The organism is Paenibacillus cucumis (ex Kampfer et al. 2016) (assembly GCF_019748695.1).
GTDB lineage: Bacteria > Bacillota > Bacilli > Paenibacillales > Paenibacillaceae > Paenibacillus > Paenibacillus polysaccharolyticus.
The window spans coordinates 115,344-230,686 of sequence record NZ_JACLIC010000025.1; the positions used below are offsets into that span (position 1 = coordinate 115,344).

The 115,343-nt window shown below is 45.2% G+C and carries 105 protein-coding genes, 1 pseudogene and 2 riboswitches (1 of these 108 only partly in view); of the genes and pseudogenes, 84 read left to right on the forward strand and 22 right to left on the reverse strand.

All coding sequences use genetic code 11. From position 1 onward, the window contains the following. On the reverse strand, window positions 1-489 hold the 5' portion of the coding sequence (locus H7T88_RS16785) for a glucose-1-phosphate adenylyltransferase (protein ID WP_090916666.1). 738 nt of this gene lie to the left of the window's left edge; only the first 489 of its 1,227 coding nucleotides appear in the window; the start codon lies at window positions 487-489; the stop codon falls past the left edge of the window. A 196-nt stretch (window positions 490-685) separates the two neighbouring features. Here H7T88_RS16785 and glgB point away from each other — a divergent pair, with 196 nt between their 5' ends. Beyond that, entirely contained in the window at window positions 686-2,707 is a 2,022-nt protein-coding gene (gene glgB, locus H7T88_RS16790) for a 1,4-alpha-glucan branching protein GlgB (protein ID WP_221789413.1), read from the forward strand. Next, window positions 2,704-4,134 carry a glycogen synthase GlgA gene (gene glgA, locus H7T88_RS16795; RefSeq protein ID WP_221789414.1) on the forward strand — a complete coding sequence of 477 codons (1,431 nt, stop codon included), beginning with the start codon at window positions 2,704-2,706 and terminating at the stop codon, window positions 4,132-4,134. The genes glgB and glgA overlap by 4 nt, the downstream gene beginning before the upstream one ends. A gap of 83 nt (window positions 4,135-4,217) precedes the next feature. Here the strand turns inward: glgA and H7T88_RS16800 are convergent, their stop codons facing one another. Continuing rightward, complete coding sequence (locus H7T88_RS16800; protein WP_221789415.1) at window positions 4,218-5,393, reverse strand: M20 family metallopeptidase; 1,176 nt, start codon at window positions 5,391-5,393, stop codon at window positions 4,218-4,220. Window positions 5,394-5,591: 198 nt separating this feature from the next. Here H7T88_RS16800 and H7T88_RS16805 point away from each other — a divergent pair, with 198 nt between their 5' ends. The 3 genes from H7T88_RS16805 to H7T88_RS16815 all read left to right on the forward strand — a co-directional run bounded on the left by H7T88_RS16805 (window position 5,592) and on the right by H7T88_RS16815 (window position 8,823). Continuing rightward, a complete protein-coding gene (locus H7T88_RS16805; protein WP_154890429.1) occupies window positions 5,592-7,058 on the forward strand; it encodes an ABC transporter substrate-binding protein/permease in 1,467 nt (488 codons plus the stop codon). Continuing rightward, window positions 7,045-7,767 (forward strand): amino acid ABC transporter ATP-binding protein, encoded by a 723-nt coding sequence (locus H7T88_RS16810; protein ID WP_123065699.1) that lies wholly within the window; start codon window positions 7,045-7,047, stop codon window positions 7,765-7,767. Before H7T88_RS16805 ends, H7T88_RS16810 begins: the two co-directional genes overlap by 14 nt. A 185-nt stretch (window positions 7,768-7,952) precedes the next feature. Beyond that, window positions 7,953-8,149: riboswitch (cyclic di-AMP (ydaO/yuaA leader) on the forward strand. 2 nt (window positions 8,150-8,151) lie between these two features. Then, window positions 8,152-8,823, forward strand: coding sequence for a 3D domain-containing protein (locus H7T88_RS16815; RefSeq protein WP_221789416.1), 672 nt, complete (start codon window positions 8,152-8,154; stop codon window positions 8,821-8,823). A 131-nt stretch (window positions 8,824-8,954) separates the two neighbouring features. Here the strand turns inward: H7T88_RS16815 and H7T88_RS16820 are convergent, their stop codons facing one another. After that, window positions 8,955-9,773 (reverse strand): polysaccharide deacetylase family protein, encoded by an 819-nt coding sequence (locus H7T88_RS16820; RefSeq protein WP_090916651.1) that lies wholly within the window; start codon window positions 9,771-9,773, stop codon window positions 8,955-8,957. Between the two features lie 154 nt (window positions 9,774-9,927). On the opposite strand from H7T88_RS16820, the gene lpdD reads away from it, so the two are divergent. The 5 genes from lpdD (at window position 9,928) to H7T88_RS16845 (ending at window position 12,922) form a co-directional block, all read left to right on the forward strand. Continuing rightward, window positions 9,928-10,263 carry a prenylated flavin chaperone LpdD gene (gene lpdD, locus H7T88_RS16825; RefSeq protein WP_090916649.1) on the forward strand — a complete coding sequence of 112 codons (336 nt, stop codon included), beginning with the start codon at window positions 9,928-9,930 and terminating at the stop codon, window positions 10,261-10,263. Between the two features lie 191 nt (window positions 10,264-10,454). Next, window positions 10,455-11,126: a PspA/IM30 family protein gene (locus tag H7T88_RS16830; protein WP_221789417.1), complete on the forward strand. Its 672-nt coding sequence runs from the start codon at window positions 10,455-10,457 to the stop codon at window positions 11,124-11,126. A gap of 95 nt (window positions 11,127-11,221) precedes the next feature. Next, entirely contained in the window at window positions 11,222-11,623 is a 402-nt protein-coding gene (locus tag H7T88_RS16835; protein WP_090916645.1) for a DUF350 domain-containing protein, read from the forward strand. 31 nt (window positions 11,624-11,654) lie between these two features. Beyond that, window positions 11,655-12,161, forward strand: coding sequence for a DUF4178 domain-containing protein (locus H7T88_RS16840; RefSeq protein ID WP_154890427.1), 507 nt, complete (start codon window positions 11,655-11,657; stop codon window positions 12,159-12,161). Window positions 12,162-12,172: 11 nt separating this feature from the next. Continuing rightward, window positions 12,173-12,922, forward strand: a complete 750-nt coding sequence (locus H7T88_RS16845) for a DUF4247 domain-containing protein (RefSeq protein WP_090916641.1) — start codon at window positions 12,173-12,175, stop codon at window positions 12,920-12,922. A gap of 133 nt (window positions 12,923-13,055) precedes the next feature. On the opposite strand, the gene hlpB is transcribed toward H7T88_RS16845, so the two are convergent. Beyond that, window positions 13,056-13,400 (reverse strand): HNH nuclease-like protein HlpB, encoded by a 345-nt coding sequence (gene hlpB / locus H7T88_RS16850; protein ID WP_260510964.1) that lies wholly within the window; start codon window positions 13,398-13,400, stop codon window positions 13,056-13,058. Between the two features lie 238 nt (window positions 13,401-13,638). Here hlpB and H7T88_RS16855 point away from each other — a divergent pair, with 238 nt between their 5' ends. Continuing rightward, window positions 13,639-14,907, forward strand: a complete 1,269-nt coding sequence (locus tag H7T88_RS16855) for a molybdopterin molybdotransferase MoeA (protein WP_221789602.1) — start codon at window positions 13,639-13,641, stop codon at window positions 14,905-14,907. Between the two features lie 38 nt (window positions 14,908-14,945). After that, complete coding sequence (gene mobB, locus H7T88_RS16860) at window positions 14,946-15,485, forward strand: molybdopterin-guanine dinucleotide biosynthesis protein B (RefSeq protein WP_221789418.1); 540 nt, start codon at window positions 14,946-14,948, stop codon at window positions 15,483-15,485. Window positions 15,486-15,723: 238 nt separating this feature from the next. On the opposite strand, the gene xerS is transcribed toward mobB, so the two are convergent. After that, window positions 15,724-16,815 carry a tyrosine recombinase XerS gene (gene xerS / locus H7T88_RS16865; RefSeq protein ID WP_260510965.1) on the reverse strand — a complete coding sequence of 364 codons (1,092 nt, stop codon included), beginning with the start codon at window positions 16,813-16,815 and terminating at the stop codon, window positions 15,724-15,726. A 200-nt stretch (window positions 16,816-17,015) separates the two neighbouring features. Here xerS and H7T88_RS16870 point away from each other — a divergent pair, with 200 nt between their 5' ends. The 3 genes from H7T88_RS16870 to H7T88_RS16880 all read left to right on the forward strand — a co-directional run bounded on the left by H7T88_RS16870 (window position 17,016) and on the right by H7T88_RS16880 (window position 19,327). Then, on the forward strand, window positions 17,016-17,504 hold the full coding sequence (locus tag H7T88_RS16870) for a GNAT family N-acetyltransferase (RefSeq protein WP_090916635.1): 489 nt from the start codon (window positions 17,016-17,018) through the stop codon (window positions 17,502-17,504). Between the two features lie 57 nt (window positions 17,505-17,561). Next, window positions 17,562-18,335, forward strand: coding sequence for an SDR family NAD(P)-dependent oxidoreductase (locus H7T88_RS16875; protein ID WP_154890423.1), 774 nt, complete (start codon window positions 17,562-17,564; stop codon window positions 18,333-18,335). A 101-nt stretch (window positions 18,336-18,436) separates the two neighbouring features. Beyond that, on the forward strand, window positions 18,437-19,327 hold the full coding sequence (locus H7T88_RS16880; protein WP_090916631.1) for an aldo/keto reductase: 891 nt from the start codon (window positions 18,437-18,439) through the stop codon (window positions 19,325-19,327). 285 nt (window positions 19,328-19,612) lie between these two features. On the opposite strand, the gene H7T88_RS16885 is transcribed toward H7T88_RS16880, so the two are convergent. Further along, a complete protein-coding gene (locus H7T88_RS16885; RefSeq protein ID WP_221789419.1) occupies window positions 19,613-20,842 on the reverse strand; it encodes a DUF418 domain-containing protein in 1,230 nt (409 codons plus the stop codon). A gap of 273 nt (window positions 20,843-21,115) precedes the next feature. On the opposite strand from H7T88_RS16885, the gene yrkP reads away from it, so the two are divergent. From yrkP to H7T88_RS16910, 5 genes are all read left to right on the forward strand, one after another. Continuing rightward, complete coding sequence (gene yrkP, locus H7T88_RS16890; RefSeq protein ID WP_090916627.1) at window positions 21,116-21,811, forward strand: two-component response regulator YrkP; 696 nt, start codon at window positions 21,116-21,118, stop codon at window positions 21,809-21,811. Further along, on the forward strand, window positions 21,798-23,105 hold the full coding sequence (locus H7T88_RS16895) for a two-component system sensor histidine kinase YrkQ (protein ID WP_221789420.1): 1,308 nt from the start codon (window positions 21,798-21,800) through the stop codon (window positions 23,103-23,105). Before yrkP ends, H7T88_RS16895 begins: the two co-directional genes overlap by 14 nt. A 76-nt stretch (window positions 23,106-23,181) precedes the next feature. Then, window positions 23,182-23,769, forward strand: coding sequence for an RNA polymerase sigma factor (locus tag H7T88_RS16900; RefSeq protein ID WP_221789421.1), 588 nt, complete (start codon window positions 23,182-23,184; stop codon window positions 23,767-23,769). A 29-nt stretch (window positions 23,770-23,798) separates the two neighbouring features. Next, window positions 23,799-24,230 (forward strand): phosphate-starvation-inducible protein PsiE, encoded by a 432-nt coding sequence (psiE, locus tag H7T88_RS16905; protein ID WP_260510966.1) that lies wholly within the window; start codon window positions 23,799-23,801, stop codon window positions 24,228-24,230. Continuing rightward, window positions 24,205-24,489 (forward strand): barstar family protein, encoded by a 285-nt coding sequence (locus H7T88_RS16910; RefSeq protein ID WP_221789423.1) that lies wholly within the window; start codon window positions 24,205-24,207, stop codon window positions 24,487-24,489. The genes psiE and H7T88_RS16910 overlap by 26 nt, the downstream gene beginning before the upstream one ends. 246 nt (window positions 24,490-24,735) lie before the next feature. Here the strand turns inward: H7T88_RS16910 and H7T88_RS16915 are convergent, their stop codons facing one another. The 3 genes from H7T88_RS16915 to H7T88_RS16925 all read right to left on the reverse strand — a co-directional run bounded on the left by H7T88_RS16915 (window position 24,736) and on the right by H7T88_RS16925 (window position 26,892). Beyond that, window positions 24,736-25,380 carry a LysE family translocator gene (locus H7T88_RS16915; RefSeq protein ID WP_154983513.1) on the reverse strand — a complete coding sequence of 215 codons (645 nt, stop codon included), beginning with the start codon at window positions 25,378-25,380 and terminating at the stop codon, window positions 24,736-24,738. A 186-nt stretch (window positions 25,381-25,566) separates the two neighbouring features. After that, window positions 25,567-26,319, reverse strand: a complete 753-nt coding sequence (locus H7T88_RS16920) for a YqcI/YcgG family protein (RefSeq protein WP_154890417.1) — start codon at window positions 26,317-26,319, stop codon at window positions 25,567-25,569. Between the two features lie 216 nt (window positions 26,320-26,535). Continuing rightward, window positions 26,536-26,892, reverse strand: a complete 357-nt coding sequence (locus H7T88_RS16925) for an AMP-dependent synthetase and ligase (protein WP_154890415.1) — start codon at window positions 26,890-26,892, stop codon at window positions 26,536-26,538. Window positions 26,893-27,028: 136 nt separating this feature from the next. Here H7T88_RS16925 and H7T88_RS16930 point away from each other — a divergent pair, with 136 nt between their 5' ends. Together H7T88_RS16930 and H7T88_RS16935 are read left to right on the forward strand one after the other, a co-directional pair. Continuing rightward, window positions 27,029-28,471 (forward strand): amino acid permease, encoded by a 1,443-nt coding sequence (locus tag H7T88_RS16930; protein ID WP_221789424.1) that lies wholly within the window; start codon window positions 27,029-27,031, stop codon window positions 28,469-28,471. 213 nt (window positions 28,472-28,684) lie between these two features. Further along, window positions 28,685-30,250: a glycoside hydrolase family 43 protein gene (locus H7T88_RS16935; RefSeq protein WP_221789426.1), complete on the forward strand. Its 1,566-nt coding sequence runs from the start codon at window positions 28,685-28,687 to the stop codon at window positions 30,248-30,250. Window positions 30,251-30,374: 124 nt separating this feature from the next. Here the strand turns inward: H7T88_RS16935 and H7T88_RS16940 are convergent, their stop codons facing one another. From H7T88_RS16940 to H7T88_RS16955, 4 genes and pseudogenes are all read right to left on the reverse strand, one after another. Continuing rightward, window positions 30,375-30,887 carry a DUF3231 family protein gene (locus H7T88_RS16940; protein ID WP_154983504.1) on the reverse strand — a complete coding sequence of 171 codons (513 nt, stop codon included), beginning with the start codon at window positions 30,885-30,887 and terminating at the stop codon, window positions 30,375-30,377. A gap of 226 nt (window positions 30,888-31,113) precedes the next feature. Beyond that, window positions 31,114-32,623, reverse strand: a pseudogene (locus tag H7T88_RS16945) (amidase). Between the two features lie 194 nt (window positions 32,624-32,817). After that, window positions 32,818-33,798, reverse strand: coding sequence for a DMT family transporter (locus tag H7T88_RS16950; RefSeq protein ID WP_090916606.1), 981 nt, complete (start codon window positions 33,796-33,798; stop codon window positions 32,818-32,820). A gap of 146 nt (window positions 33,799-33,944) precedes the next feature. Further along, window positions 33,945-34,095: riboswitch (FMN riboswitch) on the reverse strand. A gap of 83 nt (window positions 34,096-34,178) precedes the next feature. After that, the gene (locus H7T88_RS16955; protein WP_154983503.1) at window positions 34,179-34,682 is read right to left on the reverse strand and encodes a DinB family protein; all 504 of its coding nucleotides are present in this window, start codon (window positions 34,680-34,682) and stop codon (window positions 34,179-34,181) included. A 162-nt stretch (window positions 34,683-34,844) separates the two neighbouring features. Here H7T88_RS16955 and H7T88_RS16960 point away from each other — a divergent pair, with 162 nt between their 5' ends. From H7T88_RS16960 to H7T88_RS17000, 9 genes are all read left to right on the forward strand, one after another. Continuing rightward, on the forward strand, window positions 34,845-35,417 hold the full coding sequence (locus H7T88_RS16960) for a CGNR zinc finger domain-containing protein (protein ID WP_221789428.1): 573 nt from the start codon (window positions 34,845-34,847) through the stop codon (window positions 35,415-35,417). Between the two features lie 205 nt (window positions 35,418-35,622). Then, window positions 35,623-36,996, forward strand: a complete 1,374-nt coding sequence (locus tag H7T88_RS16965; protein WP_221789430.1) for an amidohydrolase family protein — start codon at window positions 35,623-35,625, stop codon at window positions 36,994-36,996. A gap of 324 nt (window positions 36,997-37,320) precedes the next feature. After that, window positions 37,321-38,160, forward strand: coding sequence for a BglG family transcription antiterminator LicT (gene licT / locus H7T88_RS16970; RefSeq protein WP_090916598.1), 840 nt, complete (start codon window positions 37,321-37,323; stop codon window positions 38,158-38,160). 146 nt (window positions 38,161-38,306) lie between these two features. Next, entirely contained in the window at window positions 38,307-40,172 is a 1,866-nt protein-coding gene (locus H7T88_RS16975; protein WP_221789432.1) for a beta-glucoside-specific PTS transporter subunit IIABC, read from the forward strand. Between the two features lie 24 nt (window positions 40,173-40,196). Beyond that, window positions 40,197-41,651, forward strand: coding sequence for a glycoside hydrolase family 1 protein (locus H7T88_RS16980; protein ID WP_154983495.1), 1,455 nt, complete (start codon window positions 40,197-40,199; stop codon window positions 41,649-41,651). Window positions 41,652-42,179: 528 nt separating this feature from the next. Then, window positions 42,180-43,589, forward strand: coding sequence for a branched-chain amino acid transporter BcaP (bcaP, locus tag H7T88_RS16985; RefSeq protein WP_221789435.1), 1,410 nt, complete (start codon window positions 42,180-42,182; stop codon window positions 43,587-43,589). Window positions 43,590-43,864: 275 nt separating this feature from the next. Continuing rightward, entirely contained in the window at window positions 43,865-44,953 is a 1,089-nt protein-coding gene (locus H7T88_RS16990; RefSeq protein ID WP_221789437.1) for a hypothetical protein, read from the forward strand. Window positions 44,954-45,069: 116 nt separating this feature from the next. After that, window positions 45,070-46,005 (forward strand): tyrosine-type recombinase/integrase, encoded by a 936-nt coding sequence (locus H7T88_RS16995; RefSeq protein WP_090916588.1) that lies wholly within the window; start codon window positions 45,070-45,072, stop codon window positions 46,003-46,005. Between the two features lie 82 nt (window positions 46,006-46,087). After that, window positions 46,088-47,311 (forward strand): chromate transporter, encoded by a 1,224-nt coding sequence (locus tag H7T88_RS17000; protein WP_154983489.1) that lies wholly within the window; start codon window positions 46,088-46,090, stop codon window positions 47,309-47,311. A gap of 205 nt (window positions 47,312-47,516) precedes the next feature. On the opposite strand, the gene H7T88_RS17005 is transcribed toward H7T88_RS17000, so the two are convergent. After that, a complete protein-coding gene (locus H7T88_RS17005; protein ID WP_154983488.1) occupies window positions 47,517-48,446 on the reverse strand; it encodes an L-lactate dehydrogenase in 930 nt (309 codons plus the stop codon). 347 nt (window positions 48,447-48,793) lie between these two features. Between H7T88_RS17005 and H7T88_RS17010 the strand changes: the two genes are divergently transcribed. The 23 genes from H7T88_RS17010 to H7T88_RS17115 all read left to right on the forward strand — a co-directional run bounded on the left by H7T88_RS17010 (window position 48,794) and on the right by H7T88_RS17115 (window position 69,692). After that, window positions 48,794-50,071, forward strand: coding sequence for a WD40/YVTN/BNR-like repeat-containing protein (locus H7T88_RS17010; protein WP_221789439.1), 1,278 nt, complete (start codon window positions 48,794-48,796; stop codon window positions 50,069-50,071). A 150-nt stretch (window positions 50,072-50,221) separates the two neighbouring features. Further along, on the forward strand, window positions 50,222-50,431 hold the full coding sequence (locus H7T88_RS17015) for a hypothetical protein (protein WP_145331436.1): 210 nt from the start codon (window positions 50,222-50,224) through the stop codon (window positions 50,429-50,431). 270 nt (window positions 50,432-50,701) lie between these two features. Then, window positions 50,702-51,466: a hypothetical protein gene (locus H7T88_RS28770; protein ID WP_312027629.1), complete on the forward strand. Its 765-nt coding sequence runs from the start codon at window positions 50,702-50,704 to the stop codon at window positions 51,464-51,466. A gap of 259 nt (window positions 51,467-51,725) precedes the next feature. After that, a complete protein-coding gene (locus tag H7T88_RS17025; RefSeq protein ID WP_221789441.1) occupies window positions 51,726-52,298 on the forward strand; it encodes a histidine phosphatase family protein in 573 nt (190 codons plus the stop codon). A 17-nt stretch (window positions 52,299-52,315) separates the two neighbouring features. Further along, a complete protein-coding gene (locus H7T88_RS17030) occupies window positions 52,316-53,095 on the forward strand; it encodes a phosphotransferase family protein (protein ID WP_221789442.1) in 780 nt (259 codons plus the stop codon). Window positions 53,096-53,127: 32 nt separating this feature from the next. After that, window positions 53,128-53,907: an HAD family hydrolase gene (locus tag H7T88_RS17035; RefSeq protein WP_221789443.1), complete on the forward strand. Its 780-nt coding sequence runs from the start codon at window positions 53,128-53,130 to the stop codon at window positions 53,905-53,907. Window positions 53,908-53,938: 31 nt separating this feature from the next. Further along, window positions 53,939-54,415, forward strand: a complete 477-nt coding sequence (locus H7T88_RS17040; protein ID WP_221789444.1) for a GNAT family N-acetyltransferase — start codon at window positions 53,939-53,941, stop codon at window positions 54,413-54,415. 136 nt (window positions 54,416-54,551) lie between these two features. Next, complete coding sequence (locus H7T88_RS17045; RefSeq protein WP_312027630.1) at window positions 54,552-55,592, forward strand: CHAP domain-containing protein; 1,041 nt, start codon at window positions 54,552-54,554, stop codon at window positions 55,590-55,592. 63 nt (window positions 55,593-55,655) lie between these two features. Then, window positions 55,656-56,222, forward strand: coding sequence for a GNAT family N-acetyltransferase (locus tag H7T88_RS17050; RefSeq protein ID WP_221789445.1), 567 nt, complete (start codon window positions 55,656-55,658; stop codon window positions 56,220-56,222). Window positions 56,223-56,255: 33 nt separating this feature from the next. Then, the gene (locus H7T88_RS17055) at window positions 56,256-56,741 is read left to right on the forward strand and encodes an ATP-binding protein (RefSeq protein WP_221789446.1); all 486 of its coding nucleotides are present in this window, start codon (window positions 56,256-56,258) and stop codon (window positions 56,739-56,741) included. 67 nt (window positions 56,742-56,808) lie between these two features. Continuing rightward, on the forward strand, window positions 56,809-56,934 hold the full coding sequence (locus H7T88_RS28775) for a hypothetical protein (protein WP_260510967.1): 126 nt from the start codon (window positions 56,809-56,811) through the stop codon (window positions 56,932-56,934). After that, a complete protein-coding gene (locus H7T88_RS17060; RefSeq protein WP_221789447.1) occupies window positions 56,931-57,542 on the forward strand; it encodes a C39 family peptidase in 612 nt (203 codons plus the stop codon). Before H7T88_RS28775 ends, H7T88_RS17060 begins: the two co-directional genes overlap by 4 nt. A gap of 186 nt (window positions 57,543-57,728) precedes the next feature. Next, a complete protein-coding gene (locus H7T88_RS17065; protein ID WP_090916558.1) occupies window positions 57,729-58,127 on the forward strand; it encodes a DUF2500 domain-containing protein in 399 nt (132 codons plus the stop codon). A 192-nt stretch (window positions 58,128-58,319) separates the two neighbouring features. After that, window positions 58,320-59,069, forward strand: coding sequence for an SDR family NAD(P)-dependent oxidoreductase (locus tag H7T88_RS17070; protein WP_221789448.1), 750 nt, complete (start codon window positions 58,320-58,322; stop codon window positions 59,067-59,069). 146 nt (window positions 59,070-59,215) lie between these two features. Continuing rightward, window positions 59,216-60,976 carry a hypothetical protein gene (locus H7T88_RS17075; protein WP_221789449.1) on the forward strand — a complete coding sequence of 587 codons (1,761 nt, stop codon included), beginning with the start codon at window positions 59,216-59,218 and terminating at the stop codon, window positions 60,974-60,976. Window positions 60,977-61,154: 178 nt separating this feature from the next. Next, window positions 61,155-61,577, forward strand: a complete 423-nt coding sequence (locus H7T88_RS17080) for a cell wall hydrolase (protein ID WP_154890391.1) — start codon at window positions 61,155-61,157, stop codon at window positions 61,575-61,577. Between the two features lie 174 nt (window positions 61,578-61,751). Beyond that, window positions 61,752-62,153 carry a spore coat protein GerQ gene (gene gerQ / locus H7T88_RS17085; RefSeq protein WP_240037154.1) on the forward strand — a complete coding sequence of 134 codons (402 nt, stop codon included), beginning with the start codon at window positions 61,752-61,754 and terminating at the stop codon, window positions 62,151-62,153. 206 nt (window positions 62,154-62,359) lie between these two features. Beyond that, the gene (locus H7T88_RS17090; RefSeq protein WP_221789450.1) at window positions 62,360-63,931 is read left to right on the forward strand and encodes a sigma-70 family RNA polymerase sigma factor; all 1,572 of its coding nucleotides are present in this window, start codon (window positions 62,360-62,362) and stop codon (window positions 63,929-63,931) included. A 307-nt stretch (window positions 63,932-64,238) separates the two neighbouring features. Next, window positions 64,239-65,531 carry a hemolysin family protein gene (locus H7T88_RS17095; RefSeq protein ID WP_221789452.1) on the forward strand — a complete coding sequence of 431 codons (1,293 nt, stop codon included), beginning with the start codon at window positions 64,239-64,241 and terminating at the stop codon, window positions 65,529-65,531. Between the two features lie 456 nt (window positions 65,532-65,987). Then, window positions 65,988-66,677 carry a CPBP family intramembrane glutamic endopeptidase gene (locus tag H7T88_RS29045; protein ID WP_221789454.1) on the forward strand — a complete coding sequence of 230 codons (690 nt, stop codon included), beginning with the start codon at window positions 65,988-65,990 and terminating at the stop codon, window positions 66,675-66,677. A gap of 81 nt (window positions 66,678-66,758) precedes the next feature. Then, window positions 66,759-66,965: a hypothetical protein gene (locus H7T88_RS17105; RefSeq protein WP_154957315.1), complete on the forward strand. Its 207-nt coding sequence runs from the start codon at window positions 66,759-66,761 to the stop codon at window positions 66,963-66,965. 497 nt (window positions 66,966-67,462) lie between these two features. After that, a complete protein-coding gene (locus tag H7T88_RS17110; protein ID WP_221789605.1) occupies window positions 67,463-68,926 on the forward strand; it encodes an Msr family ABC-F type ribosomal protection protein in 1,464 nt (487 codons plus the stop codon). Window positions 68,927-69,164: 238 nt separating this feature from the next. After that, complete coding sequence (locus H7T88_RS17115) at window positions 69,165-69,692, forward strand: hypothetical protein (RefSeq protein ID WP_221789456.1); 528 nt, start codon at window positions 69,165-69,167, stop codon at window positions 69,690-69,692. 1 nt (window position 69,693) lies between these two features. Here H7T88_RS17115 and H7T88_RS17120 read toward each other — a convergent pair whose 3' ends face one another. From H7T88_RS17120 to H7T88_RS17135, 4 genes are all read right to left on the reverse strand, one after another. Continuing rightward, a complete protein-coding gene (locus tag H7T88_RS17120) occupies window positions 69,694-70,635 on the reverse strand; it encodes a hypothetical protein (protein ID WP_221789457.1) in 942 nt (313 codons plus the stop codon). Beyond that, the gene (locus H7T88_RS17125; RefSeq protein WP_221789459.1) at window positions 70,613-71,203 is read right to left on the reverse strand and encodes an RNA polymerase sigma factor; all 591 of its coding nucleotides are present in this window, start codon (window positions 71,201-71,203) and stop codon (window positions 70,613-70,615) included. The genes H7T88_RS17120 and H7T88_RS17125 overlap by 23 nt, the downstream gene beginning before the upstream one ends. A gap of 216 nt (window positions 71,204-71,419) precedes the next feature. Then, entirely contained in the window at window positions 71,420-72,652 is a 1,233-nt protein-coding gene (locus H7T88_RS17130; RefSeq protein ID WP_221789462.1) for an aminopeptidase, read from the reverse strand. Between the two features lie 87 nt (window positions 72,653-72,739). After that, window positions 72,740-73,972 carry an aminopeptidase gene (locus tag H7T88_RS17135; protein WP_221789463.1) on the reverse strand — a complete coding sequence of 411 codons (1,233 nt, stop codon included), beginning with the start codon at window positions 73,970-73,972 and terminating at the stop codon, window positions 72,740-72,742. A 265-nt stretch (window positions 73,973-74,237) separates the two neighbouring features. Here H7T88_RS17135 and H7T88_RS17140 point away from each other — a divergent pair, with 265 nt between their 5' ends. From H7T88_RS17140 to H7T88_RS17240, 21 genes are all read left to right on the forward strand, one after another. Continuing rightward, window positions 74,238-74,504, forward strand: a complete 267-nt coding sequence (locus H7T88_RS17140; protein ID WP_253494269.1) for a hypothetical protein — start codon at window positions 74,238-74,240, stop codon at window positions 74,502-74,504. Between the two features lie 184 nt (window positions 74,505-74,688). Continuing rightward, entirely contained in the window at window positions 74,689-75,498 is an 810-nt protein-coding gene (locus tag H7T88_RS17145) for an MBL fold metallo-hydrolase (RefSeq protein ID WP_154983466.1), read from the forward strand. Between the two features lie 205 nt (window positions 75,499-75,703). Further along, entirely contained in the window at window positions 75,704-76,726 is a 1,023-nt protein-coding gene (locus H7T88_RS17150; protein ID WP_221789464.1) for an aldose 1-epimerase, read from the forward strand. Window positions 76,727-76,883: 157 nt separating this feature from the next. Then, window positions 76,884-78,272, forward strand: coding sequence for a class II fumarate hydratase (fumC, locus tag H7T88_RS17155; RefSeq protein WP_090924818.1), 1,389 nt, complete (start codon window positions 76,884-76,886; stop codon window positions 78,270-78,272). 197 nt (window positions 78,273-78,469) lie between these two features. Next, on the forward strand, window positions 78,470-81,238 hold the full coding sequence (locus H7T88_RS17160; protein ID WP_260510969.1) for a CHASE3 domain-containing protein: 2,769 nt from the start codon (window positions 78,470-78,472) through the stop codon (window positions 81,236-81,238). Between the two features lie 274 nt (window positions 81,239-81,512). Then, a complete protein-coding gene (locus H7T88_RS17165) occupies window positions 81,513-83,129 on the forward strand; it encodes a PucR family transcriptional regulator (RefSeq protein WP_221789466.1) in 1,617 nt (538 codons plus the stop codon). Between the two features lie 311 nt (window positions 83,130-83,440). Further along, a complete protein-coding gene (gene uraD / locus H7T88_RS17170) occupies window positions 83,441-83,950 on the forward strand; it encodes a 2-oxo-4-hydroxy-4-carboxy-5-ureidoimidazoline decarboxylase (RefSeq protein WP_221789467.1) in 510 nt (169 codons plus the stop codon). 42 nt (window positions 83,951-83,992) lie between these two features. Then, on the forward strand, window positions 83,993-84,370 hold the full coding sequence (uraH, locus tag H7T88_RS17175) for a hydroxyisourate hydrolase (RefSeq protein WP_221789468.1): 378 nt from the start codon (window positions 83,993-83,995) through the stop codon (window positions 84,368-84,370). Between the two features lie 32 nt (window positions 84,371-84,402). Then, window positions 84,403-85,728 (forward strand): 5'-deoxyadenosine deaminase, encoded by a 1,326-nt coding sequence (locus H7T88_RS17180; protein ID WP_221789469.1) that lies wholly within the window; start codon window positions 84,403-84,405, stop codon window positions 85,726-85,728. 41 nt (window positions 85,729-85,769) lie between these two features. Next, a complete protein-coding gene (locus tag H7T88_RS17185; protein ID WP_221789470.1) occupies window positions 85,770-86,900 on the forward strand; it encodes an XdhC family protein in 1,131 nt (376 codons plus the stop codon). Then, on the forward strand, window positions 86,842-87,492 hold the full coding sequence (locus tag H7T88_RS17190) for a nucleotidyltransferase family protein (RefSeq protein WP_221789471.1): 651 nt from the start codon (window positions 86,842-86,844) through the stop codon (window positions 87,490-87,492). Before H7T88_RS17185 ends, H7T88_RS17190 begins: the two co-directional genes overlap by 59 nt. Before the next feature lie 77 nt (window positions 87,493-87,569). Beyond that, a complete protein-coding gene (locus H7T88_RS17195) occupies window positions 87,570-88,520 on the forward strand; it encodes an FAD binding domain-containing protein (protein WP_221789473.1) in 951 nt (316 codons plus the stop codon). A gap of 65 nt (window positions 88,521-88,585) precedes the next feature. Next, window positions 88,586-90,901 carry a xanthine dehydrogenase subunit D gene (pucD, locus tag H7T88_RS17200; protein WP_221789475.1) on the forward strand — a complete coding sequence of 772 codons (2,316 nt, stop codon included), beginning with the start codon at window positions 88,586-88,588 and terminating at the stop codon, window positions 90,899-90,901. After that, window positions 90,898-91,470: a (2Fe-2S)-binding protein gene (locus tag H7T88_RS17205; RefSeq protein ID WP_221789477.1), complete on the forward strand. Its 573-nt coding sequence runs from the start codon at window positions 90,898-90,900 to the stop codon at window positions 91,468-91,470. The genes pucD and H7T88_RS17205 overlap by 4 nt, the downstream gene beginning before the upstream one ends. A 131-nt stretch (window positions 91,471-91,601) precedes the next feature. Next, window positions 91,602-91,997 (forward strand): hypothetical protein, encoded by a 396-nt coding sequence (locus H7T88_RS17210; protein WP_221789479.1) that lies wholly within the window; start codon window positions 91,602-91,604, stop codon window positions 91,995-91,997. A 285-nt stretch (window positions 91,998-92,282) separates the two neighbouring features. Then, the gene (locus H7T88_RS17215; RefSeq protein ID WP_221789481.1) at window positions 92,283-94,607 is read left to right on the forward strand and encodes a glycosyl hydrolase; all 2,325 of its coding nucleotides are present in this window, start codon (window positions 92,283-92,285) and stop codon (window positions 94,605-94,607) included. A 756-nt stretch (window positions 94,608-95,363) separates the two neighbouring features. Beyond that, window positions 95,364-96,449 (forward strand): class II fructose-bisphosphatase, encoded by a 1,086-nt coding sequence (glpX, locus tag H7T88_RS17220; RefSeq protein ID WP_221789607.1) that lies wholly within the window; start codon window positions 95,364-95,366, stop codon window positions 96,447-96,449. A gap of 250 nt (window positions 96,450-96,699) precedes the next feature. Next, window positions 96,700-97,767, forward strand: a complete 1,068-nt coding sequence (locus H7T88_RS17225) for a LacI family DNA-binding transcriptional regulator (RefSeq protein ID WP_221789483.1) — start codon at window positions 96,700-96,702, stop codon at window positions 97,765-97,767. Between the two features lie 89 nt (window positions 97,768-97,856). Continuing rightward, entirely contained in the window at window positions 97,857-99,029 is a 1,173-nt protein-coding gene (locus tag H7T88_RS17230; RefSeq protein ID WP_221789486.1) for a Gfo/Idh/MocA family protein, read from the forward strand. An 84-nt stretch (window positions 99,030-99,113) separates the two neighbouring features. Continuing rightward, window positions 99,114-99,842 (forward strand): ThuA domain-containing protein, encoded by a 729-nt coding sequence (locus H7T88_RS17235; RefSeq protein ID WP_221789488.1) that lies wholly within the window; start codon window positions 99,114-99,116, stop codon window positions 99,840-99,842. Window positions 99,843-99,956: 114 nt separating this feature from the next. Then, window positions 99,957-101,063 (forward strand): Gfo/Idh/MocA family protein, encoded by a 1,107-nt coding sequence (locus tag H7T88_RS17240; protein ID WP_221789490.1) that lies wholly within the window; start codon window positions 99,957-99,959, stop codon window positions 101,061-101,063. A gap of 158 nt (window positions 101,064-101,221) precedes the next feature. On the opposite strand, the gene H7T88_RS17245 is transcribed toward H7T88_RS17240, so the two are convergent. Together H7T88_RS17245 and H7T88_RS17250 are read right to left on the reverse strand one after the other, a co-directional pair. Then, window positions 101,222-102,040, reverse strand: a complete 819-nt coding sequence (locus H7T88_RS17245; protein ID WP_221789491.1) for an SPL family radical SAM protein — start codon at window positions 102,038-102,040, stop codon at window positions 101,222-101,224. Beyond that, window positions 102,037-102,621, reverse strand: a complete 585-nt coding sequence (locus tag H7T88_RS17250; RefSeq protein WP_221789610.1) for a bifunctional transcriptional activator/DNA repair enzyme AdaA — start codon at window positions 102,619-102,621, stop codon at window positions 102,037-102,039. The genes H7T88_RS17245 and H7T88_RS17250 overlap by 4 nt, the downstream gene beginning before the upstream one ends. A gap of 510 nt (window positions 102,622-103,131) precedes the next feature. Between H7T88_RS17250 and H7T88_RS17255 the strand changes: the two genes are divergently transcribed. Genes H7T88_RS17255 through H7T88_RS17265 form a run of 3 tightly spaced genes read left to right on the forward strand, consistent with a single transcriptional unit; the run spans window position 103,132 to window position 105,872 of the window. After that, window positions 103,132-104,112 (forward strand): Gfo/Idh/MocA family protein, encoded by a 981-nt coding sequence (locus H7T88_RS17255; protein ID WP_221789493.1) that lies wholly within the window; start codon window positions 103,132-103,134, stop codon window positions 104,110-104,112. A 33-nt stretch (window positions 104,113-104,145) separates the two neighbouring features. Next, complete coding sequence (locus H7T88_RS17260; protein WP_312027631.1) at window positions 104,146-104,952, forward strand: SAM-dependent methyltransferase; 807 nt, start codon at window positions 104,146-104,148, stop codon at window positions 104,950-104,952. 26 nt (window positions 104,953-104,978) lie between these two features. Further along, a complete protein-coding gene (locus tag H7T88_RS17265) occupies window positions 104,979-105,872 on the forward strand; it encodes an NAD-dependent epimerase/dehydratase family protein (RefSeq protein WP_221789496.1) in 894 nt (297 codons plus the stop codon). Window positions 105,873-106,270: 398 nt separating this feature from the next. Here the strand turns inward: H7T88_RS17265 and H7T88_RS17270 are convergent, their stop codons facing one another. Next, complete coding sequence (locus tag H7T88_RS17270) at window positions 106,271-107,284, reverse strand: LacI family DNA-binding transcriptional regulator (protein ID WP_221789498.1); 1,014 nt, start codon at window positions 107,282-107,284, stop codon at window positions 106,271-106,273. Window positions 107,285-107,751: 467 nt separating this feature from the next. Between H7T88_RS17270 and H7T88_RS17275 the strand changes: the two genes are divergently transcribed. The 4 genes from H7T88_RS17275 to H7T88_RS17290 all read left to right on the forward strand — a co-directional run bounded on the left by H7T88_RS17275 (window position 107,752) and on the right by H7T88_RS17290 (window position 112,308). Continuing rightward, window positions 107,752-109,542: an L-fucose isomerase gene (locus tag H7T88_RS17275; protein WP_221789500.1), complete on the forward strand. Its 1,791-nt coding sequence runs from the start codon at window positions 107,752-107,754 to the stop codon at window positions 109,540-109,542. 25 nt (window positions 109,543-109,567) lie between these two features. Next, window positions 109,568-111,088 (forward strand): rhamnulokinase, encoded by a 1,521-nt coding sequence (locus H7T88_RS17280; protein ID WP_221789502.1) that lies wholly within the window; start codon window positions 109,568-109,570, stop codon window positions 111,086-111,088. A gap of 15 nt (window positions 111,089-111,103) precedes the next feature. Next, window positions 111,104-111,766 (forward strand): class II aldolase/adducin family protein, encoded by a 663-nt coding sequence (locus H7T88_RS17285; RefSeq protein WP_090924843.1) that lies wholly within the window; start codon window positions 111,104-111,106, stop codon window positions 111,764-111,766. Window positions 111,767-111,951: 185 nt separating this feature from the next. After that, on the forward strand, window positions 111,952-112,308 hold the full coding sequence (locus tag H7T88_RS17290; protein WP_221789504.1) for a hypothetical protein: 357 nt from the start codon (window positions 111,952-111,954) through the stop codon (window positions 112,306-112,308). A 160-nt stretch (window positions 112,309-112,468) separates the two neighbouring features. Here the strand turns inward: H7T88_RS17290 and H7T88_RS17295 are convergent, their stop codons facing one another. Continuing rightward, window positions 112,469-113,095, reverse strand: coding sequence for an FMN-dependent NADH-azoreductase (locus H7T88_RS17295; protein WP_154890361.1), 627 nt, complete (start codon window positions 113,093-113,095; stop codon window positions 112,469-112,471). Window positions 113,096-113,443: 348 nt separating this feature from the next. Here H7T88_RS17295 and deoR point away from each other — a divergent pair, with 348 nt between their 5' ends. Together deoR and deoC are read left to right on the forward strand one after the other, a co-directional pair. Beyond that, window positions 113,444-114,382 carry a DNA-binding transcriptional repressor DeoR gene (gene deoR, locus H7T88_RS17300; RefSeq protein WP_090924853.1) on the forward strand — a complete coding sequence of 313 codons (939 nt, stop codon included), beginning with the start codon at window positions 113,444-113,446 and terminating at the stop codon, window positions 114,380-114,382. Window positions 114,383-114,695: 313 nt separating this feature from the next. Further along, the gene (gene deoC, locus H7T88_RS17305; protein WP_154958012.1) at window positions 114,696-115,343 is read left to right on the forward strand and encodes a deoxyribose-phosphate aldolase; all 648 of its coding nucleotides are present in this window, start codon (window positions 114,696-114,698) and stop codon (window positions 115,341-115,343) included.

A 115,343-nucleotide genomic window follows, 5' to 3' on the forward strand; every position in this document is an offset into this window, starting at 1 on the left:
GAAGCGATGAGCTTCGTCCCAAGGCACTTCCATGACAGAAATCGTAGCGAGGGCATTGTTAGCCTTGTGTTCCTCGAGCATCTCGCGATAATTCATATGATAAATATGGTCACCCGACAAAATTAGAACATTTTCGGGGTTTTGCTGGTCAATATAGTCCATATTTTTATATATGGCATCCGCAGTTCCCAAGTATTCGTCATTTCCTGTATGATAAGATGGAAGCAAGGAGATTCCGGTCTCATTCGAATTGCCAGGTGTCCATGGCTCTCCTTGACCAATATGTTCGTGCAATGATTCCGCCTGGTACTGCGTCAGAACACCTACAGTGTCGATCCCTGAGTTGACGCAGTTACTGAGAGGAAAATCGATAATCCGGTAATGCCCGCCAAACGGTACAGCGGGTTTTGCAATCCTCGAGGTTAAAGGAGCTAATCGCTTTCCTTCTCCTCCCGCCAACAGCATAGCGATGCAATCTTTATTAAACATGATCGTTTCCCTCCCAAAATATTTGTGCAGTGTAGTACATTAGTAAACGAAAGCGAAGCCTCTGAAACGATAGCTATTGTAAAAATTCTGAAAAAATACATCATTTTTTAAAACAACGCATTTTTCTTTTCAACTTGGCTAGAATGGGGTAATGGTTAACGTTATATCTATTTTCTGGAGAAAAGAAGGTGATCCCTTGGCTATTGAACCGTTGACACAACCGGATAAGTTATCTGATCTTATTTATTTATTTCATGAAGGTAATCTTCATCACAGTTATCGAATGTTGGGCGCGCATCCTGAGACTCGCGATCACCGTCAAGGATTCCGTTTTACCGTATGGGCACCCAATGCCGTAGAGGTGGGACTGGCTCTGGACCGTAATGGATGGCAAGGGGAAAAGGAACCTTTATATAAGATACCCGAATCTGGATTTTGGAGTCGTTTTATTCCGGGAATTGAAGAAGGTACTTTATACAAATTTCGCATTTTAACGGAAGATGGGACTGAAATTCTCAAAGCGGATCCGTATGCATTTGAGGCAGAAGTTCGTCCTCGAACGGCGTCAATCACAAGTTCCATTGAAGGTTACAAATGGAATGACGGTGCATGGAGGCGTAAACAACGCTCAATGTACAACAAACCTTTACATATTTATGAAATGCATCTGGGTACCTGGAAGCGCAAGGGCGATGGGAGCCTGTATAGTTATCGTGAGATGGCGGATTTGCTCGTTCCTTATTTGCTTGAGATGAATTATACCCACGTTGAAATGATGCCCCTTAGTGAGCATCCATATGACCTGTCATGGGGATACCAAAATACGGGTTTTTACGCACCTACAAGCCGCTACGGGCAACCCAAAGATCTGATGTATCTGGTGGATACACTACATCAGGCGGGTATTGGTGTATTACTGGATTGGGTGCCAGCTCATTTTGCCAAAGATGCGCATGGGCTACGTTTGTTTGATGGTACACCTTTGTTCGAGTACGCAGATCCAATGTTAGCCGAGAAGCCGGGCTGGGGAACGCTTAGTTTTGATTATTCCAAACCTGAGGTTCGCTCATTCCTTATTTCGAACGCACTGTACTGGATGGAAATGTATCATTTTGATGGACTTCGTGTTGATGCGGTGACGAGTATGCTTCGTCTTGATTTCGAAAAGCAGCCAGGTCAATATCGTACGAACGATGAAGGTGGCCTGGAGAATAAAGAAGCTGTCGCTTTTTTACAACAGTTGAACACAACTGTTTTCGAATATTATCCTTATGCTTTAATGATGGCTGAAGAATCCAGTGCATGGCCAATGGTTACCATGCCAGTGGACAAAGGTGGTCTGGGTTTTAACTATAAGTGGAACATGGGCTGGATGAATGATACGTTAGATTACATGGAATCTGATTTTCATGAACGTGCTTCCAAACATCATTTGCTGACATTTCCGGTGGTATACTCCTTTTCTGAAAATTATGTGCTTCCTCTGTCTCATGACGAGGTAGTGCATGGTAAAAAGTCCCTTTTGAACAAAATGCCAGGAAGTTATGAGCAAAAATTTGCGGGTATGCGCGCGTTTCTCGGTTATTTCATGACATTTCCAGGCAAAAAGCTGTTGTTCATGGGTGGAGAGTTTGGACAGTTCATCGAATGGAAAGATGAAGATCAGTTGGACTGGTTTTTGCTGGACTATGATAGTCACCGCAACCTTCACAAGTTCGAGCGCGAGCTATCTGAGCTGTACGTCCGTGAAAAAGCTTTGTGGGAGCTTGATCATTCCTTTGACGGTTATGAGTGGATCACTCCGGATGACCAGGGCCAAAGTGTCATTTCATATGTACGCAAAGGAAAAAAACCTGCGGATACACTCCTTGTGCTCATTAACTTTCAGCCTGTCAAAAGGGAGCGTTACCGGATTGGCGTCATGCGTCCCGGTATGTATACCGAAATATTAAATAGTGATCATTCGGATTACGGTGGTTCAGGGATAATTAATGATATGCTGATCCCTACGGAAAAGATTCCATTTCACGGGCATGCAAACAGCCTGGAACTGGACTTACCACCGCTAAGTATCGTTATTTTAAAAAAGAATACACGCCGGAAAACGGAGCCCATCGCTGAAGGTAGCGCTTCCGTGAAATCAAGAAAAAAGACTGAAAAAAATACAGAAAAAAAAGGGAACAGCACGACTAAACCGAATAGGGGGACAAAAGCATGAATATTTTATTTGCAGCAGCAGAGGCCCATCCGTTTATCAAAACGGGAGGTCTGGCTGACGTTATCGGTGCTCTGCCGCAAGCGTTGAAAAATAACGGAGCAGATGTACGCGTGATTTTGCCGAAATATAAAGGGATACCTGAAGAATACAAAGAAGCTATGAAACCCGTGCTCGTGACGGATGTTCCGCTTGGTTGGCGTAGAGCCTATTGTGGCATTGAGATGCTGGAGTATGAAGGAATTCCAGTTTATTTTATTGACAATGAGTATTATTTTGCACGGGATGGCGTTTATGGGTACATGGATGATGGCGAGCGATTTGCATTTTTCAACCGCGCTGTACTCGAGGTGCTTCCACAGCTGGATTTTAAACCAGACGTTCTACACACACATGACTGGCATGCAGGTATGATTCCGTTGTTGCTCAAGGCTCACTATGCCCATGATGCGTTCTATTGTGAAATCCGAACGGTATTCACCATACATAATTTGTTGTATCAAGGTGTATTTCCACACCAGTTGTTCAGCGAAATTTTGGAGCTTGATGATCGGTATTTTACGATGGAAGGCGCCGAATACTATGGGAATGTCAATTTCTTAAAATCAGGTATTGTGTATTCTGATCATGTGACAACGGTGAGCCCAACCTATGCTAGAGAAGTGCAGACATCTTATTATGGGTATGGACTGGACGGATTACTAAGTTCGCTTGGTGATCGCTTCAGCGGTATTGTGAACGGCATTGATACCAAAAGTTATAACCCGGCAACGGACAATAAAATTGCAGTCAAATACAGATCAAGCTTGTCCAAAAAAATCGAAAATAAAATCGAATTGCAAAAAGAACTGGGACTTCCGGTGCGTCCAGATGCACCCCTGATGGTCATGGTGACCAGGCTCGTTGATTCCAAAGGACTTGATCTGGTATGTCGGGTTCTGGATGAACTGCTCTACTACGATGACATTCAATTCGCCGTGCTGGGGACTGGAGATTCAGCTTATGAACATTGGTTCAGAGAGGCGGCTAACCGGTATCCACTAAAAATGTCAGCACAGATTACATTCAATGACGGATTATCTCGTCGTTTCTATGCGGGCAGTGACATCTTCCTGATGCCATCCAAATTTGAGCCGTGCGGAATTAGCCAGTTGCTGGCATTGCGTTATGGCAGTGTACCACTGGTAAGGGAAACAGGGGGATTAAACGATACGGTTCAAGCTTACAATGAGTTCACAGGAGAAGGTAACGGCTTTTCATTTACAAGTTTTAATGCACATGACATGATGAATACCATTCGCCGTGCAGAAGAGTTCTATCGTAAATCGGCTGAGTGGAAAAAAATTGTGAAAAATGCAATGAGCGGGGAATACAGCTGGGATGTATCGGCTGAAGAATATATGGATATTTATCGTCGAATTCAGGTGTGATCTAAGAGTAAGGTTTTATTTCGATTTTCGTATGGAGTGCCGCAGTTTAATAACTGCGGCTTTTGTTGTTATTCCGGAATCACTTAGCGAGTAATTTGGTCAAATTCCTTACGGATGGCTTGCAACAGTTCAGGCTTGCTTAGAACATCATAAGCTGTAGCAGCGAGCGCTTTGGCTCCTAAAATCATGCCATCCAGAGCGCGTTCCTGCAACGCCAAATCACGGAATTCAATAGAATGCAGGGTATGAACTTCATCAACGACACGGATATAAGGGTGAATCGCTGGGCATCTCAAGGAAACATTACCGATATCCATCGAACCATGGTCGTCTCCACTGACGATTTCTTCCTGCGGAATGCCAAGTTCCATTAAATTCTGACTGAACGCGTCAGAGAAGGTCTCATTCGTGACCATCTCATCATAGGATGTTTCGTAGTTGGATGTCACGAGTTTACATCCGGTCTGAAGTGCAGCGCCTTGTGCAATCTGAACGACACGTTCGGTTAGAACGTTCAGTTCTTTGCGTGTGGCGGCACGCACGTAAAACTGAGCAGATGCATAGTCCGGGATAATGTTAGCTGCTTGTCCGCCGCTATTTATGATGCCGTGAATACGGACGGTGCTTTTCACCTGCTGTCTAAACGCATTAATTCCGGTGAATGTTTGGATAACCGCATCGAGGGCATTAATACCTTCATGTGGGCTGGCTGCCGCATGTGAGGATTTACCATGGAACTCGAACTGTACGGCATCGATTGCAAGGGAGCTGCCTGATTTTTCATAAGCATAGAATGGATGGGCCATCAGTGCGACATCACAGTCGTCGAATAACCCCGCTTCCGCCATCGGAACTTTAGCCCCGCGTGTCTCCTCTGCAGGTGTACCAAACACCTTGATCGTTCCGCCGACTTCGTCCACAATGGCTTTCAGGCCAACGGCTGCGCCAAGACTCATCATGCAGATCAGGTGATGTCCGCAAGCATGACCAATTTCGGGCAAAGCATCATATTCACATAGTAGGGCAATGGTCGGGCCTGGCTTGCTCGAAGCATAAGTACCGATGAAAGCTGTTTCCAGTCCGAGAATCGGAGCTTGTACTTCGAACCCATGATAAGACAATTCTTCCTTCAAACGGGCAGAAGCAAGATATTCCTCATTTCCAAGTTCAGGATGAGCTCCGATATATGATGAAATGTCTTTGAAACGGGAAGCATATTGATCAATAACGTTAAAAATTTGGGTTTTATTTGTTGTCATGGCTAAACTCCTTAGGCAAAAATGAAAATAACTCCATGAGTATAACATGTTTGCAGTATTATTTCAGAAACAAGTCAAGATTTGATCTTGAAAATGCATTGCATAATCATGCATTGTACTTTATAATGACTCAGTCATCAACATGACTGACGAATCAGTATGTAATCGTAATTATAGCATTGTAAGGGGAGAACAAGGTTGAAATTAATAAGTCGTTATACCGTAATGTTGTTAACGTTCCTTCTTTTTCTGACGGCGGCTGCACCTGCGGCGCTGGCGAGTGGAACGACAGACAACAGCTCAGGCGGTAAAAAACTGGTGCTCGGTACAAGTGCCGATTTTGCACCGTATGAGTTCCACAAAGTCATCAATGGTAAAGACGAAATCGTCGGATTTGATATTGCGATTGCCAAAGAAATTGCGGCGGATCTTGGAGCTGAACTCGTTATCGAGGATATGGGCTTCGACGGACTTTTGCCCGCACTTCAGAGTGGTCGTGTAGACTTGGTCGTCTCCGGCATGACGCCGACAGATGAGCGTAAGAAAAGCATTGATTTTTCAGATACGTATTACAAATCCAAACAAGTGATTATGGTTCGTAATGTCGACAAAGACAAATATCCGGACATGAAATCACTGGAAAATGTCAAGATTGGCGTGCAAAAAGGATCCATTCAAGAAACCATCGGACAGAAGATTCCTGGTGCAAAGCTGACTTCACTGGATAAAATCTCCGACATCGTGCTACAACTGCAAACGAAACGCGTTGACGCAGCTATTGTAGAAGATACCGTAGCCGCTGGTTACCTGGATGACATTATCGGTCTTGCGGCAGCAGTTCCTGACGAAGAACAGGCTGAAGCCGCTGTCGGGATTCGTAAGGGCAATACGGAGTTATTAGCCTCTGTAAACAAAACCTTGGACCGCTTGAAAAGCGAAGATAAGATCAACCAGATGGTTACAGAAGCAAGTCTCCTGATGGCTGACAAAGTCAATAAATCTCAAAACATTTTTCAATTGTTCTGGGAATACAAAGGCTTATATGCAACAGGTATCGGTTACACGCTCCTGTTGTCGGCGCTAGGCGTAATATTCGGGGTCATCATCGGTCTGATTATTTGCCTGTTCCGTCTTCATAATATGGCGATTCTTCGCTGGATTGGTACAACTTATGTAGAGGTGATCCGCGGGACGCCAATGCTGGTACAACTTATGATTATCTATTACGGGGTGTCGCTAACTTTTGGCATTAACTTCTCAGCACTTCAAGCAGGGATTATGACGCTTTCCATTAACAGCGGTGCGTATCTCGCCGAGATTTTCCGTGCCGGTATTCAAGGCGTTGATCGTGGTCAACTGGAAGCAGCCCGTTCATTAGGTATGGGCAGAGGCGCAGCGATGCGTTACATTATTCTGCCACAGGCCTTCAAGGCCGTTTTGCCAGCCATCGGTAACGAGTTCGTAACGATCATTAAAGAATCATCCATTATTTCGGTCATCGGTATGGTGGATATTATGTATCAAGCAAGTGTAGTCAAAAATCTCACATTCCAGGGTCTGAACCCGTTCATTATTGCGGCAGCCATTTACTTTGTGATGACATTTATTCTGTCCAAGCTGCTCGGACGATTGGAAAGGAAGTTGGGTGCAAGTGATAGACGTTAGGCAATTACACAAATCATATGGTAAAAATGATGTCCTGAAAGGCATCGACGTAACGATCGGCAAAGGTGAGGTTGTTGTAGTTATTGGTCCTTCCGGTTCGGGTAAAAGTACATTTCTGCGTTGTCTGAACCTGTTGGAACAGCCATCATCGGGACAGATCGATTTCGAAGGTGTTTCGATAACCGATCCGAAGCATAACATTAATGCTACACGTGAGAAGATGGGCATGGTGTTCCAGCATTTTAATCTGTTCCCTCATAAAACGGTTCAGCAAAATATTACGATTGCTCCAATCAAGGTGAAGAAACAATCCACGGATGAGGCTAACAAAATTGCCGAGGATCTCCTGAAGACAGTCGGTTTGGCGGACAAAAAAGATGTATATCCTAACCAGCTGTCCGGTGGTCAAAAGCAACGGATTGCCATTGCAAGAGCACTCGCGATGCAGCCGCATGTGATGCTGTTTGACGAGCCAACATCGGCCCTTGATCCGGAGATGGTCGGAGAGGTATTGGAAGTCATGAAACGGCTTGCTGAAGGCGGAATGACGATGGTCATTGTAACGCATGAGATGGGTTTTGCGCGTGAGGTGGGAGACCGCATTCTGTTCATGGACGGCGGCGTCATCGTTGAGGAAGGTACCCCGGATGAAGTGTTTGGTGCGCCAAAACATCCGCGTACGCGAGACTTTCTTGCAAAAGTACTTTAATTCATGCCATTCCGTATATAGAATCAAATGAATAACGGCGTTATCGGATCGAAAGATCCGGTGACGCTTTTTTGTTGTTTGCAGAAAAGGTAGAGCTGAAAAAGTAACTTTTCTGTTACCTGTAAAATGAATTAAAACGCCAAATGGAAACATTTACTACAGCTTAAGGTTACAAATTTGTGATATATTCAAGACTGCCGAAACTTCCGAAGCGGAAGTGCGGGGGACGTAACAATGCAGACATAGTTAATGATTTGAGAAATATGCTGCTTGGGGTGAATTAGGAATACATAATGCTTCAGCATGTCACGTACAGCCTATAGGGTGGGTTCCTCCATCCGAATCCGACAACTAACTTCGCAGGCATCATGAGGGAGGAAGACCATGCATAACAAGAAACGTTTAGCCAAAACAGCCATCGCACTACTGACATCCATTCTATTCATTCAAGCCGTTCCGGCTCACGCGGATTCCGTTCATGTGGCCAAAGAAGGGGATACCTTCTTCACCTTATCCAAGCAATACGGCGTTGATATGAACACATTAATTAAAACGAATAAAGACATCTCACCTTATAACATCTATGGTGGTTTGAAAATTACAATCCCAGGTAACGAAAACAAAGTAGAAGCGGCACCAGTTCAAGCGAAGTCGCAGGAAAAAACGGTGACTGCTGCAAGCCTGGACGTGAATACAGATAATAAAGTGGTACAGGCTTGGGGGAAAACATTCGACTATAGCAAAACGCTTAGTGTTAAAGCAACAGCGTATTCCGCAGATGCTTCCGAGAATGGTGGATGGGGCCCCGTTGATTATTTTGGCAACCCGCTCGAACTCGGCACAATCGCAGTGGATCCCAAGGTTATCCCTTTTGGAACCAAGGTATTAGTGACAGGGCATACACACCCTGGATTGCCGAAACAGGCTTTCGTAGCAACGGCTTTGGATGCAGGTAGCGCGATCAAGGGAAATCGTATTGACATCTTTATCCCTGGAAGCAAACAGTTCGTTAGTTCGTTTGGTTTTCAGGATATTGAGTTGTACATTTTAAAATAAGGCTTAAACCCTCTCATTTATGGATGTGAGGTCATAAGTTGAATTGAGCATTAATAAACAGGGTGTTCTTTCTTGCGTAATCATGATAGGCATAATTCATGACGACGTAGAGGGACACCCTGTTCTTTCAATTATTGTTTCTCTTTTGGCAGTTTAAGCATCTCGTCCAATGTAACTAATTCATATCCTCGGTTTCGCAATTCCTCAATAACCTCAGGCAAAGCCTCTACTGTACCTTTCAGGTTCGAACCTGTACCGCCGCCAGCATGTTGTAATACGATGGAACCAGGTTTCACCGCGGTGAGAATATTATGTTTTACCTTTTCCTTGTCTAGTCCCTTCCAATCGAGAGAATCCACATTCCAATTCACGATGCTGTAATGCTGTTTTGCAGCCCATCTCAACTGTTCTTCGTTAATGTCCCCATACGGAGGACGAATCATTTTGGGCGTATACCCCGTCAGGCGGTGAATGATATCGCCGGTATGTAGTATTTGTTTGCGAAAGGCAGTCATTGATAATTTGCTGAATTCAGGATGATTGTAGCTGTGATTGCCAACGATATGTCCTTCTTTCACCATCCGTTTCACCAAGTCCGGGTGTTTCTCCGCACGGCTGCCAACAACAAAAAAAGTAGCACGAACCTTATATTTTTTTAATACATCAAGTACCTGCGGTGTAAATCTTGGATCAGGTACATCATCAAAAGTCAGCGCAACTTGTTTGGTGGAAGGGCCATTGGTTTTGAACGTATCCGCGTATTTTTGACGAAGTTGACCTAGAGTCAACTGTTCTTCTTTAACATCTGACCCAGACGCCGGTGTATCACTGAGGGTTGAAGAAGGTTCCTCAGATGAAGCAGCAGACACAGGCGCAGGGGCTAAAGGAGCTGTATAAACCCCAGAGCATATAATAGTAACGAGTGCGAGCATGACGAGGCGTATTCGCATGTTAACGGCCTCCTTTTTCCAAAATTGCGTTCTCTATGGTATGCCCGTTGCCTGTTTCTTTTATGCGTGTGTGAGAAGTTTCATTGCATCATCAGGTCATGAAAGCCATAATTCCACCATATATAACATATAGAGAAGGATAGGTGGAGAGACGATGAGTACATATGATTTGAAATCCATTCGTTTAGAGGTTTTTGAGGCAGGACAGGACAAGGTATTTCTGGTTACGGGTGGTAAAGCTCATATCGGGGCTGTAGCTACATTCTATGTTGACCATGATCGGGTTAGTGGAACAACGGTACATATCCCGGGACACAAGGAACAAGAGTTATGTGAGCGGCTAGCCCGCAAGGCGGCCCTGCAACTGAAAGTTACGGTAACCGTTATTATGGGCATACATTTTGACAGCATTACACGAGTGCAGATCGACGAGATCGTAATGACTGCAGAGAGACTTGTGGATGAACATTTGAATAAGAAGTCAGAGTAATGTTTTGGTAATCGGTCACCTTATAGGATAAACGACACGTGCCTGGATAAGCATAACCTTCAGAGGTAATCCTCCTTATATTAGAGGTTGTCATCAAGTTTTAATTTTTTTTTGTAAAATTGAAACGAGTTGCAGATTGTAACGTATGTATCTTTATATACAATGCACAATCCACTGGGAGGAATAACCTAATGTCTATTTTTAAAAGATTACGTGACCTGACAATGTCTAACATCAATGCAATTATCGACAAAGCTGAAGATCCAATCAAGATGACGGATCAATATATCCGTGACATGCAAGAGGATCTGGAAGATGCTGAGAAAGCAGTAGCCGCACAAATCGCAATCGAGAAGAAGTTCAAGCAATTGTTCGAGGAACAGGAAGCACTTGTGAAGAAACGTGAAGAGCAGGCTCACACGGCAGCTCGTGCACAGAACATGGACCTTGCTCGTCGCGCTTTGGAAGAGAAGAAAGCAGCGGAAGAGAAAATGGTGGAATACAAAGCCAGCTACGATCAAAACAAAGCGTCCGCAGACAATCTTCGTGGCAAACTCGATGAGATGCGCAAACAATTGACACAGATGAAAAACAAGCGCGAAACGCTGGTTGCTCGTTATAACGCAGCCAAAGCACAAACCGAAATCAACAAAGCGCTGAACGGATTTAGCTCAGATACGGCGAGTGCGGGCTTGAAACGTATGGAAGAGAAAATGATGCAGATGGAAGCTCAGGCTGAAGCAAGCAACGAAATGTCTTCCAAAGGCAAATCACTTGACGAGGAATTTGAGAAACTTGGTAAGGATACGGCTGTTGAGGACGAACTTGCTGCACTTATGAAACAGTACGAAAATAAAAACTAACACCTTGGCGTTCAGCAGGGTTAACCAGCGGAGGGGAACAGCGTTTCTCCTTCGCTTTTAAATGCGGATCATGTTGATAAGTGGAGGCTGTGTAAATGGATTTGAACATTTTGGCGATGCTGGTCTGGACGGTTTCAGGTTCGGTTTTGCTGTTTGTACTGATGTATGTAGATTCACTTTTTACGAAATACAAGGATTTTGCTGAAGTCAAGGCTGGCAATATGGCGGTCACTACCCGGATGGTAATGAAGTTATTTGCGCAAGGTTACGTGCTTGCAACATCCATCTCGACAGCAGGACATCTTGGAGAAGCTTTGCTCGTTTCTGTTGTATCATTTGTAATTTTATTAATTCTGGAAAGTGTTGTTCACTTTATGATTCGCAAATGGGCCACATTGGATCTGGATACGGGAATACAGCAAGGTAAGACAGGGTATGGCTTGTTCTCAGGCGCTTTGCATATTGTAGGCGCATTGATTATTGCAGCGTGCTTGTAAGCCGATAAGATAAGGAACAGGAGTAATTGGCATGAGTGTATGGAAACGTATTAAAGGAATACTAACAAAGCCCGAGCCACCTAAAGTGGAAAAAACGATGCTTCAGCTTGCTCCTGGGGATATCTGTGAAGTGTCTCTGGTCACTTATGAAGTCGTTGGCAGGGTGCAGAATCGGGCTCGTAACGCAGTTGTATTAACGCTCCAGGATGGTAGTTCATTCCGATATTTACATGTGGAGGAGCGTGAGATCACGCGTTACGCCCTGTATACACCTATTGATGGGAGACTTGATGCCCCTGACGAGGTGCCGACCATTCTTGAACTGGATGATCACGTGTATCATTTGGAGGAAGAATATGGAGGTATGGTTCAGACTGTGGGTAGAACGCCTTATGGTCAGGCTGGTGAGCAGCTTGTGTGGCAGTATCAATCGGATGATAACAAACTTCTTCGTGTGGAATGGCAAGATAGAAGGTTTAACCTCTACGAGGGTGAGTCCATTCTTCCTGCGGATATCAAAGTGATTCGTTCGAACTAGGAGAGGTTCCAATGAAAAAACGCTTGGCACATGGATTAAAATTAATGCTGGTCCTCAGCCTTGTGATGTCTCTGCTGTCTGCGTGTGGTGCAGCTCCTTCCGTACAGGATACATATCCTCTTGAATCGGTAAGTGGCAGCGGTCAATCCACGTCTTATGTGTATCGGGCTGCAGATCGCACAGTTCCTGAAGTAGCAAAAGAGCTGTCCGATCAACGAACACCCGACCAGATCTCGGCAGAAAATACAGAGCGGATGTTCCTGGTGTATCAAGACCAGTATTATCATCTGCAACAAGATCCCAAGAAACCAGAGGATACGCTCGTCGAAGTCGATTCCAAGGAATATGTTCGTCAGAACTATAGCTCTTCCTTTTTACAAGGGTATCTAACGGCAACGTTAATCGGGAATTTGTTTGATACTTTTGGTGGACGCGGTTCAGGCAACTATCGGGGATACACGGAACGGGATACGTACAAACCGAGTGCGGGATCGTATCGGGCTCCAACGAGCAATGATAAAAAGCTGGCTCCGCCTATTACCGTTGAGCGAAAAGGCTCCATTACGCGGCGTGGCAGTGATAAGGACACAAGTGTTGGTTCTGGCGGCGGTTTATTCGACCGCAAAAAGGATCAAAGCCGAGGAAGTATCGATCGCAACAAGAGCAGTGGTGGCTTGGGTGGTTTGTTTGATTCACCAAAAAAATCCTACAAAAAGCCAAAGACTCGAATCGGTGGTGGCAGGATTATGAGGCGAAGATAACACCTCGCAAGCCTGAAATATATGATTCTTGGAATGATTATGATTTACAGGATGATGATTATATACAGGACAATAACAGTAGCATGGTGAGACACTGGCGAATGACAGTGAGCACCTTGTTACTGTTATTTTTTTATGATTTGCGGACATGATGGGACTTGCGAACACGAGGAATCGAAGAAGCTGGCTGTTTACGTATCCAGCGCAGGTAAGGAATGATCCGTTCATCTGCACGCAGCGATTGTAGATCGGTCAATCCCAGCGTAACCAGATCCCGATTCGTATATAACGAGTGGATTTGTTTATGACAGGGAATGCACAGGTTAGCGGTGGGCATGAAGCTACCGCCCATCTCCTTTGGTGTTAAATGATGAACTGTTGTCTCGACGGGTTCTCTCCCGCATAACTCACAATGATGATTCGTGGTGATCACCTCCCGATTTCGAATGCTATTATGTGCAAAGAAAGAGTATTTCATGTTACCTGTTAGGCCCCTGTTCATATTAGCGGGGATTCATAGCAATGATGTTCTTCCTGTTAAATCTCAAGAGTGAACACATTTAGAATGTGTCTGTTTAGGTACCTATGCAGTTTTCCTGTTCGGATTCAGTGAGTAATCGACTTGTCATCGGCGTATATTCGGGCTACACTTTCTTAAATGAGAAAAAGACCTCAGGAGGTAAGTTACTGTGAAACATAATTCCCATTCATATGATATGACCACCGCTAAATTTCATCGTACGGCTGTACAAGTATCGGAAGCACAGAGCAGAATTGCTGCTCAGGTATCGGCAGGCCGGATGGAACATGTTCCTCTTGCCGACTCACACGGCCGCACACTTGCAACGTCGATTGAAGCGCCGCATGCGTATCCTTTTTTCCGCAGATCAGGTATGGATGGTTTTGCGATTCAAAGTGCAGATACGGCTGAGGCCACAAGTGATCATCAAGTGTGGTTTCGCGTTATTGATGAAATCCCGTGCGGATATACACCAGAACATCCTATTACACCTGGAACGGCTGCAAGAATCATGACGGGTGCTCAAGTTCCGGATGGTGCAGATGCTGTCGTCATGATGGAGATGACGGAAAGCAAGCAAGAAGAAGGGCAGCACTGGATTGCACTGAAACGTCACATTCAGGCTGGAGCTAATATTACGCCAATTGGGCTTGAAGTGCAGGAGGGCCAGCAATTGATCGAAGCCGGTACCGTAATCGGGGCGGGTGAACAATCTGTGCTGGCGACGTTTGGCGTGGCAGAAGTGCCGGTCTTTGAACGGCCGAGGGTGGCTATTTTTGCTACAGGAACGGAGTTACTTGAGGTTCATGAGCCGTTGCAACCTGGTCGGATTCGCAACAGCAACAGCTATATGTTACGTTCTCTGGTTGTGGAAGCTGGAGGAGAGCCGGTCATGTACGGAGCCATCGCAGACGATGTGAATACCGCAAGGGCAAAACTGGAGGAAGCGATTCGGGACAATGATATCGTTGTGACGACAGGTGGCGTTTCTGTTGGGGACTACGATATCATGGGCGAACTTGTGCTCGAAGAACAGATGCAACTTCTCTTTAACAAAGTCACGATGCGCCCAGGCAGTGTAACTACGGCTGCTGTATATAAGGACAAGCTGTTATTTGCTTTATCAGGTAATCCAGGCGCTTGTTTTGTTGGATTTAATCTGTTTGTTCGTCCCACACTTCGTGCGATGCAAGCAGATGTCCATCCTTATTTGGAAGAATGGAATGTGATTTTGGAAGACGGCTATGCAAAGGTGAACAACTTCACTCGTTTTGTACGAGGACGTACGATCATTCGAGACGGAAAAGTATTTGCGGCTCCAGCTGCATCTCGTGTGGATGAGTCAAGTGTCATGATCACCATTAAAGACAGTGACTGCCTCATTGTGATTCCGCCTGAGAAAAAGGGCATAGCTGCAGGGGAACAGGTCACAATTCTTAAACTTCCAACCGGGCAAGCAAGGTAATTAGAATGGATAAAAGGACTTCTTCAGAGCCAAAGATCATGCAAGTCGTTGGATATAAAAATACAGGCAAGACAACAATGACAGCTTCACTAATCGCCGGACTTTCTTCCAAAGGTTTAAAAGTGGCTGCATTCAAACATGACGGACATGACCATTTTGAGATGGATCAGGAAGGGACGGACTCGTATCAGTTTGGCAAGGCAGGTGCTGCAGCTGTTGTGGTGATGTCTCAGAAAAGGACGGCGATTATTAAGCAACACAACACCCGGCTTGATGATATGTTGAACCAGTTCTCAGACTATGACTGGATTGTGATTGAAGGTTTCAAAGACGCCCCGTATCCCAAATTGGTGATGGTGCGCGAAGCCAATGACCTGACTCTGATACGCAAGCTTCAGCAGGTGGTTGGCATTGTTTTTTGGACGCCTGAATTAATGAAGGAAGCAGAGGCGGAAAAGTTAAGTGCTCAGATGGATAAGAAACAGGATATAAGCAAAGGAGCTATGGCCGGTTTTCTGTTCCATGAACGGGAAGTTATTGTAGAGGCTCTGCTCCAACTAAAATCACTTAATACCTGAGATCGTTAGAATGATCAAGGTCTGTGGAGGGCTATTTTTAACGTAACTATTATTATGTAAACTAAATAAATGATTTTAATATATAACTGCTAAAATGCGCCATTTAACCTATCTTCGAATGACCTGATATTTCATTTTGGTGCTTATTTCACACCGCGTGTTTGGCACGCGGTGTACTGTTTCATCACAATAGAGGACAGCCACATGTGCAATTGTCTACGAGACTCTTGTGATAACTCTAAGCATTATCATCCATGCGGCGTTCGATGGCTTCGGACATCGTTTTGTCGGTGAGATGCGCATAAATTTCGGTTGTTTCGGTAGAAGCATGACCTAGTTGCTCTTTGGTTTTGTAAATATCATTTTGCAAATAATAGTCGGTGGCAAAAGAATGGCGTAATTTGTGCACGGTAAGATACGGTTTGCCAAAACATTTAGCGTATTTCATAATCATCGCCTGAATCGCACGTTTAGTCATTCGACTTCCTTCAGATTCCCCGTTACGGAGTGCAATGAAAAGTGCTTTTTCTCGTTTAGGTGTGCGGTAACGGGATTGCCGCAGATTCATGTATGCTGCCAGCTCATCTTTGGCCTGTTCTCTGAAATATACGGGTGTTTTGTATGTTTCATCATTGTTACCTTTGCGGTAAACATAGAGCAGTTTGTTACCTAGATCGAGGTCATCCACATTCAAGTTAACCACTTCAGATACCCGTAGACCGGAGTTGAGGATGAGGCTGGCGATACAGGCATCTCGTTCTTTGTTCAACTCATGTGAGTACAGGGCCTGTTTGTTCTTCTGCATATCTGTAGCGTAGCCCTCGAGAATGTAACCGATAAATTCGAGTAATTCATTCTCTTCCAATATCTTGCCTTTGAGTTTCGCGGCAGTATCTTTGGGTTTATGGGTACGTTTGATCTCAATCTTGGCCATGATATTACGTTTAAGCAGCGGATAGAAGTCCTCATCTTCAGCAATTTGGCTTAAATAATGAAATAACGACCGCAGGGAAGAAAGCTTGCGTGAAACCGTGATTCTTGAATTGGTTCCCTCACGCTTCGTAGTCAGGAACAGTCGGTACGCAGTAACCGAATCCATACGTAGCACTTCCAGTTCGGTCAATGTTACCCCTTGGTTGGACTCAGCTTGGGACAGCCCTTCTGCACGTAGCCAGCTGAAAAAGGTATCATAATCTCTCAAATACTCCAGCAGCGTGGACGGAGACAGATCAGGCAGTTTATAGTCAATGAATTGCTGAACAAACCAGGGCATGGATGGTAGTTTTTCATCTAGTTTGCGTCGGTCAATCTCTTTTTGCACGTTGGTCAAGTTCGGCACCTCCATGTGAACGATTATTTATCTACAAAGTATATTAAGTGTACCATAATTTACATGCATCATCTTGTTTGATTATGCTGATAGGTATGATCAAGCGTTGTGCTACACAGGCTTCGATTTGTCACGTTGTTGCCCTTCATCTTATAAAGGTTTACAGTATGTATACATACAGACTAGAGGAGGCGAACCAAATGAATATGCAGATTGAGCTGGTTCCCCGCGAACGCAGTCAGGTGATTCGGCATCTCATGCAATTTTATCTCTATGATTTTACGAAATATCTGAATATTGATGTAGATCAGGATGGTATTTTTCCAGAATATCCGGGATTGGATGCGTTCTGGACGGAGAAAGGACGCAAGTTTCCTTTTTTGATCACAAGTGATGGTTCACCAGCGGGGTTTGCACTTGTGGAGAAGTTAGATCCCGGGAGTAAGGATAATGACTACTATTTGACTGAATTTTTTGTGATGCAAAAATATAGACGTAGCGGCGTTGGAACAAATGCGGCGTACGAACTATTTAGACGTTTCCCTGGGCGGTGGAAAGTGACACAGGTTCGGAACAATGTGATCGCACAGGCATTCTGGCGTAAAATCATTGGAGATTATACCGGAGGGCGTTTTCGAGAAAAATTCCATCCTGAACTGGGCAATCCCAGTCAGTATTTTGTTACCTGATGTCGTAAAAACATGTCTGTAAACTGGAACCCCATAGTACAACAAAGGAGGTCTAACATGATCGTACCAGCATTTCATCTGGAAGGACAAACAGCACTAGTCACAGGGGCAGGCAGAGGTATCGGAAAAGCGCTTGCCATCGGTTTAGCGGAATCGGGGAGTAATGTCGTGCTTGTATCTCGAACGATGAAGGAGATCGAAGAGACAGCAACAATGATTAATGAACAGACAGGCCGGAAAGCTTTGGCGCTCTGCGCAGATGTCACTTCTAAAGAGCAGTTGGAAAAGACTTTTCAGCAAGCCATTTCGGAGATGGGACGAATTCATATTCTCGTAAACAATGCGGGTATGAACATTCGGACGCCAGCGCTGGAAGTAACGGAGGAACAATGGGAAACGATTATGCAAACAAACCTTAAATCCGCTTTTTTCGCTTCACAATTGGCAGGTCAGCATATGAAGCAGTATGGGGATGGGACAATCATTAACATCTCATCGGTAGGTGGACATACTGCCTTGCGAACAGGTGTCGTATATGGTTCTACCAAAGCGGCTTTAATCCATATGACTAAGGTGCTGGCGCTGGAGTGGGGGAAATACGGTATTCGCGTGAACTCGGTCGGACCCTGGTATTTCCGCACTCCACTGACTGAGAAACTACTTGATGATCCGCAGTATTTGCAAGAAATTATTAACCGCACACCGCTTGGACGTGTAGGTGAATTACAAGAGGTTGTTGGGCCTGTTGTTTTTCTTGCTTCGGAGGCAGCCGGATATATCACAGGTCAGACTTTATTGGTGGATGGCGGCATGTCTATCTATGGTTTTTAAAAGTTTAAAAAAATGTGCCGCCCCGTGACTAAACGGGTAATAACATATGATACGACATGAAAAGGCCGTAAGAGACAAACCTGATTTGGAGGAGGATCATGATGGAACTTCGTAATTACGGAAATACCGGAATGAAAGTCAGTACACTCGGTTTTGGCGGATCTGAGATACGGGATGCGTCCAAAGCAGACGTAGAATTGTTGCTGAATCGTGCTTTGGATGCGGGTTTGAATATGATTGATACGGCGGAATGTTATGGAGACAGTGAGGAGAAAATCGGTGATGTGCTGGGACATCGCCGGCAGGAGTATTTTCTGTTCACCAAATGTGGACATGCAGCTGGTGTGAATGGACCCGACTGGGATGCCAAGGTGCTCGCACAGACCATTGATCGTAGCCTCAAGCGCTTGAGAACAGATTATGTGGATGTCGTGCATCTGCACAGCTGTTCGGAAGAAGTACTTCGGCAAGGTGAGGTAATCGAGGTATTGCAACGAGCAAAAGAAGCTGGTAAAACTCGTTTTATCGGATATAGTGGAGATACGACAGATGCGCTATACGCCATTCAGACAGGTGCATTTGATAGCTTGGAGACATCATTGAATATTGCCGATCAGGAAGCGATTGAACTGACTTTGCCTGAGGCGCGAAAAAGAAATATGGGGATCATCGCCAAAAGACCGATTGCCAATGTAGCCTGGATGTATGATAAGGTGACAGAAGAGGATTATGCTTATCACTATTGGAAGCGGTTAAAAGAACTGAAATATGACTTTTTGGCTGAGGATGCAGAGCGAGTCGTAGAGATTGCATTGCGTTTTACGCTGAGCACTGAAGGTGTGGATACCGCCATTGTGGGAACCGTCAAACCTGATCGTTGGCTACAAAACGCCGAACTGGTGGCGAAGGGGCCGCTTGAGCAGGGCCTATATGATGCCATTCGTGAACGCTGGAAGGAAGTAGCGGGATCCGACTGGACAGGTCGTATCTAATTCGAGTTAATTTTAACAAATTCCATTAATCATATAAAATTGGTTGTGAACGATTTGAATTTCTAAAAAACTGCCTTTGTTGGGCAGTTTTTTTGTGTTTAAAGGAGAGTACTTGAAGGGACAGCAGAGAAAATAATCTGTCTAATCTCTATAATTGTTTTTCATTTTCATCATATGAAAAATTCACAATAGTAGAAAAAATTCTTCGAAAAAATAGAAAAAAGCCCCATAGGGGGCTTGGGATGTTGGGTAGAACTTATCCGAAATTGTTAAATTCAATAGCGTTTACTGACGCAAATTGCTGTTCAATGGCTGGGCAAGGTTAGCGGGAGTTGTTTTGGAAGCACGGTTAATCTTACCATACGTAAGTTTGCGCCATATCGACTCCATTGGTCCGATCTTGAAACGTTTTAACCACAGCGAGGCAAAAATGACGAGTACAACATACACAGCAATGCTAAGCATAAGTGTACCAATAGGTTTTATAGAACTAGCCAATCCAAATGCATAAGGAAGCAGAATTACGGTTCCCATGATGGAATGAAGGAGGTAACAGGTCAGCGACATACGTCCAACTTTGGTAAATACCATCAACGCTTTACGAAGTGCAGGAACATACAAAAACAGCATCGCGAGGCTACTCATATAAAACATGCTCCCGGTTAAGTTCCCCTGTTGACCCAAAATCATGAATAGCTCCATCCAAAATGTATTTTCGGCTGAAATAAGTGTATTTACCATGGAGCTGAACTGAGTGAGTATAAATGCAGCCAAGCTGATGAACCAGATTCGCTTCCAGATTGATTGCTTTGCTTCCATGTTCGTGAAGAAGTCCATCTTCACAAAATACATACCGATCAGGAACATCAGGAACATAGAATAAACTGTAGAAAATGAACTAGCCGCCATTACGCCCATGTCTGCCCATCTTGCTATCAAGGAGTCCCAATAGGTTAGGCTGGTATGACTGTTTAATGTGAAATCAAAATAAGTTGGCATGTTTGAGGATGCAGTGTTCATCGCATTATAGACCATCATAAATACAGGAGTCAGAAATTGAATCAATATAAGTGCAATAATCCATCGCAATATCGTTTTAGGAGTCCGAGCATAGAACGCGAGTAGTAGAAATCCCGCTACAGCGTAAAAAGTCAATATGTCGCCAACCCATATAAAGGTGATATGCAATAAGCCAATACAGAATAAAATTAATAACCTGCGGGCAAAAAGCATTCTAGGATGTTCCACTCGTTCCACGGCCCGGTCCATAAAAATCATAAATCCAACACCAAACAGAAAAGAAAATAACGTGATGAACTTTCCTTCGGCAAATGTGGAAACGAGGTTGTGGACTAGATCGCTTGAATTCATATCAAATCCCTTCACTGAGTCTACGATCAAAAAGTAATTCACAATAATAATGCCGAGCATAGCAAACCCGCGAACGATATCTAGAAAATGGACACGTTCCTTCAGACTTAGGGGTTGTGCAAAGTTCTCTTTTTTTTCATTCATAACATTTCTCCTATTCATTTTTATATTTAACTTGAGCGAGTCTAATCTTGGTGTGTATAAATGCTTTCCTAACCTTGGATAACTATACTTATCGATTCTTAACAGTTTCTGAAAGTTCGTTTCATTTTTTTGATTTGTGACAAATGTATGACAAATGATTGCATTCATAAATGGTTAAGATTTATGATTTATCGTATTACTTAAGTGTTACCGAAGGACGATATATATTGAGGGCACCGTAAATAACATCAGGAATCATGAGGTGAGAAGGGCATGACCCATCGGATATTAGTTGTCGAGGATGATCAGGATATTGGTGATTTGTTAGAAGAATCCCTTACGAGAGCGGGCAATGAGGTGTTAAGAGCCAGAGACGGACAGCGTGCGCTGCAGCTTGTAGATGACGGGCTAGACTTGGTCATTTTGGACATCATGATGCCGGGGATGTCGGGGATTGAAACATGTGAGCAGATTAGAACGTATTCCAACGTTCCCATTTTGTTTCTAACGGCCAAATCGAGCACATTGGACAAAACAGAAGGTCTCCTGGCAGGTGGCGATGATTATATGACAAAGCCATTTTCAGAAGAAGAGCTTCATGCCCGTGTTATCGCTCAATTGCGAAGATATAAGATTTATAAGGAGAAAAAGGAAAGTGGAGATACGTTTCTGGTTGGAGGCAAGTTAAAAGTCAATGAACATTTTAATGAGGTCTCGAAAGAAGGACAGCAGCTCAAGCTATCTGATCTGGAGTATCGCATCCTGAAGCTCTTGATGAGCAAACGAAGCAAAATATTTTCCGCTCAAAATATTTACGAGAGTGTATGGGAACAGCCGTATTTTTATTGTTCAAACAACACCGTAATGGTGCATATTCGCAAACTGCGTGCAAAGATTGAGGATGACCCGGCACACCCGGTTTATATCCTTACCGAATGGGGGAGAGGATACCGTTTTGGCACACCGTAAATTTACGCTGACCAAAAAATTGGCCTTAATCATCTTGATGGCAGCTACGGTAAGTGGTCTGTTTTTTTTGACGATGCAGAAGGTTAGTAATGGGCTGATTGACAGATACCTTAATTCTGATGCGTACTATGAGAGTGAATCGTCTAAATCTATTGCAAAGTTTAGTAAATATGTGGAGACGAATGATCTGTCTTCAACCGATCGAAAGGCATTTGGAGAATGGGTGAAAAAAGAGAACTACATCATGCTCACCATCTACAAAGACCAGCTACTGCAATATGATTCGAATTACGCAGCGGAAGATGAGTCTGGATATGGGATAGAGCAGGAAACGCTATATGCTCAGAAACACTCATTTCCTGTCATGTTTAGTGATGGAGAGGGGAGAGTAACAGTAGACGGGTTTTTCTCATCCCGATATTACGATATTGCCTTTACTCTGGAACTACTCAGCGCCACGATGATTTTTCTGTTGATTGTCCTGCTGGGCATTCGTCGAAGCCTCGCTTACCTGAGAAAGATTCATGAGGAGATCCACATTCTTGAAGGTGGAGAACTGGAATATGAGATGACGATTCGGGGCCATGATGAAATAGCGATGATCGCTGAGAGTATTGAGGAACTTCGTAAAGCCTTTCTCGATAAATTGGATGCGATTGAAGCTTTGCAGGCGGAGAGCCGAAGCCTTGTTACTGAAATGTCACATGATATGCGGACCCCGCTTACCTCTTTGATCATGTATTTGGAGTTTGCCAAGAAAGAACGCGGAGACCAAGGGACGGAACATAGCCATTACATCACGAATGCCTATGGAAAAGCCATTCAACTTAAAAAGTTGTCCGATAATTTATTTGATTATTTCCTTTTGGATAAAGAGCAAGAAGCTGACCTTGAGAGCATAGCTGTGCAGGAGGCTATTTATGATCTGATATCTGATCAGGTGGCCATTTTGCGGCAGGAGGAATTCAAAGTCCGCATTATTGGTGAACTGCCGCAAGTCTATATCACAGTGAATTTGGAGGAACTCGGGAGGGTCTTTGATAATATTTTGTCTAATCTGTTGAAGTATGCAGAACCCAAAGATGAAATCTGCATTACATTCAACTCTAGTCCGGAGATGTTTGACATTCAACTGGACAATACGATTAAAATTGCTGAGGTTTCTCCGGAAAGTACCGGACTGGGCGAAAGGATCATAAGCCGGATGATGAGCCGCATGCAAGGGCAGTTTCTCAGGAATCAAGATGGAGTACATTATAGTGTTGTGTTGAGGTTTAGGAAATCCAAAATCTAACCGCAGTACTAGAATGAAATATTCAAATTCAGATAAAAAACACAAGGGGTTTAATTACATCTGTGGAGGAATCAGAATGAGCCCGATAGACAAACCTATGAGAGGTACCGTATTGCCAACTCAATCGACATTTACGTCACTTATGGCCACTTATCAATCGATGGTATGGAGATTGGCTTCGCGCTATTTCCGGGACCCGCAAGATCGAGATGATATCGTGCAGGAGACATTCCTGCGGGTGTATACACATATCGAACAAATGAACAGCCAAAAGAATGTCGTAAACTGGATTTATACCATTGGGAGAAATGTATGCCTGGATGTGTTGCGCAAGAAAAAGAGACAGAGTCTTGCCACAACTTCGTTATATGTAGAGGATTCGTATAGATCTGTGGATGCCATATCTGATCTAATGTCCTATGAACCTGGCCCTGAAGAAAGGTTGATTCAGAACGAGACTTCTTCCGAACGCAAACGCCGGATCAATGATGCATTTCATCAGATTCCAGGTAAATGGAGACATTACGTCTATCAGCGGTACTATTTGGAAATGACCGTCAAAGATATCAGTGTATTGAACGATATACCGGAAAATACGGCCAAAACGTATCTCTTTCGAGGAAGAAAACATATGAAACAACAGTTAGTTGACATCACGAATTGAAATAGGGGACATGACAAATGAAAGATTTAATGACTAAATTCCAAAAAACACCACACATTCTACAAGCGCTTTTGAATATCTGCCTGTTCTTTCTGGCCTTAGCTTTAAGTGCACTTCTAATCAGTGAGACATGGTATATCGTACAAATTGTGTACCAGTCTTTTGTAACTCGTCAGGATAGCTACTATGAAATGTTATCCGAATTGCTCGTTTTCTTCTTGTACTTTGAATTTATCGCTTTAATTGTGAAGTACTTCAAGTCTTATTTTCATTTCCCTCTTCGTTACTTTATTTATATTGGAATCACAGCGGTGATTCGCTTAATTATTATAGATCATGATAACGCAATGTCGACGTTCTGGTGGTCGTTGGCTATTTTAATCATGGTAGGTGCTCTGTTTATATCAAATCGACGGAATTCAGGAGTTCAGAAACATGAAAAAAGTGAAAGTGATCATTGATGGGAAAGCAATAGGAAGCGTGGAGGATCTGCAACGTATACTTCAGGCCGAATTTTCGTTGCAACCAGCTCATTTTGAAAGTATGGACACCCTCTGGGAAGCGTTAGTATGGCATGTGCCAGTCCCGATTACGCTAGAATGGAACCATTTTAATGACAGCAGAGCCTCGATTGGACCTTACGCAGATCAATTGATGAACTTACTGTACGAGGTCGATGAACAGCTGGAGGAATTATTTAGATTTACAGTAAAATTATAAAATTTCAACATATGAAAAATTCACAATAGTAAAATCAAATATGCTCCATTGTTACATCACAATAGATCAACCAATCGTACTCCAGACAACTACAAGTATCGTATTAACGAACCTCCACATTCTGAGGAGAACGTCAATAGAAAAAGCTGCTCCTTTCTCAATGAAAGGGCAGCTTTTTTTAATCACACTGTAAGTAATATATGTAACGAGTCGGATGAGGTGACGAAGGGTTCAAGAGCCTTATTCTTAAAAAAGCACTTGCCACAATGCGCTAACAAACTTATAAAAAAAGTAGAACGCAAAGCCAATTAGAAGAACTCCGGCCAGGCTCGAAACGAGCTGTACCATCCTGGCACTCATCATTTTACGTGTGATGGATACGATGGTGAGCAGACCAAGATCATGTAGCAGAATGCCACATAATATCCCGATTGCCGCAATGACAAAACTGAGCTTGCCTGCCGATTGATAAGAGTCGGATAAGACAACACCAAAGACAGAAACCCAAAACATCAGATTACCTGGGGAGATCGCAACCAATAAACCATTACGATAAGTCCGCCAAAAAGAGGGTTTGGTCGGAAACGTCTTTCCGTCTGTTGTCATGAGGCTCACATCCGAATTACGGATGGACTCATATCCCAAATAAGCTAAAAATCCTGCACCCACCAACCATAGTGGAATCTGAACGAATGGAACGGATAACAGTGTAGCAAATCCAAAATACATAGCAATAATTAAAGCGATATCCAATGTCATACCACCTAGACCAACCGCCCAGCCATGAAGGAATCCATTTCGCAGTCCCTGCTTGGTCATCTCTACCGTGATTGCGCCTACCGGCATGGCAATAGCAAGCCCGATCAGGATAAATTTCACATAAATCTCCATAATCATTTCCTTTCTGAGTGATGGGTTGATGGAAGAAAAGAAGCTTGTCCACTTAAAAAAGACGTTTGCTCTAGTAGTCTATGTAACTCTTTCACATGGAAGAGATATAAAAAGAAGTGCTCTCCTCACACCTCGGCTCGTATAACAGCTTATTCGAAGGAGAGCTTGTTTAGAATACGGATGATGTTATTCTTTTGCTTGTGGTTGTTGTAACAAAGAGCGTAGAAAAGGGCATTTGGATGGGGCAGTGTCATCATCTCGTAGAAAATACTGTTTATACTCCAGATTTCCTTCTGCCCCGTATTGCTTCAATTCAGGATGTGCGGGAATCGTGTCATAGGCAGCAAGCCTCGCTCGAATTCTCGGCCCAATGGCTGCAGCCCGCTGTGGCTGCTCATTCCATAAATCAAGGACCCAGCGAGGCGTCATAGCTAACATGAGATAAGGAAAATGGCGACTTTGTCTTGAAATGTGAGCTGGTGTACCGCAATAAACGAAATACCGTTCATCGTTATAACAGTACTCCCATAATGGATTCTCGGGGTCTTCCGGGATATCTGCTGGCCATGATTGGGTATCGAGAGTTCGCATCTCACTTAACAGGTTCCAGAATGATTGTTCGTAAGTGAGCACGTCTTTTGTTTCCTTTTCTTTTTCAAAAAAAATGACTAGAGATGAAAAATCTCCGAAGGAACGTGAAGAAGCTCCATATTCCGTTACAATTGCTGATAATTGCTCCGCAAGAGAAAGATGTTTGGACTGAAAGACAAATCCATATCGAAGATGACCCAGTGCATATGCCTGGGTTGCAGGAATGCAGGGGAACCTGGTCTCCCGGTCACTCATCTTGGCAGAGAACAAACGATAAGCATCCCTTTGCCACAGATCCAGCGGGAGCTCACCATTTTCCATATCAGTAGAAGAAAACAATAGCGACATCAGTAAGCCTCCTTTTACTTATAGGATATCGCCTGCAAGCAAAATGGTGACTGTCCATTTATGAAAGTAAACAGTGGGTAGACTGTTCAGTGAAATGCGTATCATGATGTAGTTTGTGCCAAGCAGTAATTTCAGAAGAAAGCAACTAGCTGAAACGCAAACAAGGAGCTCAGTATTGAGCTCCTTGTTATTTGCAATTTCCTGCCAAATCTTAATCTATTGGCGATGTTGGTTGGAGAAATTGCCAAATGACTGACCTTGTCCTTGGATTGTCGTGTTAGGCGTATTATACGGTTGATCGATGTAGGATACATGCTGGGAAGAAGTATTTGCAAGCTGCTGAGCTAGGTTGGAAATCTGTTGCAATTGTTGAATGGCTGTCTGATGTCCTTGCAATGCCGTTTGAATAATATGCGCAGCTTGTTGCTCGCGCTGGGCCAATTGTTCCAATTGTTGAGCATTGCTTTGTTCTTGTCTCAGCAATTGTTGATATTGCATGGAAGCTTGTTGTGTTTGTTGCGTCAGTTGTTGAGCGAGTTGCGTAATCTGTTGCGATTGTGAATATTGGTTCATGATGGTGCCTCCTATTTGTTTGAATTTACCTGTGTATTATGCTGAGAGGTTCGAAGAAATATTCAGGGAGATGTTTTGCTCCAATTGGGGAAGGCTACCTGTTGCGACGATTATCAAGAGGGAAAGGATTGACGAAATGAGTCAGGCTTCAGGAAAATCATCGGATGAAAAGAAATTGAAATGGTGGCAACTCAGTTTGTTGGGCGTTGCGGGCACCATAGGAACAGGTTATTTTCTCGGTTCAAGTCTAGCGATTACCATCGGGGGACCCGCTGTAGTAATTGCTTATGCACTTGCTGCGTTAGGTACATATGTTGTTTTTGATGCTTTGGCACGTATGACTTCGGACCATCCGGAGCAAGGGTCGTTTCGTTCTTATGCGAAGAAGGCGTTTGGCGCATGGGCAGGTTTTGCGAGTGGATGGGTCTATTGGTTTTCGGAGCTTCTCATTATGGGGAGCCAGCTGACCGCACTTTCTATCTTTTCGCGTTTCTGGTTTCCCAGCGTTCCACTCTGGATCTTTGCCGCGGGGTATGGAATCGTCGGTTTATGTATTGTGTTTTTTGGAAACAAGGGATTCGACCGGGTTGAAAATGTACTCGCAGTCATTAAAATTGCGGCTATAATCATGTTTCTGGTTCTGGCGGTCGCTCTACTTGCCGGCTGGATTGGAGGCACCAAATATGCACATAAGGTACCGATGGACATGGCTTCCATTTTCCCGAAAGGGGCAGTAGGATTGTGGTCTGCGTTCTTGTTTGCGTTCTATGCGTATGGAGGTATTGAAGTGCTCGGCATTATGTCATATCGATTGGAAAAACCGGAGGATGCACCCAAAGCGGGCAAAGTCATGCTTATTTCACTGTCTGCAGTTTATGTCGTTTCCATTGGCCTTGCACTAACCATGGTTCCGCTGTCTGCTTTTAATCCGAAAGAAAGTCCGTTTGTACTTGCACTGAGCAGTGATCACCTTGCTTTTGTACCACATTTGTTCAACGGTGTTCTGATTGTGGCCGGTTTCTCTACGATGACCGCATCGCTCTATGCAGTGACCTCCATGATGATTACGCTGGCACAAGAGGGGGATGCCCCAAAGTTATTCTCACAGAAATGGAAGAAGAAATATCCTCTATTTGCCTTGTGTCTGATTGGTTGTGGTTTGATTGGTACGATTATCATGTCGCTACTGCTTCCTGGAAAAGTCTACGAATATGTAACTACTGCCGCCGGGTTAATGCTGATGTATAACTGGCTGTTTATCTTGCTCTCCTCAGGTCGGTTGCTGAAATCTCGCACCATAGATGTGATAAAACGCTGGACTGGATTGGTGCTGATCAGCACGGCGATAACTGGAACTCTTTTTCATGGCCTAAGCCGGCCTGGTTTCTTTATTAGTTTACTGTTGATTTCTCTGATTGCTCTAAGTGATATCATCGTGCAACGTAAGCGCAAAAAAACATCATCTGCTGCAGATACGGAGCAATACGCACAGAATGAACAAGCTGATGAGAAGAATCCGTTGAAGGGAGCCGCCTTTCATATTACAGGTATTCGTAAGCAAAGGAACAAAATCAAGTGAAGAGCAGAAACTTCTAAAGCTAAACAGGTGGTTACTTCTGAATCTACGTTGCCTAAGGTTTCGTCATAAAACATGATCTCTGAAAAATCGGGATCATGTTTTATCTATCTTATATATTAATTTTCAAGTAATATGATGATTACAAGATTCGTAGTGTAATGTATCAGATCATCACAAAGTTAGGTCAACTGCATCCCAGAAAAGAGGAAAACAATGATGAACAAAGATTATGTTTTGCTTTCCAATGAAGGAAAATGGGGCGATCAAGGGGACGGTACTTATGTCAATCCGGTCTTGCCTGGAGATTACTGCGATCCAGATGTGATAAGCGTTGGGGAAGATTACTATGCGATCTCTTCCACCTTACATTGCTCACCAGGTATGGCTGTTCTGCACTCTAAAGATTTGGTCAATTGGAATGTAATTAGTCATGTCGTAGAAGATTTGACAGTTATCGGGCCTGAATATCGATATGATCGAATGAATCGTTATGCAAGAGGTGTCTGGGCGGGAGCGATCCGTTTTCATGACCATCAATTTTGGGTGTATTTTTTCACACCGGATGAGGGTTTATTCGTAAGCACAGCTACAGATCCTGCTGGCCCATGGGAGCCTCTTTATCATAGTTGGGAGATTGCTGGCTGGGACGATTGTTGTCCTTTTTGGGATGATGACGGTCAAGGATATCTGGTGGCTACGAATTTTGCTGACAATTATAATATTTATCTGTTCAAACTGAGCGACGATGGAAAACAAATTTTGCATGACAGTGGTGTCGTGATCCATCAATATAAAGGTAGCGAAGCGAGTAAGCTTTACAAAATAAACGGACTTTATTACATTTTCCATAGTGAAGTTCGACCGAGAAATGGTGAGGAGGTAAGGGTTGTTATGATGCTCCGTTCAGAGCGTTTATACGGTCCTTACGAAGAAAAAGAGTTAATTCATACGCATGGTGTGGAAGTGGACCGCGAACCGAATCAAGGCGGACTTGTGCAAACAGCGTCTGGGGAGTGGTATTTCATTAGTCACCAAGGAGCCGGTGGTTACTTTGAAGGCAGAACTCTTCACCTGCTTCCCGTTACGTGGGTTGACGGTTGGCCAATCATTGGTGAGGATACAGATGGGGACGGTGTCGGAGAAATGGTATGGGGAGGCAAAAAACCAATTCAAGGTTATCCCAAAACGATCTTAACCGTGAATGATGATTTCAGTAGCCCGGTACTGCAGTCTCAGTGGGGATGGAACCACCAACCCAAACTGGATACGTGGTCTTTAACAGAGAGACCAGGATATTTGCGTTTGCATGCTTGTGTGCCTTCCGAGAAGAATGATTTTTTTAAAATCTCGAACATTCTTTCCCAACGGGCGTATCGTGTGCCTCATAACGTTGTGACTGCCAAGTATGATCTAAGTGGGATGGTGGATGACCAGGAAGCGGGTCTATGCCATTTTGGACAAACCTATTGTACGATTGGTATTCATCAGCAGGAAGGAACTCGGGTATTGAAGTTCAATCATTCAAATACAATCGAATGGGGACCAACTGTTGATACCACTGACTTATGGTTGAGATCGATTTGGAACTTGCATGGTGAAAACAGGTATGAATACAGCCTGGATGGAGAGAATTTTATCTCCTTTGGTGAAGTCTATCCATTGGGTTGGGGACCCTACCGGGGAGACCGGGTAGGGGTGTACAATCTGAACCATGAAAGAGAACAAGGGTATGTGGATGTAGAATACTTCAATTACGAGTCGGGAGATAAGAAAGTCTAATCCTTTTCTGAATACGAAAGAGGCTGAGAAGAGGAATATGTTATTTCCTCTTCTCGGCTTCTTTAATGTTGTGTGTTTATTTCATTATTAAATGTCTTTATTTAATTCGTTTAATATCACAAAACTATTCGCCATCCGGTCTTTTCACTTGCAGCGGCGGGGGAATAAGCCATCCTTTTTCTTTGCTCAAACGAAGAATGCGCACACCCAGTGCTGTTTTGGTAACATGGTATTTCGCAAACAGTGCACCAATGTCCTCGCGGATGGATTGGCCAATAGTCTGACTCGCGGCGACTAATCCAAGAGCAGTATCAGCTGCAATTTTGGCACCTATCTCTGGATCAGTAAACCTTGCGCCAGGAGGAATGTCCTCTAATGCCACAACGGGTCTCTCAGGAAGAGTCGGAGCGGGCGTGATACCGTTCTCGGTGAGTAAGGCGTCACATTCTTTAATTTCCAGTCTGGCTTGATCCAGCAAGTCTTCTAAAATTTTCTTCAAATCTTTGTCTCCTGCGTGATTCATATAAGCCTGATAACAAGAGACAGCTCCTTTAGCTACCATTGAGCACTCCCATACACTATAGATTTCTCCATAATGCATGGGCTCGTTTTTAGGATTTCCACTTAAAATTCCCATCGCTGCTCCCTCCCGCTAAGTTATTTTTTTCACTACAGTAGGGTTTACATGGCGAGCAAATTTTATCCGATTGAGAAGTAGTTCGAGGTTTGAATTCACATCATTATTATTATGTTAACTGAAGTTTATTTTCAGAAAGATGGTCACATGAACAACTGTAATTATCATCTGAAAAAAAGCCATACAGGTTATGTTCTGCTGGCTTCTTTCCACTTTTATAAATACTCTAAGCTTTTGTCGAGGTTGGGAACATGGGTTTCGCCTCCATGCCAACCCACAACTCGGTTGATTCGAGTTGACCAGCCAGATGCAATAACCAATCTTCACGGCCTTTGGTTGCCATAACCTGAACACCCATTGGCAGGCCTTCCCGCAGTCAAATGCAGAGGAAGACTAATGGCTGGCTGACCTGTCAGATTCGCAAGTTGTGTAAACGGGGTGTACGTAAGGCTCGGCTTGAACATCTCATAGATTAGCTCTTGTTGCGCCGTTTTATCCAGATCACTGACGGACATCAGATGTTGAATCTGCTCCGCATGTGGCGTCAGTTCGCCAATCCGGGGTGCGGGAAAAGCGTTAACAGGTGTGATGTAAAAATCATACCGTTCAAACAGCGTAGACATCTGCGCAGCCGCCACGTCCCATTCGGCCAAGCTATGAACAAATTCAGCAGCAGATACTTTTTTGCCCGCTTCAGCCAGTACCCAGGACTCAATCTCCATATCATCTGCAGTAAGAGAACGACCCATGCCATGTTCCATGGATGAAATCATGGCGGCCATCTCGCCGCTGTTCATCATATAATAGTTTTCCATCAGGCGTACACCATTGACTGGACTTAACTTTTCTTCAACATGATGCCCTTGAGATTCCAAGAAATGGACTAATTTCATCACAGCCTCTTTGGCATCTTCACTGACAGGTGTGCCGACAGGTGAGTCCGTTGTATAAGCGATTCGCCATTTGCGTTGATGCGGATAGTTCATATCAGTCAGGTAACTTCCCGGGAATAAAGGTGCATGGAATGCGGCTTCCGGTTGGATAATCTGGAGCGTATCCAGCAGTGCAGCACTGTCTCTGACGGAGCGAGATACTGCAAAATCTATCGAGGCTCCTTGCCATTGTCTTCCCACACCTGGACCAACGGGAGTGCGTCCGCGGGTTGGTTTCAGCCCAAACAAACCGCTGAAAGAAGCGGGAATTCGAATGGAACCACCGCCATCACTTGCGCCGGCAAGCGGCACGATGCCTGATGCTACAGCGGCAGCGGCACCGCCGCTTGAGCCGCCTGGGGAATGATTCACATTCCACGGATTGCGCGTTGGCCCGTGTAGACGTGGCTCGGTTATATTTTTCAACCCGAATTCTGGTGTATTCGTATGTCCGATCACAATAAAACCTGCTTCGAGCAAACGAGTTACGAAATTGGAGTTGCGAAGAGCACGATGTTCGCTGAACAGACGTGAGCCAGAGGTAAGAAGTTCACCTTCCAAAGATTGAGAAATATCTTTGAGGAGCAACGGCACACCTGCAAATGGCTGTTCTCCAGGCCTAACCATGCTGGCTTCCTGCCGAGCACGTGTTTCATATGTACGAATGACTGCATTGAGATGTGGATTGACTTCTTCCAGACGTGCATAGGCAGCTTCAAGCAGTTCAACCGGGGATACTTCCCGGGAGCGAATCAGTTCGGCGAGCCCTATAGCGTCATAGGAGGTATATGAGAATGAAGACATTAGTAATCGTTCCTCTCTAAGAATAGTTCCTGTTGGATATCTTGTTCCAAGTTCCATAAGCCATCGTACCACCTAGGCAGACAAAAAACAAAACATCAATCCATCATAATAGAAGAAATACGGCAGAAGAAAAGCACTGTTCACCTCATTAAGGTGAAACAGTGCTTATATTATTTGAACCAGATGAAAATGTATTACTCCGTGCGAAGTTTGGGTGCGGCCTCGGCGATCGGTGTAGAGCGTTCCTGCTGTTTGGAGATCAGGAATAGTGCGATCCAGATCAGGATAAAGCCAAGCAATTGCTCCCAGGTTATCAGCGTACGGAATGCAATCCAGTTTACAAGCACGCCAGCCATCGGGAAACTGAGTTCTGCGAGGGTTGCAACAGAAGCTTTGGTGGAAGACAACCCTTTGTAATACAAGAGTAGACTTAGCAAGCCTGGTAAAAGTGCCTGCCCCAAAATATTCAGAATGACAGCAGCCTGTGCCCCTGTTCCAGCCGGGAGTGTCCAAGGTGCACCTTCATTCCAGGTCATGAAGATCAGGAGTGGAAGCGCAACGACGAAGCGAAGGGAGGTGACCGTCTCATAACGAGCTTGACCAAGCATTAACCGGCCCATAACGGTAGATCCACCCCACAAAGCTGCGGCACCAAGAGACAGCAGGCTACCTGCATGAATCCAGTTATTCCAGTTGCCGAGCGGAAGTGAGAAGCCAAACGTAAGCAGATATGTTCCTGCCAGCGCAATGATGAACAATCCGCCGAAGTGACGCGGCAATGTTTCTTTTAATAACAATTTCGCAAGTACAATTGCGAAAAGTGGTTGCATTTTTTGCAACAACAATACCGTATTGGGATCGTTATGAGTAAGCGCCAAAGTGAATAATACCGTTGCCAGCGCTGATCCGCCCCAGGAAATGAAGATAACAGCGATCCAGTGACGTGCACGCAGTTTCTTCAGATCATCCCGGAACTTCCATAATACCGGTATCGCGACAAGGCTGACGATGATGTGTTCGATTAGAACAATCTGTGTAGAAGTCATCGTTTTTAGCAAAAGGATGCGGAATAAGGGGTCTACACCCCAGAGGGCTGCGCCTAGCACAACTAGCCAAAATCCGGTGTTGCTTCGTTCCTTGCGATAAATCGTTGATGCTGTTGATGTGTTTTCCATATTCAGGACTCCTTCGTCAGAACACGGAATCTTCAGTTGGCAAAATCGACAAAATCCCCCGTCCTTGGCGTACGCCAAATAAACGGGGGACCATTCAAAGACAAGGCGTCAGGGAAAAAGACTTCCCAAATACGGCTTGCCGTTGTGTTGATCTTCTCTCATCCGGACTGTACCGTCGGCCTTGGAATCGCACCAAGTCAGTCGCTGCCAGGTCGGAACCTTAAACAGCGAGTCGCGGGCTGGTTCTATAAGAACATCACCGCCGGTTGGGAATTGCACCCTACCCCGAAGATCCTATTCAATTAATTAGTGTATTGAACAAGTTGTAACCTTATGAAGTTCATCTTATTCCTGTAAACGCTATCAGTTCAAGTGTTTTTTTAGAAAACAATACTCCAGCATCCCTGTTGCCTCCGCAACTGCACAATCTGACCTGCATGATAGGCATCGTGTAAAACCCAGCGGGCAAGCGTCTGAGCCCAGTTGTCGTCGGAATCCATATAAGCTTCCTCAAGCTTCGAGTCCTGTAATGTAGCAAGGGTATCGCGCAACTGCTCAGCCAGTTTAGTGGTTTGTTCCATCAGCTTGCTCCAGCCAGCTTCGTTCAAAGGATCACCCGAAATACCAAACGTAGCTACGTTGGAATCTGCAGCGGGTACAGACGGTTCTTTTTCCTGAAGACGTTCTAAAATCCGTTGATTGTAATAAAACATATGATTGGCTAGTTGCCATATGCTCAGTCCACCTGAAGGAGGAACCCAGGCAGCCTGTTCGGCGTTCAGTCCCTCAAGCGCTTTTGACAATGGGACGATCCAGTTACATTGATCCCAGGTATCTTCATTCTGAATAACCAATACATCTAATGCTGTGGTGACTGTTTTCATTTTTTAATTTCATTCCTCTCTTGTCAGATTCATCTCGCCCTTGCATCTTCATGATGGTAACTAGCTAATATGGGTTGAAATGGTTACAATTAATATAACACAATTTCAAAGAGTGTAACCATCTTTTTATAATTTAGATAGTTACATTAATCGGAGGCTCTCATGGATAGATTATGGACTGATTTTGTAAACAGCGATTATCATGATTGGCGTGGTGGGGAGCGATCAGAAGACAGACTGGGGAACGTAAGCTGGCAACAAGATTTTTTGAATCGTTGGCAATTAGAAGCGCCAGTACCGGCGTCGAATGAAGAGGAATCCGCAATGAGAAGTTTTAGAGATGATTTGCAGGCACTGGCTATTCGTTTGTCTAACGGAAAGCTCTTTACTGAGAAGGATGAGGCCTGGTTGAATGATTTTATGATGGCTGGCGAAGTCATTAGACAAATAATTACACAAGATCAACAACTGGGTGTTGCGCTTGTTCCTATTCATAGACATTGGGCTCAGGTGATGGCAGAGGTTGCTGCTGATTTTGCCGTGACACTCGTTGAGGGCGAAGGGAAGAGAATTCGCTCCTGTGACAATCCGGACTGCCGCTGGATCTTCTATGATGATACCCGGAGCAGAACACAGAAATATTGCGATGATAAGATGTGCGGTAATCTAATGAAGGTGAGACGTTTTCGAGCGAAACGAAAAATGCACTCTAATGAGGAAAAGACTAAAACATAATTATCAAGTTTACCAACGAAGTTCTACCTTTTCCAATCCGTGAATCACCATATAGGTCTCAGTTAGCTCTTCCATAATTTGATAAATATTAAGGTGTGATATATAATGTATATATACTAGCGAAAATATAGTCATAAAGTATATGTAAGAACAAGCAATGCGGATCAGATCATTTTACAAACCATTACGATTGGAGAGATGTCTTATGAGGAAAGGTTATCTTTTGAAGAACGGTTGCGTATTATCGATGGATGCTCGTATTGGTCAGTATAAACGGGCAGACGTACTTATTCAGGATTCTTTGATTACGGCCATTCAACCAAATATTGAGGTGTCCGATGCAGATATTGAGGTCATCGATGCTTCAGACATGATTATTATGCCTGGACTGGTGGATACACACCGGCATATGTGGGAATCGCTTGTCAAAACAGCCGGAACAAACTGGTCGCTGCCCGTGTATCTGCAAAATTTGTACTATGGCGCTATGGGAAGCAAGCTTCGCCCACAGGACAGCTATATCGCCAATCTGCTGGGATCGCTGGAAGCGCTTAATGCAGGCGTCACCACGGTACTGGATTGGAGTATGCCATACTCGGCTGAGCACACAGATGAACTGATTCGAGGATTACAGGATGCAGGAATTCGTGCTGTTTTTGCCCATGGTGTGCCAGGGGAAACGATATATTGGAATCGTGAGAGTAAGCTGTCGTATCCAGAGAATGTGAGAGGTGTTAAGGAGCAATATTTCTCTTCGAACGATCAACTACTCACCTATGGACTTGCTATTCGTGGACCAGAGTTTAGCCACTGGGATACAACGGTGCAGGATATTCAGCTTGCGGAAGAACTGGACGCCATTTGTTCGATGCATGTCGGTTTCGGCAGCTGGGGATCAGCGGATCGTTCGATCAGCCGAATGTATGAGGCAGGACTGCTTGGTCCACGAATCAATGTTGTCCATGGCAATACGATGGGCATGGATGAATTCAAAATGCTCGCAGACAGCGGAGCTTCTTTGTCTGTCACACCTGAAGTTGAGATGATGATGGGACATGGTTATCCGGCTACAGGATACTTTCTTGAGCATGGAGGTACGCCAACGCTTGGTGTAGATGTCGTGACTTCGACGGGCGGAGATATGTTTTCACAGATGAAATTTGCGTTGCAAGCTGAGCGTTCAAGAACGAATGAGTACCTTTTGCAACAAGGTGAAATGCCGGGTGAACTCAGTTTGAAGGCAAGCCAGGTGTTGCGATTTGCGACCTCCGCGGGTTCGCGGGCCTTAGGACTGGAGCAAAAAACAGGCTCGCTTACGCCGGGAAAAGAAGCAGATGTGATCATGATTCGCACGACGGACCTGAACTTGTTCCCCGTGCACGATCCGATTGGTGCTGTTGTGCAATTTGCCAATCCATCCAATGTGGATACGGTCTTTGTTGCTGGGAAACCTGTGAAGCGAGAGGGCAAGCTGTTGCATGTCAATCTGGATGAAGTTCGGCGCAAAGCCATGCAGAGTACGGAATATCTGTTGACGCAATATCGGATGTCCGATGCAGATCGGGTTGTTTTTTCATAATAGAGCTGTCATAAAATAATTAAAGTCAAAGGGCCGTTCATCCAGAATACGGCTCTTTTCTTGTCTTTCTTCTCTAATCCGTTTTTCATAAGTTGTTTTCAGATGAAATTAGGGTTGGAGTAAGGTATGTTGACAAATAGAACGCTTTCCACTAAGATAGCGATATAAGTTAATAATGAATATAATCAGGATTGTTACTGATCAGCAGGCAAGACCGATTGATAATGCAAACATGCAGAACTGTATTCTTTCATGTGTGCATAATTAATGGTCTTTTTTTTGTTGCTAAATTCTGTTAACGTTTCATTTTAAAAGGAGATTCCGATGAAGATCACACGAATTATTAACAATAATGTCGTCTGTGCAGTGAATGAACGGCGCCAGGAGATGATGCTTTTAGGCAGTGGCATCGGTTTTCAGAAGAAAAAGGGAGACGATGTGGACACAGTCAAAATCGAAAAAGAATTTTTTCTGAAATCCAAAAATGTAACAGGTAAATTATATGCCCTGCTGGCACAAATCCCGATGGAATATATTCGTGTATCCGATAGCATTATTCAGTACGCCAAGCAGTCTTTAAACAAGGAATTGAATGAAAATATATACCTAACGTTAACGGACCATATTAATTTTGCAGTGGCACGTTACAAGCAGGGTATGAATTTCAATAATGCGTTGTTGTCTGAGATTAAAGCGTTTTACTCCAATGAATTTCGCGTGGCTATGAAAGCCCGGGATATGATTAATGAGGAATTCAACATTACACTGCCTGAAGATGAGGCTGGGTTCATTGCGCTTCATATTGTCAATGCAGAATTGGGATCTGAAATGGAAGAAACCATGAAGATTACACAGTTGATTCATAAAGTCTTGAATATAATTCGATATCAGTTTAATATTCATTTCAATGAAAGCTCGCTTCATTATTCCAGACTTGTCACTCATTTGAAATTTTTCGCCTACCGCTTGTTTAATCATACGGTTGTGAAAAGTGGTGACAGTGATTTTCTCCATATCATTAAGGAAAAGTATGCGAATGAATATCAATGCAGTCTCCGAATTGCACAGCTGATTCGGGTCGATTATGGAAAAGAATTAACAGAAGACGAATTGGTATATTTAACGGTTCATATCAAAAGGGTCATTGATGAAGAGAAGGAATAATTCATCGGCCACTATAATGAGTATACTAGGATTGTTACTGGTGAGGCAGGCAAGACCTAGAGTTCCATCGTGTATAGAGCTTATCTATATTCGATAGAATTCTAGGTCTTTTTTTATACCTAAAAACGTTTGAGGGGGAGCAGTACATGAAACATGAAAGAACAGCCGCCGAGATTTTAAAACTGGTTGGTGGAGAAAAAAACGTAGATAGTGTAACACACTGTGCTACAAGGTTGCGATTTAATCTGAAAGACGAGAAGGTCGCGAATGATGAAGCTTTAAAAAATGTCCAAGGGGTTGTAGGTGTTGCCAGCAGTGGTGGGCAGTATCAGGTCATTATCGGTAACGAGGTAAACAATGTGTATAAAGCTTTGACGCAGCTGGGGAACTTTGCAACCAATAATGATGCCCCTACTGTGAAAAAAGGAAAACTGACTACGCTTCTGGACACGATCTCCGGAATCTTTACACCGATCCTGCCAGCCATGATTGGTTGTGCGATGATTAAAGCCGTTCTTCTTATTTTGAAAACATTTGATCTCGTTGATCTGGATGGGCAGTTCAATACGATTATGACGTTTATCGGTGATGCGGCGTATTACTTCTTGCCGATGCTGCTTGCCTGGAGTGCGGCTGTTAAGCTTAAAGCTAACGTGGGCTTTGCATTAACGATTGCTGGTGTTCTGTTGCATCCTTCCTTAGGGGCGTTGATGTCTGCAGGTGAGCCTGTTTCGTTTTTAGGACTGCCTGTCACGCCAGCGACGTACACTTCGTCGGTTATTCCGATTATTTTAGCGGTTTGGATCTTGTCATATGTTGAACGCTTTGCGGAGAAGTATTCTCCATCGGTTATTAAATCTATTCTTAAACCGTTGATCGTAATCCTTATCATGGCTCCATTAACGCTGATTGTACTGGGTCCAATCGGTGCTATCGCGGGTAACTACCTTGCGTCAGGCGTTTCTTTTGTGAATACACATGCAGGATGGTTAGTATCTGGTATTATCGGCGGGGCATTCCCGTTCTTGATTATGACAGGTATGCATTATAGTTTAGGGCCTGTAGTGCTCACTGCGTATGCACAGACGAAGACGGATAGCATTGTTGGTCCAGGTATGCTTGTACACAATATTTCTCAAGGTGCTGCTGCGCTTGCAGTTGCTATGAGAACTAAAAATAAAGCATTTAAACAAGTTGCATATTCTACAAGCATCACTGCTTTGCTCGGAATTACCGAGCCTGCCTTGTTTGGTGTAAATTTACGGTTGAAAAAACCACTGATTGCTGTAATTGTTGGTGGCATGGTAGCTGGTGTTTATGTCGGATTGTTCGGTGTAGCTCGATCCGCTCTAGGTATTGCAGGTATAGCTACGCTACCCGCATTTATCACGGATCATCCATGGAACTTGGTTCATGCGGCAATTGGTTGTGTGATTGCATTTGTAGTTACTTTCATCATGACTCTTATCTTGGGATTTGAAGATGTACCCGAGGATGGAAAGATTCAAGAAACACAAGAAAAAACGTCTACAAACGATCGTGTAGCTGTTGCCGGTGTTTCTGAACATATTCTCGTTGCACCATTGACTGGTAAAGTTCTGGAGTTATCCACGATTAAGGACGAAGCTTTTGCAACGGGAGCTATGGGAAAAGGGGTCGCTATTGAACCTACGGTTGGAAAACTGGCATCACCAGCAGATGGTGTGGTATCTGCGATTTTCCCTACGTCCCATGCCATCGGTATTAGTTCAAATGATGGTGCGGAGCTTCTCATTCACATCGGAATGAACACGGTGAAGTTGAAAGGTGAGCATTTTAAGGTTCACGTCAAAGAAGGCGATACTGTAAAAGCTGGAGATTTGCTCATTGAGTTTGATACAGATGCGATTGCTTCCAAAGGCTTTGACCTGACTACACCCATTATCGTTACGAATTCACATGATTTTGTAGATGTGATCAACACGGATAAAGAATCAATTACAATCGGTGAGAATCTCATCAAGATTATTTAAAGGTAATTTAAGGAGGAATGGTTCATGAATAACAAAAATGGTTTCCCCGAATCTTTTATGTGGGGTGGTGCAACAGCGGCGAATCAATACGAAGGTGCCTGGAACCTTGACGGAAAAAAAGCGAGTACAGCCGATATGATGACAGGTGGAACCCATACGGTTCCCCGTCGGATAACGATAACGACTGAAGAAGGGGTACATTATCCTTCTCATGAAGCGGTAGATTTTTACCATCATTACAAGGAAGATATCCGTCTGTTTGCGGAGATGGGTTTCCGTTGTTACAGAATGTCCATCGCATGGTCCAGAATTTTCCCCAACGGGGACGATGTAGCGCCGAATGAAGCAGGGCTTCAATTTTACGACAATGTGTTCAATGAATTGAAAAAGTATAATATTGAACCCATCGTTACAATTTCCCATTATGAAGCACCGTTTGCTCTAACTGAGAAATTTAATGCTTGGGCTTCCAGAGAAATGATCGATTGTTATGTAAAGTATTGCGACGCCATCTTTAATCGTTACAAAGACGTGGTGAAGTATTGGATTACTTTTAACGAAATTAATAGCCTGATTGTTCCGGCAGGTGCATACCTGGCAGGAGCTCTGCTGGTTGATAAAAAAGGCGGCGTATTTAACAATACATCCGTAGACAGCACGCAGATGAGATTTCAAGCGCTGCACCATCAATTCGTGGCGAGTGCCAAAGCGGTCAAGCTTGCACATGAGATCAATCCAGACTTCAAACTCGGCTGTATGATCAATTACAGCCACGGGTATGGAAGCACATGTAAACCGGAAGATATGTTGCAAGCGCTAAGAATGGATCAAATCAACAATATGATGAGCAGTGACGTGCAAGTTAGAGGCGAATATCCTGACTTTGCGAAGAGGTATTTTGCAGAGAAAAATATCCACATTCAAATGGCTGAAGACGATCAAGAAGTTCTTAAACAAGGTTGTGTAGATTTCTATAGCTTTAGCTACTACAAATCTCATGTAGTAGGTACGCGACCAGAAGGGGATGAAACCCAAGGTAACGTTTTTGGTGGATACAAAAATCCGTATCTAGAAGCGACGGACTGGGGCTGGCAGATTGATCCGGTTGGACTCCGGTACGTGCTGAACCATGTCTATGATCGGTATCGCATTCCGATGATGATTGTAGAGAATGGCCTGGGAGCAGTGGATGTCGTTGAAGAGGATGGCACCATTAACGATACGTACCGGATTGAGTTTTTGCGCGCTCACATTGAACAGATGAGAGAAGCTGTCCGTGACGGCGTTAACCTGATCGGTTATACAGCCTGGGGTTGCATCGATATTGTGAGTGCCTCCACGGGTGAAATGGCCAAGCGCTATGGTTTCATTTACGTGGATAAAGATAACGAGGGCAAAGGCACACTGAAAAGAAGTAAAAAGAACAGTTTCTACTGGTATCAAAAAGTGATTGAATCCAACGGGGAAGATCTGGGTTAGGATAAAAAGTATCGTAGTGAAATAGCCTTCGGATATGATCATTGGTCACTGGCCTGGATATGGTCTATATGAAAATGTGTTGAAAAAAGCCGCTAATTGCTAGCGGCTTTTTTATTACGAACAGTAGGGACACAATCCGAATCAGGATAAGATATGACAGCGAAAAAAGACGAAAAAGCAGTTCATTTTCATAAATTCATTTAACAACGATAAAAGTTAGATTTCGATCTATAAAAAGCATTCAAAAAACTGCGCATAATATAAATTATACGCAGTTTTTATTTAAATCCATTTTCATCCTTCAGCATGGGTAACAGAACGTGATATTTTTCGTGCATAAAGGTCAAAATAAGCCATCTCCAAAAATAAATTTAATCATTCAACGCGATAACGTGTAGAATTCGATAGGTTTTTATAGGTGATGGATAAGATAGAACAAATGAGTTTTTCATAGAACAGATGAGAAATGTTATTTCGTCGTAGTTACGCGGCAACACATTCGAGATTCACCATGAAAGGAACATGCGTATGAGTAGAAATGAGAAAATCAGTGTGTTATTCCGTAAAAAACCGATTGCCAGCCAATCCAATGAAAGCGGTGTATTGAAGAGGGCACTTGGGGCCTTTGATTTAACGACGCTTGGTGTAGGAGCGATTATTGGTACAGGCATTTTTGTACTGACAGGTGTCGCAGCTGCCAAGTATGCAGGCCCTGGTCTGGTATTATCCTTTTTACTGGCGGGCATCATCTGTGCGTTTGCCGCCTTATGTTACTCTGAATTTGCTTCCACCATCCCGGCATCGGGAAGTGCTTATACGTACAGCTACACTGCATTTGGTGAAGTGATTGCGTGGATTCTAGGTTGGGATCTCATTCTGGAATATGGCTTTGCGAGTGCGGCGGTAGCCAGCGGTTGGTCAGGGTACTTCCAGACTTTATTATCCGGATTTGGATTGGAGTTGCCTCATGCATTAACAAGTGCTTTTAATCCGGAAAAAGGCACGTATTTTGACATTACAGCGGCTCTGATTACGTTAATGATTACTTTCCTGTTGACTCGAGGAGTAAAAGAAGCGGCGAGAGCGAATGGAATCATGGTAGGCATTAAAATTATCGTGGTGCTAATCTTCATCGGTGTGGGTGTGTTTTATGTTCAACCAGCGAACTGGCATCCTTTCTTGCCGTTTGGCTTCTCCGGTGTAACGGCGGGTGCAGCTACAGTATTTTTTGCGTATATCGGATTTGATGCTGTATCAACCGCAGCTGAAGAAGTGAAACGCCCGCAGCGGGATTTGCCGATAGGTATTATTGCATCCCTTGCCGTATGTACCGTCCTATATATTGTAGTATCTCTGATTCTCACGGGCATTGTGCCATTCAACATGTTAAATGTTAGTGATCCGGTTGCGTTTGCTTTTGAATTTGTTCAATTAAACGGGTTGTCATGGATTGTATCCCTCGGAGCCATTACGGGAATTACAACGGTCTTGCTCGTCATGATGTATGGTCAGACCCGTCTGCTCTATTCCATGTCACGTGATGGTCTATTATCTCCCGTTTTCTCCAAGGTAAGTGGTAAAAGTCAGACACCGGCAGTGGGTAGCTGGCTCGCAGGTATCATTGTTGCATTGTTCTCCGGCTTCATCTCTCTTGGCCATCTGGCAGAACTTACGAACATCGGTACGTTGTTTGCTTTTGCTGTAGTGAGTATCGGGATTATCGTATTGCGTAAAAATAACCCTGATCTCAAACGGGGTTTCCGTGTTCCGCTCGTGCCATTGATTCCGATTCTGAGTGCTCTCGGCTGTTTCTATTTGATGACTCGCCTTGCAGCTCTGACATGGATTACGTTTTTTGGCTGGCTGATAATCGGATTAATTATTTATTTTGCCTATGGTCGTCATCATAGTCATCTGAATCCACTTCGGCGGAAGTGAATTGAAAAATAAGCTTTGAATCTTTCCCTGCTCCCCAATCGCCAAGCGAAGGAGCAGGGATTTTTTTGTGCAACAATATAGGAGTCGTTGGTTAACAAGAGATGTTTAAAACTAACGATTAAAAGAAGTTTGCTGCGTTAAATTTGTCACTCACCTGGGTAAAGGATAAAGGAAACCTGCTGAGTGTATCAGCAGGTCGGGGTTGCGGATGAACCAAATATGAAATATATTTGGGGGTGTGATCTGCAACCAGAACCGAAGAGAGGGGTTAACGTATGAAAGAACCATTACATAACAATTTTAATGAACACTCGTCGCATTTTGGGTTTGCACTTGCGGATTCAACCGTTCTCGCTGAGGCGAAGCTGATCCTATCACAAGAGGATGAAACAGATAATCTGCAGTTGGACATCGATCCACAACGACATCTGGAGGATGGTCGCAAAGTTTCCGTGATCGCCCAGCTATTGCAGACACCTGTGCACCGTGAGGATGCTAATGTTCTGTATGGAGCCGAAATATCCTACGTACAATACGCGGTTCGTCTAACCGAGAACAGCAAGATTTCAATAGCTTCGATTCAAGGTATAAGTTATCCGATTGAACTTGATCTCGCACCTTATAAAGAGGGAGAATATGAGGTTCGCGTTGCTTTACACCGCAAAACACCCCGAATCGCAGAAGGTCCGTTAGAACCGGAACAGCTAGCGATGGTGAAATACGCACAAGTGAATACCGTACATATCACACTGTTCCCGGCAGAAGCCTCTATACTCGATTCACCTTCTGCAACATGGACTCGGAATCATCATGTGTTCGACTCCTATGGCCGAAGAGGATTTATCCTGGCGGATCTGGATCGTCTTGCGAAGCGAGTAGAGGAATTGCTTGGGCCAGGTAATCATAATTTAACTGAACATTTCACAGAAGGCCGACTGGATGTATTGCTTGAAGAGGGACTGATGCTGGTTGTATGGGGCATGACTCCGTGGTGTTACTCCCTGTATTCCCCACCAAGCGAGCAAGGTGCTTATGCATTACCATGGGACAAGCTTGGGGATGAACCTGAGCGGCAAGCGATATATCCGATTGATCCCAAAGTGCAGCAGTTAAGCATTGTTCCAGCGAATGAGCTGGCTTTTTGGGCGGATTGCATTCGCAAAGATTGGCCAGTTATTGATATTCCAGGCGAAGGTGAGACACTTCTTCTGGATCTGTATGTTCAGGTGGCGGAGTCGGTCAATGAGCTTCATGAAAATCCGATCCCATCGTTTGTGCTCACACGTCGTGAGGGCAAACCGGAGATGATTTTGCTGATGGCTGATGTTGTGATCGTCGAAGAGGTTGATTTTCCACTAAGTTAGGCGTCTGTGTCCTGCAAATAGTAAACCGATTTTGAAATAGAAATACATTGCATTCACGTCAGTCAGTATAGCAGGTCAATCAGTACATTTGAAGTCAGTGGAGGTGACAAGAGCAGGTGATCAATGAAGAGGTTCAGGAGCAATATGGGGATGAGTTGCAGGCCTTTCATATCTGGATGAAGGATGCCGGATACACCGGATATACGGTCAAATCCTACACGGGGGATGTAACGGAATTCCTTACTTCTATCCAAGGAAAATCGCTGGAGCAAGTGAAGAAGTTGCATGTGCTTGCTTTTCTGTCCCGTGCACGGGAGCGTGGCGTGAGTGATGCTACCCGGAACCGTAAACACGCGGCAGTCAACTGCTTCTACAAGTCACTCATTGAACTCGAAGTGCTGGCGAGCAATCCGGCTTCTGGCATCAAAAAGTCCAAAACCGAGAAAAATCGTGCTCCAGTCTTCCTGGACGAAGGAGGTTTGACACGCTTTTTGGCATCCGTCGAAGGGAAATATCGCACCCGCAACCTGGCATTGTTCCTGCTAATGGGTTATATGGGACTTCGGGTGGGAGAAGTGCATGCCCTTAATTGTAAAGACTACAACCCCGAGCGACGCACACTCGATGTGTTCGGAAAGGGGAGAAAATGGAGAACAATCCCGGTTCCTGAAACGGTTGCAGAAGTGTTATCTCAGGCTCTTGAAGAACGGCTGAATCCGTGGCGGGGCGAGAAGGAAGAGGCCCTGTTTGTATCGCAAAAAGGCAAGCGTCTGTCCATTCGTAGCATTCAACTCATCTCAACTGAAACCTTCGAACGCTTCCAGCAGGAAGCTCCTGTTCATCAGCGTCAAAGCTATTCCAGCCACAAGCTGCGTCATTCGTTCGCCACTATGATGTTGCGGCGCGGAGCTGATCTGCGCACGGTACAGGAACTGCTCGGACATGCCTCCATTCAAACGACAACGGTATACACCCATGTTACCAGCCGGGAAAAAGAAGAGGCGATGGCTTTGCTGGATGTCAAACTTCCGGTTAACGAAGTGATGAATTAGTACAAAACGAACGATATAAGTTGGAGAGAATCCAAAAAAATCTGGACAACAACACATGACACGCTAGGAGAGATGGGCGAGCATGAAGACGGGAAATCTTGCTTCGGATGATCAAGATCAGGCTGTTACACCAAACCGATGGCGGGCGCTGTGGGAAGTGCTTATCGTTGCTGCCAAGCTGGGACTGACATCCTTTGGAGGTCCGACAGCGCATTTAGGCTATTTTCATAACGAGTATATACGCAAACGAAAATGGATGGACGAGCAGAGTTATGCTGATCTAGTGGCGTTGTGTCAATTTCTCCCTGGACCAGCCAGTAGCCAGGTGGGAATTGGGATCGGTGTCATGCGTGCAGGTCTGCTTGGTGGATTGATGGCTTGGATTGGATTCACTCTTCCGTCCGTGCTCATATTAGTGGCGTTTGCGTTTATTTTAAAAGGTTACGATGTGGGCCATGCGGGTTGGATTAGCGGTTTGAAAATCGTAGCAGTGGTAATTGTTGCTCATGCCATTCTTGGCATGGCTCAGAAGCTTACCCCGGACAAAGTGAGGATTACCATTGCTGTGTTAGTGGCTACAGCGGCTTTACTATGGACAGTTCCATATAGTCAGATCATATTAATCCTGTTCTCAGGTTTCATTGGCTGGTGGATGTACCGCAATGTTCCGGTCACTCCAGTTATCAAAATGAATGTGCCCATCCGCCGTAGCTTGGCTGTGCTGTGTGTAATCACTTTTGCAGGTCTGCTTATCCTGTTGCCGATCCTGCGGCAGGCCATAAATATGGAGTGGATCGCTCTTTTCGATTCGATGTACCGAGCAGGTTCCATGGTATTTGGCGGGGGACATGTCGTATTGCCATTGCTTGAGCAGGAACTCGTACCTCACGGTGTAGTGAGCAAAGATGACTTTCTAGCTGGATATGGGGCAACACAAGCGGTCCCTGGCCCCTTGTTTACATTTGCCGCGTATCTTGGGGCAGTTTCGATGGGCGGAGCAGGAGCGTTTATTGCTACAATCGCTATATTCTTACCTGCATTTTTGCTCATTATCGGTGCGTTGCCCTTCTGGAATGTGCTTCGCGGTAATTCGCATATGCAAGGAGCGTTAGCTGGAATCAATGCAGGAGTAGTAGGTCTTCTGTTAGCCGCACTCTACCAGCCGCTATGGACAACAGCTGTATTGTCGCCTGCTGATTTTGCGGTGGTATGTATTTTGTTTGTACTGCTGAACTTCTGGAAATGCCCACCATGGATCATTGTTCTATTAGGTATCGTTGGAGGTATGATTGTCAATCAAATTTGAATTTTAGTTTCCGTCATTATTATTATGTAAACCGAAAATAATAAAAAGTTAAAGATTGAAATAATTAATGATAATCATGAATGAGCTGAGATTAAACGATAATCTTGTAAGGAAGTGGAGCGCCCAGTCACGTCATATCAAAAGACCATCCGGAACTCTATGCAGAGTTGTTGAATGGTCTTTTTTTAATGGATAAGTGTATATGTTATTCCAGTCCGGCAATCTGTTCTTTTAATTTGCTTGCAGATGCCTGAAAGGCCAATTTCTCGGTTTCATTCAACGGAAGCGGCAGAATTTCACGCACGCCATGGCGATCTACGACACAAGGAACACCCAGATATACATCAGAAACGCCGTTATAATCTTCAAGCAATGTGGAAACATTCAGAACGGAGCCTTCGTTACCCAGAATGGCAGCGACAATACGATCGAGTGCCAAAGCGATGGCGTAGGAAGTGGCTCCTTTGGCATTAATGATCTCGTAAGCTGCATTTTTGGTGCTGTTGAAAATGTCCTGTTGTGTTTCTTCGTCCAGTTCAAGGTCTGTTCCCGCAACGTTTGCCAGACTCCATACAGGCACCTCGGAATCCCCATGTTCACCGATGATGTGCGCGTGAATGCTGCGGGGGTCGATGCCTTTATTTTTACCGATCAGATAACGGAATCGTGCGCTGTCCAGCAATGTACCTGAGCCAATGACCCGGGAAGCCGGCCAGCCGCTTTGTTTCCAGGACGTATAGGATAAGATATCGACAGGGTTCGTAGCAATTAACAAAATACCGTGCGAGTTGACTTCGGTAATTCGATCAATGATGTCTTTGAAAATGCTTGCATTTTTCTTCAGCAGATCAATTCTAGTCTCGCCCGGCTTTTGTGAAGCACCCGCAGTAATGATGATGATATCGGCATCTTTGCAGTCGGAATAGTCACCTGCCCACACTTTAACGCCCCCGGTAAATGGTAAACCGTGGTTCATATCCAGCATTTCGCCGGTTGCCTTGTCATGATTCACATCCACAAATACCAACTCGGACGAACGCTGTCTGAGCATAAGCGTGTATCCCGTTGTTGTTCCTACCGCACCCATGCCGATAATAACGACACGACTGGGCTTCAATGCTGAACTTGTTGTCATAATCTTATCCTCTCCTTTTTGGGTATACTACCATCCATATTAAGGGATATGTGGAGATAAAGCGAGTTTTGTCTATAACTTTTTTCACAACATATCTCATTTTCCAAGGGGAATCCGCTAAAAAGATGGATAAATAGACTTCACATGATCCAAAAAAGGTCTACATATTGGTATTCAAGGACAATGATCGGCAAAAATATTCAACATTCGGCAGGTTCCCCAGCGGTGTGAGCCTTTAGGTCGAAGTTTGTGGTAGAATAGGAGCAGTGGATTCTGATGAATCGTAAATATAACTTCGTCACAGAGACATGCGCGTCTGTCTGATGAATGAGAGAGGTGGAACCCACTTGCGCTTGCAATGGAAAAAAATCGCGCAGACAGCAATGCTGTCTATAGGTATCATGATGTTGCTGGTTGCATGTACCAAAACGGAACAGCCGCCAGTTGCAGAACCTCAGGAACAGGATGACAGCGGTAACGTTGGTCAGACTCTTACTGTTGTACCCCCGGTAAACAATAACACCGAAGCAGCGGAGATGGCCAAATATCAGATTCAGACACGTTTGACCGATTTTCAACTCATTAATGATAACGGGGGCTTGGCCTGGGGAGTTACGCGTAATGCGCTCCGGCTCTATTACACTCAGGATCAGGGAAAAACGTGGACCAACATTTCGCCCTCAGAGAATGTGCAATTCCCGGCTAATCCGAAATATGGAGAAAGTATTTATTTTGTAGATCGTATGCATGGCTGGATTGTTCGAGAGGGGATGGGAGGCACAGATACGATTGTGCTACGTACCAATAATGGAGGCGTGAGCTGGAGTTTGTCTTCCTTGTCGAAGACGGATAAGGTAACAGCGATATCCTTTGTCTCTCCCGAGAAAGGCTGGGTTCTGACGACACTCGATACGGGAATTGGTAAACAGGACAAGAATCTGTATCGTACTCAGGATGGAGGTACAACTTGGGAGCGAATGACTTCCAGTGATGACAAGGATAAATCCCAAACGGGTGAAATTTCAAGACGTGGCTACACCACGGGCATGACGTTTTCGGACTCCAAGCATGGATTCCTGAGTGCCATAGAGTTCGGTACACCGAAGCTGTACGTGACATCAGATGGTGGCGAAGAGTGGCAAACGGGTTCTTCCTTTTTTGACCGGGATAAATTCAAAGCCTGCGGTAATTTCACGATCAGTGCACCTCAATTTTTTGGACGTGAAGCGAAGTCGGCCTGGATGTCCATGTCATGTGCCAGCGGAGAGAGCATAACGTTCAGCGGTTTCTTCACAGCTGATGGTGGCGTAAGTTGGAAGCCGTATTCATTTAATCTGGATAAGCAAACAGGGATTAACCGCAACCTGGCGCCTGTATTTCTGAGTCCATCGGAAGGTTGGGCGATGCAGAAGGGCATTATGTATTATTCGAAGGATACAGGCAAAACATGGACAGCCTACCCTACGAGCAGTGTGTTAGAAAAGATTTTCAAAGACTACCCTGAGATTGTGAAAATGCAGATGGTATCGCCGAAGCTTGGCTGGATCTTGGTGGAGAATACTGATGCCAAACGTTCGCTACTACTGCAAACTGTTGATGGCGGAGAACATTGGAAAGTACTTTAATATTGCTGCTTGGGAAAGTGTAAGGGGGAAATCTCGAATGAGGTTTTCCCTTTATTTTTATTTTATTTTTTTGATACATTGTGAAATTAATCACAAATAAATCATGAAGATGATGTTATATTTAACTCAAGAAGAAAAGGAGTGATGAAGATGAGAACCAACGGTCAAACTCAATTCACGCAGGCGGATGAATTAACAAGATACATGCTTCACTTATGCTACACATGTGACGACGCTAATCGTTGTACTACGGAAGAAGCAGTGAAAGCTTGCATGGCTGCACATGCAGAGACAGAGCAGCCGGAACAAGCGGAAGGCGTGGATGTAACCCGTGGATTCATGGACATGATGTACGCATAGTGAAAGAAAGTGGAGATGAAAATAGCGCTGTATCAATAAAAGCCCCCGGAAAGGGGGTTTTTCTTTTTGTAATAGTCACAGGAAGTTTACTTATTTTGCAATACAACAAGATAGTAGGGTGAGTAACCTTCGTTCCTTCTTTTGTAATCCAGTAAAAAATAAAAATGCAAGAATTTAGATGATATTTATAGATCAGCAAGTTAATGTTTAGACAAGTGAATAGAGAAGTATTAAGTTGGGATTATACATAAACACTTTAGGGGGATTCAGGTGAAAACAACATTGTTCAAAAAAGCTGGGCTATTAATTGCTTCATTTATGTTAGTAGCAAGTTTAGTTTCAAATGCTAGTGTAGGAGCAACTGTAGATTATAGCGGAGGGCTGTTAGACGGAAAAAAATTGTTTAATAGTGGTGGTCCTACAGGTGGAGTACTAACGGACACTGAGATGACAGATAATAATGAGAGCACTTCATTTTTGATTGCAAAATACACACAAGGACCATCAGGAACCTTTGATCATGTCAACTATGATTTTACAAATCCACAGACACTAAAAGCATATCGTTTAAAAACGGATCGGAGCAATGGTATTGTTATTGAGTTATATGACAACGCTGGAATCAAAATCAAAAGATTTGATATTGCCACGACAGATGGTTCATTAGTTGAGTTTCCTGAGATTGTAACAGGAGTGAGTAAAGTAAGCCTTGCTCACAGCGATACAAATCAACCGTTAAAAGTATATGAATTTAATGTGTATGACCAGATCCCTACTCCACAGCCAGAACCAGAACAACCGTCTGATAACCGTGCGATACTCGTCGTCATAATGACCACAGGTCTTGAAAAAGAATTCGACCTCAGCATGCAAGAAGTTAACAGCTTTATCAACTGGTATGAAACAAAACAAGCAGGTAGCGGAAAAGCTTCGTACGCTATTGATAAGCATGAGAATAACAAAGGACCCTTTAAAAGCCGCAAGGACTACGTCCTGTTTGATCGTATCCTGACATTTGAGGTAAGTGAATATTAATAAAGAGTGCTCCCTCAACTTAGGTTGATGGGGCTTTTTTTGTTTTATCAACGAAAATAAGATAGCATTGAAGAGAGACCATTGATAGGGAAGCACCACGGTCTTATTTTATTTTTAAGGAGTAAGAGGTCTTGATAAAGTGGTGCCTTTGAATATAAACTTCTATGTCACCATTGACGAACGGTTTATTCATGTGTTAGCTTCGTTTTACATGGAAGATGCAGGGATGCATGAGTGTATCTAGAAAAGAGGAATACATATGGCTATGATCGGCGTTATCCGCCACGGTACAACGGACTGGAATGATGAATACCGGACACAAGGGCATACCGATATCCCGCTCAATGCAGAGGGGAGAAGACAGGCACATTTGCTTGCTGACCGAATTCGATCGGAACAATGGCAATATATCTATTCAAGTGATTTGTCGAGAGCATTGGAAACGGCATCTATCCTTGGCGAAGCGAGTTCGATTGAAGTACGTGTGGATGAGCGGTTACGCGAGATGGACTGTGGCCAGATTGAAGGTACGACGGAGCAGGAACGTGTAGATCGGTGGGGTTATGGATGGTCCAAGCTGGATTTGGGGATTGAATCCCATGAATCGATTGTAAAAAGGGGAAGGCAGTGCCTTGCCGACTTAGCTAACCGGCATTCAGGTGAGAACATATTAGTTGTAAGTCATGGAGCATTTCTTAGCCTTACTATGAAAAGAATTCTTACTCATATGGATATCAGAGGAAATCTATTAAACACATCGGTAACTCACTTGCATAGCGGAACTCCTCGGTGGGATTGCTCGCTCTATAACTGTACTAAACATCTCACTTAGGTGGAGGAGGGAATCCCATGCAACTCGCAGATATTCCATCGAAGATATTGGGGCAGATTGGAACCGTACAGCGAATTACGTTTCCACGGCAAGGTCACACCTCTACCGTTGCCGTTCTGGAGACAGCAGATCAGAGATATGTAATCAAAAAAACAGAGCACGAACTCTACAATGCATGGTTGTCTGATGAATATGCCGCAATGCAGCTTCTTCAAGGAACAGGAATCCCTATTCCGAAAACGCATTCATTTTACATAGAGAATCAATCTAGATGGCTATTGATGGATTATGTGGATGGAATATCGTTGAGACAATTTCTTGCCGGTTATCCGCCTGAGAAAGATAAAGAAAAGGCGATTGTCAGCTTCGGACGTTGTTTGAAACAACTGCATGAATGTCCATGTCCGATCGAATGGCAACAGGTGGAGCACGCTTGGCTTGATCATATATTAACGAAAGCGGAGTATAATCTGGCTCATTATTCAGTAGACGGAACCGAAGAACTACTTGCTCATTTAAAAATAAACCGACCAGGCGATATGGCGCCCACCTTAATACATGGAGACTTCACTATCGATAATGTACTCGTCCATAACGGCGAAGTCGTGGGAATAATCGATTGGGCGGGCGCAACCTATGGTGATCCCCGGTATGACGTGGCTTTAGCCATTCGGCCAAAAACGAATGCCTTCGAGGATGAGCGGGATAAAGATATTTTTTACGATGCGTATGGCAAGCGGAGATTGACGGAGGAAGAGTATCGGTATTTCGAAGATGGAATATATAACTTTTTCTAAAAAGTGCACAAAAGTGAGACAGGGGCTGTGCCATGGAATTCCCGGTAATTATTGTAGATTTGGATGGAACCCTATTGAAGGCAAACAAAGAAGTCTCCGAGCGAAACGTAAAGGCGATTCAAGATTGTGCCCATCGTGGAATGAAATTCATATTTGCAACGGCGCGTCCGCCGAGGGCAGTGAAAGCTTTTTTGCCGGAAAAATTGCTGGAGCTTGGTTCATTTGTGTATTATAACGGCGCGTATACAAATTGCAGACATACTGGAAAACAAAATCACATTGGAATCACACCTGCGTTAACTGCAGAGGTTCTAGACTATTGTCTGGCATGTAATCCGAATCTGGACATTAGTTTAGAAGTGAGAGATGTATGGATGAGTTTGAAGCCTTATGATGCAGAGACAATCATGAAAGTAAAAGGGCAACCTATGGTCAGGTCTTTAATGGAGCTTAAACAGCAAGAAGCATCCAAGATCCTTTTCACAAGCAATCTGGACCGGGTGGCTTTTCAAGAACGCTTTGAAGGGAAATTAAACATATTGATCACGGATCAAGGTGAATTAACACAAGTCTCGGCGTTGAATGCATCCAAGGAACATGCCGTTTCTGTGATCTGTGACGCCATGGGTGTTGCAATGCAAGATGTGATGATGTTTGGGGATGATGTAAACGATATCGGTCTGTTTGATCAATGTGGTTGGCCTGTGGCGATGGGGAATGCCATCGAGGATTTGAAATGCAGAGCCAAAGAGATAACAGAAACGAATGAAAATGACGGGGTGGCTGTTATTTTGGAGAGACTTTGTCAGTAATGTCGTGAACGGATTGTGGAGGTACAGATTTATGAAATATAGCGTAAGAACAGCTGTCGCCAGGGACATCGCAGGACTCTGTTCTGTTCGAAACAACGAGACCTTATTCATGTCCTACATGAAACAGCAGGAAAATAAAGAAGTCATTGTGGCCCTTGCTGAAACCGAGGATGAGGGTAGCGTCATCATGGGGTTTGGAGTTCTTAAATTACAAGGAAAGCTGGTTCCTAAATTAAGCGATCTGTACGTTAAGGAAATATATCGCGGTCAGGGTGCCGGGTCAGCATTGATTCGGTATAGAGAAGAACGTGCGAAAGAATTGGGTTATAGCGAAATGTTTGTGAGCGTTGATCCTGTCGAAAATCCCAGAATGATCAAGCTGATCTCGAAACACGGTTATCATGCCATCTCTGAACCTTACTCCAAACAGGCTGTTTACTACAATGAAGATGGTTCAAGTTACGAGAAAACGTACATACGGATGGATTTGAAAAAGCAGCTGCTGTAGTGTTGGTTTGCTTGGCTCTGCGAAGTTGTTACTGTGCTTTTTGCGAGTAGCCGGATGACGCACAAGAATGTTGAAGGGTTGCGATGAGATGAACACAGGTGGTACTATAGGAACCCGAAATAATAGAATAGACGAAGTGTCACGTGTTATTCGCACAATGTCTCACGAAGGGTTCCCGGGTCAAGAAGAGGTGTGGATCCAACTTGTTGGTGTGTCCAGTTTCGCTTCCTTGCTTGCGACTCGAAGAGGAGTAAACCAGGAACTGGCCGCGATCACAGGTTTGCTTCACGGATGTTACCTTTACAGAACCGGGATCAATGTTTTCCCGGGTCCTAATAGCGCAGATACTGCAAGGCAGCTACTCCGGGGTTTACAGCTATTCAGTGAGGAAGAATTGTATATCATACTGAATTCGATTTTTGTTCAAGAGGCATGTCAGCAGGTTCAGGGGTCGTACGAAGAGATTTTAAAAGATGCGATCCTTTTACATATGAACTTCTCTCCTGTAAGACAGAGTTTAACGAAGACGAGGATGGAGAAGGTCAGATTACATCATATATTGCATGAGCTTGGAATGACGGTTGAGGTGGATGAAATGCATTCCACAGGCTCAACGGTAGAAAAACAGGATTACTGTGAACAAAGACGCTCAGCCCTTGCTGATGCTGCAGAAAAGTTAGCCAAGCAAAAGATTATCGGAGTTCCAGAGAATGAATACTTTCGGCAGATTTGCCAGTATTGGCCGGACCCCGATATTCACACGATACTTAAGTATAATTGGTGCGCGGCTTTTGTGTATCATTGCTGTATGCAGGTTGACATTAAGCTGCCTATTCGTTATCCCAACCGGACGTATCGTTTAGCTGGAGTTGGAGCATGGCTGGACTGGTCGAGATTACCTGAAACTGGATTTTTCTATCTTGATCAGGAAGATGGTTTCAAGCCAGAGCGTGGTGACTTGGTCGTATATGAAAAACTGCTGTCCGATGACTCGCATGATCATATTGGTATCGTTTTGTCTTGTGAGGGAGATTATTTACTCGTCGCAGAAGGAAACGTGGATAATCAGAACTACTCGGGCATCGTGAACAGATCCAGAGGTGACTGTATTCTTGGATACATTCGGATCAGTAATGACTACCAATTTCATTTCGAAGGGGAATATAGACCGATTTAAGATTTGAAGCTGGCTGGTAGCAGATGAAGGAGGCTTTAGAATAAACATCTGGGAGGATTAATTATGTTTAAACATGCCTTAGGCCGTACAGATACAGCGTACCTTTCGCTTTTTACATCCAACGACGCAGCAGCGTTATTTCAGTTAATTGATCGTAACCGGGAACATCTCGGAGCCTGGCTCAGGATTCCTGACATGACTTTGACTGAAGAGGATTCAGCCGGTTTTATTGAACGAACTCGTCTGCGTTACGCACAGGAGGAAGGATACTGGTTAGGGATCTGGTTTCGAGGCGAACTGGCGGGTTCGATTGGATATTGTGATATTGACCTTGAAAACAGGAAGGCTGAGATTGGTTATTGGCTGGGACAGGAATACGAGGGAAACGGACTCATCACGAAAGCAGTCAACGTACTGATTGAGCACGCTTTTGAGCAACTTGGATTAAATAAAGTGGAGATTGGTGCGGCAACGGACAATCGGAGAAGTCGTGCTATACCCGAGAAGCTGGGTTTTCAACGTGAAGGTGAGCTACGAGATTATGAGTTTTTGAATGGGAGATTTCTACATCGAGTGATGTACGGCCTAAGGACTGAGGAATGGCATTCTATCGATTCACAGCGAGATTAGAGCTTATAAGACGACAACAGGAGGAATATTCTAATGAGTAAACTACCTTTATTTGTAATCACAGGCGCGAGCGGTACGGGCAAAACAACGGTGTCATCCCATGTGCGCAAGCTTTTGCCTGAATTTGACGTCTTTGATATGGATATCATCAACAATGTCGATTGGCAGATTGCCAAAGAGAATTGGCTGCGCGTTGCTTATAGTATCTCATTAAGCGGAAGAGGTACCGTTCTATGCGGCACGATGGTACCCGAAAATATTGCATCTTCCAACTATATTGAACGATTTGATCGTATTCTTTACATTAACCTACATTGTGATGATGCTACGCGTGAAATGCGGTTGCGGGCAAGGGGCTGGGACGAAAATGCGATTGAAGATCATCGTAATTTTGCGAACTGGTTGTTGCAGAACGCGGATAAAGCCTTTGACCCGGCGATGCCAACGGTGGATACAACCGATTTGTCTTCTGTGGAAGCTGCAAAGCAAATTGAGCAGTGGGTCAGAGCAAACTGGTAGAAAAGTCGTATATCTGGATTACAAAAATCTTCAGAACGTAACCTTTATGGACGATTGGAGGATTTGCATGTTTCCTTTTCAAGTCATAAACGAGGGCACATCCAGACAGGCTCAGTGGTTATATAATCATTATGAGAACATTGTGACGTACAGTTTATTGTCCAGTGATTGGCAGGAGGAAGGTTCGAAATGATATTCAACATGATCTTATGGCTGGCAATCATCTGGTTAATTTATCGCTATTATAGTATTCCGAAGAAAGATCATATGTACAGCGTAAAAGTACCCTCTACATATTTCATTTCGTCTCCCAACAGGACGGAGGTACAGAAGAACGTCGAATGTGCTGCATTTTCCAGTGCATATGTGTTAAGACATTTTGGTATCGAATCCGAAGGAGATGAGCTTTATCGGAGGTATCCGCGCAAATTACTGGAGGGCACCTTTTATCCAAAAGCGATAATTGTGTTTTTCAAAAAACTCGGCTACTCTGCAACGTATTTGCGTGGTAATGTCACTACGTTAAGAAAGCAGATCAGTCGCGGCGTGCCTGTCATTCTGTTCATCAGGGTTCATTCGGACCGGCGATTTTTGCACTTTGTGCCTGTTGTCGGGTATGATGAAACTCATTTTTATCTGGCAGAGTCACTGGATTTCAAGCGGAATTGTGATGAAGCGCAGTACAATCGGAAGATTAGTATAGATGAACTGGAGTTGTTATGGAACACATGGCTGCCTTTCAGCCGCAACTCCTATATCGTGATTGACCCCAAACCTGATTCTTTAGATAAATCTGAGTAATAAATTGTGCTATAGAACGGTTGAAGCATGGCTGGGTTATTTTCAAGATCTAATCGATCGTGCTCCACCTGAGATATACGATGTAAATATTTCATCAGGTTAACAAGTTCTGTGTTCGTCCGCATATACATTACAGAAGACGGGTCAAGACTCCGGCTGTCCCAAGTATGAACGGAGGGGAGAGACATGGGCATTGAATCATCCTGGATGTTTGATTTGTTTGGAACCGTCTTTCCGGTGGCATTTGTCCTGATTCTGGGTATCGTGCTGTTATCAATGGGCAAAGAAGTATGGAGGTGGGGGCGCAACAATGCAGAGCCTCTGCTGACTGTACACTCTCGCATCACTAGCAGACGGGTTAAGATGAGCCAGTCGCCTTCCGAATCCGGCACCACAAATGCCGCACGAACATTGTATTACGTCACTTTTGAAGTAGAGAGCGGTGACCGCTTGGAATTCAAAGTGAATGGTGAAGAGTATGGTATGTGTGCCGAAGGGGATGAAGGACGGCTCTCCTTCAAGGGAACCCGGTATATTGGATTTGAACGCACGAATCGTCTGTACACTGAACGTTTACGAGGTTAAAAGAAGTTGAAAATGGAGTAGCTTGCGCCCGAATGGCGTAAGCTTTTTTTGACGGATTAGGGGACAAGCGTTTCTTAAAGGGGCGAACGTGTTTGTATATTAGTATAGAGTTAGTGGAAATCGATAAGAAATGAACAAGGTAATTAGTACATCAAATTAAACAGAGAGTCTTACCAGAGGAGGAATATGGTCATGTCATTTTCAGATCAAGTTGTTGTTGTCACGGGAGCGGCTCAGGGAATTGGACGAAGTGTGGCAGAAGCTTATGCGGTTGCCGGGGCTAGAGTCGTGCTTGCCGATGTTCAGGAAGCCGAGGGAGCGGCGGCAGCGGCCTCGATCCGCAATGAGGGCGGCGAAGCGATCTTTGTGCAGTGTGATGTGCGGAAAGAGCAAGATATTCAGCAGCTATTCGATACCACAGTGAAAGAGTTCAAACAGGTTGATGTACTGGTGAATAATGCTGGAGTGTCCAGGTGGGAATCGCCCTATGAGCTAACGGTGGACGAATGGGACGATGTGCTCAATACGAATGTTAGAAGCTGTTTTCTCGCAAGTCGGGAGGCGGCCCGGCATATGAAAAAAAATGAACATGGCGGCGCCATCGTAAATATGGCTTCGACCCGTTCACTAATGTCTGAGCCGAATAGCGAGGCATATGCCGCATCAAAAGGTGCAATTACAGCGCTGACACATGCGATGGCAGTCTCACTTGGTAAGGACCAAATTCGGGTCAATTGTATCAGTCCCGGCTGGATTGAGACTGGAGATGTGTCCAAACTCAAAGCGGAAGACCACGAGCAGCATCCATCCGGCCGGGTGGGGGTGCCGTCGGATATTTCAAGGGCCTGTCTGTATTTGTCCGACCCTGCTAATACCTTTGTCACAGGGACTAATCTCGTAGTTGATGGAGGCATGACCCGAAAAATGATATATGAGGACTAGAACCGGGACGTCGCCCCGAAGCCGGTCTTTCGATATCCCTCGAAGCTGGAATAAGCCCAAGTTAAGCACTTGGGCTTATTTGTTTTTGATAAGTCGGTTGCTATAATGAATGTGATTTTACAACAGAACAGGAATGGAGGGAGTGTATGTTCGGGAAAACGTCCCGGAAAGTATTTTGGCTGTTATTACTGATCGGAGGAATGATAATGATCGGGATCAAGTCACCTGCTACAGCTGAAGATGTGGATATACGGGCTGCCTGGGTATGGCAGGCACAGTCTGTTAAGAGTGCAGGAGATGAGCTGCTGGAAAATGCGGCTAAACATAAGATTAATCGGCTGTATGTAAACGTAGACACGACCATATCCAAAGAGGTGTATCGAGCATTTATTGCCAAAGCGGATCGTGAAGGTATTGCCATTGAGGCACTGGGTGGCGACCCTTCCTGGGGTGTTCAAGGCCGCGAGGGTCCGATGCTTCGATTAACTTCATGGGTGCAGGATTACAATCAGGCTGTGGAAGCAAGTGAACGTTTTGATGCAATCCATCTGGATGTTAAACCATACGTGTTGCCTGCATGGAAGGAAGACGCCAAACCATTGGTGCAATCCTGGATCAGTAATATGAAAATGGTTTTAAATCAGGCCAAACAGGATGGCGGAATAGCCGTGCATGTAGATCTGCCTTTCTGGCTCGATTCATACACGGTCAAGGGTGATCGTACAGCAGATGATGCAGATAACGAAGCATTGTCACACTGGTTTATTCAAAATGTAGAACATGTGACCCTGCTTGCTTACCGGGATAATGCACAAGGAAGTAACGGAATTATTCGTTTAATTGAACAGGAGATGCAGTGGGCAGACGCGAGCGGGACAAGTGTTACCGTGGGAGTAAACACCAAGCCGATGCCAGGTGAAGAGTTTACCAGTTTTGCGGGCAAAGGCTCAGCGCAGCTGGAGAATGCGCTCCAAGAGGTCGCAACTGCATTTCGGGAACATACGTCCTATGCCGGTTCAGCTGTCCATGATTTGACGTATTGGGGGGAACTGGAGCCAGGAGAACAGACACCGCCAGAGAAACCAGTGACCCCTCCTGCGAGTGCACCTGAAATTCGCGGCACTTATATCTGGGAGGCTTCACAAGTGACGGATGATGGCGGCGACCACATTCTGGCTTTTGCCAAGCAGCAAAAGATTAACTGGTTATACGTACGGCTTGATCTGGATCAGCGCTACTCCAGTTATCGCAGTTTTGTAAAAAGAGCGAAAGCTCAGGGGATCGAAGTTCATGCGATGGGCGGACATCCGATCTGGGGCAAAAAGGAGAATCGTCCTCGGATCAAACGACTGATCGATTATGTAAAAAACTACAATGCCGAAGTGGAACCGGATGAGCGGTTCGAGGGCATCCATCTGGATATCGAGCCTTATACGTTGCCCGAATGGGAGGCTAAGCGGAATACGTTGCTGACCGAGTGGGCATCGAATATTGCCTATTTCCAAGAAGAAACGAAGAAAGACAGCAACCTTGAAACCAGTGCGGATCTTGCGGTGTGGCTGGATACCTACCCGCTACCAGGAAAGGATATCTCTGTTACCGAGTTCATGATTGATACGCTTGATCATGTATCCTTGATGGCATTCCGTAACACTGCAGAAGGCTCTAACGGGATCGCTGCAGTCGTAAGTCAGGAAATGGAGATTGCAGATCGTCTGGGTAAACGACTGCTCATTTCCGTCGAAATGAAAGAAAATTTTGAAGGTACACATATTTCATTTCACGAAAAAGGAGCCGAGGAGATGGAGAGTCAGCTCATCAAACTGCCAGACCTGCTCTCTAAATACAAGGCTTACAAAGGCAATCTGGTCCATGCTTATGATTACTGGATTGAAGCCAAACCTTAACGGGTTTCATGAGCATAGTAAAATTTATTTGTGTTAGTTAGAAAAGGCTTTGGGACTTCACCTCGCGTGAGGTTCCGGGCTTTTTTTGTGGAAAAAATCTGGAATAGTGTCACCGAATAGGCTCCTGCACAATACGATGTACGGTGATGAACAGTTGCTGCATGGGAGGGATCAGTAAATGGCTGTAATTAAGGCCAACACGGAAGACGTCAGACTGCTGGCCAGATTGATGAGGGCAGAGGCCGAAGGAGATGGGCAGCAAGGAATGCTACTGGTAGGCAATGTTGGCGTGAATCGTGTGCTGGCGGACTGCCTGGATTTTGGCAACATTCGTGATATGAACCGCATGGTCTTTCAGAATCCGGGAGGCTTTGAGTCGACGCAGAAGGGATACTTCTATCAGCGGGCGAGACAATCCGAGATTCGGTTGGCACAACGGGTCATTAACGGAGAGCGTTTCTGGCCGGCGAGCAACTCGTTATGGTTTTTCAGACCAGTTGGAGATTGTCCGGCGACGTGGTATAACCAGCCCAACACGGGACGTTTCAAGGCGCATTGTTTCTTTAGTCCAACCGGGGAAGACTGTCCGGACGTCTATTAATCCATTACCAATTTTCATATTCAGGGAGGAATTATTGTGATTAACACACCTTATCAACCAACTCAAACTATGGGGCAACAAGCCAACTCCGTATTGGGCGCACAAGCCAATTCAGTATTAGGGACACAAGCGAATTCTCAAGTTCAGGGAACGGCTTACAAAGTCGGTAATGGCATGCCGTCGATGGCACCAACACCTGGTATGGTATCTCCTAGCTCCACCAGCGTACCGCCACTCGTATCCAGCGGAAGCCCAATGACACCGTCAGGAACGGTCGTTTCCACTACAGCTCCACAGTTTGAGCAATCATACATTGAAAATATTTTGCGTTTGAACCTGGGTAAATTCGGTACATTCTACATGACATACGAAGGAAACAAAGAGTGGAATGCTCGTATTTTCCAAGGGATTATCGAAGCAGCTGGACGTGACCACATCATTATCAGTGATCCTAAAACAGGCAGAAGAATCATGTTGCTGATGGTTAACTTCGACTATGCAACGTTTGATGAGCCATTGCTGTATCAATATCCTGGCGTTGTTGGCAACTATCCACAAGCGCCAAGCAGACGTTAATTCTCCGTTAATACCAACACATAAGTCTATCCATGCTGTCCTGACTGCAGTTCTCATCTGCAGACAGGACGGCTTTTGCATTTGTAGTCGAAAATAAAGTAACCTAATCAAGAGTTCAAGGCACTTACATATGAGAACACAAAAGTGAAGCAATAGATATACAAGTTCAGACAGTAATGAACGACAGATGAAGGGAGTCCGCGGTATTGAAATCATGGATTGAAGGAGCAATACAGGGAGAAACGGAAGCTTATGAACAACTGGTGACGCATTTTCGAGGAATGGCACTTGCCGTGGCCTATCAGCAGTTACAGGATGCATATGGCGCGGAGGATGTTGTTCAGGAGGCGTTTACCGAAGCATTTGCCAATCTGTTCAAATTGGAGAAGCCGGAAGCTTTTCCGGGATGGTTCAAAATCATTGTTGAAAGGCAATGTTATCGCTGGCTCAGACGCAAGCGGCATTCGGTGGTTCCTATGCAAGAAGTAGAGACTGTATTCCTTGAAGAAGATCAGACCCGTAATCCAGAAGCTCAAGCGATCCAGAAGGAGTTGCAGGAAACGCTACGTCGTTCAATTGCCCAGTTGCCATCATCGATGCAAGTTGTGGTTGAGCTGTTTTATTTTCAAGGCTACACGCTCAAAGAAATATCGGACTTTCTTGATGTGAATGTATCTGCATTAAAGAAAAGGCTGTTTGATGCCCGAACAAAACTCAAGCGTTCACTGCCTATACGAAATCTGGCATCCGTGTTCAATGAACTTCATGAAGGAGGAAAAGGCATGTTGCATATTATGAATGGTGATCATGCGGCCAATCGCTTACGGGAAAGCGGTATACAAGGAGACATTCTCGTTTGGAGGGAATTGTACACGTATGGTCCTGTAACTACAGCTATGGCGGACAGGAGCGCACGTCAGCATCGTGCTGTTGTGTTGGAAGAGGAACTGGGCATACCGCAGAAGGTGTATTTGCAGATTGAGTCATTAGATGAGAAGCTTCGCTCGTTACAGCAGTATAAAGAGATTGTGTTATGGTTCGAGTATGACCTTTATGATCAAACGATGTTATCCTATTTGCTACATTATTTTAGCGGACAAGATCTACAGAACATACGTCTGAATCTCCTTTGCATCGATTCGTACCCCGAGGTAGAGCATTTCAGAGGACTGGGACAGCTTACTCCCAAGCAGATCGGAAGTTTGTCAGGCAACTGGCATGTCATTGAAAAACAGGAACTTCAGGCTGGAAAACAGTTCTGGGAAGCGTACAGTTCATCTGACAGTTGGTTGCATCAAGAATACTTAAAGTCCGGAATGAATGAACTCCCATTTGCAAAAGCAGCATTCGAGGCGCATCTGTCCAGGTTGCCTTCCGTAACCAATGGCTTGGGTTGTATTGAACAGACCACATTGGAAACCATCAGAGCAGGTATTCATCGTCCGTACGACCTGTTTCGTAAGGTAGGAGATAAGTTGCATGTGCTCGGCATGGGTGATCTGGAATACTGGGCACATCTGAAGCGGATGTCGGAAGGGCCAGCTGCACTTATCCGCATGACAGGAGCGGCAAGTTTTCCGAAGTATAACCAGTATGATCAAGCATTTCGTGATGCTGTATTGTCTCTGACCGAACTCGGGATTCAGGTAATGAATGGTGAAGTCGACTGGACTACCTTCAGAGAGGATGAATATTGGGTGGGCGGATTGCTTATTGGAAAAAATCATCAATCCAGTTGGCGCTGGAATCCGGCTGAAAAGATGCTATGTGAGATTTAAAGGACTTCCTGAATTCATAAAATGTGAATAAAACAGCGAAATCACTACTTTTGTAAACGAATTTTGTCGATTTGGCCTTTTAGGTGTCATAGGACACGGATTGACTGTGTAGTGTAGAATTATATAATAAAAGAAGTATATCCATGTTATTATGGCGCAAACAGCAGGAGGTGGAAGCATTGGGAAGTTGAAATTGCATATGAACGGCAGAATGGCTAATATCCTACATTTTCGAAGGAGGTGGACCTATTTGCCGAACGATAACGGCGAATAGGAAGAACATTTGAGTGACCCCTTACCGAGTATTATGAGCTTGTTTTTAATTGGTTTACTGGTATTAATGAATGGTTTCTTTGTCTCGGCAGAATTTGCAATGGTCAAGGTGCGGAGTAGCCGAATTGAGGCTTTAGTAGAAGCGGGTAATCGAAATGCGAAATATGCGTCAAACATTATTCGTAATATGGACGCGTATTTGTCAGCTTGTCAGCTAGGCATTACGTTAGCTTCACTAGGACTTGGATGGCTGGGAGAGCCCGTCATTGCACGACTGCTGGAGCCTGTATTTACGGCATTTGGACTGGGTCCGGTATATGTGCATGGCATCTCGATTGTCATTGCGTTTGTCATTATTACGATTTTGCATATTGTCCTGGGTGAACTGGCTCCCAAAACGATGGCAATCCGCAAGTCAGAGGCCATTACACTGTGGTCTGCGGCACTGCTGACCTTCTTTTACAAATTGATGTATCCTTTTATCTGGGTGCTGAACGGCATGGCTAATGCCTTGCTCAGATTGTTTCGGATGGCACCTGCTTCAGAACTGGATGAAGCGCATAGTGAAGATGAAATACGTATTCTCATGAAAGAAAGCAATAAGAGCGGTTTAATTGATAACACTGAATTAGCACTTGTTGATAATATATTTGATTTTACGGATACAACCGCCCGTGAAATCATGATTCCGCGGACGGAAATGATCTGTCTCAACGCCAATCAGTCCATGCTGGAAAATATGGAGATTGCGAGCGAAAGCATGCGTACCCGGTATCCGGTATATAACGGAGACAAGGACCATATTATCGGCTTTATTCACATTAAGGATCTGATGCGTTCACAGTTAACAGAAACCATATCCGTGATTCGTCCGATTCTGGCTGTGCCTGATACGACGTTAATTAGTGATCTGCTCAAGCGTATGCAGCGTAGCAAAACACAAATTGCTGTTCTGATCGATGAATACGGGGGAACCTCCGGCATGGTCACGCTTGAAGATATCATGGAAGAGATTGTTGGTGAGATTCAGGATGAATTCGATCAGGAACGTCCGACCATTGAACAAGTGAATGAGATGGAATACTCGATTGACGGATTAATGCTGATTGAAGAAGTTAGTGAACGATTCGGTATCGAGATGGATCGAACGGATTACGATACGATTGGCGGCTGGTTATATTCCAGAGTGGATGCGATTCCTCCTGAAATTGGCCAATCCGTGGAGTATGATGGATATCTGTTTATTATTGAGGAGACGGAACACAAACGAATCTCGCGTGTACATGTGATGAAGCTTGAAATGCTCGTTGAAGATGCAGGGGCATAGCTTCTCAAATGTATTATATTTATCCTTTAAGATACAAAGGTTTCGAAGTCTATAATTTGGGTTCTACACAAGAAGGCCGCTTGTTTAGCGGCTTTTTTGTGTATGGTTTTAGACAGTTGAGTGCGTGTCCTAGAGCCGTAGCCTAGTCAGTTATAACATCTTCTCGTGAGTTAACGCGTACTTTAGAATCGTTTAAGATATCTAAAATTAGGTCTGTCAAAGGGGTGTTATTGACATCCCATGTTCATTATAATATCCTTTACATGCTATAGCATGTATATAGCAAAATTTAACTTCCCTGAGAAATAGTGCTCTCTGGAGAAGAATAGCATCAATTCAAGTTCTCTAACAAGATTATTTTTTAAAATTTTGTGGAATTATATAGAATATCGAATTTATATTCTATATGAATAAACAATAGTGGGCACGATGAATTTTATACGAGGACTGATAAACGTGAGTAATAGGATTGGATGGAACAAAAAGGACTTTATAGGGGTATCTATCATACCTATAGAGATATTACTTGGCACAGTATTAGGACAATTCTCCTTAGAGAAAAATCAACTATTAGGCATAACTCTAAGTTTGGGTATCTTTCTTACAGGCTTTCTAGTTATGATATGGCTGTATAAAGATTTCTTAAGTTCCCAATGGAAACACTACAAACAAAATAAACTATGGATAAAATTGTTTTTCAACGCTTTACTTGTGCTCGGCGCTTTTGGAATTTTAAGTTTAACTCGTTCTCTTATGGATAAACCTTTGTCTGTTAATGATACATATAGTTTATCTAACGCGATGGTTAGTATGATGTTAATTGGTTCAATTCAGCCTTTTATTGCTCCATTCGCTGAGGAGTTGACCTTTCGTTATTTATTATTCGGAAAATTCAATTCAACCCTGTTAAAATTGTTGATGTTTTTTGTGTCTTCGATTTTATTCGGGCTAATTCATATCAATAATTTTAATGGCGACTGGATACAAACGATTCCTTATATGATCATAGGGGCATACTTTGCTGTGATATACCTCGTATATAAAAATATATGGTCAAATATAATCGTACACTGGATTTTTAATTCAATAAACTCTATTGTTCCAGCTATAACTATAGTTGTCATGAAGCTAATAGGAGCCGTTTGAATGTTCCTGCCAAGCAAAGATGACATCGGTACTATTTTTTTCTTAGGGTTCTTTTATTTTCATTGAATGAGGAGATCAAATATGGATTACATTATTCTAGCCGGCATTGTGGTTGCGGCGATTGGCTTGTTATTATTAATCGTAACAACCAAATATACAGGAGGGCCGAATTGGGGGTATCCTTATCGAACTACCAACAAAGCATTATCTGCTTTAGGGTGGTTATTTTTAATTATTGGCTTAGCAATTATCGTTTTTAAAGCAAAACTCAATGGACAATTGGATTAAATGGTCATGTTCAAACCGCAGTTGTGAGAAAAAAACATATTCCATTGAAGTCGCAACAGATTACTGGAACCAAATGCTGCTTCAGGTTGACGCTGTAAGAACCTCATGGTATTATTCAATTCAATAAAAGAAGAGGAGGCTCGTTCCTATGATTCATTCCATACGGCTTCGATAAGCAGGTCAAAAAAAGCGGATTTTACCACAATCGTGGGCTTTTTTGATTTGCTTATTTTACGTATGGAGAGACATAGGTTTCGAATGGGGTAGTTTATTTGTGCTATGCTGATTCGAAGTGTCTTCTATACGTGAGTAATGCAGATTTGAGTCCACAGTGGACTTGGATCTGCATTTTTTATTACATCCAAAATGCTTGACATAGAAAGGAGGGAAGACCTCATGAGATATATGCATTGGTATTTCTTTATATAATCCCCCTTCTTAAATCGCAGGTCATCCTGCGAACGTGAAAACTGCGATTTTTGAAGGAGGAACTCATGATGAGTATATTAATTAAAGCAAAAGAGATTGTTGTGGAATATGCGGGCCGTGAGGTATTCAATATTGAACATTTGGAGCTTTATGAATATGACCGGATCGGCTTGGTTGGCGCCAATGGGGCGGGCAAGAGCACATTGTTAAAAGTGTTACTGGGTGAGATTCCCGAATCTTACGGGAAAGTTGTGAGGAATGGCAGTTTTTCTTATATCCCGCAGATGGAGCAGGGCGGGGCTCAGAGCGATGTGGATTATGCATTAGCGGGTAAGCTTGGAATAGACCGCTTAGATGCTGAGCAGATGAGTGGCGGACAGGAAACAAGGCTGAAAATTGCTCAGGCTTTGTCCAGTTCAGTGCACGGCATTTTTGCAGATGAACCCACGAGCCATCTCGATTCGGAAGGAATCCATTTCTTGATCCATCAGCTCTCTTTTTATACGGGAGCGTTGCTGGTTATCAGTCATGATCGGGAATTTCTTGATCAAGTGGTTGATAAAATTTGGGAACTGAAGGATGGGAAGATTACGGAGTATTGGGGTGGATATTCCGATTATTTGGCTCAGAAGAATGAAAACCAGAAAAAGCAGGAAATCCAGTATCAGCAATATGTGAATGAACGAGAACGACTGGAAAAAGCGATAACTGAAAAAAGGAATCAGGCTCGGAAAGTCGATCAGAAAGAGAAAGGGGCTGCAAGGAAAAACAACTCTGATCAGGGCGGACGGCTTGCTCATCAGAAATCTGTGGGGAGTAAACAGAAGAAACTTCATCAAGCCGCCAAAAATATGGAACAACGGATTGAAGCGTTAGGCGAAGTCCAAGCACCGGAGATGAATCGTACGATTCACTTTCGTCAGAGTCATGCGTTAGAACTTCACAATCCATTTCCGATTATAGGAAATGAGATGAACAAAGCCTTTGGTGATACTGTCATTTTGGAAAACGCATCTTTTCAGTTCCCGCTCGGGGATAAGATCGCGCTGACCGGTGCGAACGGTGCAGGGAAAACAACGTTTCTTAACATGATCTTGAACCGTGAACAGGGCATCATCATATCGCCTAAGGCAGAGATCGGTTATATTGCACAACAAGCATACACACTTGATCACCACCAGGCCGTCATCGAATTCATACAGGAGAACTGTGACTATGAAGTGCCGGAGATTCGAGCTGTATTAGCATCTCTAGGGTTTTCTCCGCATGATGTGCGTAAGCGGTTGGCGGTATTAAGTGGCGGCGAGATGATGAAGTTGCAGCTGGCGAAAATGTTGCTTGGCCGATACAATATTTTGCTTATGGATGAGCCGAATAATTTTCTTGATCTTCCTGCAATGGAAGCGTTGGAGCATTTAATGAAAAGTTATGCAGGCACAATTATTTTCATCTCACATGATGAACGTTTAATCGAGAACGTCGCCGATCAGGTATATGCTATAGAGAATAAACAAATCGTTCGAATCAGGTAATCAGAAGATGATGTTGCTGTTTGTATAAAGTAGATCTAGATTCCGTCCAAATGAAGCCTATTCTTTATCATACGAGATGGATTAATTTAGGTTTCATCGTTTTTGTTAATCCGGAAAATGATGAAAGGACGCTGCCGATTGAACCATCGGGCGTCCTTATTTTTTTGAAACCAGTTATCTATTCCGTCCGTTTAATAGATTACACCAAAAATTAAAACAAGGCTGGGGAGGAATGAAGATGCATAATATCCTAAGACGAGGCAGACAAATATGCCGTACGCCAATCTTGAAAGTAGGTCTGATTCTGGCTTTGACTGCGCCAGTTATTCTTGTTCTGCCTACAGAATCGTCCGCAGTTGCAAGTCCGATCATCAGCGTGTCGTCGGGAGCGCGAACTGCTCCGCCGCCACTCGAACCTCAGGAGTATTTCCTCCAATCAAGGGCTGCCAAACCTGTACATATCTATCAGGCGACTTGTACATTAACACGCGGAGACGGACTTCATGCCATCGTAAAAACAGCGACTAGAACATTTAAAGACATGAAAACCTTGTCTGTGAATTATCGATTGGAGCGCTGGACAGGAACAGCTTGGGTAACGTTCGCAGGCAGCTCCTCAACACAGACCCAAACGAATCTTCTTCGATCCAATTCGGATTGGGAGATCACATCCGGTTATTATTATCGTGTCACTAGTGTTCATACTGCTCATGATGGGATGACATCGGATCAGTCTACACATACATCACCTAGTGTATTGTTTTAATTTATTTTGATTTGGCAGGAGAATTTTGCTCCAGAAAATCGTTGGCGATTGCAATCATCTCCTCTTCAGTCACGGTTCCAAACAGACTCATACTTAGAGAACCTGTCATCCACTGAATAGAATTGAAGGGGGGTCCCACATACATGAGTGCTTCACTATCATCTGCAAGCTTCACAACAGTGCTTTTCTGCAGTGATGTTTTCTCAAGAGACTGCCCTGGCTTAACGTATTCATAATCGAACTGGATAAGCTCGTCTGTATCACTTTTACCCTGAATGGAGTATTTCACCCTCATCATATCGGACTCGTAATAGTTGTCAGGATTGACGGGATTCTCTGTATCCAGTACGAGTTCATATTTTATCTTGTCAAAACGGGCAGGAATGGCTTTGGATATAATAAATTCACCGATAAATCCATCACGAGCGATCTTTTCCGTAACCGCAACGGGGCGGAAAACATGTTTGTTGAGTTCAAAGGCAGGAATGTCTTCCGCTTCATCATGGATAATTGTGCTCGATTCAAGGTCAGGTGGTGGCGGTGTTTTGGCGGTTGAGGGATCGGGACTCAGATTTACAGACTTATCCTCAACCATGATCGATTTCATGCCATTACTCCAATCTTTGATCGATTGAACAATAGGAGATACGGCTTGTGTTCCCGAGGGCAGACTGAAAATAACGGCTCCAATGGTCACAGAAGCTGCCACGATGCCCGATAGCTTGAAGGTGCGTATTTTACGTTTACGTGCGCCAATTCTTTCGATCTCCTTATGTATCTTTTGCCAGGATTGCTGCATGGATTCTGTACGGGAGGCGGAAGGGGTAGAGGCAGCTTGCTGGAAAGCTTCATCAAATGCCTGCTCAAACGCTGCATCAAAGTATTCATTTTCAAGACCTGAATCGAATTGATGTTCAAGCTTATTTAGCTTGCCTTTGCTCAATGCTTCCACCCCATTCCTTATGTAATTTCTTCTTGATACTGCCACGTGCCCGGAATAAACGCTGTTTCACAATGTCTTCTGTGGTGCTTAACAATTCAGCAATTTCCCGATAAGAAAAGCCTTCTTTCCACCGTAACTCAACCAGAACGCGGTATTCCGGCTTCAGCTGAGAAAGGTAACGCTCGATGGATTCTTGCATCATCTGAGTCTCAACTATGTTTTCCACCGAAACAGCGGTTTGATTCATCGTCTCTATATCTATAAAAACACTGTCCGTGTCCAGTTGGTTACGGTTATTTTTATTTTTTCTCAAATAATTTATTGCGGTATTCCGGGTGACTACTTTGAGCCAGGCTTTAAGTTTAACCTCGTCTTCGAAGAGGGGTTTGTTTTTAATGATTTTAATAAATGCTTCCTGAATAATATCTTCTGCCGCTGTACGTTCCTTAATGATATATACGATTAATCCATACACCATATTGTAGTATTCATAATAGACCTCTTCCTGAAGTACAGGTCCTAATTGATGAAAATCGGATGCGAGTAAAAGCTGGAGCCGATTGGCCATGGTGTTCTCCTTTCTGGTCAACAGTCCACAAACATTGGTATCATTACATTTTACAACAGATTATGGAAACGTTACAATGTCCGATAGACCTGTTTACAGTCCTGAAAAGAGGGAGTTCCGACCCTGTTTGATGTTTGCTGAAAAAGAAAAAACAGACGATCTTGCAAACCATGGAATCCATGGCAGCAAAATTGCCTGTTCAATATAAAAGTTTTTTTAAAACGCCCAATTTCCTTTCAGGAAAATCGGTTCACGGTCTCCACTGGCTGTAATGCCATAGATATCTGTCTCAGGAGAACCCATCATGAAATCAACATGAGTGATGCTGGAGTTCATACCGCGTTCCGCAAGCTCTTCGGGAGACATCGTTTTGCCTCCTTCGATATTGGAAGCGTACGAACTGCCAATTGCCAGATGGCAAGATGCGTTCTCATCATACAGCGTTGTATAATACAGAATGCCGCTTTCTGAGATTGGAGAGTGGAAAGGTACAAGCGCAACTTCGCCAAGATAATGAGAACCTTCATCCATGGAGATGAGGCGTTCCAACGTTTCCTGACCTTCCTCTGCATGAAAGTCCACAATCCGCCCCTTCTCAAATGTGAGGGTAAACCGATCGATAATGCTACCGCCGTAACTTAGCGGTTTGGTACTCGCCACTGTGCCGTTCACACCGTATTTCGCTGGAGCGGTGTACACTTCTTCCGTTGGAATATTGGCTACAAAAGGTGTACCTTGTGCGTTTACGCTACCAGCCTGCGCCCAAATATGTCCTTCAGGGAGCTCAATCGTGAGATCTGTGCCTGGGGAGATGTAATGCAGTGCATGGTACTTCTTGTTATTGAGCGCCACGGCTCGTGACTCCAGACGTTCGATATGTTGTTCCCACGCAGCGATTGGATCTTCAACGTCCGCGCGTACAGCGGCAAAGATCGCATCCCAGAGCTGATTCATCTGTTCTGCTTGTGGGAGATCAGGGAACACCTTGGCCGCCCAATCCGGTGAAGGGCAAGCAATGCCCGTCCAGCTCATTTTATCAGCTTGCAGATACTGACGATACTTAGCCATCGCCTGACCAAAGGAGCGCTGGTTCGCCGAGATTCTAGCCGGATCAATGCCTTTCATCAAATCCGGGCTGGAAGATAAAATTGTCAGAAAAACGGCATTATTCTCTGCGAGTTCCTCCATCTCTGCCGCATGCCACTTGGGAAGTTCATCGAAGGACTCCTCAGGAGCCATTTCAAAGCGAAGACGGTTGACCGTTTCATCGGAGTATTTCACGATAACTTGTTTGGCCCCGGCTTCATATCCTTTACGTACCAATAGTTGCACAAGTGGTGCTGCATCAATCATGGCATTGATGACAAAAATCTGCCCCGGTTGCACGTTTGCCCCAACTTTGACAGCGAGTGCAGCGTATCGATCCAGCTTTTGTTCAAAACTCAACATCGAATGTCCCTCCATAATCTTTAAATATGAGTACAATTCAGACACAGGAAAAGAGAGGAGAAATCTCCTCTCTATGCATGGAGCATATTAGAATGCCCAGTTTCCATTCACGAAGATCGGTTCTTCCGCACCTTCCGAAGTGACACCATTGATGTTCATCTCACCGGAACCAATCATGAAATCAACGTGAGTCAGACTGGAGTTCATGCCATGTTCGATCAACTCTTCCTTAGACATCGTCTTGCCGCCTTCCAGACAGAAAGCATACGCATTTCCGATCGCCAAGTGATTGGATGCATTCTCATCAAACAAGGTATTGTAGAACAGAATGTTCGTATCCGAAATTGGAGATTGATGTGGAACAAGGGCAACTTCACCCAGATAATGTGCACCTTCATCCATTTCGACGAGGTTCTTCAGTGCATCAAGCCCTTGCTCAGCAGTGTAATCAACAATGCGTCCATTCTCAAATGTGAGGGAGAAGCCGTCAATCAGATTGCCACCGTAACTAAGCGGTTTTGTGCTGCGAACAGTACCATTCACACCGGTTTTCAGCGGTGCAGTAAATACTTCCTCTGTAGGCATATTGGCAATAAACACATGTCCTTGCTCGTTTACACTGCCTCCGGATACCCAGATGTGACCTTCTGGAAGTTCGATGGTTAAGTCTGTACCTGGCGCGGTATAGTGAAGTTTTTTATATTTTTTGCTGTTCAGCAGATCTGCGCGGGAGTCAAGGTTCTGCAGGTGAGTTTTCCATTCAGCGACAGCATCTTTTTCACCAATCCGTACCGTTTTGAAAATAACATCCCACAGGCGGTCCACTTGCTGTGCTTCAGGCAGATCCGGGAATACTTTAGCAGCCCATTCAGGAGAAGGGACAGCTACGATGGACCAGCTGAATTTATCAGCCATTTGATAGGCACGATATTTCTCCAGCGCTTTGCCGCGCACTTTCTGACTGGTTACGATGCGCTCCTGTGCCACTCCGTTCAGCAGATCCGGATTTTCCGCGATGACATGCAAGATTGCCGCGCCTTCTTCAACAAGCTCTGTCATTTCAGCTGCGAACCATTTTGGTTCGATCGAGAATGCCTCATCCGGCGCCAGATCATAGTGAAGTCGAGTAACCGTTTCGTCACTCCAGTTGACTTTGACCAGTTTTGCACCCGTGTTGTACGCAGCCTTAACGATCAATCGTACAAAATGAGCTGCCGTGATTGGCGCATTTACGACTAACGTTTGTCCAGGGTGGACATTGACACCTACTTTGACAGCCAGTTCAGCATATTGTTGCAGATTTGATTCAAAATTGTTCATGCTATTTTTTCCTCCAATGTGATATGAATATCGTAGCTGGCGGTCTATTATAGTCCTCTTTGAAGTTTATGAGGATTCAGCATAGGGCCTTCATTGAATAATGTATACGTTGCTACGATATATATTGTACAATTAACCAATAATAATTACCAAACAGCTTTGCCAGAAAGTTGGAGAAAAGCACCAAAAGGGAGTTTTTTGGACGCTTGAATCGAAGATTTATTGAAGTGAGGCTTTAAACGAGAGATTAAAGGAGAGTATAAAAGTGAGTATTGAAATTATTCGCGCAGAAATGCGTCGTGAGGATGAAAAAAGTTTCGTAGGTAGCACGGTGTTCAAAACAGATGGTGATAAATCCGTATATGAAATTACGTTTATGAGCAAGAACGGCAAGGACTGGGACTACAGCTTGCACTTCACGGAACAGTCGGGTGATGAGGAAGAGTTGCTGAAAATGGACGAGTTGCTCGAAAATGATGATGATTTGTACAATCAATTGCTGGATGCAGCCTTGGATGCTTACCCGGCTTAATGTAAAGTAAATATTCTTGTTCTATTGTCCGAGTTACCTGACTATACTAGACGGTGTGTGCCCTGGGAAGGGTGTCCGCCGTCTATTTTTATTTCCGAGATTCCGAATAGATATTCCAGAAAAGGGAAGTCTACGAGATGAACTAAACCAGAGAGACAATTCGCCTGATGGGAGGTAACCGTGAATGGCATTTGACAATCTGATTACATCAGGAATGACCAGCGTAGAGGAAGTTGCTCCTGATATTTTGAGCTTGCGTACCCTTTTTGTGAATGTCGTGTTCATTGGAAAACCGGGAAGCAGGAGCTGGGTCCTTGTGGACACAGGAATGTCAAAATTCACGAATCACATTGTTGATGTGGCAACCGAGCGTTTTCAAGGTCCGCCGTCTGCCATTATTTTAACGCATGGTCATTTTGATCATGTGGGAACGGTAATTGAACTGGAGCAATTCTGGGGAGTGCCGGTATACGCGCATCCACTTGAAATACCTTATCTCACAGGTTTGAAAAATTATCCTCCGGCAGACCCTTCTGTGGGTGGAGGCCTCATGGCGCAGTTGTCTTTTACGTATCCGAACGAAGCCATTAATCTGGATGATCGGATATTCAGTCTACCCCAAAATCATACGGTGCCCGGCACAAAGGGGTGGAACTGGATTCATACGCCAGGTCATACACCGGGACATATATCCTTGTTCCGCGAAGCAGATCGATTACTGATTGCGGGTGATGCGATTGTCTCGGTCAAACAGGAGTCGCTCTGGAGTGTTCTGCTTCAGGACAAACAGTTACACGGCCCTCCGGCGTATTTTACAACGGATTGGGAGGAAGCGCATGAATCGGTTCAGCGTATCAGGCAACTGGAGCCGAGAACGGTTGTGACAGGGCATGGACATGTGTTAAGCGGGGAGATGTTACATGAATCACTCCGGCATCTCGACATGCATTTTGAAGAAGATACGGTACCCAAGCAGGGTAAGTATGTAGAATGAGAAAACATAGACCGTTACTCGTGAGTGAGTTGAAGAGCGATGAAGACCAACAAAGAGTGATCAAGGCAGCTGATCGTGCAGCTGTCTTTTTGTTTTGCGCTTGCCTGTTTAATTTGTTCTCGATCTCAGATTGTTCTTTTAGGCGCAATCATGATATAGTCGAGCCGTATAATATAACCTTAGTATGCAGGAGGTACATATAACGATGACACAACAGAATACAGCGTTTGAAGAGCAATTTGGCGGTATTCCCGCGGTATGGCTACGCTTTGGTTCATTTGAAGCGGCGGTGATTCCAAGCGTTGGCGCGAACCTGGTAGCTTTTCGGGATACGGAAAAAGGATACAGCTACCTGCGCGAACCGGATCAGGATCAGATGGATGAATTCATGGCGGCTCCTGCCGTGTACGGTATTCCGATTCTGTCTCCTCCTAATCGATATGAAGACGGTCGTTTCCCTTGGGATGGAAAAGTCTATCAACTACCGATTAATGAACCCGCGACAGGCAACCATTTGCACGGATTTTTGCATGATGTGGCGTGGACAGTTGAGGGATTCGGTTCTAATGATCTGGAGAGTTATGTCACACTCAGCCAAAACATTGGAGAAGGCCATGCTTTTTACAAATATTTGCCGTTCACCTTCAGTGTAACGCTTCGTTACTCTCTGAGCAGTCATGGTCTGCAGCAGCAGTTAATCGTGAACAATACGGGCACAGAATATATGCCGAACTTGTTTGCTTTCCATACAGCGATCAAAGTTCCTTTTGCTCCGGACAGTCAGTCCTCGGATTATACAGCCAAAGTGACGATTGGCCAGCGCCGTGAATTAAGCGAGCGTTCGCTACCGACAGGACAATTTCAACCGCTTACACTGGAGGAAGAACAGCTTAAACAGGGCGGAGTTAGTCCGTTTTTTGCAGCGATGGATAACCACTATACCGCCGAGCCGCAAAATGGCCGCAATTACATGGAACTGACAGATCATCGCACAGGAGACAAACTGGTGTACGATGTAGGCACGTCCTATAAACATTGGATGATCTGGAACAACAATGCCTGCAATGAATTTTTCTGTCCGGAACCACAGATGAATCTGGTTAATGCTCCGAATGTGGAGGGGATTTCCGCAGAAGAGAGTGGTCTCGTTGGATTACAACCAGGTGAACTCTATGAACAAACCAGCCGTTTGTATCCGATTGCTGCTCAAATTGCTGCTCAAAAATAAAACGGGATAGATTGAACTTGCTTCTGACCTATTCGTTTTGCGCTACGCTTACAATTTTGTCGAAAAGGTGAAAACCTGTTCGTAAATCATGTATAATATGACGAGATACACAAGCTTTGTAGAGACCCAGACCAACATTTTGGAGGAGGACAAGCAAGTGGAATACCGCATTGAGAGAGATACGTTAGGCGAAATGAAAGTACCAGCCGACAGGCTGTGGGGCGCTCAGACGCAGCGCAGTAAGGAAAATTTCCCTATTGGACGCGAGCATATGCCGATGGAATTGGTGCGAGCTCTCGCCATTTTGAAGAAAAGTGCTGCGGCCAGTAATCATAAATTAGGCAAATTATCAGCGGCGAAAGCAGATGCGATTGCTTATGCTGCTGATGAAATTATTGCAGGACGTATTGATGATCACTTCCCACTCGTGGTATGGCAGACGGGTAGCGGTACTCAATCCAACATGAACGTGAATGAAGTTATTGCTAACCTGGGTAACCAGCTGCTGGAGCAAAAAGGTAAAGAAGAGCGCCTACATCCGAATGATGATGTTAATATGTCGCAAAGCTCCAATGACACCTTCCCAACAGCGCTGCATGTCGCGGGCGTTCTTGCGGTGGAGGATCAGTTGTTGCCAGCGATTGCAGTGTTGAAAGCGACTTTTGCGGAAAAAGTGGAAGCGTTTAAGGATATCATCAAAATTGGACGTACTCACCTTCAGGATGCAACGCCGATTACGCTTGGGCAAGAGATTAGCGGCTGGGAAGCTATGCTGGGTAAGAGTGAACGTATGATCCGCGAAAGCGTAGAGTACATGAAGGAGCTTGCGATTGGGGGTACGGCTGTAGGAACAGGAATTAACGCGCATCCTGACTTCGGTGATCTTACAGCCAAGGAGATTGGTAAGCATACAGGTAAAGATTTCGTATCTGCGCCAAACAAATTCCACGCTCTGACCAGCCATGATGAAGTGGTGTATGCTCACGGTGCAGTAAAAGCGCTTGCAGCGGATATGATGAAAATTGCCAATGACGTACGCTGGCTCGCAAGCGGTCCACGTAGCGGTCTCGGTGAGATTCGTATCCCTGAGAACGAGCCGGGCAGCTCGATTATGCCAGGTAAAGTGAATCCGACACAGAGCGAAGCGATCACGATGGTTGTGACACAAGTGATGGGTAACGATGCGGCGATTGGATTCGCGGCAAGCCAAGGTAATTTTGAACTGAACGTATTCAAACCTGTCATCATTTATAACTTCCTGCAGTCTGTACAGTTGCTCGCTGACTCCATCGTTGCATTTAATGACAAATGTGCTGTGGGTATTGAGCCGAACCTGGATCAGATCAAACACAATCTGGATAACTCGCTTATGCTGGTCACTGCACTCAATCCTCATATTGGATATGAGAATGCAGCTAAAATTGCTAAGCTTGCACATAAAGAAGGTTTGTCCCTGAAGGAAGCTGCGTTACAAACCGGACTTCTTACAGAGGAACAATTCGATCAATATGTAGACCCGGCTAAAATGATTGCACCAAAGGCTTAAACTGATTTTAAACTCCTATATTGTGTCAATTATAAATATCTATGAATAAAGTCCCGGAAAAGCGGCCTGCAAAGCAGGTCGTTTTTCTTATGTAATCACATATTTTTCTTGTCAGCTGATATCTATACATATAAAATACTAATGCAACAGATTTCATGCAACGATTCAGCATTCGTCTATATTTGGAGGGTTTCACGTTGTCTAAAACGAGAAGATTTACGATACGCTCCAAAATTGTATTGGGCTATCTTGTGGTTGTGCTCTTATTTGGTGTAGTACTACTGATCCTTTCGGCCCAAATCGATGTGTTGCAGAAGGAAAATGATTTTATTAGTCATCATGATCTGGACGTACATAATCTGACCAACGCGATTGAGAAAAACGTACTCGATATGGAAACGGGACAGCGCGGGTTCATGCTTACCGGAAAGGAAAGTTATCTGCAACCTTATGATCAAGGTCTTTCCGAGTGGAATACGAATTACGATCAGTTATACGCCTTGATTAGCGATAATCCGGCACAACAGCAAAACTTGCAAAATATTAAATCCCATATCAACCGTTGGATTGAAATTGCTGGTGAACGATCCGTACAGCTCAAGAAGGAAGGCGATCAAGATAAGGTTCTCGCTTTTTTTCAGTCCGATCCGGGGAAAACGGAAATCGATCTGCTTCGCTCCCAGCTGGCTACCTTCCGCAACACCGAAATTTTGCTTACAGAAGCTAGGGTGACGGATTTGGCGAACCGGAGTTCAACTTTGCTGACAATCATGTACACCTTGTGGGGTCTGATTGCAGCACTATCCATCGCCGCGGCTTTCATTGTATCAGGCAACATTGTTAGAACGCTTCAAGAGGTAAAGCACACGATTAGCGATATTTCCAGAGGCGGTAACCTCAAACAGCGGATACGTGTAAGAACACGGGATGAAGTCGCTGATCTCGCACATGAAGCGAATCAACTACTGGATGAGGTGCAGGAGCAAAACCGGGTGAAGGATCAACTTACAGGTGTTGCTACTCTTTTCCAAAACCCTACCACGTTAGAAGGTTTATCACGTTTGTTCCTGAGTGAACTTGCAACGATGTTGGAGATTCCGTACAGCGTGTTGTATTACTGGAAGGACAATCGGTTGTTTCGGGTGGCAGCCTATGCAGGAGATGGGGAGAAGGAACGCTCGCTCGGGAAAATATCACTTGCCCCTGGTGAAGGGTTAGTCGGTCAAAGTGCGATTGAGCAGCGGGTGTTACGAATGAATGATTTACCGCAGAATTACATTCGCATCTCGTCAGGTCTGGGCCATGCCTCAGCGAGTTCGCTTACCGTTGTACCCATCCTGTTTGAAGGAAAGACCGTTGCTGTCGTAGAACTCGCTTCCATGAAGCCATTAACCGAGAAGGCCATGGAATTGATCAAGGAATTAACGGTCATTTTCGGAGTTTCGCTTCATTCTACAGTTACGCGGATGGAACTACAGCACCTTTACGATGAATCGCAAGTACTGAACGAAGAGTTACAGGCACAATCCGAGAAGTTGCAACTTCAAACCGAGGAGATGCAATCTCAGACAGAAGAATTGCAGATGCAAACGGAAGAGTTATATATGTTAAATGAACGCTTGGAGAGTCAGAAGGGTACGGCTGAGAATGCGGTCCATGAACTTGCAGCAACTGCGCATCAGCTGCGAATCAGTTCGGGATACAAATCCGAATTTTTGGCTAATATGTCGCATGAGCTGCGCACACCTCTGAACAGCATGCTGATTCTGTCCGAGATATTGGCGGAAAACAAACATCATCATTTGAGCAGTGAGGAGCAGAACTATGCAGCCGTTATTCACAGATCGGGCAAAGACTTACTTAACTTGATTAACGATATTCTCGATCTGTCGAAGGTTGAGGCTGGACAGATGGAAGTGGAATTTGATGATGTTTACCTCGACATGTTGCCTGAAGTGATGAATCAGTATTTCTTGAAAACGGCTGAACAGAAAAAAATAGATTTTCGTATTCAGCTACAAGGTCCTCTTCCGGCTACGATTGAAACCGATGAAATGCGGATGCACCAGATTCTTAGAAATCTGCTCTCGAATGCGTTTAAGTTCACCAGCACAGGGGAAGTGGCCCTAACCATTTCTCAGGTGCGTCTGACTGACCCTGAACACGCCGGTCAAGAAACCGAAGTCATTGCTTTTTCCGTTAGTGATACGGGGATCGGTATTGCGGAGGATAAACTTCTCCAGATCTTTGAGGCATTCAAACAGGCTGATGGAGTAACGGCTCGTAAATATGGCGGTACGGGGCTAGGGCTGTCCATTTCTCAATCACTGGCTTCATTACTTGGCGGTTCAATTTCGGCAACGAGCCGATTGGGCCAAGGCAGTGTGTTTACGCTGTTTCTTCCGCTGTATAGAAAAGGTCACGAGGTTCCGCAGGAGGAGCAAAGTTCAAGATTGTTTGTTTATGAGACAGTTGGTGCTACAGCAGAAGAACGTATCAACCCTTCATCACCTCATGTGGAGCCGGAACTGAAGAATATGGAGATTTTGCTAACGCCTTTGGAAGAATCGTTATTCAGGGATCGACAGATTCTTGTCGTGGATGATGACATTCGTAACGTATATGCGCTTGCAAATGCATTGGAGCAATACGGTATGCAAGTGACCTCTGCTCAGAATGGAACGGAATGTCTGGAGCTGTTAGAGCAGGGAGGTCTCAGACCGGATGTTATTCTTATGGATATCATGATGCCAGAACTGGATGGATATGAAACCACCCGTCGGATTCGAGAGAAACTCGGTCTGACCCAGATTCCCATCATTGCACTCACAGCAAAAGCGATGAAAGAAGACCGGGAAAAATGTATCGCTGCCGGAGCCACGGATTACCTCAGTAAACCGTTGAATATCAAAGATGTGTTATCCCGTATGAAATTATGGATGAGTCACGAAAAGATGGAAATTTGAACGAATCCGCATTGCCGGGTTTAATGCTAAGCATAAAATGCCTATTTCAAATGTTTCAAACCTATGCCCATGACAGCATGATGATGCTGCCTTGAGGACATAGGTTTATTTTTTTCTCATGTAAGTTTCTTTATGGAAATTGATGTTATAATACTTAACAAACAATTAAAGGTTCTCTATTTTTCATTTCGAAATCGGTGGGATTATGAAGCCTAAAGGTCATTGTAAACGATTTGTTTACACAATTGTGTTAAATATATGGGAGGTCATGTCCATGCAGCTTACCGTTAAAGAAGCTTTGCAGGTATACCCGCTGTCTGAAGCCAAATTGATTGCGGGCCGGGAAGGGACTTCACGGATGATGAAGTCAGTCAACGTCATGGACGCTCCTGATATTGCAGATTGGATCAAATCTGGAGAAATGTTGTTTACGACCGCTTTTATGATCAAAGATAGTGAAACAGATACGCTTCGTTTAATGCAACGGCTGAATGAACGTGGATGCGCGGGAATCGGCATCAAGCTTGGACGATTCTGGGATTCGATTCCCCAAGGCATAGTAGAGGAAGCGAATCGACTTCGGCTACCGCTTTTGGAGCTTCCGTTCCAATTCACTTTCTCTGACCAGATGAACGCCTTGTTTAAAGCGGAACATGAACGTAGCCATCGGCTCCTGCACGAAGTTGTGCAAAAACAAAAGAAACTAATGCAGTTCGCTTTACAGCAACAACATCATCGCAATGTGTTTGCCGAAATGTCCACGATCCTCAATTATTCGATTGCCGTTATCGGCTCCCGCGGACATGTGCTCTATGCGAACGATGACGTGATGTCGGACAATGCAGTCACGCAAGGCTGGCCCTGGAAATCAGTCATGCACCGGGTAAAATGGAATCAGGGGAGCTGTCACCGAGTCCCGATTCAACAAAAGGACGAAGAACTGGGTTTCCTGCTGGTGTACACGGATTCTGCCTTGTCTCTACGAGCGGAGGAGGAACTGTTCCAGCAAGCTGCGGATGTGCTCGCCTTTTACATGGATATGACCTACCGTGAGCATATCAATCCAACCGTTCAGGATGAAATGCGGACCTTGCTGACCCAATATATGGAGCAGAAATTGACCATACAGGAGCTCATGACTTTGAGCGAAAATAAAGGAGTGCACCTTTTTCAAGAGACGTATCAGTGTGTGTTAACTACGCTCGAACCCAATGCCTTTGTCGAGGGGAAACTACTCAAACAGATTCATCGTGAGTTGCAGTACAATCCCCTTATGCAATTTACAGCTTCCCAGCATTTTCAGATGAATGAAGGCATACTATCCATCTACAGTTGTCCGACCGGGCGTGATTATGGCGAGGAGTTGTCCGCCTTTCTTTTAAATCGATTTGGCGATGTGCTTATGGCTCAAGAAGCCAAAGGTGCGCCAGGTCCTCGTTTCTGGATAAGCAAAATGAAACATGAGCCAACTTCACTACGTGAAGCATACCAAGAGTGTCTGGATACGCGTCAGTTAGCCCGAAGGCTCGGCATGAAGGATCGGGCACTACAATTTGAAATGTTGGAATTTGCGTATGTATTTCAGCATGTGCCGGAACAAATGATGGAGAACTATTGTCATAAAGTGCTCGAACCTTTGCATGCCAGAGACGGTGATCCCAATCAGGTACTGATGAGTACGCTAGAGTCTTTTATTGAAAATGACGGATTAATTAATGAAGCCGCCAAACAGTTGTATGTGCATCGCAATACGGTAACTTATCGTATGGAGAAGATCGGCAGTCTGTTGCAAATGGATTTCAAAAAGACGAATGATCTGCTCAAATTAAAGCTGGTCTTTACCTTCCGTAAATTCGTGCGAGATAAAGCGCCTGTAAGACTTCGTACGTAATCACTGCTGCTCGTATGATTGGTGTGCTCATGTGATCATGTGTTCTTGTGTTTATAATGCTCGTGATATGAGTGAGACTTAGAGTGTTGGCCATAATTTATATTAAAATTGATTAAACCGCACTTCCTTCATTGGTGAGTGCGGTTTTTTGACATACATAGCAAGTGTAAAAAGGGGGATTCCGTGCGCGGATAACAATTCATTTGTTTGATGTTATGTTATTTTACAAAATCACGTAAATAATATTGCTGTATTCTGAGTCAGTGAATAGAATGAGGAACAATAATTAAATAGAGACCGGAGGTTATCACATGGATGATCTTATACATCTCGTTAACGGCTGGTCTGATCAACGGTTTATGAAAGAATTTGGCTCGTTATTTGAAGAGTCTGCTTGGATTGCAGAGCGTGCTGCCGGTCTTCGGCCTTTTGGTTCATGGGAAGAGATGATGCAGGTTATGACGAAACAAGTTCTTGACTCGGAGTATAAAGAGAAGCTGGAACTGCTCCGAAAGCATCCGGATTTGGGTGCTCGGATTAGTATGAGTACCAGCTCGGTTCGGGAGCAGGCTGGTGCTGGCCTGGATTCATTAACACCGGAACAATATAACGAGCTAAAGCAGTTGAATGAGAGGTATACAAAGCAATTTGGCTTTCCGTTCATTTTAGCGGTGAAGGGCCATACGAAGGGATCTATTTCTGATTCCATAAGACAACGTCTAGAGAGAAGCGAGCAAGAAGAATTCGTAACGGCATTAAATGAAGTGTTTAAAATTGCTACAATCCGTTTGCAACAATGGATGACCGAGCGTGCAAAGTGATCTGAAGAAAAAGGATAAACATAGATCGAAGGTGAATGCCTGATGCAGCCGAATGCTGGCCGGATTACTACACATGTACTGGATACATCTAAGGGTGCTCCTGCTGTAGGAGTGAGAATTGAACTCTATTTTATAAAATGGTCAGGAAACGAGTGGAATGCCCTGAAGATGGCAGAATCATTGACCAATTCGGATGGACGTTTGAATGCACCATTGCTACATGAAGGGAAGCTGGAAGTGGGCGAATATGAACTGCGTTTTGATGTGAAACGCTATTTTGCACAAGATGCTCAAACGGATGTCACACATGTGTTGTGGACCGAAGTCGCTATTCGTTTTGCCGTAAGAGATACCGGAGGCCATTATCATATCCCTTTGTTGATAGCACCGGGGGGATACAGCACGTACCGGGGAAGCTGAAGATAAGACAGGACGGGATAGGGGAGATGGGGATGGGAACGATTCTACTCAAAGGCGCGCAATTGGTCACGATGAATACAGAAGAGGAAGTATTTACGGGAGATCTTCTCATCGAAGATAACAAAATCAAAGAAATGGCGGTGCATATCGATGAGAACTTGGCAGATCAAGTCATTGATGCGCGAGGGAAGGTGTTACTGCCGGGGTTTATCCAGACCCACATCCATCTATGCCAGACGTTGTTTCGTGGACGTGCAGACGATATGGAACTAATGGATTGGCTTCGCAAGCGAATCTGGCCGTTAGAAGCGGCACATGATGAAGAATCGGTGTATTACTCGGCAATGCTTGGACTGGGCGAATTGATCTCTAGCGGCACAACAACCATTCTGGATATGGAGACCGTGAACCATACGGAATCGGCTTTTCAAGCGATGGCCCAGAGTGGCATCCGGGTTATCTCAGGCAAGGTGATGATGGATCATGGTGATGAGGTTCCTGAGCCTCTGCGTGAGAATACGGCGGATTCGCTGCAGCAGAGTGTTGATTTGTTAGAAAAATGGAACGGATTCGGTGGAGGCCGCATTCAATATGCGTTTTGTCCAAGGTTTGTTGTCTCCTGCACAGAACAATTGCTTACGGAAGTACGTGACCTCTCGAATAAATATCACGTCAAAGTGCACACCCATGCTTCCGAGAATCGTGGAGAGATTGAACTGGTCGAACGCGAGAGAGGTATGCGTAACATCGTCTATCTTGATCACATCGGCCTGGCTACTCCCAGATTGGTTCTTGCGCATTGTGTGTGGCTGAGTGAAGAAGAGAAGGAGATTATTCGTAAACGTGGTGTCAAAGTAACCCATTGTCCCGGATCCAACATGAAACTTTCTTCGGGAATCGCGGATATCCCTGACCTGTTGAACCGGCAGATCGCAGTGGGAATCGGTGCAGACGGTGCGCCATGTAATAACAATCTGGATATGTTTCAGGAGATGCGTATGACAGCACTGATCCAGAAGGTGCCGCACGGGCCGACGGTGATGGATGCCAGAACCGTGTTACACATGGCAACGATGGGCGGGGCGGAAGTGTTGGGGCTATCCAGAGAGATAGGCAGTCTTGAAGTCGGCAAAAAGGCAGATATGATCCTGCTTGACCTTGATGATTTTCATACGTACCCGTCCTATGAGACCGACATTTACTCCCGTATCGTGTATTCGGCTACCCGTAGCTGTGTGGAAACGGTCATCATTGATGGCAGTATTGTGCTGAACAATCGTAAAATACAAACTATTGACCGCAGCATCGTATTACGAGAGTCAGATAAATGCATTGCACGGCTAATGAAACGGTTATAACAGAAACGTTGAAAGGCAAATAGTAAAGAGGGGGCGGCCCTATGGAGATGCATGATCTGTGTGTCATTGCCCTTCGTGAAACCCGGAGTGTACTTGCTACTGCGATTAAAGTGGAGGGGCATGCCTATCGCAAACAAGGGGTTTCTATGCTAATAACGGAAGACGGCAGGCTGTTCGGTAGTATCAGTCCGGGTTGTCTGGAGAGTGACCTGCAAGCCAGGGTGAGCCGCGTGCTGGAGACGCAACAACTTGAGCTGGCTTCCTACGATATGAGGCCTGAAGATGACTTGTCCTGGGGCGAAACGATTGGTTGCGGAGGCCTTGTAGTTGTTCTGCTTGAGCCGATCTGTGGCCAGTTACGTGACATGATAATGCAGATGCAGCAATGTTTGGATGCGGCTTTAGCGGTTTCTCTTCTCCGGTCTTTTGATGAGGATTACACTAATGTTACGTATCGTTGCTCGAAGATCGAGTCAGTCAAGTCAGCTGAGCCAGGACAAGAGCGATATTTAACTGCCAATGAACGACCTGATTGTTCCGAAAATGATTTATCGTTGTCCTGTCCTCCTGATCTGGAGGTTAGAAATAATCCTTGGAATCTTCCTCAACATTTTACTTCGCTATATACGCCCAAACCACGTTTGATTATCATTGGCGCCGGAAATGATGTTGTACCGGTCGCCGGACTGTCTCAATCCGCTGGATTCCGTGTCGTTATCACAGATTGGAGAGCATCCTTGTGTACGCCAGAACGATTTCCAGATGCGGAACTCGTGCACGGTTTTCCTCAGGAAGTTTTCCCGCAGCTGAACATCAATGAACATGACTATCTCATCCTAATGAGTCATCAATTCCCCCGTGAACGAGAATGGATAGCGTTATTAGACAACACCAACTATGCATATCTCGGCATTATGGGTTCACGTACCCGAACAGCTCGTTTGTTCGACGGGATGCCACCATTACATCACGTGCATAGTCCAGTTGGATTGTCCATTGGTGCAGATGGGCCAGAGGAGATCGCGATCAGTATTGTTGCAGAGTTGATTACGGTAAGACGTAAGGGAACGGCTGTTAAATCTGCGTTAGTAACCGAAAAAAGGAGCGGTGCTTATGCAAACGACAGGTATCGTTCTGGCGGCTGGCAAGAGCAGCAGACTTGGGCGAGATAAACTATCGGTCATGATGCCGGATGGAAGAGCACTGGCGGCATGGACACTGGAGGCCGCTCTGAATTCCCGGTTGGATCACATCATCTGTGTGGTCAAACCAGAGGATAGTCTTGAATGGTTACCTTCCAAATGGCACAAGGCATTCTCTTACACATATAATCCCGACAAAAGATTGCGTATGGTATTATGTAACGATTTTGCTGGTGGTATGGCAAACTCCATTCGTTGCGGTATATTGACGGCGATGGAATACAAGCCGAAGGGGGTCCTGATACTGATGGCAGACCAGCCCCTTATAACGACAGAGAATATTAATCATGTCACCGCAGTACTGGATTCTAATCCGCTGTCTGATTATGTTGCGGGTACGGACAATGAGGGGAGTAAACCCCCGGTTGCTTTTCGCTCACATATGTTCGGCCCGCTTCTGTCCCTACACGGAGATGAAGGGGCACGAAAAATGCTCCGAAACCCTAAATACCAAGGTGTACAGGTGTCTTTAGGGCGAGAGAGTTTCTGGGACGCTGATACGGAGTTGCAAGTGCAACAAATTCTGAAATATGCAGAAGAACGGATGTGGAGGGAAGCCTGAAAACAACGCGACTCTGTACGAACACAGCAAGACGATTGGGAAGGTAGAGGAAACGGAGAAATAAAGGAGGGAGAGCCATGATACTGCCGGGATACGGCTCAGGTGCACAGCCCTCGGTGTGGCAGCCAGATACGTTACAAGAACTACAAAATATTAGGGAACAGATTGAAGGAACACGGTGTTACGTTGCTGGAGGCACGTTATTGCGAACACAATGGGAGGCTTCATCAAAGGTTTTACCAGAACATTTGGTTAGTTTGGCTTGCATTCCCGAGATCAGTGGAATCTCGATGCAAGGGGATGAGATTGTGATTGGAGCCATGACCCGATTGAGGGAATGTGCAACAGACCCTTTGCTAAGCTGGTTTCCTATTTTGCATCAGGCTATCTTGGCTATAGCGGCCCCTTCTGTTCGAAATCTGGCGACGATTGGCGGAAATATTGCTTCCGGGATAGGGGATTCATTACCGGCGCTACTTGTGTATGATGCTGAGCTTCACTTGCTGACCTGTCGTGGTATGGAGACGCAGCACGTGGCGTTATGGCTTGAAAATGGACGTGATAACAAGCTGAATGCAGATGATGTATTAATCTCCATTCATATTCCGTTCAGGAACGCTACAGTAAATCTATCGTGCTCTGATCCAGAGCAGTACGTATACGAGACCGAGCAATCCATACCTGAACGAAATCATCAATTCTCCTTTTATCGTAAATTAGGCCGAAGAGAGGCATTTACTGCCTCGCTTGTCACGGTAGCTTTTCACGGGGAGATTAGCCCGGAGGACGGACGATGGACACAGGTTGCGATAGCTGCTGGTGGCGGCTCGGGTATAGCCGTGAGGTTAACCGAAACGGAGCACTGGCTTCGATCAGGAAAAGCAGATGCTTCTCAAGCCGCCGGGCTTGCAACCCAGGCTACTGCTGAATTTGTATCCTATACGGATGCTTTTGCCACTGAACTCTACAGAAGACAGTCGGCAGGGAATATGCTTGGGGCCGGACTTTGGCAGGCTTTTCATCCATAGGCAACTAAGCTGTCTGCAAATCAGAACTGGACTTAAAAAAGGAGCTACGAAAGGGGAGGAACACCATGTTGCTTAACCGGAAACAGAGTGGAAATCGCTGGCATATGCGGCCGGATGGTCCTCCTAAGGTCACGGGACAATTGCAGTATCTAACGGATATGTCCTTGCCTAACATGGTCTATGGAAAAGTGCTGCGAAGTGCTTATCCGTATGCGCGGCTACGGTCTGTTGATATATCGGAAGCGGAAGCCATGGAGGGTGTATATGCGGTGTTAACGGCCAAAGACGTACCTGGACTCAACCGTTTTGGTATTGCGACCCCGGATCAGCCCGTCTTCTGTGAAGATGTTGTTCGTTATGTAGGCGATGCGATTGCCGCGGTTGCGGCCGACTCACCTGAACGAGCCTTGCTCGCCATAGAAGCTATTCGTGTAAAGTATGAGGAGATTGAGCCACTGGATAGCACGGCTGCCGCACTGGCTCCTGGGGCGCCTGAACTGCATCCACATGGTCCAGGCAATGTGCTGCATCGTACAGAGATCAAACGCGGAGATGCCCAGCAAGCTTTTGATTCTTGTGCACATATCGTAACTGAGACTTATTATACGCCACGACAAATGCATGCATATATGGAGACAGAGGGAGGGCTGTTTGCACCTGACGAGATGGGTCGTCTTCATGTCTATGCGGCAACACAGCATGGGTATAAGGATCGTATGCAACTCGCACGTATTATTGGCTGCCCGGAAGAACACATTCGGGTGGTATCTTCACCTATTGGCGGTTCGTTTGGCGGAAAAGATGAATTGAACGTGCAACCTTATGGTGCACTGCTCGCGTTAAAATGCGGCCGCCCTGTTAAAATGCACAATTCGCGTAAAGAATCCGTTCGGGCTGGTTTGAAGCGTCATCCGATGAAGATTGAGATGCAAACGGGTATAAGCCGTGAGGGGATTTTGCAGGCACATCGGGTTCGTATTACGGCAGATACCGGTGCATATGCAACACTTGGAGCACCCGTATTAAACTTCTGTACCGAGCATTGTATGGGGCCGTATATGATTCCGCATGTGGATGTAGAAGGGGTATCTGTGTATACAAACAATGGATTATCCGGGGAGTTTCGCGGATTCGGAGGCAATCAGGCGATCTTTGCAATGGAAGGTCAGATGGATCGTTTGGCACAGCTCATAGATATGGACCCCTGGGAGTTTCGGCGGCGTAATCTGAGGCAGAAGCATGATCCCGGTCCCTTGAACCAGCGTATTCTGCCCACGGATGGATTATATCAAGTATGGGAGGCGCTGGACCGCTCGGAGCTATGGCAGAAGCATCTTCATCCTCCGGTGGAAGCGTCACTTCCTCCATGGATCAAACGAGGAGTAGGGGCGGCTATCGCGATGCATGGCGCCGGGCTTGGTTATGGCATTCCGGATCCGGCTGGTGGACGCTTGTCGCTGAATGCGGAGGGCAAGATCGAAGTGGCTTTTAGCTACGAGGAGTTCGGGCAAGGCCTTGTGGCCACGCTAGAGATCATGCTCTGTGATCTCTTCCAGTGTCACCCATCGGACCTGAGCATTGTCATTGGGGATACAGACCGCGTGCCCCATAGTGGCTCGAGTACGGCATCCCGTTCGACCACGATGGCCTGGATGGCTTTGCAACGCTTGCAGCACCCGTTCCGTGCAAAGCTACTTAAAGTTGCATCACAGTTTTCTGGGATTTCGGCAGAGCAACTCATGATAGGACGTGAGGGAATATGGATAAAATCACAGGATTCCTCTTCAACCTCTGCCCCCCGCTTAGTCGTCGCTTATACGGATCTTGTAAAGCAGGGTGAAGCGCAGGAATGGATTTTTGACACCACTTTTCATTACCCCACGACGCCTGACAATGTGATGGGCGGTCATTACCTTTACACGTATGCCGCAGTTGCTGCAGAGGTGGAGGTCAATACGCTGACGGGCGAAACCAAACTTTTGGATACAAGGCATATTGTAGCCGCAGGACCGGTGATCAATCCGATGGGTTATATAGGGCAGATTGAAGGTGGCAGTGTGATGGCACTTGGATTTACGTTAACCGAGGATGCCGTCATGGAGCAGAGCCGCTACGTTACGGCGAATCTGGACACGTATTTAATTCCGACGATCAAGGATATTCACTCGAATTTAGAAGTAGAGGCAATTGAAGAGTTACCTGAAGGAGATGCATTCGGACCCAGAGGCATTGGCGAGATTGGTTCCGTTGCACTTGCACCTGCGATTACTGCAGCTATTCATCAGGCAACAGGCGTATGGGTAACTCAGCTCCCCGTGCCGCGCGAGCAACTCAGTCAGGGGATAAATGTTCTTTTGCCAGAAGGAGTGAAGCCATCATGAAGAATCAGCCTCTTGAACAGACATGGAGTGCTAGAGTGAATGGGCAATTAAAAGAACTGTCCGTTTCTCCTGAAACACGGCTTGTCGATATCCTTCGGAATCGCTTAGAGCTGACGGGAACGAAGGTTTCTTGTGAGGTCGGACGATGCGGTGCATGTATGATTCTCATGAATGGAGAGCCGGTTAATGCCTGCCTTGTGATGGCGTATCAAAGTGAGGGAAGCGACATTACAACCATCGAAGGACTTCATGGTGAGAAAGAGGGAGAGCTACATCCCATTCAACAAGCCTTCGTGGAAGAAGGCGGGTTTCAGTGTGGATACTGCACTCCAGGGATGATTATTTCAACCAAGGCTTTGCTGGACGCATGTCCACATCCTTCTCTGGAGCAGATTGAAACCGGATTATGTGGTAATCTCTGTCGCTGTACAGGCTATGGCGGGATTATACGCGCGGTAAACAAGGCAAGTGAGCGTTGCGCAGTTAAAGGAACGGTTGGAACAGTGGTAAAAGAAAATGTAAACAGATCAGCGGTTAACTTTGTACAAACAGATGGTGCTGAAACCTGATGATCCGAAGCGGTAGCACGATTTAAGCTTTGTACAAAATTATGGTAATATTAAGAATAATAGAGAATTTCCTGCGAGTGGAGATCAAGTGCTGCCCGTGGAAAGTTCTTATTTTTTTGTGTGGGAGGATTATGATGAAGAAAAAGCATTTGTTTCTCGGTACCGTGTTAAGTCTGCTTGTGATCATGTTGCTTGCAAATTACATTGAGAATAATGAGGCCGTCGTAAATACGAGCCAGGTTGTCGAAAGTTATGGGGGAGATCGCGGAATGTACAAAGCAACGGTAACGTTTGATATGATTCCAGCGAAAAAAGCAAGCAACGTAAAAGTTATGGTTGTATACCCTAACGATACGATCGAATATCATGATGTGTCGTCACCTGATGGTCACTACCTTTTGGACATAACGAAAAACGTGGAAGAGTTCGCCTTGGACAAAAGTAAAGGCACATCACCCGAATTCCTGATTACTTGGATATCAGGGAATAAAAAAAGAATAAGCTATGTTTATTCAGGTGTCAGATGAATGAAGAGCTTAGTTACATAAGCATGACTAGATTGTGAAAAACATAGTGTTTTTAAATGTAAATTTAAGCGTTTTCGGAATGTGAGTTTGTAAAGTTTTATTGGGATAGAATAATTATTTTTTCTTGATACATATAGTGATGACTGATCTATATAACCATATATTTACAATTTTATCCACTCATGATATGTTTACATATGAAAGCGCCATCATGATTGGGGTTATGCACATTTCGCTCTCACATTTCAGATGGAAAGGGAGATGGCAATGAAGGTCCGAATGGAGATGGGAACGAAGAATGGATGGAGGGAGAGGATTCAAAAAGCATTGGCAATCATGCTGGTCAGTACCTTGTTGTTGGGTATGCTGGCATTGCCTGCACCTGCGCAAGCGGATGCCCCGCTACTTACGATTGAAGGTGAAGATGCACAATTAACCTCGGATTTGCAAGTGGTAACTCAGATTTACGGACAGCCGAAGCCAGGTTACTCGGGAAGCGGATTTGTCTGGATGCAGGGATCGGGAACGATCACATTAGATGTAACCGTTCCCGAAACGGGGATGTACAGTATTTCCACCCGTTATATGCAGGAGCTTAGTATGGACGGCAGACTTCAATACTTGGCAGTGAACGGGGTAACGAAAGGTTCTTACATGCTTCCCTATACGACAACATGGTCGGATTATGATTTTGGTTTTCACAAATTAAACAAGGGAAGCAACACAATTCAACTGAAGGCTGGTTGGGGTTATGCATATTTTGATACGTTCACGGTGGACTATGCCGATCTTGATCCATTGAATGTGCAGCCTGTGCTCACGGATTCTCAGGCTACACCAGAAACGCAGCTTTTAATGAATTATTTAACGGAGGTATACGGACACAAGATCATATCGGGACAACAGGAGATCTATGGAGGAGGGAATGACGGGAATTCTGAGCTGGAGTTTGAGTGGATACATGATCTGACGGGTAAATATCCGGCTATCCGGGGATTTGATTTTATGAACTACAACCCGCTGTATGGCTGGGAAGATGGTACAACTGATCGGTTGATCGATTGGGTGAATAACCGCGGAGGCATTGCAACCGCATCTTGGCATATCAATGTGCCGCGTAACTTTACTACGTATCAGCTTGGCGATTTTGTCGATTGGAAAGAGGCGACCTACAAACCAACCGAAACGAATTTTGATACCGCAAAAGCTGTCATTCCTGGTACGAAGGAGTATCAGTATGTGATGATGACGATTGAAGACCTGGCGGAGCAACTGCAGATATTACAGGATAATGATGTGCCGGTTATTTTCCGTCCTTACCATGAAGCAGAAGGAAACGGCGGATTGAACGGAGAGGGAGCTTGGTTCTGGTGGGCTTCTGCTGGAGCAGATGTGTATAAGAAGCTTTGGGATATGATCTACACCGAGCTGACCGAAACATATGACCTGCATAACCTGATCTGGACTTACAACAGCTACGTATACAGTACTTCACCAGCTTGGTATCCGGGGGATGATCAGGTAGATCTTGTGGGCTTTGACAAATACAATACGATCTACAATCGTTACGATGGATTATCCGGTGTGCCTAACGAGGATGCCATCACGTCCACATTTTATCAGCTGGTGAACTTGACCAATGGCAAAAAAATGGTGGCAATGACAGAGAACGATACTGTTCCAAGCGTGAAAAATCTGACAGAGGAAAAAGCGGGCTGGCTTTATTTCCTTCCGTGGTACGGCGAGCATCTGATGAGCGAAGCGTTCAACTATGCTGCCACATTAAAAACGCTCTATCAAAGCGATTATGTCATTACTCTGGATGAGTTGCCGGATCTGAAGGCGAACCAGCCCAATCCAAGTGCGGTCATCTCACCCGGAAGTGCAACCTTTGATAAGGCAACAAGTCATGCGCAGGATATTACGATTTCGCTCACCTTGAACGGACATCAACTTACGGGCATCTCAAAGGGAGGCGTGAATCTGGCTTCCGGCCAGCATTATACGGCGTCTGAATCAACAGTGGTGCTGAAGCAAGCCTATCTTACAACACTACCTCTCGGGCAAACGAGTCTGACTTTTCATTTCGATCAGGGTAAAGATGCCGTTCTTAAATTGAATGTAGTCGATAGTTCCGTTGTTGTTGTACCACCCGACAGCAAGCTAACGATTCAGGCGTATAACGGCAATACGAGTGCTTCGACGAACGGGATCGCTCCCAAGTTCAAGCTGATTAATTCCGGGAATACGGCTATTCCTCTCAGCGATGTAAAGGTGCGGTACTATTATACGATTGATGGTGAGCAAGCACAGACCTTCTGGTCCGATTGGGCAAGTGTAGGCAGTGCCAACGTTACCAGTACCTTCGTCAAGCTGGACACACCAGTAACTGGCGCGGATTATTATGTTGAACTGGGATTCACTAGTAATGCCGGAGTGCTGAATCCGGGTGAAAGTGCGGAGATACAAGCTCGGTTTTCTAAAAATAACTGGTCTAATTACAATCAGTCCGATGATTATTCCTTCATGGCAACGGGGAATCAATATGCTAATCACAGCAAAATAACCGGGTACGTAAGTGATCAGTTGGTATGGGGTGTGGAACCTTAATCGAAAACAAGCAAGACCAGGTCAGTTTCTTGTTGAACTGATCCGGTCTTGTTTTATTATGTGTAGGGAAGGAGGCGTATGGATAAAACCAGAAGCTGAAGGGAGTTATGTTTTTATTTTAGGAAGCAATACTTATGGTAGTAAATGTAATTTGTAAGGGTGTAAGGATAGATTTGTAATCATAATAATTATTATGTAAACTTATATTTTTCGATATCCTTTATAGGTGACATCTATGGTATTAGGGAATGCTAAAGTCCTGATTAATACTAAAATTCACTCTTTTATGAACTGGATTCAGACACAGAAGAGACACTCCATTGCAGTGAACAAATTCCATTTTATTTGAAACTTTTATACACCAGATTGTTTCCCGAAAATCGTTTTCGATTCTACTGAAAATGAGCAGGTCAATCATCTGACCTATTGGCTCAAATGACAGTCAGAGCTAGGGTTACAACACTCCATAAGTGTAGAATAGCAACACTAATCTCCTAAGGATACAGGAGAGAAGAAAACGATAATTAAAATTGGGAAAAATATTAATGTTTTAATACAAAAAAAGGAAGCTATACGCGCTATAAGCCTACCCCTAAATCAAGCTAAATTAACTTGTCTAATAAATAGAAAAATAAGGGAAATGCCAGAGAAAAGCTGATGCTACGCTATTTATAGATTGAATTGATATGGATTTGCGATAGATTTTCAGATGACCTTCAAGTTATGCTGTGGGAAATCAGAAAGGAAGTGGCAACCATGGAACGCGAACTGGCGTTGGAAATTGTCCGAGTAACAGAATTGGCGGCTTTAGCTTCAGCTCCTTGGATGGGAAGAGGCGACAAGAATAGTGCAGACGAAGCGGCTACTTTGGCCATGCGTGCCATGTTCGATTCCGTGTCCATTCGAGGCACGGTCGTGATTGGGGAAGGGGAGATGGATGAAGCCCCAATGTTGTACATCGGTGAAGAAGTCGGCAATGCGGAGGGACCGGAGGTTGACGTCGCTGTTGATCCTTTGGAAGGTACAGACATTGTTGCTAAAGGGCTGAACAATGCACTATCCGTCATTGCGGTGGCGGGAAAAGGAAATCTGCTCCATGCTCCGGACATGTATATGGAGAAGCTGGCCGTTGGTCCTGCCCTGGTAGGCAAAGTCTGCATTGAAGATCCGATTGAGGTGACCCTGGAAAAAGCGGCTGTTGCTCTAAATAAAAATATCTCCGATCTCACGGTCATGATCCTTGATCGAGTAAGGCATGAGAGCACGATTAAAACGCTTCGCAAAGTTGGCGTGCGGATCAAATTCCTTAGTGACGGCGACGTTGCAGGAGCGATGGCTCCAGCTTTCCCGGAAGCGGGTATTGACCTGTATGTTGGATCAGGTGGTGCCCCTGAAGGCGTGCTGGCTGCAGCAGCCTTGTCCTGCCTCGGAGGCGAGATTCAAGGCCGTTTGATGCCAGCCAATGCAGATGAATTCCAGCGTTGCTTGCAGATGGGAATTGATAACCCATACAAAGTGTTGACGATGGAAGACATGATCGGTACAGAGGACGTTATTTTTGCCGCAACGGGAGTAACGCCTGGTGAAATTCTTGGCGGCGTGCGTTATCTTGCAGATGACCGGGCGGAGACAGATTCGATTGTCATGCGTGCCAAAACGAAAACCATTCGTTTTATTCGTTCCCTGCATTTCCTGCCGAACAAAGAGGTACTGCATAAGGTTCGTAAGCTTCAGGCTTCCTCCGAGCCATCAGATCGCATGATCCGGAAATTGACTAAAGAGATGGAACAGGCTGAATTCAGTCAGTCTGCCAAAGAAGCAAGCGTAATTACAAATGGTTAAAATGTTTACTTCATCTATATATTAAATTCATAGTGCGTATATATTAAGTTCATAGAACAAATCTGTGCGCTACATTATTGACAAGTAAGAATGAGGAAAAAAGGTGAATCCTGAATTCCTCATTCTTTTTGTTGTTTTTGCATTGACAACGGTTACATGGCATGAGAAAATGTACGCGCGTACATAAATGAATGTTCTCGATAATTTTTTGATTTATACGTGCACATTTCATCTGAAGGAGGTGACGGACATGGCTTCTCGTAGAGAAGTCGCTGAGCTAGCGGGGGTATCCGAAGCGACGGTGTCCAGAGTTTTAAACGGCGTTGGACCCATCAGGGAAGAGACTCGCCGCAGGGTACTTGAAGCATCCGAGCGGCTAGGCTATGTACCGAGTGCACTTGCTCGTAGCTTCGCCAGAAGTAAGAGCGGCAATTTGGGCGTTGTGTTGCCATACGTTCCGAAGGCGCATCTGTTTTCAGCCTATTTTTTCTCGGAAATGTTAAGTGGTATCGGAAGCAAAGCGAGAGACAACGGCCTTGATCTGCTCGTCATGTTTCAAACCGCAGGTGAGGTTATGAATTATACCGATTTGTTCCGTAGACAGAAAATTGATGCCTGTATCATTCTTGGTGCGAGACATGATCAGGATGAGCTGGCGGCCATGCAGCAACTGGATCGGGAAGGGCATCCGTTTTGCGTTATGAATCAGCATTTTGCGAATGAGTCATTCATGGAAGTAGATGCTGATCATGTAGAGGGAAGCAGGCTTGCTATACGTCACCTTACCGATCAGGGACATCGTAGAATAGCCTTTTTGAATGGACCCGACAGCTATTCGAACAGTCAGGATCGATTGGAGGGCGTGCGATTGGGGCTGCATGAGGCGGGCATGGAGCTGGATTCTAGTCTGTTATTTGAAGGTAACTACAGCAGGCGGAGTGGCATTGAGGCGTCAGCCTCTATAGCTGATCGTCTGCATGAGATTGATGCCGTGTTCGCAGCGAATGATCGGATGGCCATTGGTGTGATGCATGGCTTGCGGGAACGAGGAGTACGTACTCAGGATTTCCCGGCATTTGTTGGTTATGATGACTCGGATGCGGCCGAGATGGCTGTTCCCGCGCTGAGCAGCGTCAGGGTTCCCTTTTTCGAGATGGGGGAGCTTGCTGTGTCCAAGCTGATGCAAGGTACGAGTGGCATAGCTGATGCAAGAGATTCGAAAGGGTATCATTCTACAGTACCTTTTGACTCGTTACGAACCCTTTTACCCACAGAATTGATTATTCGTGCATCTTCCAACCGTCATGTTGAAGAGTAGAGCCAAGCAGATCCGTTAGTTACTTTCTATGAAATGGTACTTTCATTCTATACCCATGTTTTTTCATTCTATTAAAGGAGGAAATGATTATGTCAAAACGTCTTCGTGTAGGAATGGTTGGATACAAATTTATGGGGAAGGCCCATAGTAATGCCTATCGCAGTCTGCCCATGTTTTTCCCATCTGCACCGCTACAGCCCGAAATGTCGGTGATTTGCGGTCGGAATCAGGAGGGAGTTGAGGCGGCAGCAGACCAGTTTGGATGGTCGGAGAGTGTTACGGATTGGCGTGAACTGGTCAAACGGGAAGACATCGATCTCATTGACATTAATGCTCCAAGTGATGCTCATAAAGAAATTGCACTGGAAGCAGCTCGTCAAGGCAAGCATCTGTTCTGTGAGAAACCACTCGCACTCTCGCTGGCTGACTCCCGTGAGATGTTACAAGCAGCAGAAGATGCTGGTATAGCCCACATGGTCGGGTTTAACTATCGTTTCTCCCCAGCCGTGCAGCTTGCGAAGGACTTGATCGAAAGCGGACGTTTGGGCAAAATCTATCATTTTCGTGCGTTTTTCCTTCAGGACTGGATTCTGGACCCGAACTTCCCACTCGTATGGCGTCTGCAAAAAGAAGTCGCAGGCTCCGGTTCACACGGTGATCTCGGTGCTCACTTAATTGACCTCGCTCGGTTCCTCGTTGGTGAATTCCAGGAGGTTATTGGCATGAGTGAAACGTTCATCAAAGAACGTCCGCTCGCTTCCGAGATGACAGGTCTTAGTGCCAAAGGCAGTTCAAGTGCAGATGCACCTAAAGGTGAGGTAACAGTGGATGACGCCACGTTGTTCCTGGCGAGATTCGCAGGTGGGGCGCTTGGCAGTTTTGAAGCGACTCGATTCGCTGCCGGACATCGTAGTACGAACTCTTTTGAGATTAACGGTAGCTTGGGCAGTGTGCGTTTTGACTTTGAACGTATGAATGAACTGGAAGTCTATTTCACGAAGGATGATGAAGATGTGCAGGGATTCCGCCGCGTGCTGGCTACCGATCCTGCGCATAAATATGCCGAGGCTTGGTGGCCTGCGGGACATACGATTGGTTTTGAACACACGTTCACACATGAAATGTTGGAACTTGTAACCGCTATTTCGGAAGGCCGTCAGCCGTCGCCGAACTTCCATGATGGAGTTGCCTGCCAAGCAGTACTGGAAGCCGTAGAACGTTCGGTAACGGAGCGTCGCTGGGTAACTCTTGAAGAGATGTAATGATGTAATAACGGGATGCGGAAGAGATAAGGCCTGAAGACAGAAACAGAAAATATCGAATGAATCGAAAGCGAGGATCTAGCGATGAAAAAAGCACTGATTGTATGGGGCGGCTGGGATGGACATGAGCCGGAGCAAGTAGCCGCGATTTTTGAACGCATTTTAAAAGAAGAGCACTTCGAAGTCGAAGTCTCCGATACACTGGAGTCCTACGCAGACGCAGAGAAATTGCTCGGTCTGGATCTGATCGTGCCTTTATGGACTATGGGACAGATTGAGCAAGAACTAGTGAATAACGTTTCAGCGGCTGTACAGAGTGGTGTGGGGCTTGCAGGTCTGCATGGCGGGATGTGTGACGCGTTCCGTAACAACGTAGACTGGCAGTTTATGACAGGCGGACAATGGGTAGCTCACCCAGGCAACGATGGGGTGGAATACATGGTGAATATGAAGCGAGGCTCCAGCCCGCTCTTTGAACATATTGAAGATTTTCAGGTGAAAAGTGAGCAGTATTACTTGCACGTTGACCCGGCTGTAGAAGTGCTCGCAACCACCCGTTTCCCGATTGTATCCGGGCCTCACGCTGCCAATGGGCCTGTCGATATGCCTGTAGCGTGGACGAAGCGCTGGGGTGCAGGACGTGTATTTTACAATTCACTGGGACACCATGCAGACATCGTAGATATGAAACCCGTAACCGAGATGATGCGCAGCGGTTTTCTCTGGACAGCCGAAGGTAAGGAACTGGCGAAGAGACGCAAAACCGATGCGACGACAGAGGTATACACAGGCATGGCAGACAACCAGACCTAATGTTTTACAGTTCAATATACTAGTCCAGTTTGCAAGTTCGTAATTTCGTACTCACACGACATCCATAAGAGAACTTTAAACACATATCAGATCCACGGCGAAGGGAGCAAGGGCATGAAAACAATGAAAGTAGGTATTATCGGCTGTGGTAAAATCAGCGGCATCTATATGGAGAACTGCCACCGTTTCGAGGTGCTTGAGCTGGTTGCGGTTGCCGACCTGGATCGGAATCGGGCAGAAGAGCAGGCTGCTGCATACAACGTTCCTAACGTATACACGGTTGACGAAATGTTTGCGAGTCCCGAGATCGAGCTGATCATCAATCTGACGATTCCTGCCGTACATGCTGAAGTATGCATACGTGCGCTGGAATCAGGCAAACACGTTTATGTCGAAAAACCGCTCGCGGTTACCCGTGAAGAAGGGCAGGCCGTACTTGAAACAGCGAAACGCAAAGGCCTGCTCGTAGGCTGTGCACCTGAAACCTTCTTCGGTTCAGGCATCCAGACAGCTCTACAGCTCGTAGAGGATGGTATGATCGGGAAGCCAGTAGCGGCAACAGCCTTCATGATGAGCCGAGGACATGAGTTCTGGCATCCTGATCCGGAATTCTATTATGCAAGCGGTGGAGGGCCGATGTTTGATATGGGGCCTTATTATCTGACCGCGCTTGTTCAATTGCTGGGACCCATTAAGTCCATTGCGGGAATGACGGGTAAAGCGATGACAGAGCGAACGATTACGAGTGAGAAAAAGAGAGGCCAGATCATCCCCGTTGACATTCCAACCCATGTCACAGGTCTGCTCCAATTTGAGCAGGGAGCCATCGGTACGCTGATTACAAGCTTTGATGTATTTGGCGGAAGTGCATTGCCCCCGATTGAGATTTACGGAACGCATGGCACGTTGCAAGTCCCTGACCCGAATACCTTCGGCGGCCCAGTGCGTTATCGTTTAATGGGTGAACATGAATGGACAGAGGCTCCGCTTCTTCCAGGATACCAGCAAAATACGCGGGGTATTGGCGTGGCTGATATGGCGTATGCTGTTCAAAGCGGTCGCGCACACCGGGCGAGCGGCGAGCTGGCCTACCACGTGCTTGAAGCCATGTGGGCTTTCCATGATTCTTCGGATGAGCAAACCTTTTACAAGATGCAGAGCACATGTCAACGTCCAGCGGCATTGCCAGTGAATCTGCCCCTATATACGCTGGATCAGTAAGAAAAGTATAAACTTTTCCCGGCATAAACAGAATTAAACGGCCTCTTTCCAGGAAACTGGGAAAGAGGCCGTTTTGTATACCAAGGGTATCGTGTGCCAAGTACACACTGCAGTGGTTACGGTTGTTTTATCTGACATTTAGCAAAATAAAATTATAATCAAGGCTCAAACCCAGCCTGACTAATATAGATCTCCTGTTCTGAAAAATGCGACTGTATTCGCTCTACAACGGTTTTGTAAGCATCCGGCTGATACCAGTGCTGCATTCCGATCTCCTGATAGAGAGCCTCCATCCCAAGTCTCCGTGTGCGCTTGCCTTCGCTACCGTCACCCATAAAATAGTCATCAATGCACACGCGCTGAACAAGCGGCCTCAGTATAGACGCAAACTGTTCACTGCTTGGCAACACAGGTGCAATGGCTACTTGAGTCGGGATGCCAGCTTCCCGTAGTAGTTTAAGTGCGTGTAAGCGACCTGCAATAGGTGGCGCAGAGGGGGTAAAGTGCTTCCTGATATCGTCTTGATCTGTCTCCACGGTCATGCTAACTCGCACACGTTCACCAAGTTTCTGCAGGACATCAATATCACGAGTAACCAGCGGACTTCGGGTCTGCACCAAAACAAAATCCGGCGGTTCAATCAGCATCGTTTCAAGCAATGAACGTGTGATTTGTTCCAGAGCTTCGACGGGTTGATACGGGTCGGTGCTGGACGACATGAATATTGTTATTTTTCCTTTCTTACGGGCTCGTTGCAATTCTTTGGCGAGAATACCGGAGGCTTCTTTTTTCACATCTACCCAGGTTCCCCAGTCTTCCGTACGAAATAAGTTGACAGGCATCTGTCTAACGTAACAGTAGGAACATCCGAAGGTGCAACCGGTATAAGGATTCAAGGTATGGGTGTAACCATTCAGGAAGCCCGTGCCTTTGTTTAATAACGTCTTGGGCACCTTGTAAGCCAATTGAGCCTTCATGAGCTGTCATGCCTTTCTCTGTAATGTGCAGGAGTAAATCCGGTGTGCTTACGAAAAACGGAAATGAAATAAGCCGGATTAGATATCCCTACTTGGCGTGCGATTTCGTTAATAGCTAGATGTGTACGTTTAAGAAGGGTTTGTGCTTCGCTGATACGTTTGGCTTGGATATATTGAACCGGAGTTTGGCCCGTAACGCGTTTGAACACCCGGTGCAGATGGTACGGACTCCCATGGCTAGCAACAGCAAGTACATCCAGCGTCAACGGTTCCATGTAGTGTTTCGCTATATACTCCGTAATCCCTTGAATCCACTCCTGGTCTGGAACGCGTTCTCCTGTAGGTTTACAGCGTTTGCACGGTCTGAACTTGTGAGCCAGCGCTTGTTCCGCATGACTGAAAATCAAGACATTGCCCGATTTGGGTGCTCTTGATTTGCACGAGGGTCGACAGAAAATACCTGTTGTTTGTACTGCGTAGAAAAACGTACCATCGTACGTGTGATCATTCTGGATTATTGCTTCCCAGTATTCATGGGGAATCCACGAAGACAGGGTATCATGTTGCTCTGTAGGTTTCATCAGGTTCACCTCTGCTTTAATTATACCCTGCATGATTGAGAAATGACGAAGTTTCGGATTGAAATCGCAAGATATCAATATTGTAACTATATCAGTTGAATAAAAGATATTTACCCGGAACACTGCGATGACAGAACAACCTGAAGAGTAGCGGTTATCCCCAGATTTTTTTGAAATTCCCTTTTACAAAGGGAAAATCCGGTGATAAAGGCGAAGCGTATGCTTTCGATGCTAGCTTTCTTACAGAAAGCTTTTAGCTTCGCTTTTCCAGGTTTTCTCTGTCCTCTCCGTGTCTGTGTAAATGAAAAGTTCAACTGATATAATGGAAAATACATGGTATTGAATCTTGCTACGGAAGGAATGAGATTTGCTCTTTCTTCATTCCTGCTGAAATATACGCTACAATGTACAGGATAGGTTATGAAGCAGAGATCATCTTATTATCTAACCATTGAACAAATATCCAACCCAATTACAAACATCAGTCATAGAAGAAAGAGGTAGATAAACATGGTTCGATTCGGTGTAGTAGGTACCAACTGGATTACGGAAAGGTTGCTGGAGTCTGCAGTTCAAGTGCAAGGCTTTCAGCTAACGGCGGTATATTCGCGGACAGAGGATAAGGCTAACGCATTTGCAGATCGGTATGATGCAGCCTATCGTTTTACGGATTTGGAAGAAATGGCAGCTAGTGATGCGCTGGATGCAGTGTATATTGCCACGCCGAATACACTGCATGCACAACAAGCGGAGCTTTTTCTGAAAAATGGCAAGCATGTACTGTGTGAGAAACCTCTTGCGGCTAACGCAGCAGAAGTACACAGTATGATCGAGACAGCTCGCAAACATGAGGTGTTACTGATGGAAGCGATGAAGTCCACTCTCGTTCCGGTTTTTAAAAGTGTAGAGCAGCATTTGCCTAAAATCGGCCCTGTTCGCAAGTACATAGCAGGTTATTCGCAGTATTCTTCGCGTTATGACAAGTACAAGGAAGGTATCGTATTAAACGCCTTTAAGCCTGAGCTCGCTAATGGGGCATTAATGGATCTGGGTGTATATTGTTTATATCCACTCATTACGTTATTTGGAGCACCGAACCAGGTTCAATCGCAAGCCATGATGCTGGAATCCGGCGTCGACGGGCAAGGCAGTGTATTGTTGAATTATGATGGAATGGATGCCGTCGTGACCTACTCCAAAATCTCCAATTCACATGTACCTAGCGAAATTATGGGTGAGCGCGGAAGTATCATCATCGACAAGATTGGATCGCCTGAACATGCAGAGCTTCGTTATAATGACGGGACGATTGAGGTACTTACGGTGGAACAGCCACATCCCGCGATGTATTATGAAGTGGAGGAGTTCGTGAATCTGGTGCAACAAGGAAAATTAGAATCCACTATGAACACGTACGAACGCTCCTATCAAACGATGAAGGTCATGGATCAGATCAGGCAACAGATTGGTCTTGTTTTTCCTAACGATTAAACGAGAGAGTTCGTATGAGAGGAAGTTAAAGAGATGAGCCGAGAAGAGCAGAGGATCGTGAACAATCAGCAGAGCGGAGAAGAACGGGAACGTTCGGAAGACATCATCAGGGACAATAAACACAGCAAACAGATGCATCAGCATGAAGAGAGCGGTCTGGAGCTGTCCCAGATTGTTTTTATAGGAAGAACGTTTGAGGAATACATGAGTATGTTTGATCTGACTACGGAGGAGCTTGCAGGCCAGAACATCCTGGATTGCCCTGGAGGTGCATGTTCCTTCAGTAGTCAGGCTCGGAAACATGGTGCTCATTCGGTAGCGGCAGATATCGTTTACCAGTATGACATGAATGAACTTGGAACGAAGGGGTTTCAGGACATTGAACATACGATGAAACAGATCCATGCTGTTCAAGGAAAGTATGTCTGGGATCAATTCGGAACGATTGAAGGGTTGAGGGAAGAACGATTGCGCGCCATTACGGATTGTGTGGAAGATATGAGGCATTATCCTGAATGTTACGTGGCCACGGTACTACCTGAGTTGCCTTTCAATGATGAGCAGTTTGATTTGACCTTATCCGCACATTTCTTATTTACCTATGCAGATCGGTTGAATTTTGATTTTCATGTTGGAACGTTGCTGGAGATGCTGCGTGTGACAAAGCATGAAGTACGTATTTTTCCCACCGTAGATCTGTCAGGCAAGCGTTACGAATATATGGATGAACTGAAGATATTTTTGGAAAAAAAGGGCTATCTTCTATCTGAAGTTAGAACGTCATATGAATTTCAGCGTAATGCCCATACGATGCTTCGGATAAGAAAGCCTTCACTTTAGACAGATTAAGATTGGAGGGAAACGAGATGAAAAAGGTTCTTATTCTTGGAGGTACACGTTTCTTCGGTAAACGACTTGTGGATCATCTGATCTGGGAAGGGAAGTCGGAGATCACGATTGCGACTCGTGGACAGACGGAGGTCGATTTTGGAGCGGAAGTGAAGCGAATCCGGATGGATCGGGAAGACCCTCAGTCTGTATTAGAGGTTGCACAGTCGGATGAGTGGGATGTCGTCTACGATAATATCTGTTACTCTCCGAATGAAGCCAAGGCTGCATGTGAAGCATTTGCCGGACGAACTAAAAGGTATGTGTTAACCTCTACACTTTCGGTGTATGGAGAACCAAGAGAAGGATTTGTGGAAACGGACTTTGATCCATATACGTATCCACTGCAGTACGGTAACAAGGAGGACTTTGCATACGGTGAAGGCAAACGGCTTGCCGAAGCTGTCTTTTTCCAAACGGCATCCTTCCCGGTAGCGGCCATGCGTATCCCTATTGTACTTGGTATCGATGATTATACGAGACGGCTTCATTTTCATATCAAACATGTACAACAAGGAAAACCGATAGGCATGCCGAATCCCGCTGCCGAGATTGGGTTTATTCATTCAACGGAAGCGGCAAGGTTCCTTGCTTGGCTTGGTAATGTGTCGTTAACTGGACCTGTGAATGCCGCGTCGAAGGGGGCGATTACACTCGCATCGATGATGCAGTTAATCGAAACGGTGACGGGCATGCAGGCTCAGATTCTGAAGCAAACCGTGGACGAAGATATGTCTCCTTTCGGGGTGCAGCAGTCATGGACGATGGACACAGCTAAAGCAGAGCATGCAGGGTATACATTTGAAACGCTTATGGACTGGTTTCCGGGTCTTGTGCGTGAGATCGCTCTTGCGCTACAGTCGGAACGATAATCACGCCAAGAGATGCACTTATCCGTTATAAGAGAGCCAATAGAGAGATACGCTTGTATTCAACTAAATGCTTAAATTGATCATTAGAAAAACAGGATGACCAGAGATACGATCTCGGGTACTTCCTGTTTTTTTTGTCTTTTTTCTCATACAAATATCACTTATATAAATTAAACTTTTCTTTTACACATTAACGAAGAGGGCAGAAAAAAACTGGAAAAGCGAAGCTAAAAGCTTTCTGTAAGAAAGCTAGCATCGAAAGCATACGCTTCGCCTTTATCACCGGATTTTCTCCTTTGGGAAAGGGAATCCCAAAAATCTGGGGATAACAGCTACCCTCAAGGTTATTCTGTCATCGGAGTGGACTGTGTAAAATCTCAAGTTCGATTTGTATAACATCAATTAGTAGGCGGAACAGAAGCGGATGTACGTATTCGCAGCTCGGAAGGTAAGATCATCGTTTCAGCGGCAGATGACAGTTTTCCTTCAATCCGGTCAATCAGCATCTGCATCCCTTGGTATCCGAATTCATAAGCAGGTTGTGCAATGACGGTCAGAAAAGGATCAAAGGCGGAAGCCAGATCAAGGTCATCGAAACAAACGACAGAGATATCCTCGGGTACTTTAAGCCCTCGTTTGCGGAGCAGACGGATCACTCCAATCGCCAGCATGTTATTGGCTGCAAAAATAGCTGTAGGCTGCTGTGACCTGGAGAGTAAACGTTCCAACCCTTCGTCATCACTAAAATCACGATAGCTTGTACGGAGTATAAGGGAAGGATCGGGTGTAATCCCTGCTTCCTGCAGTCCTTCGATATAACCATCCTCACGCAGTCTGGCAGTCGAAACTTCGGAAGACCCGTTGACCAGTGCAATGTGCTCGTGTCCAAGTTGAATAAGGTAACGTATGAGCTCTATTGCGCCTTCACGGCTGTCTCCGGCAATCACATCCGAAGTGATGCCGGGCACGATTCGATCCAGAAATACAAATGGAATGTTTCGAGCCTGCAACTGTTGCAGATGGGGGAGAGAGCGATCTCCTGCAGGTGCAAAGAGCACGCCATCTACCCGTGTCGACAGGATCGCCTCCACATACTCTTTTTCTTTTCGATAATCCTCGTCACTGTTACCAAATAAAACACGATAACCCCGAAGATGCGCAGCATCCTCGGCTCCACGGGCGAGCGTTGTATAGAAAGGATTGGTAATGTCCGTAATTAGCAAAGACAGCATATGAGTTCGCTGCAACACCAGACTTCGTGCATTGGAGTTAGGGATGTAGCCCAGTTCATCGATGACCTGCTGCACACGCTCACGTGTAGCCGTGCTGATGCGACCTGTGCGATTAATGACTTTGGAGACAGTCATCGCAGAGACATTTGCTTTTTTGGCAATATCATAGATTGTAATCAAATGGAATCGAACCTTTCCACAGCATAGTGCTTTCATTTTAAAGGATAATGGTGATTGACAGCAACATAGGAGCGTGGTAAGTTAGGGTTACCGATAACCCTGAAAGACATTCTACGATCTTAACTCGTTTTTAAATTGCTGGATTAAGCACTATTTTAATCTGATTTAAGAAGTACAGTTAAGAAAAATTGTTCTATAGGTTATTTCTGAAAATGATCTTTATAAATTCATTTTTTTGAGTCAACACATCAACCGTTCTCGTTATTTTTCGTGATGATTAATGAGAGTGGTTTATTTTTTTTAGATCTATGTAAACGTATTCAAAATTCAACGAGTGTGGTTATCGGCAAATGTCCACCAGGTAGTGTGATCTGATTTCTTTTTTCTTTTGTCGCTCATCGTTCAGTCAGAATATTCTCAATTCCACATGCATTTATTGAAATGCACTAAAAGGAGGACGTTCTCGCATGACTCATCAGGATTATCGTTATCAACAGCCTTTTCCCAAGATTGGTATTCGTCCCACAATAGATGGCAGACGCAAGGGTGTGCGTGAGTCGTTGGAAGAGCAAACGATGCGTATGGCAACGTCTGTAGCTGAGCTGATCTCATCCGAGCTTCGTTATGCCGACGGTTCTCCAGTCGAATGCGTGGTCGCGGAGACCTGTATCGGCGGTGTAGCCGAAGCAGCGGCCGCAGCGACATTGTTCAGCCGTTCGAATGTGGGTGTAACGATTACGGTAACGCCTTGCTGGTGTTATGGTACGGAAACGATGGATATGTCACCGTCTATACCAACGGCAATTTGGGGTTTTAACGGCACAGAGCGACCGGGAGCCGTATACTTGGCTGCCGTGCTATCTGCACATGCACAGAAGGGGATTCCTGCGTTCGGCATCTATGGTGAAGATGTGCAGGACGGCGGTGATACGACCATTCCAGATGATGTGCGTGACAAGCTGCTCCGGTTCAGCCGTGCTGGGCTTGCGGCGGCCACAATGAAGGGGCAGGCGTATTTGTCCATTGGCTCGGTGTCGATGGGGATTGCAGGTTCCATAGTGAATGATTCTTTTTTCCAGGAATATCTGGGCATGCGAAACGAATATGTGGATATGAGCGAATTGACGCGGCGGATCGAAGAAGAAATCTATGATCCTGAGGAATACGAGCGGGCACTTGCCTGGGTGAAGGATAATTGCAATGAAGGACCGGATAACAATCCGGAGCATCTTCAGTCTGATCGAAAACGTAAAGACGATGAGTGGGAGACCGTGGTTAAAATGACGCAAATCGTACGTGATCTGATGGCTGGTAATCCGAAGCTTGCTGCACTTGGATATGAAGAAGAGGCCATGGGACATCATGCCATTGTTTCGGGGTTCCAAGGCCAGAGGCAATGGACGGATCATGCCCCTAATGGAGATTTCCTGGAATCTATACTGAACTCCACGTTCGATTGGAATGGTAAACGTGCACCCTATCTTGTGGCAACGGAGAATGACAGTTTAAACGGTGTATCCATGTTGTTTGGCTCACTACTGACACAAACGGCTCAGATTTTTGCGGATGTACGGACGTATTGGAGCCCTGATTCAGTGAAACGGGTGACTGGACATCAACTGGAGGGGCACGCTGCAGCGGGCATTTTACATTTGATCAACTCCGGATCTGCTGCCCTTGATGGAACGGGGGAACAATCGAAGGATGGCAAGCCTGTTCTCAAACCTTTTTGGGATATCACGGATGAAGAGGTGCAGCATTGCCTGAAAGCGACCTCATGGAGACCGGCTTCCGTTGAGTATTTCCGTGGTGGAGGATACTCGGCTGACTTTTTGACCAAAGGCGGTATGCCTGTGACTATGACTCGTCTGAATCTTGTTAAGGGATTAGGACCCGTGCTACAGATCGCCCAAGGTTACACGGTGGATCTGCCGGAGCATGTTCATGACACGCTGGATCAGCGTACCGATCCCACATGGCCTTCGACCTGGTTTGCCCCAACTCTGACGGGTTCCGGAGCATTCACTTCGGTCTATGAGGTGATGAATCAGTGGGGAGCCAACCACGGTTCCATCTCGTACGGACATATTGGTGCAGATTTGATTACGTTAGCATCGATGTTACGCATCCCCGTAAATATGCACAATGTACCTGAGGCAGAAATTTTCCGTCCGCGTGCATGGGGGTTGTTTGGCACAAGTGAGCCGGAGGGAGCAGATTATCGCGCTTGTCATGTATTTGGACCGTTGTATCGTTGAAACGCTGAATTAAGGAGGCTTTCTTATGAGCAATCAGGCTGCAAATGTGCTTGCTGCTGATTTCGGTGCTGGCAGCGGTCGAGTCATACGGGGCGCTCTAGATGGACGCAGACTGACGCTACATGAGATGCATCGGTTTCCTAATGAGCCGGTTCAGCTTCGGGATGAATTGTACTGGGATTTCCTGCGTTTATTTTACGAGCTGAAACAAGGGATACGCAAAGGCGTTGAAGGTATGCCGGGACGGATACAATCCATTGCTGTGGATACCTGGGGCGTGGATTACGGACTGATTGATGGTGCGGGAAGATTGCGCTGCAATCCCCGTCATTATCGTGATGTACGTCATGCGAAATCGATGAACGATGTGCTTCAGATGCTCAATGAACAAGAGCTATATGCGATGTCAGGTGTGCTACCTCAGCAGATTAATACGATATTTCAGTTATTCGGTGAACTTCAGGACAGTGGGATCAATTCTAAAGATAGTACAATGAATCCCGATGCTGATACACGTCTATTATTCCTGCCGGACCTGTTTAACTATTATCTGTCTGGCGAGCAAGCATGCGAGTATACGATAGCAAGCACCAGTGGGTTGTTGCATAGCGGGGAAGTGAAATGGAATGAACCATTAATGAGCCGCCTCGGCTTACCTGTATCGTTATTTCCACGATTGGTTCACTCAGGGACTGTACTTGGTCATTTATCAGACGATCTGGTTAGAGAGCTACGCACCGGTCCCATGAAAGTTGTTTCCGTGGGATCACATGATACGGCTTCAGCACTGGCGGCGATCCCTGCGACTGAATCGAACTATGCATTTATTAGCTGTGGAACTTGGTCCCTTATGGGGGTGGAACGCGATTCACCTGTGTTAAGTGTGCAGGCTCTTAAGCTTGGATTTACGAATGAAGGAAGCGTGAATGGTAAGGTGAGAACGCTGAAAAATCGTTCAGGTCTGTGGTTGCTTCAGGAATGTAAACGTCAGTGGGAACGGGAAAATCGATTCTACTCCCACGAAGAGTTAGTCCAGCTTGCTGTATCAGCAGGTGCACATCAATCGGTGGTATCTCCGGGAGATGATGTTTTTATGAGCCCAGGAGATATGCCTAAACGAATCAGGCAATATTGCGAGCGCACTTTCCAACCGGTTCCCGAAACCGTAGGAGCCATCGTTCGCTGTATATTGGAAAGTCTGGCACTGGAGTTCAGGCAGACGCTGGATGAGCTTGAACAGATTACAGGCGTAAGGCCTCCTGTGATTCATATGGTTGGTGGCGGTGTCCACAATCGCCTGCTATGCCAGTTTACGGCGAACGCTACGGGTGTTCCGGTAATTGCTGGACCCGTTGAGGCATCTTCTGCGGGCAATTGCCTGCTCCAATATGTGGCTCTTGGTGAAGTAGGTGGTTTGTCCGAGATCCGTGACATTGTATCGGCCTCCTTCGATACGGAGATGTATACACCTCAAGATTCAGAGTGCTGGCAGGAAGCATATGGAAAGTACCAGCAATTCAACCAACGGAAACAACACCAGCAATAAAGGAGTGGGAGAAACATGTCTGAACAGCAGATTAGAGAAGAACTAACCAAATACGCCCGTAAGGCAGTAACTCAAGGACTTGTTGTCGGGCCGGGAGGTAACATTAGCGCACGATCAGGCAATACGATGCTTTTATCTCCAAGCGGGTTCGCGCTAGAGGAACTGGAGCCGGATGAATGGATCGCGATTGATATGGAGACAGGAGAGACACAAGCAGGAGCCAGCCGTCCTTCTTCTGAAGTCCTCATGCATCTGTTCAGCTATCGTGCTAACCCGGATATTCAGGCTATTGTGCATACGCACCCGGCTTATACGATAGCCCTAAGTCTTGTTTTTGACCATCTTCCGCACCTGTTTCCGGATCAGTCCGCCCTGGTTGGAGATATCGGATTTGTGCCTTACGTACTGCCAACGACCAAACTTCTCGCCGATGCTGTTGCTGCTAAGGTGACCGAACATTCTGCGCTTATTCTCGTCAATCACGGTCTGGTTACGACAGGCAAAAATCTGCGCGAAGCCTATTACCGTACACAAGTGGTAGAGGAAAGTGCCAAGGTGTATATGATTGCCAAGGCCGCAGGCGAACCTAAAATTTTGACTGACGCAGAATATAAAGAGATTCAATCCCTTGAAAGTGAAGCTTATCGAGTTCAGCTACTACAGCAACTTAAATCTTGATCTGGTTGGATATTAAAACAGGATAGTTTCTGCAGTCGTAAGGGAAGAATTTCAAAGATATGAGATTCGTCAAAATATGACATGAGGATAAGCAAATGATTCCCTTTTTCTCGACAACTATTGCATTACCTGAAATACCGAGTATAATACTGGGTAAATAGAACGAAAAGGGGATGCAATAAACGATGAAAACATATGCTGAATTGAACTCTCTTCTTGTTGACGATTATCTGGATCTCCTGAACATTGCAAAACAACTTGGTGATGACGAATGGAAAGACGCTATTCTGCAAGCATTGAAGGAAGAAGTCGATGCGAACCATCACGTGGATTCTACCGAAGTACGGCAGGATCTTTGGAACCAGTTTGAAGACATCAACGAACAGATGCATGAATTGTTGCTACAATTAAAACAAGCCGAACATCCTGAAGAAAAAGAACAGATTATCGAGTTAATCTGGGGACTGAAAATAGACCGCCATGCGATTACTCGCAAGCTTGAAACGATGAGCCGTGCCAGTGCCGGGGCGCACAAAGGCTGAGCATTAATATAAGTTATACAACACTGTTATACAGTGCAGATTTACATGAAAAACCCGCATCAACCCTAGAATTATGCTCTAGGGCTGTGATGCGGGTTTTATTTATCATGGCGGACGATCGTTGGTACTGGTTACGGCTGTTTGGCTCGTTCTATCTTACTTAGAACTGCTTGGCAAAACGCTGCGCTTCTTCAATCCCTTTCTGTTTGATCTCCTCTGCACGATCCTTGAACTGGTTATGACCTTCAACAAAGATGCCATCCAGCTTCGGTACACCTAGAAATGACATGATGATACCCAAATAACGATGTCCCGACTCCATCTGAGCCGCTGGTCCTTCGGAGTAGACACCGCCACGGGCTTGAATGTGTAATGCTTTTTTATCCGTCAGAAGTCCTACCGGACCTTGCTCTGTATAACGAAACGTTTTGCCTGCTACACATATGGAATCAATATATGCTTTAAGTACTGGCGGGAAGGAGAAGTTCCACAGCGGTGAAACGAATACATATTTGTCTGCATTCGCGAACTGGTCAGATAGTTCATTCAGCCGTTGTACCTTGGACTGTTCTTCAGAGCTCAGGTCGCCTCCAGTTTGCAGCTTGCCCCATCCACTGAATACGTCCGCATCGATATGTGGGATATTGGAACGGTACAGATCGAGATGAATGATTTCGTCTGAGGCATGACTTTCTTTGTACGCATCAATAAACGCTTTGCCGGCAGCCATACTGAATGAAGTTTGATGATCATGCGGATGGGCAGTAATATACAATAAAGTAGACATAACTTGGTATCCTCACTTTCCAATGTAGGTTGATTTTTGGCTCCATATTTCTCAAGAAACAGCTCCAGTGACTGGAGTAGTATGGGCTGCGATGTTATTTTTTATTCGTCCGTTCGGGTAAAAGACGGGTAAGTTGGTCATTGAGGAAGTGAAGGTAGCATGTATTCTGACTTTTGGCAAAATATAGTGATGGAAACTTTAATATATGTATAATATATAAGAACAAGTATTGTAGCGAAATGAGCTTTATGCGTACAAGTTCAGCCAGCTATATACCAGAAGTTGAGGCCAAACGTTTTATTTTATTTTCCAACGATAATAAGATGAGTGAGATGAATGCACATGGGAATGGACTTGGAGAAACAGCGATTAAGCATTGAAGCGGCAAAATTGTATTATCAGTCCGATTACAGCCAGCAGGATATTGCCTCAAGACTGGGCGTATCACGCCCTACCGTGTCGAGGCTTCTTCAATATGCCAAAGACCGAGGGTACGTGCGCATTGAAATCATGGACCCGCTGGAGGATATTGATATTATCGGCGGGGAACTGAAAGCCAAATACAATCTGGAGACCGCTCTGGTATGTTTTGCACCCTTGAAGAGTGATGAGGAGATTCAGAAGCATATAAGCAAGAGAGCTGCGGACTATTTGCAGGACACCGTGCAGGATGCGGACATTATCGGTGTGACATGGGGAACAACAATGCATGCGGTCGCACGTCAACTCAGACCCAAGCAGGTGAAAGGCGTAGAAGTGGTACAGCTTAAAGGGGGCGTAAGTCACTCCCATATAAACACCTATGCCGCGGATATTGTTCATCTGTTTGCGGAAGCGTTTCATACGGTTCCCAGGTATCTGCCGCTTCCGGTGATCTTCGATAATATTGAAGTGAAAAAAATGGTCGAGGCAGACCGTCACATTGGACGCATTGTTGAGCTGGGAAGACAGGCGAACATCGCCATATTTACGGTAGGAACCGTGAAAGAGGATGCACTTCTGTTCAAGCTGGGATATTTTAACGAACAAGAGCAGGAGCTTCTGATGAAGTCTGGTGCAGGTGACATTTGTTCACGTTTTTTTGATGCGGAAGGGCACTTGATCAGTGAGGAGATTAACAGCAGAACGGTCGGGATTGATTTGGCTGAATTAAGAAACAAGGAGAAATCCATTCTCGTGGCTGGGGGCGGGCGCAAAATTGAAGCGATTCATGCGGCTCTGAAAGGCCAGTATGCCAACATTTTGGTTACGGATCAATACACAGCGCAGGCATTGCTTCGTTTATAGGAAAGCGAATAGATGGGTTACCCAACCCATATGGCTGCTATTCTTGTCACCTGCACAACTTCATATTAAGTTCAACAGTGACAACATCTGCCATGACATCCGGGCGGATGTTTTACTATGTAAGGCGGAAAATAAACACGGAACAAGTAATATTTCCTCATGGCGTAACACAAAGTTCACTTTTTGATCCACAAATGATGAATGAACGAATGTTCAAGTTGATTTTTACATATGTTCATGATAGTGTAAGGATATAAGTTCACCAGTTCAGATAAGGGAGAGATTTCAATTGACTACACCACAATTAGCCAAAATGATCGACCACACGCTGCTTCGTGCAGACGCAACTCGTAACGAGCTTACCAAGCTGACGGAAGAAGCGAAGCAGTACCAATTTGCATCGGTATGTGTGAATCCGGGCTGGGTATCTTACGCTGCAGAGCAACTTCAAGGCACTGGCGTAGATATCTGTACAGTTATTGGTTTCCCTCTGGGGGCGTCAACTTCGGAAACAAAGGCATTTGAAACGAAAGATGCTATTGCTAAAGGGGCAACAGAAGTTGATATGGTCATCAATATTAGCGCACTGAAAGACGGCAAAGATGATGTTGTAGAGCAGGACATTCGTGCTGTTGTCGAAGCTGCGGCAGGTACATTGGTGAAAGTAATTATTGAAACTTGTCTGTTGACAGATGATGAAAAAGTACGTGCGTGTCAAGCGGCTGTCAGAGCCGGAGCAGATTTTGTGAAAACATCAACTGGTTTCTCCACAGGTGGGGCAACTCCGGAAGATATCGCCCTGATGCGTCGTACCGTTGGTCCGGACGTAGGGGTTAAAGCATCCGGCGGCGTGCGCAGTCTGGAAGATATGCAGAAAATGATTGAAGCAGGGGCAACTCGAATCGGAGCAAGCTCTGGCGTGAAAATCATGCAGGGCGGCCAGTCCACTTCTTCTTACTAA

Excerpts from the sequence above, each read along its gene's own strand:
- glpX (WP_221789607.1), top strand. The coding sequence starts at position 95,364 with ATGGAACGCGAACTGGCGTTGGAAATTGTCCGAGTAACAGAATTGGCG.
- H7T88_RS17035 (WP_221789443.1), top strand. The coding sequence starts at position 53,128 with ATGGAATTCCCGGTAATTATTGTAGATTTGGATGGAACCCTATTGAAG.
- H7T88_RS17245 (WP_221789491.1), bottom strand. The coding sequence starts at position 102,040 with ATGAAGGCTCAATTGGCTTACAAGGTGCCCAAGACGTTATTAAACAAA.
- H7T88_RS17285 (WP_090924843.1), top strand. The coding sequence starts at position 111,104 with ATGTCTGAACAGCAGATTAGAGAAGAACTAACCAAATACGCCCGTAAG.
- H7T88_RS17135 (WP_221789463.1), bottom strand. The coding sequence starts at position 73,972 with ATGAACAATTTTGAATCAAATCTGCAACAATATGCTGAACTGGCTGTC.
- H7T88_RS16870 (WP_090916635.1), top strand. The coding sequence starts at position 17,016 with ATGAATATGCAGATTGAGCTGGTTCCCCGCGAACGCAGTCAGGTGATT.
- H7T88_RS17130 (WP_221789462.1), bottom strand. The coding sequence starts at position 72,652 with ATGTTGAGTTTTGAACAAAAGCTGGATCGATACGCTGCACTCGCTGTC.
- H7T88_RS17030 (WP_221789442.1), top strand. The coding sequence starts at position 52,316 with ATGCAACTCGCAGATATTCCATCGAAGATATTGGGGCAGATTGGAACC.
- H7T88_RS16925 (WP_154890415.1), bottom strand. The coding sequence starts at position 26,892 with ATGAACCAATATTCACAATCGCAACAGATTACGCAACTCGCTCAACAA.
- H7T88_RS16885 (WP_221789419.1), bottom strand. The coding sequence starts at position 20,842 with ATGAATGAAAAAAAAGAGAACTTTGCACAACCCCTAAGTCTGAAGGAA.
- lpdD (WP_090916649.1), top strand. The coding sequence starts at position 9,928 with ATGAGTACATATGATTTGAAATCCATTCGTTTAGAGGTTTTTGAGGCA.
- H7T88_RS17275 (WP_221789500.1), top strand. The coding sequence starts at position 107,752 with ATGACTCATCAGGATTATCGTTATCAACAGCCTTTTCCCAAGATTGGT.
- H7T88_RS17205 (WP_221789477.1), top strand. The coding sequence starts at position 90,898 with ATGAAGAATCAGCCTCTTGAACAGACATGGAGTGCTAGAGTGAATGGG.
- H7T88_RS16990 (WP_221789437.1), top strand. The coding sequence starts at position 43,865 with ATGAAAGAACCATTACATAACAATTTTAATGAACACTCGTCGCATTTT.
- H7T88_RS17230 (WP_221789486.1), top strand. The coding sequence starts at position 97,857 with ATGTCAAAACGTCTTCGTGTAGGAATGGTTGGATACAAATTTATGGGG.
- bcaP (WP_221789435.1), top strand. The coding sequence starts at position 42,180 with ATGAGTAGAAATGAGAAAATCAGTGTGTTATTCCGTAAAAAACCGATT.
- H7T88_RS17060 (WP_221789447.1), top strand. The coding sequence starts at position 56,931 with ATGATATTCAACATGATCTTATGGCTGGCAATCATCTGGTTAATTTAT.
- H7T88_RS17165 (WP_221789466.1), top strand. The coding sequence starts at position 81,513 with ATGCAGCTTACCGTTAAAGAAGCTTTGCAGGTATACCCGCTGTCTGAA.
- H7T88_RS17195 (WP_221789473.1), top strand. The coding sequence starts at position 87,570 with ATGATACTGCCGGGATACGGCTCAGGTGCACAGCCCTCGGTGTGGCAG.
- H7T88_RS17225 (WP_221789483.1), top strand. The coding sequence starts at position 96,700 with ATGGCTTCTCGTAGAGAAGTCGCTGAGCTAGCGGGGGTATCCGAAGCG.
- H7T88_RS17260 (WP_312027631.1), top strand. The coding sequence starts at position 104,146 with ATGAGCCGAGAAGAGCAGAGGATCGTGAACAATCAGCAGAGCGGAGAA.
- H7T88_RS17015 (WP_145331436.1), top strand. The coding sequence starts at position 50,222 with ATGAGAACCAACGGTCAAACTCAATTCACGCAGGCGGATGAATTAACA.
- H7T88_RS17075 (WP_221789449.1), top strand. The coding sequence starts at position 59,216 with ATGTTCGGGAAAACGTCCCGGAAAGTATTTTGGCTGTTATTACTGATC.
- H7T88_RS17150 (WP_221789464.1), top strand. The coding sequence starts at position 75,704 with ATGACACAACAGAATACAGCGTTTGAAGAGCAATTTGGCGGTATTCCC.
- H7T88_RS16820 (WP_090916651.1), bottom strand. The coding sequence starts at position 9,773 with ATGCGAATACGCCTCGTCATGCTCGCACTCGTTACTATTATATGCTCT.
- H7T88_RS17005 (WP_154983488.1), bottom strand. The coding sequence starts at position 48,446 with ATGACAACAAGTTCAGCATTGAAGCCCAGTCGTGTCGTTATTATCGGC.
- H7T88_RS17095 (WP_221789452.1), top strand. The coding sequence starts at position 64,239 with ATGAGCTTGTTTTTAATTGGTTTACTGGTATTAATGAATGGTTTCTTT.
- H7T88_RS16800 (WP_221789415.1), bottom strand. The coding sequence starts at position 5,393 with ATGACAACAAATAAAACCCAAATTTTTAACGTTATTGATCAATATGCT.
- H7T88_RS16955 (WP_154983503.1), bottom strand. The coding sequence starts at position 34,682 with ATGAAAACAGTCACCACAGCATTAGATGTATTGGTTATTCAGAATGAA.
- H7T88_RS17250 (WP_221789610.1), bottom strand. The coding sequence starts at position 102,621 with ATGAAACCTACAGAGCAACATGATACCCTGTCTTCGTGGATTCCCCAT.
- H7T88_RS17125 (WP_221789459.1), bottom strand. The coding sequence starts at position 71,203 with ATGGCCAATCGGCTCCAGCTTTTACTCGCATCCGATTTTCATCAATTA.
- H7T88_RS17070 (WP_221789448.1), top strand. The coding sequence starts at position 58,320 with ATGTCATTTTCAGATCAAGTTGTTGTTGTCACGGGAGCGGCTCAGGGA.
- uraD (WP_221789467.1), top strand. The coding sequence starts at position 83,441 with ATGGATGATCTTATACATCTCGTTAACGGCTGGTCTGATCAACGGTTT.
- mobB (WP_221789418.1), top strand. The coding sequence starts at position 14,946 with ATGCAAGTCGTTGGATATAAAAATACAGGCAAGACAACAATGACAGCT.
- H7T88_RS16815 (WP_221789416.1), top strand. The coding sequence starts at position 8,152 with ATGCATAACAAGAAACGTTTAGCCAAAACAGCCATCGCACTACTGACA.
- H7T88_RS17265 (WP_221789496.1), top strand. The coding sequence starts at position 104,979 with ATGAAAAAGGTTCTTATTCTTGGAGGTACACGTTTCTTCGGTAAACGA.
- H7T88_RS17240 (WP_221789490.1), top strand. The coding sequence starts at position 99,957 with ATGAAAACAATGAAAGTAGGTATTATCGGCTGTGGTAAAATCAGCGGC.
- H7T88_RS17110 (WP_221789605.1), top strand. The coding sequence starts at position 67,463 with ATGAGTATATTAATTAAAGCAAAAGAGATTGTTGTGGAATATGCGGGC.
- psiE (WP_260510966.1), top strand. The coding sequence starts at position 23,799 with ATGACTAAATTCCAAAAAACACCACACATTCTACAAGCGCTTTTGAAT.
- H7T88_RS17055 (WP_221789446.1), top strand. The coding sequence starts at position 56,256 with ATGAGTAAACTACCTTTATTTGTAATCACAGGCGCGAGCGGTACGGGC.
- uraH (WP_221789468.1), top strand. The coding sequence starts at position 83,993 with ATGCAGCCGAATGCTGGCCGGATTACTACACATGTACTGGATACATCT.
- H7T88_RS28775 (WP_260510967.1), top strand. The coding sequence starts at position 56,809 with ATGTTTCCTTTTCAAGTCATAAACGAGGGCACATCCAGACAGGCTCAG.
- H7T88_RS17180 (WP_221789469.1), top strand. The coding sequence starts at position 84,403 with ATGGGAACGATTCTACTCAAAGGCGCGCAATTGGTCACGATGAATACA.
- H7T88_RS17295 (WP_154890361.1), bottom strand. The coding sequence starts at position 113,095 with ATGTCTACTTTATTGTATATTACTGCCCATCCGCATGATCATCAAACT.
- H7T88_RS17025 (WP_221789441.1), top strand. The coding sequence starts at position 51,726 with ATGGCTATGATCGGCGTTATCCGCCACGGTACAACGGACTGGAATGAT.
- deoR (WP_090924853.1), top strand. The coding sequence starts at position 113,444 with ATGGACTTGGAGAAACAGCGATTAAGCATTGAAGCGGCAAAATTGTAT.
- H7T88_RS17050 (WP_221789445.1), top strand. The coding sequence starts at position 55,656 with ATGTTTAAACATGCCTTAGGCCGTACAGATACAGCGTACCTTTCGCTT.
- H7T88_RS17115 (WP_221789456.1), top strand. The coding sequence starts at position 69,165 with ATGCATAATATCCTAAGACGAGGCAGACAAATATGCCGTACGCCAATC.
- yrkP (WP_090916627.1), top strand. The coding sequence starts at position 21,116 with ATGACCCATCGGATATTAGTTGTCGAGGATGATCAGGATATTGGTGAT.
- H7T88_RS17280 (WP_221789502.1), top strand. The coding sequence starts at position 109,568 with ATGAGCAATCAGGCTGCAAATGTGCTTGCTGCTGATTTCGGTGCTGGC.
- H7T88_RS17040 (WP_221789444.1), top strand. The coding sequence starts at position 53,939 with ATGAAATATAGCGTAAGAACAGCTGTCGCCAGGGACATCGCAGGACTC.
- H7T88_RS17145 (WP_154983466.1), top strand. The coding sequence starts at position 74,689 with ATGGCATTTGACAATCTGATTACATCAGGAATGACCAGCGTAGAGGAA.
- H7T88_RS16975 (WP_221789432.1), top strand. The coding sequence starts at position 38,307 with ATGAAACATGAAAGAACAGCCGCCGAGATTTTAAAACTGGTTGGTGGA.
- H7T88_RS16935 (WP_221789426.1), top strand. The coding sequence starts at position 28,685 with ATGATGAACAAAGATTATGTTTTGCTTTCCAATGAAGGAAAATGGGGC.
- H7T88_RS16915 (WP_154983513.1), bottom strand. The coding sequence starts at position 25,380 with ATGGAGATTTATGTGAAATTTATCCTGATCGGGCTTGCTATTGCCATG.
- H7T88_RS16910 (WP_221789423.1), top strand. The coding sequence starts at position 24,205 with ATGAAAAAAGTGAAAGTGATCATTGATGGGAAAGCAATAGGAAGCGTG.
- H7T88_RS16855 (WP_221789602.1), top strand. The coding sequence starts at position 13,639 with ATGACCACCGCTAAATTTCATCGTACGGCTGTACAAGTATCGGAAGCA.
- H7T88_RS17215 (WP_221789481.1), top strand. The coding sequence starts at position 92,283 with ATGGGAACGAAGAATGGATGGAGGGAGAGGATTCAAAAAGCATTGGCA.
- H7T88_RS16875 (WP_154890423.1), top strand. The coding sequence starts at position 17,562 with ATGATCGTACCAGCATTTCATCTGGAAGGACAAACAGCACTAGTCACA.
- H7T88_RS17000 (WP_154983489.1), top strand. The coding sequence starts at position 46,088 with ATGAAGACGGGAAATCTTGCTTCGGATGATCAAGATCAGGCTGTTACA.
- licT (WP_090916598.1), top strand. The coding sequence starts at position 37,321 with ATGAAGATCACACGAATTATTAACAATAATGTCGTCTGTGCAGTGAAT.
- H7T88_RS16960 (WP_221789428.1), top strand. The coding sequence starts at position 34,845 with ATGGATAGATTATGGACTGATTTTGTAAACAGCGATTATCATGATTGG.
- H7T88_RS16940 (WP_154983504.1), bottom strand. The coding sequence starts at position 30,887 with ATGGGAATTTTAAGTGGAAATCCTAAAAACGAGCCCATGCATTATGGA.
- H7T88_RS16835 (WP_090916645.1), top strand. The coding sequence starts at position 11,222 with ATGGATTTGAACATTTTGGCGATGCTGGTCTGGACGGTTTCAGGTTCG.
- H7T88_RS17065 (WP_090916558.1), top strand. The coding sequence starts at position 57,729 with ATGGGCATTGAATCATCCTGGATGTTTGATTTGTTTGGAACCGTCTTT.
- H7T88_RS16880 (WP_090916631.1), top strand. The coding sequence starts at position 18,437 with ATGGAACTTCGTAATTACGGAAATACCGGAATGAAAGTCAGTACACTC.
- H7T88_RS16830 (WP_221789417.1), top strand. The coding sequence starts at position 10,455 with ATGTCTATTTTTAAAAGATTACGTGACCTGACAATGTCTAACATCAAT.
- H7T88_RS17255 (WP_221789493.1), top strand. The coding sequence starts at position 103,132 with ATGGTTCGATTCGGTGTAGTAGGTACCAACTGGATTACGGAAAGGTTG.
- H7T88_RS17290 (WP_221789504.1), top strand. The coding sequence starts at position 111,952 with ATGAAAACATATGCTGAATTGAACTCTCTTCTTGTTGACGATTATCTG.
- H7T88_RS16900 (WP_221789421.1), top strand. The coding sequence starts at position 23,182 with ATGAGCCCGATAGACAAACCTATGAGAGGTACCGTATTGCCAACTCAA.
- H7T88_RS17185 (WP_221789470.1), top strand. The coding sequence starts at position 85,770 with ATGGAGATGCATGATCTGTGTGTCATTGCCCTTCGTGAAACCCGGAGT.
- H7T88_RS17210 (WP_221789479.1), top strand. The coding sequence starts at position 91,602 with ATGATGAAGAAAAAGCATTTGTTTCTCGGTACCGTGTTAAGTCTGCTT.
- H7T88_RS16930 (WP_221789424.1), top strand. The coding sequence starts at position 27,029 with ATGAGTCAGGCTTCAGGAAAATCATCGGATGAAAAGAAATTGAAATGG.
- H7T88_RS16950 (WP_090916606.1), bottom strand. The coding sequence starts at position 33,798 with ATGGAAAACACATCAACAGCATCAACGATTTATCGCAAGGAACGAAGC.
- pucD (WP_221789475.1), top strand. The coding sequence starts at position 88,586 with ATGTTGCTTAACCGGAAACAGAGTGGAAATCGCTGGCATATGCGGCCG.
- H7T88_RS16980 (WP_154983495.1), top strand. The coding sequence starts at position 40,197 with ATGAATAACAAAAATGGTTTCCCCGAATCTTTTATGTGGGGTGGTGCA.
- H7T88_RS16920 (WP_154890417.1), bottom strand. The coding sequence starts at position 26,319 with ATGTCGCTATTGTTTTCTTCTACTGATATGGAAAATGGTGAGCTCCCG.
- hlpB (WP_260510964.1), bottom strand. The coding sequence starts at position 13,400 with ATGAAATACTCTTTCTTTGCACATAATAGCATTCGAAATCGGGAGGTG.
- deoC (WP_154958012.1), top strand. The coding sequence starts at position 114,696 with ATGATCGACCACACGCTGCTTCGTGCAGACGCAACTCGTAACGAGCTT.
- H7T88_RS16845 (WP_090916641.1), top strand. The coding sequence starts at position 12,173 with ATGAAAAAACGCTTGGCACATGGATTAAAATTAATGCTGGTCCTCAGC.
- gerQ (WP_240037154.1), top strand. The coding sequence starts at position 61,752 with ATGCCGTCGATGGCACCAACACCTGGTATGGTATCTCCTAGCTCCACC.
- H7T88_RS17080 (WP_154890391.1), top strand. The coding sequence starts at position 61,155 with ATGGCTGTAATTAAGGCCAACACGGAAGACGTCAGACTGCTGGCCAGA.
- H7T88_RS17105 (WP_154957315.1), top strand. The coding sequence starts at position 66,759 with ATGGATTACATTATTCTAGCCGGCATTGTGGTTGCGGCGATTGGCTTG.
- H7T88_RS16840 (WP_154890427.1), top strand. The coding sequence starts at position 11,655 with ATGAGTGTATGGAAACGTATTAAAGGAATACTAACAAAGCCCGAGCCA.
- H7T88_RS16965 (WP_221789430.1), top strand. The coding sequence starts at position 35,623 with ATGAGGAAAGGTTATCTTTTGAAGAACGGTTGCGTATTATCGATGGAT.
- glgA (WP_221789414.1), top strand. The coding sequence starts at position 2,704 with ATGAATATTTTATTTGCAGCAGCAGAGGCCCATCCGTTTATCAAAACG.
- H7T88_RS17235 (WP_221789488.1), top strand. The coding sequence starts at position 99,114 with ATGAAAAAAGCACTGATTGTATGGGGCGGCTGGGATGGACATGAGCCG.
- H7T88_RS17190 (WP_221789471.1), top strand. The coding sequence starts at position 86,842 with ATGCAAACGACAGGTATCGTTCTGGCGGCTGGCAAGAGCAGCAGACTT.